The sequence below is a fragment of the Azospirillum sp. NS33 genome (assembly GCF_059703765.1).
Genome location: NZ_BAAKJB010000030.1, coordinates 1 through 82,382, shown reverse-complemented (window position 1 = coordinate 82,382; position 82,382 = coordinate 1). Strand labels below are relative to the sequence as shown.

The 82,382-nt window shown below is 72.3% G+C and carries 74 protein-coding genes; 21 read left to right on the top strand and 53 right to left on the bottom strand.

Annotated elements, in window-relative coordinates; translation table 11 throughout:
* Positions 1-103: hypothetical protein (locus tag AC6H2I_RS23080; protein ID WP_497503102.1), on the top strand; the 103-nt coding region annotated here is incomplete at its 5' end.
* 76 nt (positions 104-179) lie between these two features.
* Positions 180-1,901 (top strand): methyl-accepting chemotaxis protein, encoded by a 1,722-nt coding sequence (locus tag AC6H2I_RS23075; protein ID WP_497503101.1) that lies wholly within the window; start codon positions 180-182, stop codon positions 1,899-1,901.
* Between the two features lie 5 nt (positions 1,902-1,906).
* Here the strand turns inward: AC6H2I_RS23075 and AC6H2I_RS23070 are convergent, their stop codons facing one another.
* From AC6H2I_RS23070 to ptsP, 3 genes are read right to left on the bottom strand one after another with little or no spacing between them, the layout of a single operon-like run.
* Complete coding sequence (locus tag AC6H2I_RS23070; RefSeq protein ID WP_497503100.1) at positions 1,907-3,760, bottom strand: PTS fructose-like transporter subunit IIB; 1,854 nt, start codon at positions 3,758-3,760, stop codon at positions 1,907-1,909.
* Positions 3,761-3,813: 53 nt separating this feature from the next.
* Positions 3,814-4,803 (bottom strand): 1-phosphofructokinase, encoded by a 990-nt coding sequence (pfkB, locus tag AC6H2I_RS23065; RefSeq protein ID WP_497503099.1) that lies wholly within the window; start codon positions 4,801-4,803, stop codon positions 3,814-3,816.
* Positions 4,800-7,304 (bottom strand): phosphoenolpyruvate--protein phosphotransferase, encoded by a 2,505-nt coding sequence (ptsP, locus tag AC6H2I_RS23060; protein WP_497503098.1) that lies wholly within the window; start codon positions 7,302-7,304, stop codon positions 4,800-4,802. The genes pfkB and ptsP overlap by 4 nt, the downstream gene beginning before the upstream one ends.
* A 238-nt stretch (positions 7,305-7,542) precedes the next feature.
* On the opposite strand from ptsP, the gene AC6H2I_RS23055 reads away from it, so the two are divergent.
* From AC6H2I_RS23055 to AC6H2I_RS23035, 5 genes are all read left to right on the top strand, one after another.
* Positions 7,543-8,589 (top strand): extracellular catalytic domain type 1 short-chain-length polyhydroxyalkanoate depolymerase, encoded by a 1,047-nt coding sequence (locus tag AC6H2I_RS23055; RefSeq protein WP_497503097.1) that lies wholly within the window; start codon positions 7,543-7,545, stop codon positions 8,587-8,589.
* Positions 8,590-8,622: 33 nt separating this feature from the next.
* Positions 8,623-9,102 (top strand): GFA family protein, encoded by a 480-nt coding sequence (locus tag AC6H2I_RS23050; protein WP_497503096.1) that lies wholly within the window; start codon positions 8,623-8,625, stop codon positions 9,100-9,102.
* A gap of 141 nt (positions 9,103-9,243) precedes the next feature.
* Complete coding sequence (locus AC6H2I_RS23045) at positions 9,244-9,939, top strand: pirin family protein (protein ID WP_497503095.1); 696 nt, start codon at positions 9,244-9,246, stop codon at positions 9,937-9,939.
* A gap of 97 nt (positions 9,940-10,036) precedes the next feature.
* On the top strand, positions 10,037-10,540 hold the full coding sequence (locus tag AC6H2I_RS23040) for a DUF1579 domain-containing protein (RefSeq protein ID WP_497503094.1): 504 nt from the start codon (positions 10,037-10,039) through the stop codon (positions 10,538-10,540).
* 40 nt (positions 10,541-10,580) lie between these two features.
* Positions 10,581-11,351, top strand: coding sequence for a VOC family protein (locus tag AC6H2I_RS23035; protein ID WP_497503093.1), 771 nt, complete (start codon positions 10,581-10,583; stop codon positions 11,349-11,351).
* Between the two features lie 100 nt (positions 11,352-11,451).
* On the opposite strand, the gene AC6H2I_RS23030 is transcribed toward AC6H2I_RS23035, so the two are convergent.
* From AC6H2I_RS23030 to AC6H2I_RS23015, 4 genes are read right to left on the bottom strand one after another with little or no spacing between them, the layout of a single operon-like run.
* Positions 11,452-11,748, bottom strand: coding sequence for a ferredoxin family protein (locus tag AC6H2I_RS23030; RefSeq protein ID WP_497503092.1), 297 nt, complete (start codon positions 11,746-11,748; stop codon positions 11,452-11,454).
* A complete protein-coding gene (locus AC6H2I_RS23025) occupies positions 11,745-13,046 on the bottom strand; it encodes an FAD-dependent monooxygenase (RefSeq protein ID WP_497503091.1) in 1,302 nt (433 codons plus the stop codon). Before AC6H2I_RS23025 ends, AC6H2I_RS23030 begins: the two co-directional genes overlap by 4 nt.
* Before the next feature lie 23 nt (positions 13,047-13,069).
* Positions 13,070-14,155 carry an electron transfer flavoprotein subunit alpha/FixB family protein gene (locus AC6H2I_RS23020; protein ID WP_497503090.1) on the bottom strand — a complete coding sequence of 362 codons (1,086 nt, stop codon included), beginning with the start codon at positions 14,153-14,155 and terminating at the stop codon, positions 13,070-13,072.
* A 39-nt stretch (positions 14,156-14,194) separates the two neighbouring features.
* On the bottom strand, positions 14,195-15,046 hold the full coding sequence (locus tag AC6H2I_RS23015) for an electron transfer flavoprotein subunit beta/FixA family protein (RefSeq protein WP_497503089.1): 852 nt from the start codon (positions 15,044-15,046) through the stop codon (positions 14,195-14,197).
* A gap of 313 nt (positions 15,047-15,359) precedes the next feature.
* Between AC6H2I_RS23015 and AC6H2I_RS23010 the strand changes: the two genes are divergently transcribed.
* Positions 15,360-16,385: an alpha/beta hydrolase family protein gene (locus tag AC6H2I_RS23010; RefSeq protein ID WP_497503088.1), complete on the top strand. Its 1,026-nt coding sequence runs from the start codon at positions 15,360-15,362 to the stop codon at positions 16,383-16,385.
* 19 nt (positions 16,386-16,404) lie between these two features.
* Here AC6H2I_RS23010 and AC6H2I_RS23005 read toward each other — a convergent pair whose 3' ends face one another.
* The gene (locus tag AC6H2I_RS23005) at positions 16,405-17,040 is read right to left on the bottom strand and encodes a TetR family transcriptional regulator (RefSeq protein ID WP_497503087.1); all 636 of its coding nucleotides are present in this window, start codon (positions 17,038-17,040) and stop codon (positions 16,405-16,407) included.
* Positions 17,041-17,148: 108 nt separating this feature from the next.
* Between AC6H2I_RS23005 and AC6H2I_RS23000 the strand changes: the two genes are divergently transcribed.
* Complete coding sequence (locus AC6H2I_RS23000; protein WP_497503086.1) at positions 17,149-18,360, top strand: efflux RND transporter periplasmic adaptor subunit; 1,212 nt, start codon at positions 17,149-17,151, stop codon at positions 18,358-18,360.
* Entirely contained in the window at positions 18,357-21,533 is a 3,177-nt protein-coding gene (locus tag AC6H2I_RS22995; protein ID WP_497503085.1) for an efflux RND transporter permease subunit, read from the top strand. Before AC6H2I_RS23000 ends, AC6H2I_RS22995 begins: the two co-directional genes overlap by 4 nt.
* Positions 21,534-21,576: 43 nt before the next feature.
* Here AC6H2I_RS22995 and AC6H2I_RS22990 read toward each other — a convergent pair whose 3' ends face one another.
* From AC6H2I_RS22990 to AC6H2I_RS22965, 6 genes are all read right to left on the bottom strand, one after another.
* Complete coding sequence (locus AC6H2I_RS22990) at positions 21,577-22,509, bottom strand: N-carbamoyl-D-amino-acid hydrolase (protein ID WP_497503084.1); 933 nt, start codon at positions 22,507-22,509, stop codon at positions 21,577-21,579.
* Positions 22,506-23,753 (bottom strand): M20 family metallo-hydrolase, encoded by a 1,248-nt coding sequence (locus tag AC6H2I_RS22985; RefSeq protein ID WP_497503083.1) that lies wholly within the window; start codon positions 23,751-23,753, stop codon positions 22,506-22,508. The genes AC6H2I_RS22990 and AC6H2I_RS22985 overlap by 4 nt, the downstream gene beginning before the upstream one ends.
* Complete coding sequence (locus AC6H2I_RS22980; protein ID WP_497503082.1) at positions 23,750-24,919, bottom strand: diaminopropionate ammonia-lyase; 1,170 nt, start codon at positions 24,917-24,919, stop codon at positions 23,750-23,752. The genes AC6H2I_RS22985 and AC6H2I_RS22980 overlap by 4 nt, the downstream gene beginning before the upstream one ends.
* Before the next feature lie 61 nt (positions 24,920-24,980).
* A complete protein-coding gene (locus AC6H2I_RS22975; protein WP_497503081.1) occupies positions 24,981-26,024 on the bottom strand; it encodes a TRAP transporter substrate-binding protein in 1,044 nt (347 codons plus the stop codon).
* Positions 26,025-26,051: 27 nt separating this feature from the next.
* Positions 26,052-27,332, bottom strand: coding sequence for a TRAP transporter large permease (locus tag AC6H2I_RS22970; protein WP_497503080.1), 1,281 nt, complete (start codon positions 27,330-27,332; stop codon positions 26,052-26,054).
* A 3-nt stretch (positions 27,333-27,335) separates the two neighbouring features.
* The gene (locus tag AC6H2I_RS22965; RefSeq protein WP_497503079.1) at positions 27,336-27,866 is read right to left on the bottom strand and encodes a TRAP transporter small permease; all 531 of its coding nucleotides are present in this window, start codon (positions 27,864-27,866) and stop codon (positions 27,336-27,338) included.
* Positions 27,867-28,009: 143 nt separating this feature from the next.
* On the opposite strand from AC6H2I_RS22965, the gene AC6H2I_RS22960 reads away from it, so the two are divergent.
* Positions 28,010-28,867, top strand: a complete 858-nt coding sequence (locus tag AC6H2I_RS22960) for a MurR/RpiR family transcriptional regulator (RefSeq protein WP_497503078.1) — start codon at positions 28,010-28,012, stop codon at positions 28,865-28,867.
* A gap of 362 nt (positions 28,868-29,229) precedes the next feature.
* Entirely contained in the window at positions 29,230-33,369 is a 4,140-nt protein-coding gene (locus AC6H2I_RS22955) for a mechanosensitive ion channel domain-containing protein (protein WP_497503077.1), read from the top strand.
* A gap of 59 nt (positions 33,370-33,428) precedes the next feature.
* On the opposite strand, the gene AC6H2I_RS22950 is transcribed toward AC6H2I_RS22955, so the two are convergent.
* The 10 genes from AC6H2I_RS22950 to AC6H2I_RS22905 form a co-directional block, all read right to left on the bottom strand.
* The gene (locus AC6H2I_RS22950; protein WP_497503076.1) at positions 33,429-34,307 is read right to left on the bottom strand and encodes a methyltransferase domain-containing protein; all 879 of its coding nucleotides are present in this window, start codon (positions 34,305-34,307) and stop codon (positions 33,429-33,431) included.
* On the bottom strand, positions 34,304-35,026 hold the full coding sequence (locus tag AC6H2I_RS22945; RefSeq protein WP_497503075.1) for a class I SAM-dependent DNA methyltransferase: 723 nt from the start codon (positions 35,024-35,026) through the stop codon (positions 34,304-34,306). The genes AC6H2I_RS22950 and AC6H2I_RS22945 overlap by 4 nt, the downstream gene beginning before the upstream one ends.
* A gap of 53 nt (positions 35,027-35,079) precedes the next feature.
* A complete protein-coding gene (locus AC6H2I_RS22940; protein WP_497503074.1) occupies positions 35,080-36,246 on the bottom strand; it encodes a pyridoxal phosphate-dependent aminotransferase in 1,167 nt (388 codons plus the stop codon).
* 389 nt (positions 36,247-36,635) lie between these two features.
* Entirely contained in the window at positions 36,636-37,394 is a 759-nt protein-coding gene (locus tag AC6H2I_RS22935; protein WP_497503073.1) for a sulfotransferase-like domain-containing protein, read from the bottom strand.
* Between the two features lie 173 nt (positions 37,395-37,567).
* Positions 37,568-37,900 carry a nitrogenase-stabilizing/protective protein NifW gene (gene nifW / locus AC6H2I_RS22930; protein ID WP_497503072.1) on the bottom strand — a complete coding sequence of 111 codons (333 nt, stop codon included), beginning with the start codon at positions 37,898-37,900 and terminating at the stop codon, positions 37,568-37,570.
* Entirely contained in the window at positions 37,897-38,724 is an 828-nt protein-coding gene (gene cysE / locus AC6H2I_RS22925) for a serine O-acetyltransferase (RefSeq protein WP_497503071.1), read from the bottom strand. Before cysE ends, nifW begins: the two co-directional genes overlap by 4 nt.
* A 13-nt stretch (positions 38,725-38,737) precedes the next feature.
* Positions 38,738-39,880, bottom strand: coding sequence for a homocitrate synthase (gene nifV / locus AC6H2I_RS22920; protein ID WP_497503070.1), 1,143 nt, complete (start codon positions 39,878-39,880; stop codon positions 38,738-38,740).
* Positions 39,881-39,933: 53 nt separating this feature from the next.
* A complete protein-coding gene (gene nifS / locus AC6H2I_RS22915) occupies positions 39,934-41,136 on the bottom strand; it encodes a cysteine desulfurase NifS (RefSeq protein ID WP_497503069.1) in 1,203 nt (400 codons plus the stop codon).
* A gap of 4 nt (positions 41,137-41,140) precedes the next feature.
* Complete coding sequence (gene nifU / locus AC6H2I_RS22910; protein ID WP_497503068.1) at positions 41,141-42,061, bottom strand: Fe-S cluster assembly protein NifU; 921 nt, start codon at positions 42,059-42,061, stop codon at positions 41,141-41,143.
* Positions 42,062-42,105: 44 nt separating this feature from the next.
* Entirely contained in the window at positions 42,106-42,489 is a 384-nt protein-coding gene (locus AC6H2I_RS22905; protein ID WP_497503067.1) for a HesB/IscA family protein, read from the bottom strand.
* A gap of 257 nt (positions 42,490-42,746) precedes the next feature.
* Between AC6H2I_RS22905 and AC6H2I_RS22900 the strand changes: the two genes are divergently transcribed.
* Positions 42,747-43,250 carry a hypothetical protein gene (locus AC6H2I_RS22900; protein WP_497503066.1) on the top strand — a complete coding sequence of 168 codons (504 nt, stop codon included), beginning with the start codon at positions 42,747-42,749 and terminating at the stop codon, positions 43,248-43,250.
* A gap of 78 nt (positions 43,251-43,328) precedes the next feature.
* Here AC6H2I_RS22900 and xseA read toward each other — a convergent pair whose 3' ends face one another.
* Complete coding sequence (gene xseA, locus AC6H2I_RS22895) at positions 43,329-44,957, bottom strand: exodeoxyribonuclease VII large subunit (RefSeq protein WP_497503065.1); 1,629 nt, start codon at positions 44,955-44,957, stop codon at positions 43,329-43,331.
* Positions 44,958-45,013: 56 nt separating this feature from the next.
* Here xseA and purD point away from each other — a divergent pair, with 56 nt between their 5' ends.
* Positions 45,014-46,303 carry a phosphoribosylamine--glycine ligase gene (purD, locus tag AC6H2I_RS22890; protein WP_497503064.1) on the top strand — a complete coding sequence of 430 codons (1,290 nt, stop codon included), beginning with the start codon at positions 45,014-45,016 and terminating at the stop codon, positions 46,301-46,303.
* Positions 46,304-46,375: 72 nt separating this feature from the next.
* Here the strand turns inward: purD and AC6H2I_RS22885 are convergent, their stop codons facing one another.
* The 7 genes from AC6H2I_RS22885 to AC6H2I_RS22855 all read right to left on the bottom strand — a co-directional run bounded on the left by AC6H2I_RS22885 (position 46,376) and on the right by AC6H2I_RS22855 (position 52,718).
* Complete coding sequence (locus AC6H2I_RS22885) at positions 46,376-46,576, bottom strand: hypothetical protein (protein ID WP_497503063.1); 201 nt, start codon at positions 46,574-46,576, stop codon at positions 46,376-46,378.
* A 105-nt stretch (positions 46,577-46,681) separates the two neighbouring features.
* Positions 46,682-48,004, bottom strand: coding sequence for a four-carbon acid sugar kinase family protein (locus tag AC6H2I_RS22880; RefSeq protein ID WP_497503062.1), 1,323 nt, complete (start codon positions 48,002-48,004; stop codon positions 46,682-46,684).
* On the bottom strand, positions 48,001-49,275 hold the full coding sequence (locus tag AC6H2I_RS22875) for a RuBisCO large subunit C-terminal-like domain-containing protein (RefSeq protein ID WP_497503061.1): 1,275 nt from the start codon (positions 49,273-49,275) through the stop codon (positions 48,001-48,003). Before AC6H2I_RS22875 ends, AC6H2I_RS22880 begins: the two co-directional genes overlap by 4 nt.
* Positions 49,276-49,282: 7 nt before the next feature.
* Entirely contained in the window at positions 49,283-49,822 is a 540-nt protein-coding gene (locus AC6H2I_RS22870) for a VOC family protein (RefSeq protein WP_497503060.1), read from the bottom strand.
* A 7-nt stretch (positions 49,823-49,829) separates the two neighbouring features.
* Entirely contained in the window at positions 49,830-51,107 is a 1,278-nt protein-coding gene (locus AC6H2I_RS22865; RefSeq protein WP_497503059.1) for a TRAP transporter large permease, read from the bottom strand.
* On the bottom strand, positions 51,104-51,646 hold the full coding sequence (locus AC6H2I_RS22860; protein WP_497503058.1) for a TRAP transporter small permease: 543 nt from the start codon (positions 51,644-51,646) through the stop codon (positions 51,104-51,106). The genes AC6H2I_RS22865 and AC6H2I_RS22860 overlap by 4 nt, the downstream gene beginning before the upstream one ends.
* A gap of 37 nt (positions 51,647-51,683) precedes the next feature.
* Positions 51,684-52,718 (bottom strand): TRAP transporter substrate-binding protein, encoded by a 1,035-nt coding sequence (locus AC6H2I_RS22855; protein WP_497503057.1) that lies wholly within the window; start codon positions 52,716-52,718, stop codon positions 51,684-51,686.
* 134 nt (positions 52,719-52,852) lie between these two features.
* On the opposite strand from AC6H2I_RS22855, the gene AC6H2I_RS22850 reads away from it, so the two are divergent.
* Entirely contained in the window at positions 52,853-53,959 is a 1,107-nt protein-coding gene (locus AC6H2I_RS22850; RefSeq protein WP_497503056.1) for a LacI family DNA-binding transcriptional regulator, read from the top strand.
* On the opposite strand, the gene AC6H2I_RS22845 is transcribed toward AC6H2I_RS22850, so the two are convergent.
* Positions 53,956-54,390 (bottom strand): nucleoside deaminase, encoded by a 435-nt coding sequence (locus AC6H2I_RS22845; RefSeq protein ID WP_497503055.1) that lies wholly within the window; start codon positions 54,388-54,390, stop codon positions 53,956-53,958. The two genes, AC6H2I_RS22850 and AC6H2I_RS22845, sit on opposite strands and share 4 nt — an antisense overlap.
* A 163-nt stretch (positions 54,391-54,553) precedes the next feature.
* On the opposite strand from AC6H2I_RS22845, the gene AC6H2I_RS22840 reads away from it, so the two are divergent.
* From AC6H2I_RS22840 to AC6H2I_RS22815, 6 genes are all read left to right on the top strand, one after another.
* Positions 54,554-54,763, top strand: coding sequence for a dodecin (locus AC6H2I_RS22840; RefSeq protein WP_497503054.1), 210 nt, complete (start codon positions 54,554-54,556; stop codon positions 54,761-54,763).
* A gap of 44 nt (positions 54,764-54,807) precedes the next feature.
* Entirely contained in the window at positions 54,808-56,271 is a 1,464-nt protein-coding gene (locus AC6H2I_RS22835) for a pseudouridine synthase (protein ID WP_497503053.1), read from the top strand.
* Positions 56,252-56,821 (top strand): 16S rRNA (guanine(966)-N(2))-methyltransferase RsmD, encoded by a 570-nt coding sequence (gene rsmD / locus AC6H2I_RS22830; RefSeq protein ID WP_497503052.1) that lies wholly within the window; start codon positions 56,252-56,254, stop codon positions 56,819-56,821. Before AC6H2I_RS22835 ends, rsmD begins: the two co-directional genes overlap by 20 nt.
* Complete coding sequence (sugE, locus tag AC6H2I_RS22825; RefSeq protein ID WP_497503051.1) at positions 56,821-57,141, top strand: quaternary ammonium compound efflux SMR transporter SugE; 321 nt, start codon at positions 56,821-56,823, stop codon at positions 57,139-57,141. The genes rsmD and sugE overlap by 1 nt, the downstream gene beginning before the upstream one ends.
* Before the next feature lie 139 nt (positions 57,142-57,280).
* Positions 57,281-58,942: an alpha-amylase family protein gene (locus tag AC6H2I_RS22820; RefSeq protein WP_497503050.1), complete on the top strand. Its 1,662-nt coding sequence runs from the start codon at positions 57,281-57,283 to the stop codon at positions 58,940-58,942.
* 89 nt (positions 58,943-59,031) lie between these two features.
* Complete coding sequence (locus AC6H2I_RS22815) at positions 59,032-60,204, top strand: M10 family metallopeptidase C-terminal domain-containing protein (protein ID WP_497503049.1); 1,173 nt, start codon at positions 59,032-59,034, stop codon at positions 60,202-60,204.
* A gap of 12 nt (positions 60,205-60,216) precedes the next feature.
* Here the strand turns inward: AC6H2I_RS22815 and AC6H2I_RS22810 are convergent, their stop codons facing one another.
* The 20 genes from AC6H2I_RS22810 to AC6H2I_RS22715 all read right to left on the bottom strand — a co-directional run.
* On the bottom strand, positions 60,217-60,870 hold the full coding sequence (locus AC6H2I_RS22810) for a hypothetical protein (protein WP_497503048.1): 654 nt from the start codon (positions 60,868-60,870) through the stop codon (positions 60,217-60,219).
* A gap of 139 nt (positions 60,871-61,009) precedes the next feature.
* A complete protein-coding gene (gene mutL / locus AC6H2I_RS22805) occupies positions 61,010-62,851 on the bottom strand; it encodes a DNA mismatch repair endonuclease MutL (protein WP_497503047.1) in 1,842 nt (613 codons plus the stop codon).
* Positions 62,852-62,924: 73 nt separating this feature from the next.
* Positions 62,925-64,568 carry a glucose-6-phosphate isomerase gene (pgi, locus tag AC6H2I_RS22800; RefSeq protein ID WP_497503046.1) on the bottom strand — a complete coding sequence of 548 codons (1,644 nt, stop codon included), beginning with the start codon at positions 64,566-64,568 and terminating at the stop codon, positions 62,925-62,927.
* Between the two features lie 64 nt (positions 64,569-64,632).
* Positions 64,633-65,019 (bottom strand): type II toxin-antitoxin system VapC family toxin, encoded by a 387-nt coding sequence (locus AC6H2I_RS22795; protein ID WP_497503045.1) that lies wholly within the window; start codon positions 65,017-65,019, stop codon positions 64,633-64,635.
* Positions 65,007-65,255 (bottom strand): type II toxin-antitoxin system Phd/YefM family antitoxin, encoded by a 249-nt coding sequence (locus AC6H2I_RS22790; protein ID WP_497503044.1) that lies wholly within the window; start codon positions 65,253-65,255, stop codon positions 65,007-65,009. The genes AC6H2I_RS22795 and AC6H2I_RS22790 overlap by 13 nt, the downstream gene beginning before the upstream one ends.
* A gap of 55 nt (positions 65,256-65,310) precedes the next feature.
* Positions 65,311-66,669, bottom strand: coding sequence for a M16 family metallopeptidase (locus AC6H2I_RS22785; RefSeq protein WP_497503043.1), 1,359 nt, complete (start codon positions 66,667-66,669; stop codon positions 65,311-65,313).
* 3 nt (positions 66,670-66,672) lie between these two features.
* Entirely contained in the window at positions 66,673-68,169 is a 1,497-nt protein-coding gene (locus AC6H2I_RS22780) for a M16 family metallopeptidase (RefSeq protein WP_497503042.1), read from the bottom strand.
* Positions 68,170-68,275: 106 nt separating this feature from the next.
* Complete coding sequence (locus AC6H2I_RS22775; RefSeq protein ID WP_497503041.1) at positions 68,276-68,851, bottom strand: DUF3035 domain-containing protein; 576 nt, start codon at positions 68,849-68,851, stop codon at positions 68,276-68,278.
* A gap of 74 nt (positions 68,852-68,925) precedes the next feature.
* Positions 68,926-69,432 carry a signal peptidase II gene (gene lspA, locus AC6H2I_RS22770; protein WP_497503040.1) on the bottom strand — a complete coding sequence of 169 codons (507 nt, stop codon included), beginning with the start codon at positions 69,430-69,432 and terminating at the stop codon, positions 68,926-68,928.
* Between the two features lie 65 nt (positions 69,433-69,497).
* The gene (gene ileS / locus AC6H2I_RS22765) at positions 69,498-72,362 is read right to left on the bottom strand and encodes an isoleucine--tRNA ligase (RefSeq protein WP_497503039.1); all 2,865 of its coding nucleotides are present in this window, start codon (positions 72,360-72,362) and stop codon (positions 69,498-69,500) included.
* Positions 72,363-72,643: 281 nt separating this feature from the next.
* The gene (locus tag AC6H2I_RS22760) at positions 72,644-73,354 is read right to left on the bottom strand and encodes an orotate phosphoribosyltransferase (RefSeq protein ID WP_497503038.1); all 711 of its coding nucleotides are present in this window, start codon (positions 73,352-73,354) and stop codon (positions 72,644-72,646) included.
* 82 nt (positions 73,355-73,436) lie between these two features.
* Positions 73,437-74,387, bottom strand: a complete 951-nt coding sequence (locus tag AC6H2I_RS22755) for a bifunctional riboflavin kinase/FAD synthetase (RefSeq protein ID WP_497503037.1) — start codon at positions 74,385-74,387, stop codon at positions 73,437-73,439.
* 176 nt (positions 74,388-74,563) lie between these two features.
* Positions 74,564-75,013: a MaoC family dehydratase gene (locus tag AC6H2I_RS22750; RefSeq protein WP_497503036.1), complete on the bottom strand. Its 450-nt coding sequence runs from the start codon at positions 75,011-75,013 to the stop codon at positions 74,564-74,566.
* 315 nt (positions 75,014-75,328) lie between these two features.
* Entirely contained in the window at positions 75,329-76,231 is a 903-nt protein-coding gene (locus tag AC6H2I_RS22745; RefSeq protein ID WP_497503035.1) for a sugar phosphate isomerase/epimerase family protein, read from the bottom strand.
* 30 nt (positions 76,232-76,261) lie between these two features.
* Positions 76,262-77,383 (bottom strand): Gfo/Idh/MocA family protein, encoded by a 1,122-nt coding sequence (locus AC6H2I_RS22740; RefSeq protein ID WP_497503034.1) that lies wholly within the window; start codon positions 77,381-77,383, stop codon positions 76,262-76,264.
* Between the two features lie 11 nt (positions 77,384-77,394).
* Positions 77,395-77,898 carry a D-ribose pyranase gene (gene rbsD / locus AC6H2I_RS22735; RefSeq protein ID WP_497503033.1) on the bottom strand — a complete coding sequence of 168 codons (504 nt, stop codon included), beginning with the start codon at positions 77,896-77,898 and terminating at the stop codon, positions 77,395-77,397.
* A gap of 23 nt (positions 77,899-77,921) precedes the next feature.
* Positions 77,922-78,854 (bottom strand): ribokinase, encoded by a 933-nt coding sequence (locus AC6H2I_RS22730; protein WP_497503032.1) that lies wholly within the window; start codon positions 78,852-78,854, stop codon positions 77,922-77,924.
* 41 nt (positions 78,855-78,895) lie between these two features.
* On the bottom strand, positions 78,896-79,597 hold the full coding sequence (gene deoC, locus AC6H2I_RS22725) for a deoxyribose-phosphate aldolase (protein ID WP_497503031.1): 702 nt from the start codon (positions 79,595-79,597) through the stop codon (positions 78,896-78,898).
* Between the two features lie 207 nt (positions 79,598-79,804).
* A complete protein-coding gene (locus AC6H2I_RS22720) occupies positions 79,805-80,662 on the bottom strand; it encodes a helix-turn-helix transcriptional regulator (RefSeq protein ID WP_497503030.1) in 858 nt (285 codons plus the stop codon).
* 7 nt (positions 80,663-80,669) lie between these two features.
* Positions 80,670-82,382, bottom strand: a 1,713-nt coding sequence (locus AC6H2I_RS22715; protein WP_497503029.1) for a response regulator, incomplete at its 5' end; no start/stop codon positions are given.

Genomic DNA, 82,382 nt, shown 5'->3' with positions numbered 1-82,382 from the left:
CACCCTGCTCCACGAAATGCGCCGCCAAGGCGCGGCCAAGGGCCTCGCCACCCTGTGCATCGGCGGCGGCATGGGCGTGGCGCTCTGCGTCGAACGGGGCTGAGCCGCCCCACCCCGCGACCGCCGGCGCCGGCGGCGGCCGCGGCACCTTCACAAGGGCCGGAGCGACGCTCCGGCCCATGCCGGCAGTCGAGGGCATCATGGACATTCTGGGCTCATTATCGATCCGCACCAAGCTGATCGCGTTCGTCACCCTGGCCGTCGCCGTTCCCTGCGCGGTGATCGCCGTCAGCGGCACGCTGGCCTATGAGCGCATGGTCGCCGACCGGGTCGGCACGGTGCGGGCGGTGGTGCAGGCGGGCATCGGCCTGGCCAAGGGGCTGCACGCCGAGGTCGAGGCGGGGGCGCTGACCCGGCAGGAGGCGCTGGAGCGCTTCCGCAACGGCTTGCACGCCATGTACTACAACGACGGCGTCGACTACATGTACGCCTACGACATGGACGGCATCGCGGTCGCCAACCCGTCGAACCACAAGGCGGTCGGCACCGACCGCACCGGCCTCAAGGACAAGAGCCCGCAGCAGAAGCTGTTCGTGCGCGAGATCGTCGACACCATGCGGGGCCAGGACCACGCCATCGTCCGCTACTCCTGGCCCAAGCTGGGCGGCACCGAGGCCCTGGAGAAGACGAACTACGTCCAGCGCTTCGAGCCGCTGGGGATCATCGTCGGCTCGGGCGTCTACACCGACGACATCGACGACGCCCACCGTGCCTTCATGCTGCGCCTCGGGGCGACCGCCCTCGGGCTGATCGCCGTCCTGGTGGCGGTCGCCCTGCTGATCAACCACAGCGTCGTCGCCTCGCTGAACGGGCTGCGCGACCGCATGGCCAAGCTGGCCGGCGGCGATCTGTCGGTGCGCTTCCCCGAGGCGGCCCGCCGCACCGAGATCGGCGCGATGGCCCGCGCGCTCGAGGTGTTCCGCGACAACGCCGAAACCCGCCTGCGCCTGGAGCGGGAGCGGGAGGCGCTGCGCGAGCACACCGCCCAGGAGCGCCAGCGCACCATGGCGGGCCTGGCCGCCACCTTCGAGACCTCGGTGGGCGAGGCGATCCGCGCCATCTCCGGCCAGACCGAGCGGCTGCAGCAGGAGGCGGCGGTCATGCTGGAGGCGGTGGGTGAAACCGACCGGCTGGCCGGCGCCGTGGCCAGCTCCACCCAGGGAACCTCGTCCAACGTCCAGACCGTGGCGTCCGCGGCGGAGGAGCTGTCGGCCTCCATCGACGAGATCAGCCGGCGCGTCGCCGCCTCCGGCCGCATCGCCGTGGACGCGGTGGGCCAGGCCCAGCGCGCCAACACCCAGGTCGGCGGTCTTGCCGACGCCGTGGGCAAGATCGGCGCGGTGGTCGAGATGATCAACGACATCGCCTCGCAGACCAACCTGCTGGCCCTCAACGCCACCATCGAGGCGGCGCGCGCCGGCGAGGCCGGCAAGGGCTTCGCCGTGGTGGCCAGCGAGGTCAAGCAGCTCGCGACCCAGACCGCGCGGGCCACCGAGGACATCGCCGCCCAGATCGCCGGCATCCAGTCCGTCACCAACGAGGCCGTGCGCGAGATCGGCGGCATCGTCGGCGTCGTCGACCAGATCAACGAGCACACCATCACCATCTCCTCGGCGGTCGAGGAGCAGGGGGCGGCCACGCGTGAGATCGTCCGCAGCATCCATCGGGCCGCCGAGGGCACCCGCGAAACCGCCAGCGACATCGGCGGCGTGAGCGCCGCGGCCGACCGCAGCGGCCAAGCCGCCCGCGAGGTGCTGGACACCTCGCGGCAGCTGGCCTCCCAGGCCACCGCCCTCAACGGCGAGGTCGGCGGCTTCCTGGAGACCGTGCGCCGGGCCTGACCGGATCAGCCGGCGCGGACCCCCGCCTGCGCGTGGCCGGCGGGGTCGGCGCCGGCGGCGCTCTGCCCGGCGCCCAGCGGCCGCTTCAGGACGATCAGTGCCAGGGTGGTGACCAGCGTGCCGGCGGCGATGGCCAGGATGTAGGCCAGCAGCGGCGACACGGCGTTGGGGATGGCCAGCACGAACACCCCGCCGTGCGGCGCGCGCAGGCCGCAGCCGAACCACATGGAGAGCGCGCCGGCCACGGCCGAGCCCGCCATGCACGACGGGATCACCCGCAGCGGGTCCTTGGCGGCGAAGGGGATCGCCCCCTCGGTGATGAAGGCGAGGCCGAGCACGGCGGCGGCCTTGCCGGCCTCGCGCTCCTGCGGGTTGAAGCGGCCGGGCACGACGGCGGTGGCCAGGGCCAGGGCCAGCGGCGGGGTCATGCCCGCCGCCATCACCGCGGCCATCGGCGTGAAGGTGTCCGATCCCAGCAGGCCGACCGCGAAGGTGTAGGCCGCCTTGTTCACCGGACCGCCCATGTCGAGCGCCATCATGGCGCCCAGCAGCAGGCCCAGGGCCACCGCGTTGGCCCCGGTCATGCCCTGGAGGAAGGCGGTCAGCGCCGACATGATCGCCGCCACCGGCGTCCCGATCACGTAGACCATCAGCAGCCCGACCGCGAGCGTCGCCAGCAGCGGGATGATCAGCACCGGCTTCAGCCCTTCCAGGGTCGCCGGCAGGCGGATGGTGTCGCGCAGCCAGCCGGCGATGTAGCCGGCGAGAAAGCCGGCGACGATGCCGCCGAGGAAGCCGGCGCCGACCTGGGAGGCCAGCATGCCGCCGATGAAGCCCGGCGCCAGGCCCGGCCGGTCGGCGATGGAGAAGGCGATGTAGCCGGCCAGCACCGGCACCATCAGGGCGAAGGCGGCGCCGCCGCCGATCTCCATCAGCGCCGCCGGCAGGGTGCCCTCCTCCTTGAAGGCCTCGATGCCGAAGACGAAGGACAGGGCGATGATCAGCCCGCCCGCCACCACGAAGGGCAGCATGAACGACACGCCGGTCAGCAGGTGCTTGTAGGGGCCGGTCTGCGCCTCCTTCTGGCGGGCCTTGGCGGCGGCCACGCTGCCGGCGTAGCCGGCACCCTCCCGCCCGGCCGCGGCGGCCGGGGGCAGGGCCAGCGCCTCGTCGATCACCCGGGCCGGCTGCTTCAGCGCCTCGCCGACGGAGGTCTTGAGCAGCCGCTTGCCGGCGAAGCGGTCGGTGGCGACGTGGGTGTCGGCGCCGATGATGACGGCGGTGGCCTCGGCGATCTCCGCATCGGTCAGCGCGTTCTTGGCACCGACCGAGCCCTGGGTCTCCACCTTGATGCGGTAGCCCTTGGCCTCCGCCGCCTGCTTCAACGCCTCGGCGGCCATGAAGGTGTGGGCGATGCCGGTGGGGCAGGCGGTGACCGCCACCAGCAGGCCGCCGCCCGGCACCGCTGGCGGCGGCGGAGCGGCCGCGGGGGCCGCCTCCGCCGGTGCGCCCGCCGCCGGTGCTCCCGTCGCCGGAGCCGCCGCGGCGGGGGGCGCGCGCTGGCGCAGGGCCTCGTCGATCACCCCGTCGGTTTGGCGGATCGCCGCGGCGGTGGAGGTGCGCAGCATCGGCTTGCCGGCGAAGCGGGACTCGTCGACGGCGATGTCGGCGGCCAGGATCACCGCGTCGGCGGCGGCGATGGCGGCGGCGCTGAGCGGCGTCCTCGGCCCCTCCGCGCCCTGGGTCTCCACCTCGATGGTGTGCCCCTTCAACGCGGCGGTGCGCCGCAGCGCCTCGGCGGCCATGATGGTGTGGGCGATGCCCGTCGGGCAGGCGGTAACGGCCACGAGCGTTGCCATGGCGATCCTCCCCTAATCGATCAACAGCGCGGTCCCGACACCCGGTTCGGGTGTCAGTCCAGGGTTTCGACGCGCACGGCGTCCATCAGCTCGGCCAAGCGGTCGGGCGGCGGCAGTTCGGGGCCCAGGCGGGACAGGGTGCCGGCGGCGAACGCGGTGCCACGCCGGGCGCAGGCCTCCAGGTCGCCGCCCGCGAGACGGGCGGACAGCACGCCGGCCACCATGGCGTCGCCGGCGCCGACGGTGCTGGCGACGGTGACCGGCGGTGGCACCGCCAGCACGGCCCGCCCGCCGGCCACCAACACCGCGCCGTCGGCGCCCAGCGATACCACCACCAGGGCGATGCCGGTGGCGGCGAGGTCGCGGGCCGCGGTGACCACGGCGGCGCGGTCGGGCAGCGGTCGGCCCAGCAGCTCCGACAGCTCGTGGATGTTGGGTTTGATCATGTCCGGCCGGGCGTCGACCGCGTGGCGCAGTGGCGTGCCGCTGGCGTCCACCACGACGAAGACGCCGCGGCCTCTCAGGTGCGCCACCAGCTCGCCATAGGCGGTGTCGGGCACGCCGGCCGGCACGCTGCCGGCCAGCACCACGGTGTCGTGGTCGGCCACCAGCTCGTCGACCGTCTTGACCAGGGACCGCCAGGACTCCGGCGGCACGTGGAGCCCCGGCAGGTTGATGTCGGTGACGGCGCGGGAGTCGCGGTCGACCACCTTGATGTTGACCCGGCTGGTGCCGGGCAGGCGCAGGCAGCGGTCGCGGATGTGGCGGCGGCGGAACAGCGCCTCGAACACCGCCACGTTCTCCTCGCCGAGAAAGCCGGTGGCGGTCACCGGGCGCGGTCCCCCGGCCAGGAAGGCGGCGACGTTGATCCCCTTGCCGCCGGCCGTGCGGGTCTCGCCGACCGCGCGGTTGACGGCACCGGCGACGAAGCCCGGCACGTCGAGGGTCTGGTCGACGGCGGCGTTGAGGGTGACGGTCGCCACCCCGGCGGCCACCCCGGGGGCCACCCCGGAGACCGCGGGGGCGGCGGGGTGTCCGGTCATGGCGTCCCTCCCGCGCCGGCCAGGCGGTCGCGCACCAGGGCGCGCACCTCCCCGGCGTCGGCGCAGTCCAGGGCGGCGCGGGCCGTCGCCTCGGCATCGGCCATGGACATCGTCCGCAGCCGCGCCTTGACCGAGGGCACGGCGGGGATGGCGACGCTCAGCTCGGTGACGCCCAGCCCGGCCAGCAGCGCCGCCCCGGCCGGGTCGCCGGCGATGCCGCCGCAGGCCCCCACCCAGATGCCAGCGCCGCGCGCCGCCGTGACGGTCTGGTCGACCATGCGCAGCACCGCCGGGTGCAGCCCGTCGGCCTGGGGGGCCAGCACCGGGTGCAGCCGGTCCATCGCCAGCACGTACTGGGTCAGGTCGTTGGTGCCGATGGAGAAGAAGTCCACCTCGCGGGCCAGCCGGTCGGCCATCATCACCGCCGAGGGCACCTCGATCATGATCCCCAGCTCCACCGGGGCGGCGCCGACCTCGCGGCGCACCTCCTCGGTGATCGCCTTGGCCCGCGCCAGTTCGCCCGGCGTGGCGATCATCGGGTACATGATGCGCACCGGGCCGTCGGCGGCGGCCCGCAGCATGGCGCGCAGCTGGGTGCGGAACAGGTCCTCGCGCTCGAAGCACAGGCGGATGCCGCGCACGCCCAGGAAGGGGTTGGCCTCGGCCGGCAGGCGCAGGTAGGGAACGTTCTTGTCGCCGCCGATGTCGAGGGTGCGCAGGATGATCGGCAGCCCGTTCATCGCCCGCACCATGGTGCGGTAGGCGGCCAGTTGCTCCTCCTCGTCGGGCGGCAGGTCGCGCTGCAGGAACAGGAATTCGGTGCGCATCAGGCCGATCCCCTCGCCGCCGGCCTCCACCGCCTGGGCGGCCTCAGCCGGGTCGGAGATGTTGGCCGCCACCTCGACCCGCCGGCCGTCGGTGGTGATCGCCGGCTTGTAGCGGTCGAGCCGCTCGGCGTCGCGCCGCTCGCCCACGGCGACCCGGGCCCGCTCGGCCCGGGCCCGGTCCCGCTCCGACGGTGCTGCGACCAGCACGCCGGCGTCGCCGTCGAGGATGGCGGGGTCGCCGTTCTCCAGGTCCAGGGCCGCCGGTCCGGCGGCGACCACGGCGGGAATGTCGAGCGACCGGGCGATGATCGCGGTGTGCGAGGTCGCTCCGCCGCCCGCCGTGCACAGCCCCAGCACCATGGCCGGGTCGAGCTTGGCGGTGTCCGACGGCTCCAGGTCCTCGGCCAGCAGGATCACGGGGTGGTCGGGCAGGGCCGCGGCGGTCTCCCGCACCTCGGCCAGCCGGCGCAGCACGCGCCGCCCGACGTCGCGCAGGTCGGCGGCGCGCCCGGCCAGCAGGGCGTCGGACAGCTGGGCCAGGGTCGCCGCGCGCTCCTCGTAGACCTCGCGCCAGGCCCAGCCGGCGCTGGCCCCGCGGTCGATGCGGGCGTGGGCGTCGGCGGCCATCTCCGGATCGTCCAGCAGCTCCAGATGGGCCTTGAAGATGGCGGCCTTGGCGGCCCCCGCCTTCTTCCAGAAATCCTCGTGGAGATGGCGCAGGTCGACGGCGGCCCCCGACAGCGCCTGATCGAGGCGGCGGTGCTGCACCGTCGGATCGGCGGCCGTCTCGGCCACCCGCAGCTCCTCGCGCCGGAAGCGCCACACCGGGCCGATGCTGACTCCGGGCGACGCGGCGATGCCGACCACCGCGCGCCCGTCGTAGTCGAGGTCGGCCGGTGCCACGGCGGCGGTCGCCGGCGCGGCCGCCGCGTCCGCTGCGGCCTCGTCCAGACCGGCGGCGAAGGCGGCGGCGATGGCGTCCAGCGCGGCGTCGGCGTCGGGGCCGGCGGCGGTGACGGTCAGCGGCGCCCCGCCGGAGACGCCAAGGCGCAGCAGCGACACCAGGCTGCGGGCGTTGGCCACGCCGTCGCCATGGCGCACCGCGACGTCGGCGCGGAAGCGCTTGGCGATCTCCACCAGCGCCGTCGCCGGGCGGGCGTGCAGGCCGTGCGGCACCGGCGCCGTCACCGCGACGGAGCGGCCGTCGGCCGGCACGGCGGCGGCCGGCGGGGGCGGCGGCGCCGCCTCGGCGCCGTTCAGCACCGCGACGATGGTGCCGGGATCGGTGGTGCGGCCCAGCCGCTCCGCCTGGTCCGGGTTTCCCAGCACGCCGGTCAGGCGCTGCAGCACGCCGATGTGCTCGTCGGAGCGGGCGGCGATGCCAACCACCACGCGGGCCGCCTCGCCGCCGCCCCAGTCCACGCCCTGGGGAAACTGGACGACGACGATGCCGGTGCGGCGCACCAGGTCGCGGGCGTCGGGTTGGCCGTGGGGGATGGCGATGCCGCTGCCCAGATAGGTGCCGGCGATGCGCTCGCGCCCCAGCATGCTGTCGATGTAGCCGGCCTCGATCAGGCCGCAGTCCACCATGGTCTGGCCGGCGAGGCGGATCGCGTCCGTCTTGTTCGCCGCGGTGAGGCCCAGGCGCACCTGCGCCTCGCTCAGTGTCAGCATCGGCCGCTCCCTCCCTGGAGTCCCGTTGTGCCGATCGGGTGTCCCGGCAGGACATCACGGAGGGACCCCGCGCGCAAGGGATGTAACGCCGCGATCCCTGCGTCGTTCCGCACGCGGCGGTGGGCTTTCGCGGTCTTTGCTGCAATGCAGCAAAACCGCTTGACCCCCACCGGACGACCGCCGACCCTGGGCGCCCGGCCTCCGCGTCCGCCGGTTTCCGCCGCACGAAGGCACCGCCATGGACCATCACCGTCTTCCCGATCCCGCTCCCGATGCCGATCCCGATGCTGGGAGCGCCGTCGGCTTCGCCCCGCGCCACCTCCTTCGCCGCGCCGGCCAGTGGCTGATGCGCCGCATCCATGGGGTTCCCAGCGCGCCGGCTCCCGCTCCGGCTCCGGCTCCGGCTCCGCATCCCGCGCCCTTGCCGGCCGGCGCGCGGCAGGAGACGCGGACCTTCGCCTGCGCGGCGGGATCGCGGGACTACACGCTGTTCGTTCCCGGTGGCGGGGCGGGAGCGCCGCGCCCCCTCCTGGTGATGCTGCACGGCTGCACCCAGACACCCGAGGATTTCGCGGTGGGCACGGGCATGAACGCCCTGGCCCAGGAGTACGGCGTGATCGTCGCCTATCCCGCGCAGCCGGACTCGGCCAACCCGCACCGCTGCTGGAACTGGTTCAGCCCGAAGAACCAGCACCGTGACGGTGGCGAGGCGGCGATCCTCGCCGGCCTGGCGCGCCAGGTGATCACCGACGAGGCGGTCGATCCCACGCGGGTCTATGCCGCCGGCCTGTCCGCCGGCGGCGCGGCGGCGGCCATCCTCGCCTCGGCCTACCCCGAGCTGTTCGCCGCGGTGGGCGTGCATTCCGGGCTGCCCAGCGGGGCGGCGCGCGGCGTCCCCTCGGCGTTCGCGGCGATGCGCCGCGGCGTCACCGACCCGCAGCCGCGCGGCGCCGGCCGGGTGGTGCCGACCATCGTCTTCCACGGCGACGCGGACGCCACGGTCCACCCCCGCAACGCCGACGCCGTGCTGGCCCAGGCCGGCGCGACCGGTGCGGCGGCGGTGGAGCAGGGCCAGGTGCCCGGCGGCCACGCCTACAGCCGGGCCCGGCACGCCGATTCCGCCGGCCGCGTGTTGTGGGAGCAGTGGACCGTCCACGGCGCCGGCCACGGCTGGTCCGGTGGCGACGCCGCGGGCAGCCACACCGAGCCCGACGGCCCCGACGCCGGGCGGGCCATGCTGGCGTTTTTCCTTGGGCACCGGCTGGATGGGGTGGCACCCTCCTGACCGGGGTCCGCGTCCATCCGGAGGAGACCACCCATGCGACTGGACGGCTCGTGCCACTGCGGCGCCGTGCGCTTCTCGGTCGAGGCCTATGCGCCCGTGCCCTTCCTGCGCTGCTACTGCTCGATCTGCCGCAAGACGGCCGGCAGCGGCGGCTACGCCATCAATCTCGGGGCCAAGGCGCCGACCCTGGAGGTGTCCGGCGGCGACGCCGTCGGCGTGTTCCACGCCACCGTCGACGGCCGGCCGAGCCGGGCCGAGCGGCGGTTCTGCCGCCACTGCGGCACCGCCCTGTGGCTGTGGGATCCGGACTGGCCCGACCTGGTCCACCCCCATGCCGGCGCCATCGACACGGCCCTGCCCGAGCCGCCGGAGCAGGTGCACATGATGCTGGGCTCCAAGGCCAACTGGGTGCGCGTCGACGCCGCGCCGGACGAAGGTCGCTTCGAAGCCTACCCGACGGAATCGCTGGAGGGCTGGCACCGTGCGCACGGGCTGCTGGACGGCACCGCCTGACCCGGCCGACTGTCGCCCGTCGGAGAACAATGAAAGCACGAGTCCCCTGATTATCGCGCGGGGCATGGTGGCTATCTTTCGTTCAGACACACCCCTCCGGGGCCGCAGCGGCGCCGGGGGAGCATCGAAGGGAGATCCGTCATGATCGTCGTCCGTCCCGCCGCGGAGCGTGGTGTCGCCGATTTCGGCTGGCTCGACAGCCGCCACACCTTCTCGTTCGGCCACTACCACGACCCGCGCCACATGGGCTTCGGCGCCCTGCGCGTCATCAACGACGACCGGGTGGCGCCGGGCGGCGGCTTCGAGGCCCACCCCCACCGCGACATGGAGATCGTCTCCTACGTGCTCGACGGCGCGCTGGAGCACAAGGACAGCCTGGGCACCGGCTCGGTGATCCGGCCCGGCGACGTGCAGCGGATGAGCGCCGGCACCGGCATCGTCCACAGTGAGTTCAACCACTCCCGCGACGACTCCGTGCGCTTCCTGCAGATCTGGATCATCCCCGAGGCGCGCGGCCTCGCCCCGGGCTATGAGCAGACCTCGTTCCCGCCGGCCGAGCGGCGTGGCCGTGCCCGGCTGGTGGCGTCGCGCGACGGCCGCGAGGGCAGCGTCACCGTGCACCAGGACGTCGACCTCTACGCCGCCCTGCTCGACGCCGGCGAGGAGGTGAGTCTCGGCCTGCGTCCCGGCCGGCGCGCCTGGGTCCAGGTGGCCCGTGGCACGGTGGCGGTGAACGGCACGACGCTCCAGGAAGGGGACGGCGCGGCGGTGGCCGACACCGAGCGTCTCACCCTCACCGGTGAGGGCGCGGAGGTGCTGGTCTTCGACCTGGCCTAGCCAGGGGCCGGCCTCCGCCCGCGGCGTTTGACACGATGGCAGTACGTTGATATCAACGTACTGCCATCGTTCGCGTGGCAATCAAGGGGAGGACGGCATGGAACAGACCGGGCGACACGCCATGCACCGCTGGCTCGACCGCTTCGTCGGCGACTGGGTGTTCGCGTGCGACGAGGCGCCGGGCGTGGACGGGGCGGCGGCGATGCCGGACTGGACGGAGACGGTGCGCTCGGTCGGCGGTCTGTGGATCGTCGGCGAGGGGCGGGGAGAGGGGCCTGGCGCGGTCCCGTCCAGCATGCACCTGGTGCTGGGCTACGATCCCGCCCGGGAGCGGTTCGTCGGCACCTGGTTCGGCACCATGATGACCCATCTCTGGGTCTACGAAGGCACCCTGGACGCCGGCGGGACCACCCTCACCCTGGACACGGTCGGGCCGAAGATGGCGCCGGACGGGTCCATGCCCGCCGGCACACCGCTCGTGCGCTACCAGGACATCTTCACCTTCGAGGACGACGACACGCGCGTGCTGCGCTCCCAGGTGCTGGGCGACGACGGCGCGTGGCAGCACTTCGCCACCATGCGCTACCGGCGCGTCGCGTGATCCCATCGACACCCCCATCCAAGACAGGCGGAGGCATTCCATGTCCGAGTCCCACGGCCGGTTCGTCTGGTACGAACTGCTGACCACCGATCCCGCGGCCGCCCTGGCCTTCTACGGGGACGTCGCCGGCTGGCGCGGCGTCGACTCCGGCATGCCGGGGATGGACTACACCATCCTCCACGCCGGCGAGATCCCGCTCGGCGGCGTCATGGCCCTGCCGGAAGACCTGCGCGCCGGCGGGGTGCCGCCGCACTGGCTGGGCTACGTCGCGGTGGACGACGTGGATGCGGCGGCGGCGGCGGCGGTCGAACGCGGCGGCGTGGTGCACCACGCGCCGGTCGACATTCCCCAGGTCGGCCGCTTCGCCGTGGTCGCCGATCCCGGCGGCGCGGTGTTCGCGCTCATCACGCTGTCCGGAGAGCCTTTGCCGACCGCGGCGCCCTGCACGCCGGGCCACGTGGCCTGGCACGAGCTCTACGCCGCCGACCGGGAGGCGGCCTTCGCCTTCTACTCCGGCCTGTACGGCTGGACCAAGGGGGAGGGCCTCGACATGGGGCCGATGGGGATCTACCAGATCTTCGGCTGGGGCGACGCCATGCGGGGCGGCATGATGACCAAGCCCGAGCCGATGCCGGTGCCGGCCTGGCTCTACTACGTCCAGGTCGCCGGCATCGACGCGGCGGCGGAGCGGGTGCGCGCCGGCGGCGGGCAGGTCCTGATGGGGCCGCAGGAGGTGCCGGGCGGTGCCTGGATCCTGCAGTGCATGGATCCCCAGGGCGCGATGGTCGCCCTGGTCGGTCCGCGCGGCTGATCCCGCAGGAAGATGGCCCCTTTCCCCGGGCAGGGGGAAAGGGGCCGAGGCGCGGCGGGCAGGGAGGGGCGTCCGCCGGAGGGAGGGGCCGCCGGGGCGGTCAGCCGAACTTGTAGGAGATCCCGTAGCCGCCGCGGGGGTAGTCCCAGGCGATGTTGCCCTTGTCCTGGCACACCACCCGGCAGGTGCCGCATTCCAGGCAGCCGTCGGTCGCCAGGTTCACCATGCCGTCGTCGGTCTTGGTGTAGCAGGCGGCCGGGCAGCACCAGGTGCAGGGCTGCGTCGCGCAGGTCTGGCAGGCCTCCGCGACCTTGATGCGGATGTGCGGCCGGCTCTCGTCGACGATGTAACGGTTCTGGTAGAGCTTGTCTTCGACCTTGATCGTCATGTGGCTCATCGGAAGGCCCTCGCCAGCTTGATCGCGTCGCCCATCAGACCGAAGAAGGAGCGCTTCTTGACGAAGGAGCGCATGATTTCCTTCTCCTTGGTCAGCTTGTCGACGCTGTCCACGGTGAACAGGTTGTGGGCGGCGCCGTTGAGAAGATCGGGATAGGCGCCGAAGAACTGCTTGTTGGTGTGCATGATGTCGGGAAGGTCCCGGTATTTCTTCAGGTCCTTCATGACGAACGAGGCGTCCAGCTTCTTCTTGTAGACGGCGAGGTTGGCGGCGGTCATGGGCTTGCCAGCGGCTTTCAGCTCCATGATCGTCTCCGCCGCCATGCGCCCGGAGGCCATGGCGAGGTTGGAGCCCTCGCGGTGCGCGGCGTTGTTGAAGTGGGCGGCGTCGCCCACCGCCATCCAGCCGTCGCCATGCAGCTGCGGCACCGCGTTGTAGCCGCCTTCGGGGATCATGTGGGCGGCGTACTCCTTCATCTCCGCCCCCTCGATCAGCGGCTTGATCACGGGGTGGGTCTTCAGGTCCTCCAGCAGCGTGTAGGGCGCGACGCCGGCGGTCTTGAAGTCGGAGATCAGGCAGCCGATGCCGATCGTCAGCGATTCCTTGTTGGTGTAGAGGAACGCGGTGCCGACCATGCCCTTGGTCACCTTGCCCATGATCTCGATGACCACGCCCTCCTCGTCCTTGAGGCCGAAGCGCTGCTCGATCAGCTCGGGGTCGATGAACAGGATCTCCTTGACCGCCAGCGCCACGTTCTGCGGCGCCACCTCCCGGTGGAAGCCGGAGCGCTTGGCCAGCAGGGCGTTCACGCCGTCGGCCATGACCACCACGTCGGCGTGGATCTCGCCGCCGACCCGGTCGGTCTTCACGCCGCAGACCTTGCCCGACGGGTCGCGCAGCAGCTCCGTCACCGTGGTCTCGCAGATCTGCAGGCCGCCGGCCTTGCGGATGCGCTCGGCGAACCACTTGTCGATGTTGGCGCGGATGATGGTGTAGCGGTTGGGCGCGTCGCTGTTGAAGGCGTCCGAGCGGTAGTTGGTGCCGATGTAGCTGTCGTCGCCGAGCAACCAGATCCGTTGCTCGATGATGTGCCGCTCGGTGGGGCAGTCGTCGCGGAAGTCGGGGATGATCTTCTCCAACTCCGAGGCGTACATGATGCCGCCCTGAACGTTCTTGGCGCCGGGGTACTCGCCGCGCTCGAGCTGGAGCACGCTGAGCCCCGCCTTGGCCAGGGTGTAGGTCGCCGCGTTGCCGGACGGGCCGGCGCCGATGACGATGGCGTCGAACTTCTCGACCATGTCGTTTTGGACCTCCTCGTCCGTCAGCTCGCCAGCCGGTTGACCGAAAGCCGCTGCGAAAAGGCGGCGGTCAGGGCGGGCAGGATCTTCAGGGCATCGCCGACGATGCCCTGGTGGGCGAAGTCGAAGATGGGCGCGTTGGGATCGGTGTTGATGGCCAGGATCAGGTCGGCCTTCTCCATGCCGACCCGGTGCTGGATGGCGCCGGAGATGCCGGCGGCGATGTAGAGCTTCGGGCGCACCGTCTTGCCGGTCTGCCCGACCTGGCGGTCGTTGCCGACCCACCCGGCCTGGACCAGCGGGCGGGAGACGCCGACCTCGGCGCCCAGCACCCGGGCCAGATCCCACACCAGGGACATGTTCTCGGCCTTCTGCAGCCCCTTGCCGGCGGCGACGATGATGTCGGCGAAGGCGAGCTGGGCCTCGGTGCGCGCGCTGTCGGGGATGAAGCTCAGCACCTTGGTGACGAACGCGTCCTCCGTCAGGGCCGGGGTGACCTCGACGACCCGGCCGACCCGGCCCTCGTCGCGCTCGGGCATCGCCATGACGCGGGGCCGCACCGTGGCCATCTGCGGGCGGTAGGCCAGGGTCTGGATGGTGCACAGCAAGGTGCCGCCGAAGGTCGGACGGGTCGCCGCCAGGCTGCGGTTCTCGGTGTAGATGTCCAGCTCGGTGCAGTCGGCGGTGAGGCCGGTGGTCAGCGTGGTGGCGATGGCGCCGGCGAGGTCGCGGCCCAGCGTGGTGGCGCCCAGCAGCACGATCTCCGGCTTGTAGGTGTTGACGACCTCGGTCATCACCTTGGCGTAGGGATCGGTGCGGTAGTCGGCCAGCACGGGATGGGTGACCTTGTAGACCAGGTCGGCGCCGTAGCCGAAGGCCTCGCCGCAGATGCGGTTGAGGTCCGGGCTGTCGGCGCCCAGGACGACGGCGCCGACCTCCACGCCCAGCTTGTCGGCGAGCTTGCGGGCCTCGCCCACCAACTCCCACGACACGGAGTGGGCGGCGCCGCGCTCCTGCTCGACGATGACCCAAACGCCCGTGTAGACCTTCAGGTGCTCGGGCAGCTGGAAGCGGCGGCCCTGCGGCTTGCTCGGTGCGGCTTCGCTCATGGCTTCTCTCTCACGCGGATGGGGGCGGGGGTGGGGCGGTCAGGGGCTGGCGGCGGCGGTCCGCAGCAGGTCGCCGGCCAGTTTGGGCTGGACCGCGAAGATCGCCTCCACCGCGGCGGCCGCGAGGCCGGCCGGGTCGTCGCCCTCCGCCTCGATGAACCGGGCGCGCTCGGCGCGCGGCTTGGGCACGAACACCTTGGACACCACGGTGGGCGAGCCCTTGAGCCCGACCTTGGTCTCGTCCTCGACGCAGTCGTCCTTGGTCCACACCCGGATCTCGGTGCGGGCGGCGCGGAACAGGTCGTCCATGGTGCCGAAGCGGATGGCGTTGGTGCCCTCCAGCATGGTGACCATCACCGGCAGCCGGGTCTTCAGCACCTGGACGCCGCCTTCGGAGCGGCGCTGCACGGTGATCTCGCCCTTGTCCAGGTCAAGGTCCTCAATGGCGGAGATGTAGGTGAGCTGCTGAAGCCCCAGCCGGGTGGCGATGCCGGGGCCGACCTGGGCGGTGTCGCCGTCCACGGTCTGCTTGCCGCAGAACACCATGTCGACGGGCTCGTCCTCCGACAGCTTGCGGATCGCCGAGGCCAGCGCGTAGGAGGTGGCCAGCGTGTCGGAGCCGGCGAACTTGCGGTCGGTCAGCAGCACCGCCCGGTCGGCGCCGAAGGACAGCGCCTTGCGCAGCGACGCCTCGGCCATCGGCGGCCCCATGGTCAGCATGGTCACCGTGGCGCCGGTCCTGTCCTTGATCCGCAGCGCCTCTTCCAGCGAGAACAGGTCGTAGGGGTTGATGATCGCCGGCACACCCTGGCGCATGATGGTGTTGGTCACCGGGTGGATCCGGATCTGGGCGCTGTCGGGCACCTGCTTGATACAGACGACGATGTGCATCCCGGTCTCCTGCTGGCTTTGCGTGCTGGGCCTCGACCCAGGTTTTAGCAAGCAACGTGCCATCTCGGAGATCGCGCCCAATCGATTGAAATACCCGAACAATCCCAGGTGCTGCACACGTGCGTCGGGTCGCCGCACCCGTGTCGGAATTCCGACATGGGCCGGGTTTTGTCGGGTTCGCGACGGCTTCGCAACGCCGTCCGTCGGGAGCCGGCGGCCCGTGCGCCGAACGGGGCCTCCGGGGTGGTGTGGGCCGGGCCGGCGGGATAGGCTCGCCCGCTGAACCGACGCCGCACCCCGGGGGGCTCCAGCCATGACGAACCGTCCTGAACACCGCCTCGGCCACGCGCTGGCCCGCCGCTGCGGCGGTTCCCGCATGCCGGTGGCGGCGCTGTGGATGGCGCTGACGCTGGCATGTCCGGCGCTGGGGCAGTCGGTTCCCGAACGCGAACACTTCGATCCGGCCGCCGTCGTCAGCGGCATCCGGATCGGCCGCGCGGATTGCGCCGCGCTGGAGGCGAAGGACACCGCCATATGGGTGGAGGCGGACGGGCGGGCCTCGTGCCTGCGCTACTATGCGGCTGGCCTCACCGCGGCGCCCGGCCCGAACGCGATCGTCGCGGTCTGGCTGAACGGGGATGTGCTGGGTCCGCGCGGGAACAACGCCGACAAGCGGCAGAAAGGGTTCGGCCCCGCCGAGATGGTGGACCTGGAACGCCGGCTGGCGGCACGTTTCGGCGTTCCATCGATCTTCCTTGGGCGTCCGGGGACCTATGGAAGCGCCGGGAAGCACCACACGACGCGAGGGCGCCCGGTCGAGGCGCGGCTGGTCGACGCGGCCCTGGACGGCATCAAGAGGCGGTATGGCATCCGGTCCTGGGCCCTGGGAGGTCACAGCGGGGGCGGCACCCTCGTGGCCGAACTGCTGGCCCGCCGGGACGACCTGCGGTGTGCGGTGATCTCATCGGGTGCCGCCGCGTACCGGGCCTATCTCGAAGCGCGGGGCCTTCTGAAGCCCGGCGATACGCTGACGCGGTTCGATCCGTCGGAATCACTGGACCGGATCCCCCATGATCCCCGCCGCAAGGTGTTCATGATTGGCGACCCGCGGGAAACGAACGTGCCGTTCCCGTCCCAGGAACTCTACTTCCAGGGTCTGGCCCAACGGGGCCATGCCGCCTGGCTTGTTCCCCTGGAACGGGCGGTCGACGCCCGGCATCATGATCTCGTCGATTTCGCCGAGGTGGCAAACGGGCTCTGTGCGGCCGGTGCGACCGCCGACCGCATCCTCGGCACGTTGACCACCATGGCGCAGCCGGGGCCACGGCTCTCGAACTGACCTCCCCTCCGGGGACGGATCACCCGGGTCCGCCGGCCGGAGGGGGCGTCAGCGACCGCAAGAAGGCGGTCATGCAGGCCTGGGCCGGCGGCACGCCGGCCTCGGGGTCGGCGCTTTGCAGCATGCGGTCGAGCAGGCCCATCAGCAGGGCGTGCATGGCGAGCGACGCCGCCGCCGGCGTCCAGGGGGCGGCCAGCGCCCCCTTCTGGGCGGCGCGCTCGAAGAAGCGGGTGGCCCGCTCGATCATCTGGTCGATGTGGTCCTGCTTGCGCTTTGCCACCGTCCCCATGTCCTCCACGAACTCGCAGCGGTGATGGAGGATGCCGAAGACGCGGCGGCGCCGCAGGTCGGTCGCCATCACCAGAAGGACGTCGTTCAGGGTCTCGCACAGGCGGTCCATGGAGGTGCCGTCCTGGGACGTCAGAAGACACTCCAGCACGTCGGCGTGGGGCAGCCGGGCGCGCCCCTGCATCGCCTCGAACAGCGCCACCTTGTCCTTGAAGTGCCAGTAGACCGCCCCCCGGGTCACCCCGGCGGCGCGGGCGATCTCCTCCAGCGAGGTGCGGGCGACGCCGCGCTCGTGGAACCGCTCCTCCGCGGCGTCGAGGATGGCGTTGCGGGTCTGTTCCGCCTCCTCCTTGGTTCGCCTCACCATGCGTGCGTTCCTCCGGCGGCGGCTCTGCGTCCGCTCTTTACATACATTCACGAATGTCTGTATATAGCGGCGTTGGTGTGCGCTGCACAAGACTCATTGGATGTGACCATGACCGTTTCCGCCATCCGGCACCCGTCACGACTCCTCGCAGCCGCGTTGATGGCGGGTGCCCTGGCGCTGGCCGCCTGCGAGGAGGCGGCTCCGCCGGCCCAGGCCCAGCAGGCGCCGCCCCCCCCCGAGGTCACGGTGGCGGCGGTCGCCGCCCGCGACGTGCCCCTGGCCTTCGAGTACGCCGGCCGGGTCACCGGCTCGCGCGAGATCGAGGTGCGGGCCCGCGTCGGCGGCATCCTCCTGGAACGCACCTACACCGAGGGCGACACGGTCACCCAGGGCAGCGTCCTGTTCCGCCTCGACCCGGAGCCCTACCGCGTCGCGCTCACCCGCGCCGAGGCGGGGCTGCGCGAGGAGCAGGCCCGCCTGCTCCAGGCCGAGCGCAGCTGGAAGCGCATCGAGCCCCTCTACGACCGCGGCACCGTCAGCGGGCGCGAGCACGACGAGGCGCTGTCCGCCCTCGACCTGGCGCGCGCCAGCGTGGCGGTGGCCGAGTCGGAGGTGAAGGCGGCCCGCATCGATCTCGCCTACACCGAGGTGAAGGCGCCCATCGACGGGGTGACCGGGCGCGAGGCGGTGTCGGAGGGCAGCCTGATCGGCACCGCCACCGGCGACAGCCTGCTGACCACCATCACCCAGCTCGACCCCGTGTACGTCAATTTCGCCATCCCCGACGCCGAGGCCGCCATCTACCGCGGCGCCGTGGAGAGCGGCGCCATCGCGCTGCCGCGCGACGGCGACCTGCCGGTCGACGTGGTCACCGTGACGGGAACCGTGCTGGGATCGGGGCGGCTCGACTACACCGACCGCACCGTCGACCCGCGGACCGGAACCATCCAGGCCCGCGCGGTGGTGCCCAACGGAAAGGGGACGCTGCTGCCGGGCCAGTTCGTGCGCGCCCGGGTCAAGGGCATGACCCTGGTGGGCGCCGTCACGGTGCCGCAGATGGCGGTGATGCAGGGGCCGCAGGGGCCGTTCGTCTACGTCGTCCCCGGCGAGGGCACGGTGACGCCCCAGGTCCGGCCGATCGAGCTGGGCCGCAGCGTCGGCCAGGCCTTCGTCGTCTCGTCCGGCCTGGCGCCGGGGGAACGGGTGGTGACGGAGGGCGTCATCAAGGTGCGGCCCGGGGCGCCGGTGCGCGCCGTGGCGCCGGCGCTGGCCGCGGCGGAAGCCGGCGCCGACACCGCCGGGACGGAGGCCGCGCGATGATCTCCCGCTTCTTCATCGACCGGCCGGTGTTCGCCACCGTGCTGTCGGTCGTCATCGTGCTGGCGGGCCTCGTGGCCATGCGCGCCCTGCCGATCTCCCAGTACCCGGAGATCGTGCCGCCGGAGGTGGTGGTGTCCGCCACCTATCCCGGCGCCAACGCCGAGGTCATCGCCGAGACCGTCGCGGCGCCGCTGGAGCAGCAGATCAACGGCGTCGACCGCATGCTCTACATGCGCTCCAGCGCCTCGTCGTCGGGCACCGTCTCGGTCAACGTGACCTTCGAGATCGGCACCGACCCCGACCAGGCCACCATCGACGTCAACAACCGGGTGCAGGCGGCGCTGGCCCGCCTGCCCGAGGAGGTGCGCCGCCAGGGGGTGACGGTGCGCAAGCGCTCCACCTCCATCCTCCAGGTCGTCACCATGGCGTCGCCGGACAGCCGCTACGACCCGGTCTACGTGTCCAACTACGCGCTCCTCAACGTCATCGACGACCTCAAGCGCACGGCCGGCGTGGGCGACGCCTCGCTGTTCGGGGCCAAGGACTACTCCATGCGCATCTGGCTGCGGCCGGACAAGCTGGCCCAGTTCGACCTGACCCCCAGCGACGTCGCCGCCGCGGTGCGCGAGCAGAACTCCCAGTTCGCCGCCGGCCGCTTCGGCCAGGAGCCGATGGCGACGCCACAGACCTTCACCTACAGCGTCACCACGCCGGGCCGCCTGCTGGACGCGGCGGAGTTCGGCGACATCATCCTGCGCGCCGATCCCGACGGCGCCGCGCTGCGCCTCAAGGACGTGGCCCGCGTCGAGCTGGGGGCGCAGGACTACAACTTCGTCGCCACCTACAACGGCAGCCCGGCGGTGGCCATCGGCGTCTACCTCCAGCCCGGCGCCAACGCGCTCGCCACCGCGGAGGCCGTGCGCACCCGCATGGCCGAGCTGTCGAAGCGCTTTCCGGAGGGGATCGCCTACTCCATCCCCTTCGACACCACCAAGTTCGTCCAGGTCTCCATCGACGAGGTGATCCACACCTTCGTCGAGGCGCTGATCCTGGTCGTCGCCGTGGTCTTCCTGTTCCTGCAGAACTGGCGGGCGACCCTGATCCCTCTGCTGGCCGTGCCGGTCTCGCTGATCGGCACCTTCGCCGGCATGTACCTGCTGGGCTTCTCGATCAATCTCCTGACCCTGTTCGGCATGGTGCTGGCGATCGGCATCGTCGTCGACGACGCCATCGTCGTGCTGGAGAACGTCGAGCGCATCATGACCAAGGACAAGCTGTCGCCCCGCGACGCCGCGTTCGAGGCCATGGAGGAGGTGAGCGGCCCGGTCATCGCCATCGTGCTCGTGCTGTGCGCGGTGTTCGTGCCGGTGGGCTTCATGGGTGGCCTGGCCGGCCAGATGTACAAGCAGTTCGCCATCACCATCGCGGTGTCCGTGGTGATCTCCGGGATCGTCGCCCTGACCCTGACACCGGCGCTGTGCGCGCTGATCCTCAAGCCCGGCCATGGCGAGCCGGTGGCGCCCTTCCGCGTCTTCAACCGCTGGTTCGACGCGGCCACCCGCGGCTATCTGCGCGGTGTGAGCTTCTTCACCCGCCGCGCCGTGCTCAGCCTCACCCTCTTCGCGGTGCTGCTCGGCGCCACGGCGGTGCTGTTCCAGCGGGTGCCCGGGGCGCTCGCCCCCGAGGAGGACCAGGGCTACGTCTTCATGATGCCGATCCTGCCGCCGGCCGCCGCGCTCAGCCGCACCGAGGCGGTGACCGACCGCATCAACGAACGCCTGATGGCCCACCCCGCCGTCGCCGACGTGGTGACCTTCGCCGGCTTCGACCTGCTCTCCATGTCGAACAAGACCAGCGCCGGCGTGTCCTTCGTGACCTTAAAGGACTGGTCGGAGCGGACGGCGCCGGAGCTGGACGCCCGGGCGCTCACCGGCACCTTCATGGGCATGTCGGCCGACATCAAGGACGCCATGGTGCTGTCGTTCAACCCGCCGCCGATCACCGGCATGAGCACCACCGGCGGCTTCGAGCTCTACGTCCAGAACCGCGGCGACGGCGGCGCCGAGGCGCTGATGCAGGCGACCAACGCGCTGGTCCAGGCGGCGGCCAAGCGGCCGGAACTGGCCGGCGTGCGCACCACCTTCTCCACCGCCGTGCCCCAGTACCGGGTGACGGTGGACCGCGACAAGGTCAAGGCGCTGGATGTGCCGCTGAACGTCATCTTCGACACCATGCAGAGCAGCTTCGGCAGCCTCTACGTCAACGACTTCACCCTGTTCGGCCGGGCCTACCGGGTCAACCTGCAGTCGGAGCCGGAGTTCCGCGAGAAACCCGACGACCTGCGCCATGTCTTCGTGCGGTCCAACGGCGGCGAGATGATCCCGCTGGACAGCCTGGTGTCGGTGGAGCGGACCATCGGCCCCGACCTCATGGAGCGCTTCAACGTCTTCCCGGCCGCCAAGGTGATGGGAAGCCCGGCGCCCGGCTACAGCTCCGGCCAGGCGCTCGACGCCATCCGCGCCGCGGCGGCGGAGGTGCTGCCGGAGACCTTCTCGGTCGGCTTCATCGGCTCCGCCTTCCAGGAGCAGTCGACCCAGGGCACGGCCGCCCAGGCCTTCGTCTTCGGCATCATCATGGTGTTCCTGATCCTGGCCGCCCAGTACGAGCGCTGGTCGCTGCCCATCGCCGTGGTGACGGCGGTGCCGTTCGCGGTGTTCGGGGCGGTGCTGGCGATCTGGCTGCGCGGCCTGCAGAACGACACCTATTTCCAGATCGGCCTGGTGACGCTGATCGGGCTGGCCGCCAAGAACGCCATCCTGATCGTGGAGTTCGCGGTGCAGCGCCACCGCGAGGGGTTGAGCGTCTACGACGCGGCGATGGACGCGGCGCGCCTGCGCTTCCGCCCCATCGTCATGACCTCGCTGGCCTTCATCCTGGGCTGCGTGCCGCTGGCCATCAGCTCCGGCGCCGGGGCGGGCAGCCGCCACTCGATCGGCACCGGCGTCATCGGCGGCATGCTGGCGGCGACCTTCCTGGCCATCTTCTTCGTGCCCCTGTTCTTCCGCCTGCTGACCCGCGACCGCCGTGCCACGCGCCACGGCGCGCCGCCGCCGGCCACGGCGCACCCGGGGGCGCACCCGGGGGCGGCGCACCCGGGGGAGGCCCCGGTCTAGCGCCGGAGGCTCGGCCAGGGCCCCCGGCGCCGGCGCCGGGGGCCTACACCAGCCCGCCGTACTGGTCGGGGCGCCGGTGCAGGGCGAAGTTGAAGATGTGACGCTTGATCTCGTCGCAGCGCGCCAGGTCCACGTCGTGCACCACGACCTCGTCCCCCAGGGTGGTGCACTGGGCGACGATCTCGCCGGTGGGGGCGACGATGCAGCTCTGCCCCAGCAGGTCGCAGCCCTCCTCCCGCCCGGCCTTGGCCACGCCCACCACCCAGGTGCCGTTCTGGTAGGCGCCGGCCTGCAGGCTGAGGTGGTTGTGGAAGCCCTGGAGGTGGTCGTGGTCGGGCACCGGGGGGTAGTGCATGGGCGTGTTGTAGCCCAGCAGCACCAGCTCCACCCCCTGCAGCCCCATCACCCGGAAGGTCTCCGGCCAGCGGCGGTCGTTGCACAGGCACATGCCGACCCGGCCGCCGAAGGCGTCCCACACCGGGAACCCGCCCTCGCCGGGCTCGAAATAGCGCTTCTCCAGGTGCTGGAAGGGGCGCCAGGGCTCGTGCTCGGGGTGGCCGGGCAGGTGGACCTTGCGGTAGGTGCCGACGCTGCGCCCGCCGCCGTCCACCAGCACCGATGCGTTGAAACGCCGGGTCCGGCCGCCCTCGACCACCTTCTCGGCGTAGCCGAGGTAGAAGCCGATGCCGAGCCGTGCCGCCTCCTCGAACAGGGGGCGGGTGTCGGGGCCGGGCATCGCCGTCTCGAAGAAGGCGTCGACCTCCGCCTGGTCGGCCATGAACCAGCGGGGAAAGAAGGTGGTCAGCGCCAGCTCCGGATAGACCACCAGCCCGGCGCCGCGGGCGTGGGCGCGGCGCATCAGGGCGATCAGCCGGTCCACCACGGCGGCGCGCGGCGCGGCGCGGGCGATGGGGCCGAGTTGGGCGGCCGCCACGGTGACGATGCGGGGCGCGACGGGCCGGGTGTCGTTGCTCATACGGAACATCCTGCGGGTCGCCCGGCGAGGTCCAGCAGGACCCGCAGCAGCACGTTGGCCCCGGCCTCGAGATGGGCGGGGTCGGTGTGTTCGGCGACGTTGTGGCTGATGCCGTTCACGGACGGCACGAAGATCATCCCGGTCGGCGCGTTGGGGGCCATCATCTGGGCGTCGTGGCCGGCCCCGCTGGGCAGGCGGCGCACCGCCAGGCCGAGGCCCCGTGCCGCCGCCTCGACCCGGGCGACGACCGGCTCGGAAAACGGTACGGGAGCAAAACGAGCAAGGCTCCGAGTGGTGATTCGCACCCCTTCCTCGGCCTGGAGCCGCTCGATGGCGTCCCCCAGCATCGCCTCGGCGCGGCGCAGCACGGTGTCGTCCGTGTTGCGCAGGTCGACGGTGAGGACGGCGCGGCGCGCCACCACGTTGACCAGGTTCGGCGCCAGGGTCAGCGCCCCCACCGTGGCCACCTGGGGCGGCCCCAGCGCCGTGGCGATGGCGCGCGCCTCCACCGCCAGCGCCGCCGCGACGTAGCCGGCGTCGTGGCGCAGCTCCATGGGGGTGGTGCCGGCGTGGTTGGAGACGCCGTCCACCGTGACCTCGGTCCAGGAGATGCCCTGCACCCCGGTGACGGCGCCGATGGCGATGCCCTCGCGGTCGAGCACCGGCCCCTGCTCGATGTGCAGCTCGACGAAGGCGGCCGGCGTCACCGTGCCGACCGGGGTCGGCCCGGCGTAGCCGATGGCGGCCAGCGCGTCGCCGACCCGCACGCCGTCGATTCCCACCACATCCAGCGCCGTGGCCAGGGGCAGGCTGCCTTGATGAACCGCACTGCCCATCATATCGGGAGCGAAACGGGCTCCCTCCTCGTTGGTGAAGACCGCGACGGCCAAGGGCCGGTCCGTTTCGATTCCGGCCTCGTCCAGGGATTGCATGACTTCCAGCCCCGCCAGCACGCCCAGGCAGCCGTCGTAGCGGCCGCCGGTCGCCACCGTGTCGATGTGGGAGCCGGTCATCACCGGCGGTCCATCGCGCCGCCCCCGGCGCACGCCCACCACGTTGCCGATGGCGTCGACGGTCACGGCGAGGCCCAGGGCGCGCATCCAGCCGGCCACCAGGTCGCGGCCGCGGCGGTCCTCGTCGCTCAGCGCCAGCCGGCAGCACCCGCCCCCGGCGATCGCGCCGATCTCCGCCAGCCGGGCGAGGCGGTCCAGCAGGCGGGCGCCGTTGATCGCCGCGGCCGTCATGCCGTCCCCCGCACCGCCGCCGCGGGCCGGCCGACCAGGCGCTCGTACAGGTCGGGGTCGGTGTCGCCCTCGGTGCCGAACACCAGCACCCGCGACCGCGGCCCCAGCTCCAGGGTCTCGCGGGCCGCGGCCTGGGCGGCGCCGGCCAGCGCCGCGGCCAGGCCGGCTACCGCGGATTCGCCGGCCACCAGCGGCGGGTCGCCGCCCACGCCCTGGGCCAGCAGGCGCATCACCGCCACCGCCGCGGCGTCGCGCACCGTGGCGAACACCGGGGCGCCCGGCTGCAGGATCTCCCAGGCCAGTTCCGACACCTCGCCGCAGGCCAGCCCCGCCATCAGCGTGTCGAGGTCGCCGGGGGCGGCGACGCGGTGGCCGGCGACGGCGCTGCGGAACAGGCAGTCGGCGCGCTCCGGCTCGACCACGGCGAACAGGGGGCGGTCGGCCCCGAATCGCTGCCAGAGCTGGGCGCACACCGCGGCGGCGAGGCCGCCGACGCCGCCCTGGACGAACACGTGGGTGGGCGGCCCGGCCATCGCGTCCAGCGCCTCCTCGGCCATCAGGGTGTAGCCCTGCATGACGTCGCGCGGGATCGCCCGGTAGCCGGCGTAGGAGGTGTCGGAGACCACGGTCCAGCCGTTCGCCGCCGCCGCCTCGGCCGCGGCGCGCACGCTGTCGTCGTAGGTGCCGGGGGTGCGCACCACCTCGGCGCCGTAGCGGGCGATGGCGGCGCAGCGGCCCTCGCTGACCGTGGCGTGGACGAAGATGACGCAGCGGCAGCCGAACTGCTGTGCCCCCCAGGCGACGGACCGGCCGTGGTTGCCGTCGGTGGCGCAGCACACGGTGATCTCGGCCGGGTCGCGGCCGGGCTCGGCCTGCAGCAGGCGCCGCACCGCGTAGGCCCCGCCCAGCGCCTTGAAGCTGCCCAGCCCGAAGCGGCCGGACTCGTCCTTGTAGTGGATGGCGCCGAGCCCGGCGGCGGCGGCCAGGCCGGGCAGCCCGACCAGCGGGGTCGGCGCGTGGCCGGGCCAGCCGGTGATCTCGGTGCGCGCCGCCGCCAGCCCCTCGGGCGACAGGATGGCGCTCTGCTGCGGCCCGTAGGGCAGGCCGGCGCGGGCCGCCGGGTTGGCGAACAGGCGCAGGCCGGGAAGGGGGGGGAGGGTGGGCATGGTCTCGTGGGCTGCGGGGGCGGGAAGGGCCCTCTCCCCGTGGCGGGGAGAGGGGGGCGGGCTACTGGCCGGCCGTGTCGATGGCGGCCATCAGGGCGTTCAACATGTCCTCGCCCTCGGCGCCGAACTTCTCGACGATCAGCGACCGGACGGCGGGCTGGGCGGCCTCGGCGAAGGCCTTGCGCTCGGCCGCCGGCAGGGCGTTCACCTCCATCTTCTGGGCGAGGTGGGGCAGGCCGCGCTCCGACGCCTCGATGATGCGGGAGATGCCACGCCCGGCGTCCACCGCCGCCGCCGCGGCGTAGTCGATGACGCTCTGCTGCTCCGGCGTCAGGCCCGCGTAGAACTCCGTGTTCATCACCCAGACATAGGGGGTGATGATGTGGTTGGTGATGGTCAGGTACTTCTGCACCTCGTCGAACTTGGCGAAGGCGATGATCGGGATCGGGTTCATCTGGCCGTCGGCGACGCCGGTCTGCAGGGCGGTGTAGACCTCGGCCCAGGGCAGCGGGGTCGGCCGGCCGCCCAGCGACGTGATGATCGCCTCGTGGGTCGGCAGGGTCATGGTGCGGATGCGCAGGTCCGCCATGTCCTGGACCGAGGTGATCGGCCGCTTGGAGTTGGAGATGGCGAAGAAGCCGCCGCTGTCGAGCAGGCCGATGACCTTCAGCCCGGTCTTGGCCTCGAGATCCGCGGCGAATTTCCGGCCGAACGGGTTGTCGAGGTCCATCACCTCGTGGGCGACGGCGATGTTGGGGAAGGCGAAGGGCACGTCGAACACGCCGACCAGCGGGTAGTGGGCGGCGACGCCGCCGGCCGAGGAGATGCTGGCCTGGATCACGCCGTCGCGCACCTGCTGGATCACCTCGTCGTCCTTGCCGAGCTGGCCGTCGGAGAACAGGTCGACGGTGACCGCGCCGTTGGTGCCGGATTCCACCAGCGCCTTGAAGACGGCCGCCATGGCGCCGGAATGGCTCTGGGTCGGGTCGGCCGGGTTGAGGTGGCCGAGCTTCAGCGTGGTCGCCGCCAGGGCCGGCGACAGGCCGACGCCGGCGGCGATGGCGAGCGCCGCGGCGGCGGTGGAGAGGCGGCGGATCAACGTCATCTCGGGCACTCCTTTCAAGGGGCTGGATCAGCCGGCCAGCAGGCGCGGCAGGAACAGGGTGAGGTCGCTCCAGAAGGCGATCAGGATGAGGATCGTCACCTCGGCGACGATGAAGGGGGCGAGCGACCTCGAGATCGCCTCCACCCGCTCGCCGGTGACCGAGGCGAGCACGAACAGGCAGGCCCCCACCGGCGGCGTCATCAGCGAGATGTTGAGGGCCAGCACGATCATGATGCCGGCGTGCACCGGGTCCATGCCGATCGAGAGGGTCAGCGGCGCCAACACCGGGGCGAGGATGATCAGCGCCGCGTTGATGTCCATGAACAGGCCGATCACCAGCAGCAGCAGCAGGATCATGCCGATGACGGCGTTGGGGTCGCTGGAGATCGACAGCACCGAGGCGGCGATGAGCTGGGGGATCTTCTCGAAGGTCATCCACCAGCCGAGGATCGAGGCCGAGGCGATGATCAGGAAGATCACGCCCGTGATCCGCGCCGTGCGGATGCACATGTCCAGCAGGTCGGCCAGCCCGATGGTGCGATAGACCAGCGCGCCCACCACCAGGGCGTAGAAGACGGCGATCGAGGCGGCCTCGGTCGGGGTGACGATGCCACCGAGGATGCCGCCCAGGATGATCAGCGGCATCACCATCGCGGCCAGGCTGCCGCGGAAGGCGTGCAGGATCACCCGCAGGCTGGGCCGGCGGTCGGACTTGGGCAGGTTCAGCCGGCGCCCCAGGGCGGCGATCACCGCCATGCAGACCAGGCAGATCAGCAGGCCGGGCAGGATGCCGGCGGCGAACAGGCCGGCGATCGACACCCCCATCAGCGAGCCGTAGATCACCATCAGGTTGGACGGCGGGATGGTCGGCCCGATGATCGAGCCGGCGGCGGTGACGGCGCAGGCGAAGGGCCGGGTGTAGCCGTTCTTCACCATCGCCGGCACCAGCGTGTTGCCGAACGCCGCGGCGTCGGCGGTGGCGGCCCCGGTGATGCCGGCGAACAGCACCGACGCCACCATGTTGGAGTGCGCCATGCCGCCGCGCAGGTAGCCCACCAGGGTGTCGGCGAATTCCACCAGGCGCTGGGTGATGCCGGAGCGGTTCATGATCTCGCCGGCCAGGATGAAGAACGGCATCGCCAGAAAGGGGAAGAGGTCGAGCCCGGCGAAGAAGCGGCGCGGCGCCATGGAGACGAACTGCTCGCCGCCGATCTGCAGCATGCCGACCACCCCGGCGATGCCCAGCACGTAGCCGATCGGCATGCCGACCAGCATGAGGCCGAAGAAGGCGACGGCGACCAGCGTCATGGGTCAGGCCTCCAGGGGGGTGTCGAGGGGGCGGCCGGCCAGGCGGTGCTGGTCGCGCACCGCCGCCAGCGCCACCTGGATGCACGCCAGCCCGGCGGTGGCCGGCACGGCGGCGTAGGGCAGCGCCTTGCTCATCCCGAAGATCATGGAGAACTGCCTGGCCCCGGCCGCGGTGAAGCCGAGCCCGTACCAGAACAGCAGGAAGAAGAAGGCGAAGGCGGCGGTGTCCAGGGCCAGCAGCAGGCCGCGCCGCGCCGCGGCGGGCAGGCGCTCGAACACGAACAGCATGCCGATGTGCTCGCGCCGGTGGATGCCGCACGACACCGCCAGCAGCGCCGCCCAGATCATCAGGTAGCGGGCCAGCTCCTCGGTGAAGGTCAGGTGGACGGGCAGCGCGTAGCGGGCCAGAACGCCCAGCCAGACGTCCAGCACCAGCACGACCACCAGAGCGGCGCAGGCCCACTCGACGATGCGGTTCAACCCGGCGCCGAGGCGCCCGGCGCGGTCTGCCCATGGAGCGGTCGAGGAGGACATGGTACCCGGCTCCGCTGTCGGTTGCCGTCGCGTTGTCCCCGATGATCGGCCGGGGCGGCGGCGCCTGTCAATGAAAAATGAAACACGAGTTTCGATGGTGGTGATAGAATGAAACGAATGTACCGTCGGCATGGAGGGGTGGCGTGAGCGACGAGCAACCGACCGGGCTGGTCGCCCGTATCCGGGAGCACTACGGCCGGCTGCCGCCCAACGAGCGCAAGCTGGCGGACCTGCTGCTGGACCTGAACGAACGGGTGTCGAGCTACTCGGCGACCGAACTGGCGCGGCGGGCCGGCGTGTCGAAGGCGGCGGCGACGCGGCTGTTCCAGCGTCTGGGCTACGAGGATTTCGCGGAGCTGCGGCGCGAGGTGCGCGGCGGCGGCAGCGGGGCGGCGCCGCTCGACCAGGCCGGGGCGCTGCCCGACACCCATCTGACGCGCCTGCTGGAGCGCGAGGTCGTCAATCTGACCCGCACCGTGGAGGCGCTGCGGCCCGACGAGGTGCAGGCCATCGCCCGCGCTCTGGCGGAGGCCGGGCAGGTCTGTGTCGCGGGGTTCCGCAACAGCTACTATCTGGCCGCCTATTTCCGCCAGCTCCTGGTGCAGCTCCGGCCGGGCGTGCTGCTGCTGCCGGCGGCCGGCCAGACCCTGGGGGAGACGCTGTCGGGGGCGCGCGCCGGCGACGTGCTGGTGGTGATCGGCCTGCGCCGGCGCGTGCCGCGGGTGCGCCGCCTGCTGGAGCTGGCGCAGCGCCTGGAGATGCCGACCCTGCTGGTGTGCGACCGCCACGCCGTGGCGCTGGGAAAGCTGGCGACCTGGACGGTGACGGTGGAGGTGCACTCCACCGGCATCTTCGACAGCCTGGCCCCGGCGATCGCCGTTCTCGGCCATCTGGCGACCCTGGTGGCCCGTGAGATCGGCCCGGCGGCGCGCCAGCGCCTCACCCGGATGGAGGAGATTCTGGCGGAGCTGCAGGAGCTGGACGGGGACCAGGGGGCATAGACCCGTGTGTCCCTGAGACGTGGGATATTGATCCCGGACAGCACGATGGCCGTCGCGCTGTCCGACGCCGGGCTGCGGCGGCTGGAACGCTGCTTCGGTCGCCTCGGCTGAATGGTCAAAGATACCCCCCGCCTCCGCGGAGTCACCCCGGTGATTCGCCGGGTTCCGCGTGTCCTGCCCTGTAGAGTGGAGCCGGCGCCAAGTCGAAAAATCTTTTGTTGCAGTCCAGGGGCGCAATCCGCTGCGGTTGCGCGGCTGCGGTCCTTTGGGGTGACAGGGGCGATGATCCGTCCTACCCTTCGAACATCCCGAAAGTGCCGTCGGGATCACCGTGCGGCCGGGGGAACACGGAGGACTCGACGGTGCACCATCCGTTCATGCGGCGCGTCGCGGCAACCCTGATCCTGGCGCTTGCCGCCCTCGGCCTTGTCTCGGGAACGGTGTTGCCGGCCGGTGCCGCCACCCCCACCCCCACCCACACCGTGGCCGCCGAGCCCGCCCCGGCCGCGGCCTCGGCCGCGGCACAGTCGCTCTCGGCCCTGTCGGCGAAGGCGCTGGTCGAGCGGGTGGAGGCGGCGCTGGCGGCGCGGATGGCGATCCTGGCCACGCGCCGAGACCTGGCGGAACGCATCGAGCCGATCGAGAAGGACCTTCAGGTGCAGGCGGTGGAACGGCAGGCCTTCGCCATGCCGGAACGGCCGGACATGTCCGTGCAGCCCACCGACCCGGCGGGGGCCCAGGACCTGATCGACGGCTGGCAGGCCGTCGTCAAAGGGCTGGAGCAGCGGATCGCCATCGCCAACAGCCGGGAGACCCTGGCCAACCAGCACCGCGAGGCCGTCCTCCTGCTGGCCCAGGAGATCGAGATCCTGGCCGGGAGCGAGGCGCTTCTGGCGCCGCTCTTCACCGAACTGGCCGCGCGTCGGACCGCCGGTACCCTCAAGACGGAGGAGCTGCCGGACGGCCTGCGGGAGCTGCCGCACCTCGATGATCCCGTCGTCCTCGCCGCCGCGGCCGCCGAGCGGCGTGCCGCCGGTGAGCGCGACGCCGTGATGGCCCGCGCGGCGCGGGAGGAGCGCACCGCGCTGGAGCAGGAGCTTGCGGCGGCGGCCAGGGACGTGGAGGTGGCGCAGGACTGGCTGCGCGACGCCAACCAGCGGGAATCCCTGCGCGGCGAGTTCGCCGCCCGCGGCCGCTCCGACCTGATCAGCCTGTTTGGCGTGCGCCTGACCGAGGTGACCGATCAGTCGGCGCAACTGACCGAGCGGTTGGCCGCCCTGGACGCGGACCTGGGCACGCTGGAGGAGGGGCGGGCCGCCCTGGAGGCGCTGGCGCCGCCGGAAGCGGCCGCCCCCTCCACCGATGGCCGCGCTGTCGACGCGTTGCAGCGCGCACGCGCCGGCCTGGCCGCGGCGACCGCGGCCAAGGCCTTCCAGGAGCAGCGGCTGGCCGGGATCGCCGCGCTCACCGGCGAGGTCGCCACCCTGGCGACGGCGCTGAACGGCGACCTGGCGGCGGCGGAGAGCCTGCTGGCGGCGCGGGTCGCGCTGGATGTGCTGGCGGAGGTCATTCAGGCGCCGCCCCCCGCCATCGACGAAGGGCCGGGGACGGACGGACAGGGCGCGGCCGCGCCGGCCCCCGCCCCCGCCCCCGTCCCCGTCCCCGCCGTCGAGCTGCCCGAGGCGATCACGGCGGGCACCCTGCCGTCGCTCACCCGGGCCTTGCAGGGGGAGGTGGAGCGGCTGCGCGCCGCCAAGGCCACCCTGGAGGCGCGGGCCGCCGCGCTCGCCGAGGCGGGGAAAGCGGCGGAAGCCGCGCTGGAGGAGGCGGAGACCGCCGTGACGACCCAGACCCGCACCGTGGAACAGGAGGAGCGCTGGGCGTCCTTCATCGCCGACGTGGAATCCCTGGCCCCGAACCAGTTGGCGGGCTCCTTTCGTGCGGCCGTCGCCGCGGTCGGCGAGCACGAGTCCCGCCTGGAGGAGATGGCCGCCGCCGCGAAGGAGACGGCGGGCGGCGTCGACGCCGCCACCAAGGCGCTGGACAGCCACCACGATCCGGTGACCCTGGCGATGTCCGAGAAGGAGGACGCCTTCACGGAATGGCGCCGCACCCACGAGCTGGAGGTCGCCGATCAGGCCGCCGCGGCCAACGGCACCGCGGTCCCGCCCGCCGCCGCGGCCGCCGGGGTCGGCGCCGTGGCGCCCGGTTCGGCGGCCCCGGTCGCGGACCTGGCCCCGGTCACGGCCCCGGTCACGGCCCCGGTCACGGCGGTGGCCGCGCCGGCGGCGGAATCGGCGGTGGCGGTGGAGGCGGCGCCCGCTGCGGCGACCCCGGCCCCGGCCGCGCCGGCCAAGGCGCAGCCCCTGGTGGAGCGCTGGCTGGCGGGGACCCGCGAGCTGCGTGATCAGGTGGTCGTCCGACGCCTGACCTACCACAAGGAGCACACGGAGCTGCGCGGCGCGCTGGCCACGGCGCTGGCCGCCCACGAGTTGCGGCTGGGCGAGCAGGTCGAGGCCACCGAAGCGGCGCTGGAAGCGGCGCGGCGTGCCTGGGGGGCCGCCACCACCCTGCAACTGCGACAGGCGGAAGGTGCGCTGGCCGACGCCCCGCCGGACGAGGAGCTGAAGCCGTGGCTGGACCGCAAGCGGGTGACCGGGCTGTCCGACCGCGTGACCGAGCTGCGGCGCGCGCTGGGGGATGTCACCGAACGGCGCGAGGCGATGATGGCCCCGGTGCCGCAGGAGGATCTGATCACGCCGCTGTCGTCGTGGGCCGAGCTGCTGACCGGCATGACCGAGGCCTTTGCCGAGCACGTCGCCCTGCGCCAGCAGTTCGCCCAGTTCGAGAACATCGACACGCTCGACGAGCTGGAACGGCGGATGCTGGAGCGCGAGATCAATCGGCGGATCGCCGAGGACCAGGGCGTCTACCATGACCTCGGCACCTATTTCGGCTCCCAGGAAACGGGCACCATCGACGAGTTGCTGGTGCGTTACTACACCCGCCTCATCGTGCTGGAGCGCCGGATCGCCAACGTCGAGCAACGCCAGCAGCACCTCGGCAAGGTCATCGAGCTGACGGAGAGGCAGCGCGAGGCCATGACCGCGCTCAACGGCGTGGTGGCACGGGTGGCCACCGACAACGACACCCGCCTCGACGTCGAGGGTGTGCGCGTCCGGGCCGTCCTCCACCCCGCCAAGGTGGCGGATCTGCTGGCCGGGCTGAAGGACCGCACCGGCGTCGACGTCCCGCCCAAGTCCCTGCCCAAGCTGCCCACCGATGGCGGCGACGCGGCCAACGCCGCCCGCCGCGACCTGGTGGCCGGCCTGCGCGACGATTGGGCGGCGGCGGCCGGCTACCGCGACTGGTCGCGCCGCATCGAGGCCGACGCCGCCCCGCTGGGCGCGCTGGACACCCGGCTCAGCCAGTACCGCAGTGTGGTGGCCGAACTGGAGACCGCGAAGGCGGAGCTGCAACGCACGGTCTTCCGCCTCGCCGGCTACGCCCCCAGCGAGATGCAGGGGCTGGTGGCCGGCGGCGACCGCCTGTCCGGAGCCATCCCCGGAGCGGAGGTGGGGGAAATCGGCCTGCTGCAGCGGGAGCGGCAGGAGATGCTGCAATCCCGCTTCCTCGAATCGATCATCTCGCTGGTGATCATCCCCGTGGCCGCTGTGCTTCTGATCCTGATCAGCCGCCGGGCCGGCCGGCGCATGTTCCTGCGGCCGGTGCGGACCAAGGATGGCGGGGCGGTGCTCGACGCCGCCCAGCAGCGCGAGCGGGAGGAGCGCGCCCGCACCCTGTTCGGCATCTTCCACAAGACCATCACCGCGCTGATCGTCGTGCTGGCGTTGATCTACATGCTCCAGGTCGTCAACATCGACGTCACGCCGATCATCGCCTCCTTCGGTGTCTTCGGCCTGGCGGTGGCCTTCGGTGCCCAGGCGATCATGCGCGACGTCTTCGCCGGTTTCTTCCTGCTGCTGGAGAACCAGCTGAACCGCGGCGACTACGTGACCATCAACGGGCTGATGGGCGAGGTGGAATCCATCGGCCTGCGGCTGACGACGGTCCGCGACTACACGGACGGTCAGCTCCATTTCATCCCGAACGGGCAGATCCGCTACGTCAGCAACTACAACAAGGAATGGTCGCGGGTGACCATCGTCCTCGAGGTGCCGTTCTCCGCCGATGCCGACCGGGTGGTGGCCCTGCTGAAGGAGGTCGCCGCCACCATGACCGCCGACGGGATCGCCAACCTGAAGTCCGCGTCGGTCAAGGGGGGCGTCCACCGGCTGGACCACAAGGCCGGCACCCAGGCCTTCCTGGTCATGCTGGACGTGCTGGAGGCGGACTTCTCCGTCGGCCGCGAGTTCCGGCGCCGGGCGAAGCTGTCGTTGCAAGCGGTCGGCATCCCGCTGGGCATGCCGCACCGGACCGTGCGCTACCGGCCGGATGACGAAGCCGTCGCGGAGCCGGAGCGGACGGTGGTTCCGGTGTAGGGGGTGGCCCTGGGAAGGGCGGTGGGAGGTGGTCGGCCCACGGCCCTGTCCATGTCATCTCACGATGCGCCGCCCACCGGCTTTTCCATGTCGAACAGTCCCCACCGCAGGTGGCCCTGTTCGGCCGCGGTCACCCACACGGTGATGCCGGCGGCGATGCGGTCGAGGTCGTCGGCGGAGAAGGCGTCGCCGAGCGACGGGCGGCGCGCCTCCAGGGTTGTCAGCAGGCGGCGGTAGTGGGCGGCAATGTGGGGGGAGAGGTCCTCTGCCGCCGCCACGCGCCACCCCTGGTCCCCGGCCAGCCGGCGATAGCCGTCGGCGCTTTCGATCCCGGCGAGGCCGAGGCGGGCCCGCACCTCTTCCAGCGCATCCGCCGGCGCGCCGGGATCGCGCAGCAGGTCGGTGAACACCAGCCGGCCGCCGGGCCGCAGCACCCGGTCGATCCCGGTGAACAGGGCCGCGCGGTCGCTGGCGTGGACGAAGGCGTCCTGCGACCACACCACGTCGAACGGGCCGAGGTCGTCGGGCAGGCGCTGGAAGTCGCCCTCCAGGACGCGGATGCGCTCGTCCAGCCCGGCCAGGCGGTTGCGCCGGCGGTGCTCCGCGTTCTGGGTGGCGCTGAGGTTGAGGGCGACCACCCGGCAGTCCAGCTCCCGCGCCAGGATGCGGTCGGCGGCGCCGTAGCCGGCGCCCAGGTCCAGGATGGAAAGCGGCGTGCCGGGCGCCGGCGCCGGCAGCCGGTCCATCAGCGTCCGGACCGTGCGGCGGCAGGCGGTCTGCAAACCGTCGGCGGCGGCCGCGAAGATGCCGACGCCGATGAGCAGGTCGTCCTCCGCCCAGACCCGGTGATAGAACCGGTCCGACAGGTCGCGGTCGTAATGGGCGCGGGCGTGGCCGACGCTGTCCGGCGGCGGCCCTCCGCGCGCCGGACCGCTCATCCCTTCCTCCACAGCCAGACATGGCGCGGCGACGTCGCGGGGTCGTGGGGGGCGCCGCGAAGGTCGCCCCACGTGCCGACCAGGGTGAACCCCAGGCCGCGGAAGGTCTCCTGCGTCTTCGCCACGTCGTAGAGCCGTTCCGAGCAATGGACCGTCCGGTTGCGGAAGGTGTCCTTCGCCGCCTCGAACAGGTGCCATGCCTCGGTCCAGTGGGTGGCGGTGCGGCTGTACTGGATCACCGCGGTGAAGGCCTGGTCCGGGGTGGTGACCGTCTCCTGGCGGTGGTTCAGGTCGGCGATCTCCACCTCGTGGTTGGGCATTTCGGCCAGCAGGTGTCCGCCCGGCTCCAGATGCTCGGCGCAGCGCGCCAGGCACCGGCGGAACGCCTCCTCCGTGTCCAGCACCACCAGGAACGAACTGAGGGCGAGGATGGCGTCGAAGCGCCGGTCCAGGGTGAAGCGGGTCGCGTCCTGCTGGTGCAGTTGCAGGTCCGGGTCCTTGGCCCGCGCCGCGGCGAGCATGGCCGTGCTGACGTCGATGCCCACGGCGTCGAAGCCCGCGTCCTTCAGCGGCTTCAGATAGAGGCCGGTTCCGGTCCCCAGCTCCAGCACGGCGTTGGCACCCACGGCGCGCAGGGTGTCCCGCACGAACGGCACGCGCTTGGCCGTCTCGGGATAGATCAGGTCGTAGTGGGCGCCGATCTCGTCGTAGATCGCCATCGTGTTCTCCCTTCTTCCGCGGACGGCGTCAGCCGATGACGCAGCGGACGGCGTCAGCCGATGAAGTAATCGTGCAGCCGGTCGATCGCCTCGTCATAGCGGCTCTGGCAGAAGCTGAGGCGCAGGGCGTCGGGCATGCCGAAATCGGTTCCCGGGACGGTGGAGACGTTCACCCGTTCCAGGATGTCGCGGGCGAGGTCCTTGGAATCGGCCATGCCGTGGCGCTCGATCCAGGCGCGGCAGTCGAGCATGGCGTAGAATCCGCCCTTCGGCTCGATCGGGCGGCACCCGGTGTTGGCCAGCCGGTCCACCGTGCAGCGGGCGCGGGCGGCGTAGAGGGCGGTCAGCTCCCGCGGGCTGTCCTCGTCCTTCAGGGCCTCGATCATGGCGAACTGGGACACCGGGTCGCTGGTCAGCAGGGTGTGCTGCTGCACGATCCGCATGGGCATGATCAGGCTGTCCGGCAGGATCGCGTAGCCGATCCGCTTGGTGTACATCCGGAAGCCCTTGGAGAAGCTGTTGGTGACGATCTGCACCTCGCGATGCCGGTCGAGATAGGCCAGCGGGCAGCGATAGGTGCCGTCGAACACCACGTTGTTGTAGATCTCGTCATGGACGATGTAGGAGCGGCCGCCGACGATCTCGTTGATCGCCGCCACCTCGTCCTCGCCGAGGATGTTGCCGAGGGGATTGCCCGGGCTGTTCAGCACGACGACCGCCGTGTCTTCCGGTGTGTAGGCCTTGGCGAAGGACGTGAGGTCGAGGCGCATCGTCTCCGGATCGATGTCGTAATGCTCGATCCGCGCCCCGGCGAGCATGCCGCTCAGGAGATAAAGGCAATAATAGGGGCGGGGGAGAAGGATCTTCTGGCCCGGCCGGCAGGTCAATTGGAAGATGTTGCGAAAGATCGACGAGGTTCCGACGTTGACGATGATCTGCGAAGGGGCGCAACCCGCCGAATAGCGGGTGTTGTAGTGCTCGGCAATGGCGCTGCGCAGTGCGGGCAGGCCCTGGGGATAGACAAGCCGCGTGACATCGAGGTTGCGAAGGCCGCTTTCGAACACCGACTGAACCCGCTCGGGGATGGGCAGTTCGGAAATGCCGATGGTGAGCTTGATGACATCGCGTCCCGCGGCCGCGGCCGCGTCGGCCAGTTCGTCCATGACGAACATCTGGAACTCGAGCGGTTCCGCCGGCAGGGACAAAACGGACAGTGGCATGGATGGCCTCCTGGTTGGAAGGGTGACGCCGGGGACGGCCCATCCGCGTGCCCGCGGTCCATGCGTCCCCATCACCGGTGTTTGAAGGAATGCCGGGACATTCGCCTCCGCGCGTGCCCGCCGTTTCGCCTGCGTTAAGTCATCCCCTTCGTCTGGGTTTATTCGTCATGGAATCGACCAATTTACGGAGGCATATCGGCGACCGGGATGTCAATGATCAATCGGTATACGAGCAAGAACAGACCGTCAATACTTGACGTTTGGTTGCGGATTATCTGAATATTTCCCTTTTAGGTTTTCCCTGTGTCGGGTGGGACTGGCCGGGTCCCTTCCCGGTTGATGGCGAGGATCGCTTGCTCCCGTTTGGTGGCCGGGGCCGGTCGACCGGATCAAGCCGCCGTGGTCCCGGCGGGGACGGGGCGCAGCGCGTGCTGCCGCAGGTCCGCGTAGAGCGGTGCGCAGGTGCGGTAGGCGTCCGCCAGGACCGGAGTCGTGTCGATGGCGGGGCCGTCGTCGCGTGCCTGCGCTGCAAAGCCGGTCGATTTCGAGACGTTCGCGTGCCAACTGCCGCCGTCCCACCAGTTCAGTTCCGGCCGCACCTTCGGTTCCCAGGTCAGGGAGTCGGGTCGGAACGCTATGCCGACGGCGCGGCAATAGGCGGCGACGGTGGCCGCCGGGTCGGCGACCAGATCACTGGCATCGATGATCACCGGCATCCGTCCGGTCATGGCGTGCACGGCCGTCGCCAGGCGGTGAAGGGCGGGAAGGCCCGTCTCGTCCATCGTGAAGTCCGGGGAGGAGCGGTACAGCGACGGCAGCTGCGCCGCCGGGTCGCGGATCAGGATGGTGTTCTCGAACCGCGACAGGAACGGTGCGTCCAGGTGCGCCTCGACATAGTACGCCATGTCCTTGAAGAAGAGCGGGCCGCGGGCCGCCGCGTCCAGCAGCCCGGCGGTGACGCGGTCGTAGTTGTGATCCGGTTGCGGCGCCACCTCGGTCTTGCGGGTGCTGAGACGCTGTTCGCTGAAATAGTAGGCCGGCCCGTAGGGTTCATGGCGGACCTGGAAGTCACCGCGTTCCATCATCATGACTTCGAACGCAGTCGAAACGGATCGTGGACATGTCCACAGCGCCAGGGCCTTTGCCATCACTGCCCCCCATGCAAACGACCGGGCGCCGGTGCTCCAGTCACCGGCGCAGGGATTGGAACCGATTGTGGCGGCAATGTCCACCCGTGGGAGGCCGAAAACGACGACGCGGCGCCCGGTTGTGGGCCGGGCGCCGCGTGGTGGGGCGCGTGGTGGCGGGTGGGCGGGTGGTCCTATCCTTTCAGCGGCGTCGCCAGCGCGTCCAGCGGGACGAAGCGGTCGCTCATCTTCCGGGCCTCCTCCTTGTGGACCTTGAAGGTCTTCTCGGCGATGGCGTTGGAGGTGACGAAGTCGGTGTAGGCGTGGCGCAGGTGGTCGCGGTACCGCGTCGCCAGGGCGGCGTCGTCCAGCCCGTCCATGTGCGGGTCGCCGGCCAGGTACTCGTGGAAGCGCTGCAGGATGTGCAGGCGGTTGACGTGCACCACCCGCTGATCGAAGGCCACGCCGAGGAACGTCAGGAAATCCTCGGCGGTCTCCAGGTCCTCCAGGTCGTCCTTGAAGCTCATGGGGTCGCACTCCTGCCGGTCGGGGAAGGGGAAGGGGAAAGGGATGGGGATGGCGAGGGGGCCTCGTCGCCCACCGTGCAGCAGCCGTCCTGGTCGCACAGGTCGCCGCAGGCGGCGCAGACGATGCCGCCGAGCGCGGCGCGGAAGGGATCGGTCCGGCCCGCCTCCTCGGCCGCATGGGCCTCCAGGCGCGCCTCGATGCGGTTGATGTGGTCGATCAGGCAGGCGATCGCCTTGCCCACCGGGTCGGGCATGAGGTGGTGGTCGAGGTCGATGCCGTGCGCGGGCGCGCGGGCGCGGGCCGGGCGGACGACCCGCCCGGGGATGCCCACCACGGTCATCCCCTCGGGCACGTCCTTGGTGACGACGGAGTTGGCGCCGACCCGGCCGCCGCGGCCCACGGTGATGGGGCCGAGGATCTTCGCCCCCGACCCCACCAGCACCCCGTCGCACAGGGTGGGGTGGCGCTTGCCCTTGCTCCACGACGTGCCGCCCAGCGTCACCCCGTGGTACAGGGTGACGTCGTCGCCGACCTCGGCGGTCTCGCCGATGACCACGCAGGCGCCGTGATCGATGAAGAAGCGGCGGCCGATGCGCGCCCCGGGGTGGATGTCGACGTTGGTCACGGCGCGGGCCAGGTAGGCCAGGAAGCGGCCCGGCCACAGCCAGCCGCGCCGCCACGCCGCGTGGGCCAGCCGATGGCCGATCACCGCCTGGACGCCGGGGTAGCAGGTCAGCACCTCCCAGCGCGTGCGCGCGGCGGGATCGCGCTCGAACACGCAGGCCACGTCTTCCCTCAGCAGCGTCCACAGGCCGGTGGCCATGGCGTCTCCCCCTTCAGGCGGGAACGGGAACGGCGACGGCGGCGAGGAAGCCGCGCAGCTCGTCCGGCGTCGGTGCGCGTTTGGTACGGGTGGCGAAGGCGCGCACCAGGCCCAGCACCAGGCGCGCCGTGGCGTCATCCACCGGCACGCCGATGCGCTCGCAGGCCAGCTTCACCGCCGCCGTGCCGGAATGCTTGCCCAGCACGATGCGGTGCTCGCGCCCGACCTCGGCGGGGTCGAAGTTCTGGTAGGTGCGGCGGTCGCGCAGCAGCCCGTCCACGTGGATGCCGGCCTCGTGGGTGAAGACGGCGTCGCCGACGATCGACTTGTTCACCGCGACCGGCCGGTCGGAGGCGGCCTCCACCAGGTCGGAGATGGTGCCCAGCGCCTGGGTGTCGACGCCGGTGTCCCGGCCGTACAGGACCTTCAGGGACATCACCACCTCCTCCAGCGGCGCGTTGCCGGCGCGCTCGCCCAGGCCGTTGACGGTGGTGTTGACGTGGCTGGCCCCGCCCAGCATGGCGGCCAGGGAGTTGGCGGTGGCCAGGCCCAGGTCGTCGTGGGCGTGGATCTCGATCTCGATGTCGCTGGCCCGACGCAGCCGGGCGATGCGGTCGCGCGTCTGGAAGGGGTCGAGCACCCCCAGCGTGTCGGCGAAGCGGAAGCGGCGTGCCCCGGCGAGTTGCGCCACGGTCACCGCGGTGACCAGGAAGTCCATGTCGGCGCGGCTGGAATCCTCGCCGCCGACGGCCACCTCGAAGCCCAGGTCGCGGGCTGCCTTGACCTTGCGCTCGATCTCCGACAGCACCCAGGCGCGGGACCGCCGCAGCTTGCCGGCGATGTGGATGTCGGACATGGGCATGGAGAGGTTGACGAAGCCGACGCCGCGGCACTGCGCGGCGGCGGCGAGGTCGGTCTCGTGCATCCGGCACCACAGCATCAGCCGGCACGCCAGGCCGAGCGATGCCACGGCGCGGATGCCGTCGCGCTCCTCCTCGCCCATGGCGGGGATGCCGACCTCCAGCTCCGGCACCCCGGCGGCGTCCAGCGCGCGGGCGATGGCGATCTTCTCGTCGAGCGAGAAGGCCACGCCGGCGGTCTGCTCGCCGTCACGCAGGGTGGTGTCGTTGATGGTCACGAACCTGGCGGTGGGCATGCAGGGCGACCTCGTTCTGGTCCCCTCTCCCGCAGCGGGAGAGGGGGATGGGCTCACGCGTAGACCGGCTGGAAGGCCTTGGGCGCCGCACCGGCCCCGGCCCAGTAGGGCGAGAGCGCGCGCAGGCGGGCGATGATCTCCGGCATCACCCGGATCACCGTGTCGATCTCCGCGTCGGTGGTCTCCCGCGACAGCGAGAACCGGGTCGCCCCGTGGGCCGCGGTGTAGGGCACGCCCATGGCCCGCATGACGTGGCTGGGCTCCAGCGAGCCCGAGGTGCAGGCCGAGCCGGAGGAGGCGGCGATGCCGTGCTCGTTCAGCAGAAGGAGGATGGCCTCGCCCTCGATGTACTCGAACGCCACGTTGCAGGTGTTGGGCAGCCGGTTGTCGGGGTTGCCGGTGACGAAGCAGTTGGGGATCGCCTCCAGCAGGGCGCGTTCCAGGCGATCGCGCATGGCCCGCACCCGGGTGTTCTCGTCGGCCATGTGGTGCAGCGCCAGCTCCGCCGCCGCCCCCATGCCGACGATGCCCGGCGCGTTCTCGGTGCCGGCGCGGCGCGAGCGTTCCTGGTGGCCGCCGCGCAGCAGCGGACGGAACCGCGTGCCGCGCTTGACGTAGAGAGCGCCGATGCCCTTGGGCGCGTGCAGCTTGTGGCCGGACAGCGACAGCAGGTCGATGGCGCTGTCGGCCAGCCGCATCGGCAGCTTGCCCACGGCCTGCACGGCGTCGCTGTGGAACAGGGCGCCCACCGCCTTCGCCTTCACCGCCAGCTCCTCGACCGGGAAGAGGGTGCCGGTCTCGTTGTTGGCCCACATGATGGAGACGATGGCGACGTTCTCCGACAGGGCGGCGTCGTAGGCCTCCAGGTCCAGGTTGCCCTTGCCGTCCACGGGGATGCGGTGGACGGTGAAGCCGCGCTTCTTCTCCAGGTAGTCGCACAGCGACAGCACGGCGGGGTGCTCGACGACGCTGGTGACGATCTCGCGGCGCTTGGGGAACGCCTCGAGGGTCGAGAGGATGGCGGTGCTGTCGCTCTCCGTGCCGCCGGAGGTGAAGACGACCTCGCTGTCGTGGGCGGCGCCCAGCAGCGCCTGCACCTGCTGGCGCGCCCATTCGATCTTGCCGCCGACGGCGCCGCCGAAGCCGTGCATCGACGACGCGTTGCCGAACTGCTCGGTGAAGAGCGGCAGCATCTCCGCCAGGACCAGCGGATCGACGCGGGTGGTGGCGTTGTTGTCGAGATAGATCCCGGTCATGGCGTCACGCCCCCGCCGGCATCAGGGAGGCGGGCTTGACGCGCACGAACTCGCCCAGCTTGTCCACCAGCTTCATCTGCACCCCCATCATGGTGCCGGCCGACTGGGAGCAGCCGGAGCACGCGCCGCTCAGGCGCACGTAGATGTCCTTGCCGTCGATGTCGACCAGCTCCACGTCGCCGCCGTCGCGCTGGATCTGCGGCCGGATCTCCTCGATCGCCATCATGATCGCCTTCATGCGCTGCACGTTGGTCATCCGGCCCGGCGCCTCGGCGGCGGGCGCCTTGGCCTGGAGCGGCTTGATGGCGTCCAGGCCGACCATGGCCTTGGGCGGCCTGGCGCCCATCTCGCGACCGGCCTTGGCCAGCACCTCCTCCAGCACCTCCTCGATCTTCTCGTGGCAGGTCTGGCAGGAGCCGCCGGCCTTGGTGTAGTGGGTCACCTCTTCGAGCGTGGAGAGGGCGTTGACGGTCACCGCCCGCTCGATCATCGCGGCGTCGACCCCGAAGCACTTGCAGACCAGCTCGCCCTCCTCGTGGTCGTCCGCCCACTCCTCCCCCTTGTAGGCGGCGATGGCGGCGTGCAGCGCCTCGGCGCCCATGACCGAGCAGTGCATCTTCTCCGGCGGCAGGCCGCCGAGGTAGTCGGCGATGTCGCGGTTGGTCAGGGACAGCGCGGCGTCCACCGTCCTGCCGATGATCAGCTCGGTCAGCGCCGAGGAGGACGCGATGGCCGACCCGCAGCCGAAGGTCTGGAAGCGCGCGTCCTCGATCACCTCGCTGTCGGGGTTCACCTTCAGCATCAGCTTCAGCGCGTCGCCGCAGGAGATCGACCCCACCTCGCCGACGGCGTTGGCGTCGTCCAGCACGCCGGCGTTCTTCGGGTTGAAGAAGTGTTCCTTGACCTTGTCGGTGTAGTTCCACATGGCTGGCTCTGCCTTTCCCTTGAACGGCGTTTGCGGGTGCTGGCTCAGTGGGCGTGGCTGCCGCAGCCGGCGCCCGCACCCTCGGCGGGCGGCGTCGAGCAGCTGCCGGTCGAGAACGACTTGCCGCACCCGCAGGAGCCGGTGGCGTTGGGGTTGTCGAAGCGGAAGCCCGAGCCCTCGATGCCCTCGACGAAGTCGACCACCACCCCGTCCAGGAAGGGCTGGCTGGCGGCGTCGACGAAGACGGTGACCGGGCCGAACTCCAGCACCGCGTCGGCGTCGCCGGGTTCGGCCTCCAGCCCCATCTGGTACTTCAGTCCGGCGCAACCGCCGTCCGCCACCGCGATGCGCAGTCCCCGGGCGGCCGGGCCGGAGCCCGCCAGCACCCGTTCCAACGTGGCCACCGCCGAGTCCGTCAGGGTCACCATGTCCGCTCTCCTTCCGCTGGTCAGCGTGTCTGCCCAGCCATCAAGCAAGAGGCGGGCCAATCCGGGAAAATGTTCTTTATCAAGACACTGACCCCTCGGTCGGGTGCGGCGGACTGACGCGTTTGCGACAGGGCCGTGTCGGGTTCTCGACAACACCCCCCCCGAGTCGGTGCCGGCCCGCGGATTGCATGGTGCGGTTCGCGCCACACGGACGATGTGGGGTTTGGGCGAGGCCCGACAGAACCGAGGGGGGAGGGATGGACCGACCGATCGAGCTGCGCATTCCCGACGGCCGCATGGCCTTCGGCGACGTGCCGGAGCATGTGGACACGCTGCTGCAGGCGGCGGTGGAGGCGCGCCACGACACGGCGCGGTGCGAGGCGCTGCTGTGGCAGGCGCACCGCGCCGGGCCGCGGGTGCTGCCGGTGTTCTTCGCGCTCTACAAGTTCTATTTCAACCGGGCGCGCCACGCCGAGGCCGAGCGGGTGGCCCTGGTCGCCCTGGACACCGCCGCCGCGCTGGGCGGCTGGCCGGCGGACTGGCGCCGGCTGGAGCCCGCCACCGCCGACTGGCCGGCACCGGGGGCGCCGCGCTTCACCCTGTTCACCCTGAAGGCCCTGGCCTTCATCCGCCTGAAGCGCGGCCGGTTCGCCGAGGCCGACGCCCTGCTGGACACGCTGGCGCGGATCGACCCGGACGACCATGTGGGCTGGACGGTGATCGCCGGCCTGGCCCGCGACGCCGGCGGTCGGGGGGAGTAGCCGGCCCACCGGCCCGCCACGCCGCGCCCTCACCGCTGTTCATGCGCCGTTTTCAGCCCTCTCCCCGTCGCCGTCGGCTCAGAACAGGGTTCCCTGCTGCGGCGGGCGAGACGGCTTGCGGTCCTTGGTCTCCCTGCGCTCCCTGATCGCCGGCGTCTCCGGCGGGGGGGCCGCGGGGGCGCCCTCCACGGTCGCCGCGGCGCGGCCGTCGTGGAAGACCAGGGACACCGCCCGGCCGGGGGTGGCCTCGGTGGCGCTGGTCAGGGCGCGGCCGGCGGCGTCCTCCACCAGGGCGAAGCCGCGGGCCAGCACGCCCTTGTGGGAATAGCTTTCCAGGAGCTGGCCGGCGGTGGCGAAGCGGGCGGTCCGTTCCGCCACCCCCGTGGCGTAGGCACGCTCCAGGCGGGGGCCCAGCTCGCCCAGGCGGCGGGCACCCTCCTCCAGCCGGGTGGTGAGCGGGCGCAGCGCCAGGCGCCCGGCGGTGCGCTCGAACTGGCTGCCGGCCTTGAGCACGGCGTGGCGCAGCGCGGCGTCCAGCGCGCGGGCGTTCAGGGTCAGCGCGTTGCGGGCGTCGCCGAGGCGCTCGCGCGGGTGGCGCAGGCGGGCCGCCGCCTCGGCGCTGCGGGTGCGCCGGCGCTCCAGCAGCGCCGCCATCGCCAGGGACAGCCGCTCGGCGCGGTCGTCCAGGCGCTGGGCGTGGCCCTCCAGCAGGGCGCGCGGATCGCCCAGGCCGCGGGCCAGCCCCTCGACCCGGGTGCGCCGCTCCGCCACCAGGCGGTGGGTGGAGCCGACCATGCGGCGCGCGCAGTCCAGCACCTGGGCCAGCAGCTCGGCCCGCACCGGGACCGCCATCTCCGCCGCCGCCGTGGGGGTCGGGGCGCGGCGGTCGGCGGCGAAGTCGATCAGGGTGGTGTCGGTCTCGTGGCCGACCGCGGAGATCAGCGGGATGGCGCTGGCCGCGGCGGCGCGCACCACCACCTCCTCGTTGAAGGCCATGAGGTCCTCCAGCGAGCCGCCGCCGCGCGCCACGATCAGCAGGTCGGGGCGCGGCACCGGGCCGCCGGCCTGCAGCCGGTTGAAGCCCTCGATGGCGGCGGCCACCTGGGCGGCCGCGGCCTCGCCCTGCACCGCCACCGGCCACAGCAGGACGTGGCGCGGGAAGCGGTCGGCGAGGCGGTGCAGGATGTCGCGGATCACCGCCCCGGTGGGCGAGGTGATGACGCCGATGACCCGGGGCAGGAAGGGCAGGGGCCGCTTGCGCGCCGGATCGAACAGCCCCTCCGCGGCCAGCCGGCGCTTGCGCTCCTCCAGCATCTTCAGCAGCGCGCCCTCGCCGGCCAGCTCCATGGTCTCGATCACGAGCTGGTACTGGGAGCGGCCGGGGTAGGTGGTGACGCGGCCGGTGACGATGACCTCCAGCCCCTCCTCGGGCTTGACCGCCAGCTTGGCGACGGTGCCACGCCAGCACACCGCCTCCATCACCGCGGTGTCGTCCTTGAGGCGCAGGTAGCAGTGGCCCGAGGAGTGGCGCTTGGGCTGGGAGATCTCGCCGCGCACCCGGACGAAGCCGTAGGAGTCCTCGATGGTGCGCTTGAGCGCCCGGGCGAGGTCGCCCACCGAGTATTCGGGCAGATTGCTCCCGGGCCGCGCCGGCTGGGCGACGACGGGGGCCGAGGGCGGGGTGTCGGTATCGGGGTCTTGAGTCATGGCGGCGCCATGATACAAGGCACGCATCCGGCAACAAGCGCGAAGGGTGGGGTGTCATGAAGGTTCTGGTGGTCGGCTCCGGTGGGCGCGAGCACGCCCTGTGCTGGGCGATTTCCGGCTCCACCCTGTGCGACGCCCTCTACTGCGCGCCGGGCAACGCCGGCATCGCCGACGTCGCCACTTGCGTGCCGTTGAAGGCCGATGATGTCGACGGCATTCTCGCCTGGGTCGCCGCCAACGCCATCGACTTCGTGGTCGTCGGGCCGGAGGGGCCGCTGGTGCTGGGGCTGGTCGACCGGCTGACCGCGGCCGGCGTCAAGGCCTTCGGGCCCAGCGCGGCGGCGGCCGCGCTGGAAGGCTCCAAGGGCTTCATGAAGGACGTTCTGGCCAAGTACGGCGTGCCCACGGCGTTCTACGGCCGCTTCACCGACGCCGACGCCGCCAAGGACTACGTCCGCACCCACGGCGCGCCCATCGTGGTCAAGGCCGACGGGCTGGCCGCCGGCAAGGGCGTCACCGTGGCCCGCACCGAGGCGGAGGCCTTCGCCGCCATCGACGAGGCGCTGGTGGGCGGCCGCTTCGGCAACGCCGGGGCGGAGATCGTGGTGGAGGAGTTCCTGGACGGCGAGGAGGTCAGCTTCTTCGCGCTGTGCGACGGCGAGACGGCGCTGCCGCTGGCGTCGGCCCAGGACCACAAGGCGGTGGGCGAGGGCGACACCGGCCCCAACACCGGCGGCATGGGCGCCTATTCCCCGGCCCCGGCGCTGACGCCGGACCTCCAGGAGCGGGTGATGCGCGAGATCGTGCGGCCCACCGTCGCCGGCATGGCGGCCGAGGGGCGGCCCTTCAAGGGCGTGCTGTTCGCCGGGTTGATGATCGTCGACGGCCCGGACGGCACCAGGATTCCGAAGACGTTGGAGTTCAACGTCCGCTTCGGCGACCCGGAGTGCCAGACCCTGATGATGCGCATGAAGTCCGACGCGCTGGCCGCCCTGGTCGCCGCGGCCGATGGCGGGCTGAAGACCTTCGACGTGCGCTGGCGCGACGAGGTGGCGCTGTGCGTGGTCATGGCCGCCAACGGCTACCCCGGCGACCACGCGAGGAACACCGAGATCCGCGGCCTCGCCGCCGCCGGCACGGTGGCGGGGGTGACGGTCTTCCACGCCGGCACCGCCGCCACCGATGACGGCCGGGTGTTGGCCACCGGCGGCCGCGTCCTCGGCGTCACCGCCACCGGCGCCACGGTGGCCGAGGCGCAGACCCGCGCCTACGCGGCGGTGGATCGCCTGGACTGGCCGGGCGGCTTCTGCCGCCGCGACATCGGCTGGCGCGCCGTCGCGCGCTGAGGGGCTGGCGCGCCGTCGCGCGCTGAGGGGCTGGCGCGCCGTCGCGCGCTGAGGGGCTGGCCCGCCGGGCTCTCACCCGCAGGCCGTGCAGGCCGGTGCCGCCGAGGGTCCGACGAAGCGGCGCACGAAGTCGAGCGCCTCGGTCTCGCTCGCCGCGGTGTTGGTCCGGCGGTAGAGCTGCGCCGCCTTGCGCAGCGCGGTCTCGGGGTCGTGCTTGGTCAGGCTCTGCTCATAGGCCTTGATCAGGAAGCAGCCGTCGGCGGTCGCGCACATCGGTCGTCTCATGGTGGTGGACGCGGGGTCGGTGCGGCGACGGTCGGGTGTTCGGCGGTTGCAGGCAACCCCAACAACATTGTGGTCGGGCAGTATTGATCTGGGTCAGGCCGCGCCCGACCAGGCCCGGGCGAAGCGGTCGAACAGGTCGGTCCCGCCCATCTGCCCGCCCTTGAGCATCAGCCACAGCCCGTCGCGCGCCGGCTCGGCGGCCTGGCCGCGGCACACCGCCACCCCGTGGTCCAGCGAGCCGAGATGGTCGAGGCTGGCGAGTCCCAGCCGGCGCACCAGCACGCTGGAGGTGTCGCCCCCGGCGACGCCCAGCGCCCCCACCGGCGCGGCGTTGAGAATGTCGGCAACCAGGTCGGCCAGCCGCCGCGCCAGAATGATCGCGGCGACCCCGTAGGCCCGCTCGGGGTCGAGGTGGGCGAGCACGTGCCGGCCCTGCCCCAGCGCCGCCGCCGCCGCGGCGACGGTGCGCCGCGCCGCGCGGCCGTCGGCGACGGCCTCGGGGGCGACGCACACGCGGTGGAAGCCGGAGGCCGCGGCGACCTGTCCGGCGGTCACCGCGGACCGGCTGCCGGCGACCACCAGGCAGGGGCCGCGCGTGGCCCCGGCGGGCGGCGGGGGGAGCCGGTCGGGGCCGGTCGCCGATGCGCCGGCCAGCGCCTCGGCCACGCTGCTGGCGCCGACCAGCAGGGTCGGCCGGCCGCCGCCGGGATCGAGCCGGCGCAGCGCCGCGCCGAGGGTGGCCAGCTGGGCGGTGGCGGCGACGTCGACCAGGACGCGCCGGCGGCCTCCGGCGAGCAGAGCGGCCAGCCGCGCCGCCAGCGCGTCGGCGTCCTCCGCCATCTCCGTCCACGGCAGCAGGGCGAGGCCGTCCAGGCCCTGAGCGGCGAGGTGCCGGCGCAGGTCGGACTCCGCCATCGGGGTGGTGGGGTGGACGCGCATCACCGGGTGGCGGTCGATGCGGTGCACCACCCCGTCGGACGCCGCGGCGAAGAGGGTGCCGAACAGGCACCAGCGGCGCAGGCTGGGCTGGCCACCGACGACCACCGTCAGCGCCGGCTCCAGCCGGGCCTCCAGGGCGCGCACCGCGGCGCCGATGCTGCCGATCTCGGGCCCGCTGTCGAAGGTGGAGCAGACCTTGTAGTGCACGAAGCGCGGCGCCAGGGCGGCGACGGACGCGCCGAGCGCGCCGAGCTGGTGGGCGATGGAGTCCGGATCCAGCGCGCGCAGCTCGGTCGCCACGCCCACCGCGTCCAGCGGCGTGGCGGCCAGCGCCGCCGGGTCCGGTGCGCCCAGGAACAGCCGGGCGCTGCGCCCCGCCCGGGCCAGGGTCGCCAGGGTGTCGGACGCCCCGGTGAAGTCGTCGCCGACGAAGACGATCTCCGGCGTCCGGTCGGGGCCCGGCCGGGGGCCGGTCATCGCCCGAAGAACTCCAGCGCCGCCTTCAGCGCCGGCCGGGTCGCGGCCTGGGCGGCGAGGTCGCCGCCCGCGGCGGCCACCGCGTAGGCGTCGCGCAGGCTGGCGACGCCGGCCGCCGGCCCGTCGGGATGGGCGAGGATGCCGCCGCCGGCCAGATACATGAAGTCCGCCCCGCCGACCGCCTGCAACGTGCGCGGCAGGGTGCCCGCCCACTGCCCGGACGAGAACACGGGAAGGACGGCGTCGCCGGCGTCGGCCGCGTCCGGGGACAGCGCGGCGAGGCAGCGGCGCGCCGCTGCCTCGACCTCCTCCGCCGGGTCGGAGAACTTGCCGCCGATGCCATGGACGTGCATGTGGTCGACGCCGGCCAGGCGGTAGAGCGTCTGGTAGGCGTCGAAGCCGATGCCCAGGGCGGGGTGGCGGGCGAAGGCGCCGAAGCCGTTGCGGTGGCCGTGCACCGCCAGGGGCGTCCAGCGCCGCAGCGTCTGGGTCGCGGACAGGCCGATCCAGTTGAGGCTGACCATGACGCACGACCCGCCCTCGCGCTCCACCAGGTCGGCGTGGCGCTTCATGGCGTCGGTCTCGTCGGTGATGTTGAAGGCGACCATGACGTCGCGCCCGGTGCGGTCGCGGTGGGCACGCACCGCGGCCATCACCGCCGGCACCCGCGCGTCGAGCGGCGCGTGGTCGGGGTTGGCGCAGATCTCGTCGTCCTTGATGAAGTCGACGCCGGCCTGGCACAGCACCGCCACCAGCTCGGCGATGGCGTCCGACGACAGCCCGACGTTGGGCTTGATGATGGTGCCGAAGAGCGGCCGGCCGTCGACGCCGAGCCGCGCCCGGGTGCCGGCGACGCCGAGCGCCGGCCGGTCGAAGCGCGCCCGCACCGTCTCCGGCACGCTCACCGACACCAGGCGCAGCCCGGTGACCTCGCCCAGGTCGTAGAGATTGCCGGCCACAGTCGCCGCCAGGGTCGGCAGGTTGGCCCCGATGTTGGCGACCGGGTAGGCGATGCGCACCCGGGCGCGCCGCCACGGGCCGGTCGCCCCCTTGCGCGCGAGGTAGGCGCTGGCCAGGCTGGGGGCCGCCAGCGGCTCGATCTCCTCGACCGCCAGCAGCCGGGCGCCGGCGCGCCGGCGCAGCTCGTCGGTCTCTCCGGCGACCCGCACGAAGGTGCCGCAGCTCTGCTCGCCGGCCATGATGCCGGCGACCGTGTCGGGGTCGCAGGGCGTCTCGACCAGATAGGCCGCTTCGATGAAGGGGGCGGTCATCGCCGCCTCACAGGGTCGAGAGGTCGGGGAAGGGCCGCACCGGGTCGGCGCCGTCCCAGCCCTGGGAGGAGTCGCGGATCAGGTCGAACAGGCGCCCCTTGGGACCGACCACCTCCGACAGCTCGATCACCGTGCCGGGATGGGCCTCGCGGTCGAAATAGACGAAGCGGCCCTGGGCGCCGACCTTGCCGCTCATCTTGACGCGGAAGCCCTCGGCCTCCATGCGGGCGCGGTCGGCGTCGAAGCTCTGGGTCCAGTAGGCGACGTGCTGCAGGCCGCGGTGTCCCGCCAGCTTGAAGTCGCGGTACATGGAGGGCGCGTCGTTGCGGGTCTCGATCAGCTCGACCTGGATGAAGCCGCTGTTGGCCAGCGCCACGGCGTTGTGCACCTCGTGGCGCTGGCCGTCGTAGGTGTAGTCCTCGATCGGCACCTTCGGGTTGTAGTACCAGGGGCCGACGCCGATGACCTCGGACCAGTGGGCCATGGCCGCCTCGATGTCGTCGACGACGTAGCCGAGCTGACGGATCTCGCCCAGGAATCTGCTCATGGGGAACCTATTGAACGATGGAGTTGGGGAGCCACGTCGACACCGCCGGCACGGCGGACACGACGAGCAGGGAGAGGAGCAGGGCCACCAGGAAGGGGAGGCATCCCCGGATCACCGCATGGACCCGCATGTCGGCGATGATCGAGACCATGTAGAGGCTCATGCCCAGGGGCGGCGTCAGCAGGCCGATCATCAGGTTGAGGACGAAGACGACGCCGAGCTGCAGCGGATCGACGCCGGCGGAGTGCAGGGCCGGGGCGACGATCGGCGCGATGATCAGGATGGCGGCGATGGATTCCAGCACCATGCCGACCAGCAGCAGCAGGACGTTGACCAGGAACAGCAGGACCAGCGGGTCGTCGGACAGGCCGAGCAGGAAGGCGCCGGCGGTGGCGGGCACCCGGTCGAAGGTCAGCACCCAGGCGAACACCGCCGCGGTGGAGACCACGAAGAGGATGTTGGCGGTGGCCTCCACGGTCTCGCGCAGGCAGTCCCACACGGCGCGCGGGGTCAGGGTGCGGTAGACCGCGAAGCCGATCAGCAGGGCGTAGGCGACGGTGACCCCGGCCACCTCGGTCGGCCCGAAATAGCCGCTGAGCAGGCCGCCGATCAGCAGCGCCGGCGCCAGCAGGGCGGGGACGGAGACCACCGCCTTGCGGGCGATGGCGCCCAGCGACGGCCGGACGTCGTCGCGGGGCAGCCCCTTCACCTTGGCGATCACCGCCACCTGGGCCATCAGGCACGCGGTGATCAGCAGCGCCGGGACGATGCCGGCCAGCAGCAGCTTGACCGCCGAGACGTTGGCGACGCTGGCGTAGATGATGATCGGGATTGACGGCGGGAAGATCGGGCCGATGGTGGCCGCCGCGGCGGTGAGGCCGGCGGCGAACTCCTTGCGGTAGCCCTGGCCGGTCATCTGGCCGATCTGGATCTTGCCCAGCGCCCCGATGTCGGCCAGCGCCGCCCCCGACACGCCGGAGAAGATCAGGCTGACCAGGATGGTGACCTGGGCGACGCCGCCGCGGATGCGGCCGACGATCAGGCGCACCAGGTCGAAGAGGTGGGTGGTGACGCCCTGGGCGTTGAGCAGGCTGGCCGCCAGGATGAACAGCGGCACCGCCAGCAGCGGCGTGGAGTCCAGGGCGTTGACGGCGCGCTGGGCCAGCACGTTGACCGGCAGGCCGAAGGCGACGATGGCGAGGCCGGAGGACAGCCCCAGCGCGACCGCGATCGGTGCGCCGATGACCATCAGGACCACGAAGAGGGCGAGCAGCAGGAGGCTCACGGTCGATCCCCCTGGGCGTGCGCGGCAAGACGTGAGCCGGGGCCGGCGTCGAGCCGGGTGTCGAGGCCGGCCAGCCGGGCCAGCATGACCGCGGCCAGCAGCAGGTAGCCGACCACCACCGGGGCGTAGAACACCCAGTTGGACAGGCCCAGGGCCGGGGTGGTGAAGCGGCCGGCCCGGCCCAGGAAGGATTGGAGGCCATAGAGCGACAGCGCCGCGAAGACCAGCACCGACAGGTCGGCCAGCAGCAGCATGAGCCGGCGCGGCCGCGGCGGCAGCGCCTGGGGCACCAGATCGACCGCCACGTGCTGGCCGCGCAGGGCCAGCAGGGGCACGGTCAGGAACACCGCGGCGATGCCGGCGAGGCGCGCCAGCTCGTCGGCCCACGCCAGGCCGAGGTTGAGCAGGTTGCGCCCCACCACCTGGGCGACCACCAGCGCCGCCAGCAGCGCCAGCAGCACGATCGCCGCCGTCCGGCAGGCGCCGACCGCCGCCCGCAGCGCCCGGCCGGCGCCGCCGTTCGTCCTTGAAGCCACCATGTCCCTGGGTTCCCGTGTCCCTGCCTGCCGCCGCCGATCAGCCGACCGCCTTGATCATCTCGTACAGCTCGCCGTACTTGGCGCCGAAGCGCTGCTGCACCAGCGCGCTGACCGAGGCGCGGAAGGCGTCGACCTCCAGCCCCTCGTCCGGGCCGATCACCGTCATGCCGAGCTGGCGCAACGCCTCGGTGTCCTTGGCCTCGTTCTCCTCGATGGCCTTGGTGGCGCGGTCGCGGATCTCGGCGGCGGCGGCCGTCACCGCCTCCTTGTGGGCCGCGGACAGACCCTGCCAGGCGTCCTCGTTCATCACCACCACCTCGGCGTTGGACATGTGGCCGGTCAGCATCAGGTGGCTCTGCACCTCGTAGAGCTTGACGTTGAGCACGACGTTGACCGGGTTCTCCTGGCCGGCGACGATCCCGGTGGCCAGGGCGGTCGGCACCTCCGACCAGTCCACCGGCACCGGGGCGGCGCCCAGCCCCTCGACCGCCGTGGTGTAGATCGGGAAGGGAACGGCACGGATCTTGACGCCGGCGAGATCGGCCGGCTTGCGCACCGCCATGTTGGCGGTGAGGTTCCGGCGGCCGAAATAGTGGGCGTAGATGACCCGGATGTTGGCGGCCTGGATCAGGCCCTGGTTGAGCGTCGTCATGACCGGCGAGGTGACGTCCATCACCTTCATCAGGTGGTCGACGTCGCGGTAGAGGTAGGGCGTGTCCAGCGCCGCGAACGGCTCGTAGAGCGAGCCGATGCCACCGGCGGTGTTGTGGGAGAAGGCGATGGTGCCCAGCGACACCGCCTCGGCCAGCTCCTTCAGCTTGCCGAGCTGCGACGACGGGAACACCTCCACCGCGAGGTCGCCGCCCGAATGGGCGCCGACCGCCTCGGCGAACCAGTCGGCCTGGGCGCCGGCCACGCTGGCCGGCTCGTTGTTGTGGCCGTAGCGCAGCTTGACCGACGCGGCGCGCGAGCGCCCGGGCAGCATGGCCGCGGCGCCGGCCCCCAACCCCAGGGCCAGCGTGGTGCGGCGGCTCAGGCGATGGCCGGCGGGACCCTTGGACGTGTCGTTCATTCCTTCCCTCCCTTGATGTGTTTTGAGGTATCGTGTGCGAGACGCAGCCATCGTCCCGCCGCCAACAATCAGCTCCGACAACGTTAGGAACAAGAGACCGCGAGATCAAACGGGAAGAGATGATGGATTTTGAGGTGTCATCGGACTCGCCCGGCGGCGCGGGCGGGCGGACGGACGCGCAGCGGGCGCCGCGGTTGAGCGACGTGGCGGATGCCGCGGCGGTGTCGCCGGCCACGGTCGACCGGGTGCTAAACCGTCGCAAGGGGGTGAAGGCGCGCACCGTGCGCCGGGTGCTCGACGCGGCGCTGGACCTCGGCTATCTGGCGCCGGAGGAGCACGCGCGCCTCGCCTGCCCGCCGCCGCCCAACGTGGCGTTCCTGCTGCCCATGGGCACCAACCCCTATCTGCGGCTGCTGGGCGACAAGCTGCGCGCCCTTGCCGCGTCGAAGTCGCGCGACGGGGCGCGCATCCGTTGCTTCTTCATCGAGAGCTTCGACGCCGGGGCGCTGGCCGCGGCGGTGCGCCGCCAGGCGGCCTGGGCCGACGGGATCGTCTTCATGGCCATCGACCATCCCGCGGTGCGCGAGGCGGTGGAGGACGTGGCCGCGGCCGGCCGCCACGTGGTCACCATGGTCTCCGACCTTGCCGATCATGGCCGGGTCGCCTATTTCGGCCTGGACAACCGGGCCGCCGGGCGCACAGCCGGCTTCCTGCTCGGCCGCTTCTGCGGCGGCGCGCCGGGCAGCATCGGGCTGGTCGCCGGCAGTCCCAACTACCGCGCCCATTCCGAGCGCGAGGCCGGTTTCCTCGGCCTGCTGGCCGAGCGTTTCCCCCACCTGCGCCCGGTCGGCACCCGCGAGGGGCACGACGATGCCGACGAGAACTACCGCCACACCATCTCGCTGATCGAGCAGAACCCCGACCTCGTCGGCATCTACAACGTCGGCGGCAGCTCCGCCGGCATCGGCCGGGCCCTGCGCGAGCGCGGCAAGGCCGCCGCGGTCGTCTTCATCGGCCACGGCCTGTCGGGCGACACCCGCCAGTTGCTGATCGAGGGAACGATGGACGCGGTCATCAACTCCGACGCCGACGCCATCCTGGCCGGGGCGCTGGACCTGCTGCACCGCCTCCAGCGCGGCGAGGCGGAGCCGGCCACGGTGGCGGTGCCGCCCGTCAAGATGGACGTGTTCTTCCGCGAGAACCTGCCGTCCGGGTACCGGCGGGGGCAGGGTGGGGGTTAGCGCCGGCCGCTGAAGAAGCCGCGCAACAGCGCCGCCGCCCGCCGCTCCTCGAACCCGCCATAGACCTCGGGGGCGTGGTGGCAGGTGGGCTGGGTGAAGAACCGCGGCCCATGCTCGACGCCGCCGCCCTTGGCGTCGTAGGCGCCGAAATAGACCCGGCGCAGCCGGGCGAAGCTGATGGCGGCGGCGCACAGCGCGCAGGGCTCCAGGGTGACGTGGAGGTCCAGGCCGGGCAGGCGCGGTGAGCCCAGCGCGGCGCAGGCGGCGCGGATCGCCAGCACCTCGGCGTGGGCGGTGGGGTCGCGCAGCTCCTCGGTGCGGTTGCCGGCCCGCGCCAGCACCGCGCCGCTCGCCGGGTCGACGACCACCGCGCCGACCGGCACCTCGCCGCGCGCCGCCGCCGCCTCGGCCTCGGCCAGCGCCAGTTCCATGGGGGATGCCGGTTCCATCGCCGCCCAGCGTGGCGCGCCCGGTGCGCCGCCGTCAAGCGGCGCCGTCCGGGCACAGCGGCGCGCGGCAGCGCGCCCCGTTGATCACCGACCCGTTCGGGGCCAAGGTGGGGGTCTCGTTCACCGTTCGCCGGGGGCATCCGCTATGGAAAACCATGTCTACAAGAAGGTCGAGATCGTCGGCACCGCCGAAGGCAGCATCGACGAGGCCATCCGCAACGGGGTGGAGCGCGCCTCCCAGTCGCTGCAGCACCTCGACTGGTTCGAGGTGCAGGAGATCCGCGGGGCGATCCGCGGCGGCAAGGTCGCCCAGTACCAGGTGATCATGAAGGTCGGCTTCCGTCTGGAGGACTGACGACGCCGTTGCGGGTGGGGCGGCTTGGCCCTATGGTCCCGGCCATGGACACGCCCCCTTCCGACAGCCCCCGCGACCCCCGGCCCGGTGCCGGTTCCGACGCCGCCGAGTCGCCCGAGACCGGCGGTGAGCGCATCGCCAAGCGGCTGGCGCGCGCCGGCCTGTGCTCGCGCCGCGACGCGGAGCGCTGGATCGCCGAGGGGCGGGTGGCCGTCAACGGCCGCACGCTGGACAGCCCGGCCTGCGTGGTGACGGCGGGCGACATCGTCCTGGTCGACGGCACCCCGATCCCCGAGCCGGAGCCGACCCGCCTGTGGCGCTACCACAAGCCGGCCGGGCTGGTGACCACGGCGCGCGACGAGAAGGGGCGTTCCACCGTCTTCGAGAAGCTGCCGGCGGGCATGCCGCGGGTGGTTTCCGTCGGTCGCCTCGACCTCAACACCGAGGGGCTGCTGCTGCTCACCAACGACGGCGAGCTGGCGCGCTTCCTGGAACTCCCGGCGACGGGATGGACGCGGCGCTACCGCGTGCGCGTGCACGGCGCGGTGGACGAGCGCCAGCTGGCCGGCCTTGCCAAGGGGCTGACCATCGACGGCGTGACCTATGGCCCGATCGAGGCTGCGCTGGACCGTGTCCAGGGCACCAACGCGTGGCTCACCGTCGGCCTCAAGGAGGGCAAGAACCGCGAGATCCGCCGGGTGATGGAGACGCTGGGGCTCCAGGTCACCCGGCTGATCCGCACCGCCTACGGTCCCTTCCAGCTCGGCAAGCTGGAGGAGGGGGCGGTGGAGGAGGCGCCGCGGCGGGTTGTCAAGGACCAGGTCATGGGCTTCTTCCGGGCCCGCGACGGCGTCGACGCGGCGGAGGCCCCCTCGGGTCATGCCAAGGCGGCCACGCGCAAGGCGACGCCCGGGCGCCCCACCCTGGCCAAGCCGGCGGCCGCCGCCAATCCCCCGGCCGAGCGCTCGCCCCAGGCTGAACGCAGACCCCCGGCCAAGCGGACGGCCCCGGCCAAGCGTACATCCCCGGCGGAGCGGACGTCCCCGACCGAGCGGACGTCCGCGGCCAAGCGCACGTCGCAGGCGGAGCGCACATCCCCGACCGAACGGAAGCCCGCGTCCAAGCGCACGTCGCAGGCGGAGCGGACGTCCCCGACCGAACGGACGCCCGCGTCCAAGCGCACGTCCGCGGCGGAGCGGACGTCCCCGACCGAACGGACGCCCGCGTCCAAGCGCACATCCGCGGCGGAGCGGACGTCCCCGACCGAGCGGAAGCCCGCGTCCAAGCGCACATCCCCGGCCGAGCGGACGTCGCCGCCCCAGCGCAAGCCCCAGGCCGATCGCAAGGGCCAGTCCCAGGACGCGGCGCAGGGCGAGCGCAGACCCCAGGGCAAACCGGCCGCCAGGCCGGCGGGCAAGCCTGCCGGGCCGCAGCGGCCGTCCGGTCGTGGCGGCCCGGCGAAGCCCGCACCGCGCGACGGCGGCGGCCGTGCGGATCGTCGGCGGTAGCCACCGCGGCCGGCGCCTGGCGGCGCCGGCCGGGCGCGACGTGCGGCCGACCAGCGACCGCACCCGCGAGGCGGTGTTCAACATCCTCACCCATGGCGGCTGGGGCCCGGGCGGCGCCTCCGCGGTGGAGGGGGCCGCGGTGCTCGACGTTTTCGCCGGCACCGGCGCTCTGGGGCTTGAGGCGCTGTCGCGCGGCGCCGCCAGCGCCTGCTTCCTCGACACCGGGCGGGCCGCGCTGGACACGCTGCGGGCCAACGTCGCCACGCTGGGCGAGGCGGCGCGCTGCACGGTGCTGCGCGCCGACGCCACCCGGCCGCCGCGCGCCGCCGCGCCCGCCACCCTGGTCTTCCTCGACCCGCCCTACGGCCAGGGGCTGGCGCCGCGCGCCGTGGCGGCGCTGGCCCGGACCGGCTGGCTGGCCCCCGGCGCGGTGCTGGTGATCGAGGAGGCGGTGGACGCCCCCCTCGACCCGCCCCCCGGGCTGCGCGGCCTCGACGAGCGCCGCTACGGCGACACCAAGATCCTGTTCGCGGTCGTCGAGGGGGCGTGATGGCCTGGCTCTGGCTGCTGGCCGCCGGTCTCCTGGAGATCGTCTGGGCGGTCGGCCTCAAACACACCGAGGGCTTCACCCGTCCGATGCCGACCCTGGTGACCCTGGCCGCGATGGCCGGCAGCGTCGCCCTGCTGGGCATCGCCGTGCGCGATCTGCCGATCGGCACCGCCTACGCGGTGTGGACCGGCATCGGCGCGGTGGGGACCGTCCTGGTCGGCATCGCCGCGCTGGGCGAGCCGGCGGGCCTGGCGCGGCTGGCCTGCATCGGCCTGATCGTCCTCGGCCTGCTCGGCCTCAAGCTGCTCAGCCCCCATTGATCCCCGCCCGGTGATCCCCGCCCGGTGATCCCCGCCCGGTGATCCCCGCCCGGTGATCCCAGCCCGGTGATCGGCGCCGGACCGGAGCGTTGCCGCCCCAGCCCTGTTCATCTCCGGGAACACGGGGTGAGGAGCGGGAATGATCAACGATCTCTGGTACAAGAACGCGGTGATCTACTGCCTGTCGGTCGGCAGCTTCATGGACGCCGACGGCGACGGAGTGGGCGACTTCAAGGGGCTGATGCGCCGCCTCGACTACCTCCAGGGGCTGGGGGTCTCGACCGTGTGGCTGATGCCGTTCCAGCCGTCGCCGCGCCAGGACCACGGCTACGACGTCACCGACCACTACGGCGTCGACCCGCGCTACGGCTCGCTCGGCGATTTCGTGGAGTTCGCCCACGCCGCCAAGCAGCGCGGCCTGCGCATCATCATGGACCTGGTCATCAACCACACCTCCGACCAGCATCCCTGGTTCCAGGCGGCGCGGCGCGACCCCGGCTCGCCGTTCCGCGACTACTATGTCTGGTCGAGGGAGAAGCCCGACGGCGCCGACCAGGGCATGGTCTTCCCCGGCGTCCAGGACACCACCTGGACCTGGGACGAGGCGGCCGGCGCCCACTACTTCCACCGCTTCTACGCCTTCCAGCCCGACCTCAACATCGCCAACCCGGCGGTGCGGGCGGAGCTGCTGAAGGTGATGGGCTTCTGGCTGGAGCTGGGGGTCGCCGGCTTCCGCATCGACGCCGTGCCCTTCGTCATCGAACGCCAGGGCGCCGGGGCGCAGCCGGAGGGGCCGCGCTACGACCTGCTGCGATTCTTCCGCGCCTTCGCCCAGTGGCGGCGCGGCGACGTGGTGCTGCTGGCCGAGGCCAACGTGCCGCCCGACCAGACCATCGACTACGTCGGTGACGACGCCGACCGCATGACCATGATGTTCAACTTTCCCGTCAACCAGCGCTGCTTCCTGGCGCTCGCCACCGGCGAGGCGGGGCCGCTGGTCGAGGCCCTGGAGGCGACCCGCGGCCTGCCGGAGGCGTCCCAGTGGGCGACCTTCCTGCGCAACCACGACGAGCTCGACCTCGGCCGCCTCGAGCCCGAGCAGCGCCGCCGGGTCTTCGCGGCGTTCGGGCCGGAGCCGGGCATGCAGCTCTACGGCCGCGGCATCCGCCGCCGTCTGGCGCCGATGCTGGGCGGCGACCGCCGGCGCATCGAGCTGGCCTACAGCCTGCTGTTCGCCCTGCCGGGGACGCCGGTGCTGTTCTACGGCGACGAGATCGGCATGGGCGAGGACCTGTCCCTGGCCGAGCGGGAGGCGGTGCGCACGCCGATGCAGTGGACATCGGAGCACGCCGCCGGCTTCACCGCGGCGGCGCGCCCGTTCCGCCCGGTGATCGCCGACGGGCCGTTCGGCTGCGCCCGGGTCAACGTGGCCCACCAGCGCCGCGACCCCGGCTCGCTGCTCAACTGGATCGAGCGGCTGATCCGCCTGCGCAAGGAGTGCCCGGAGATCGGCTGGGGCGCGATGACGGTGCTCGACGCGGGCGACCCCGCGGTGCTGGCGCTGCGCTACGACTGGCGTGGCAACGCCATGGTGTCCCTGCACAACCTGGCGGAGGCACCGCGCCCCGCCGCGTTCGATCCCGGCCCGGACGGCGGCTCCGACACGCTGGTCAACCTGCTGGCGGAGCAGCACAGCCGGGCCGGCGGCGACGGGGTGCACCGGGTGTCCCTCGAGGCCTACGGCTACCGCTGGTACCGCATGGGCGGCATGGACGAGGTGCTGCGCCGCCGCGACCTCTAGCCCGCGCCGCTCCTTGTCACACGGCGCGGCGCGCAAGGTCACACGACCCGGCGCACAGGGGGTGCCACATTGGGGGGAGCGTCCCTCCAATGCGTGGCATCGAAATGAGCACCATCGCCCCTCTGTCGCCGGAGCAGGCCGCGGCCTCCCTGCTGTTTCCCATGCAGGACATGGTGGCGGTGTGGAACACCACCGGCGCGGCGCCGCTCACCCTGACCTACCGGTTCGAGGAGAGCATGCCCACCGACCGGCCGTGGGGCGGCCTGCCGGGCTTCGAGGCGCTGGACGCCGGGGAGCGGGAGGTGGTGCGCGACCTGCTCGGCCGCTACGAGGCGGTGGCCAACATCCGGCTGGTCGAGGCGCCGGACGGGGTGGACGCCGATTTCAGCTTCGCCAGCGGCTCGATGCTGGGGCTGGGGGGCAACGCGCAGTTCTACTACGACTACGTCTACGACGCGAACGGGACGGTGACGGACCGCGAAATCGACGCGCTGGTCACCATCCACCGCGCCATCCCGCTGGACTCCGACTACGGCCGCGACGTGATGCTGCACGAGATCGGCCACGCCTTCACCCTGAAGCACCCCGGCCACTACGACGCCGCCGGGGCGCCGCCCGCCGGCCCCTATCTGCCGGCCGACCAGGACAACAACCTGTTCACCGTCATGTCCTACAACAGCAACCCGCACACCGCGGCGGGCTGCGAGTCCCTGGCGCTCTACGACATCGCCGCGCTGCAGGCGCGCTGGGGCGCCAACATGGCGACCGGTGCCGGCGACGACGTCTACACCGCGACCCATCCCTCGACCCTGTGGGACGCCGGCGGCCACGACCGCCTGGACTTCTCCGCCCTCGCCGGCGACCAGCAGGTCGACCTCACCCCCGGCCACTTCTCCTCGGTCGCCGCCGCCGACGATTTCGTCATCGCCTTCGGCGTCACCATCGAGGACGCCACCACCGGCGCCGGCAACGACCGGCTGACCGGCAACGCCGCCGCCAACCGCCTGGACGGCGGGGCCGGCAACGACGTGCTGGTGGGCGGCGGCGGCGCCGACACCTTCGCCTTCGGCACGGACAGCGGCGACAACTGGATTGTCGACTTCCACCTCGGCGAGGGCGACCGGCTGGAGCTGGCCGCCGGCGCAACCCCCACGGTGGTGGCCGGCGCCCATGGCGCGGTGGTGTTCTTCGCCGGCGGCAACGTCACCCTGGCCGGGGTCGACCCGCGGGCGCTCGGCGAGGGGTGGGTCGTCCAGGCGTGACGGGGGCTGGCGTCAGAACCGGTCAGCCGCGGTCAGCGTCTTGATCCAATCGGCCAGCCCGAGGCCCGTCGACGCGGCCAGGATGGCCCATTTGAGCCAGAGGGCGTGGACGTTCAGGAAGTCGAGCAGGCTGAACACACTCAACCATTCCCACGTCGTCCCCGTCACCAGCGCGTGGATGATGAACGCGACATTGTAGGCCGAGAGGATCGGGCCGAGCAGGACGTGGACCGCCGCGATGACGGCGAAGAATCCGATGAACAACACGTTTTCGAACAGGTTGAGCCAGGTGATCCCGAAACTGGCGTGCACCCAAGTGTCGACACGCATCAGCACGACTCCGAGCAAGAGACCGCCCGCAGCCGCCGCGATGAGGCGTATCGGCAACATGGTCGAGTCCCGCTCCGCGACGTAACGGTAGCCCAGATAGGACAGGCAGGCCACGGGAGCATACAGCAGGGTCATCTCGTCGTACCGTACGAAGGCCTGGAAGAAGGTGACGGCGTACGCCCGCGTGAAGCAGACCGTCCCGATCGCGAAGGCAACGAACACGAACGCGGTCACCCGCGCCGCGAAATAGAACGCGTCGGAGCCCAGCGTCCGCCAACGGAAGATCGCGCCGCCGAGGATGAGGGCACCCAGGACGGCGGGGAGAGGAGAATCCATGGGCGCAGCACCAGCGTTTGATCACCAGAGGTAGTTTATAATGCCGGTTGGTTCTCGCCAAGGGATCGTCTGCGGCCGGACGGGTTGAATTGCGCGCACAGCCATCGGCCCATCGTCCCGGCCGGCTGCTGTCTCGCGGTCACCGCCGTCCGAACAGCCGCTCGATGTCGGCCAGCCGCAGCTCCACATAGGTGGGGCGGCCGTGGTTGCATTGGCCGGAATGGGGGGTCGCCTCCATCTGGCGCAGCAGGGCGTTCATCTCCTCCAGGTTCAACGAGCGGCCGGCGCGCACCGAGCCGTGGCAGGCCATGGTGGCGCACACCTCCTCCAGCCGCTCCTTCAGGGACGGGGCGTCGCCCAGCTCGGCCAGCTCGTCGGCCAGGTCCTTGACCAGGGCCTTGGCGTCGGCGCGGCCCAGCAGCGCCGGCACCTCGCGCACCATCACGCAGCCCGGGCCGAAGGGTTCCAGCACCAGCCCGAGCTCGGCCAGCTCCGCGGCGCGGGCGGTCAGGCGGGCGACCGCCGGCTCGTCCAGCTCCACCACCTCGGGGATCAGCAGGCCCTGGCGCGTGACGCCGCCGGCCACCAGGGCCGCCTTCATGCGCTCGTAGACCAGCCGCTCGTGGGCGGCGTGCTGGTCGACGATGACGATGCCGGTCGCGGTCTGGGCGACGATGTAGGTGTTGTGGACCTGGGCCCGCGCCGCCCCCAGGGGATGGTCGGCGGCCGGCGGCGGTTCGCCCGCCACGCCCGTCGGCCCCGGCCAACCGTCGGTCGCGGCCGGGCGGGCGGACGGCGCGGCGTCGAAGCCGGAGAGCGGCGCCTGGAAGGCGGCAGCGCGGTCCGACAGGCCGCGCGGCACCGCTCCGCCGCCATACGCTCCGCCGCCATACGCCCCGCCGCCATAGGGCAGGGGCGCGCCGGCCCCCGCCGGGCGCAGCGCCCCCAGGGTGGCGGTGCCGACGGTGGTGGAGGCGCGGTGGCCGGCCCCGGCCAGGGCGTGCTTGAGCGCGCCGACGATCAGGCCGCGCACCAGCCCGGTGTCGCGGAACCGCACCTCGGCCTTGGCGGGGTGGACGTTGACGTCCACCTCCAGCGGGTCGAGGTCGAGGAACAGGGCCAGCAGCGGGTGGCGGTCGCGCGGCAGGAAGTCGGCGTAGGCGCCGCGCACCGCCCCCACCATCAGCCGGTCGCGCACCGGGCGGCCGTTGACGAACAGGTGCTGCTGGCGCGCCGTCGGCCGGTGCAGGGTGGGCAGGCCGATCCAGCCGCTGAGCCGCACCCCCTGCCGGCTCGCCTCCACCGCCACCGCGTTCTCCTGGAAGTCGCGGCCCATCAGCGCGCCCAGGCGCACCAGCCGCGCGTCCAGCAGCTCGCCCTGGGCCGCCGACAGGCGCAGCAGCGAGCGGGCGTCATCGGCCAGGGTGATGGCGACGCCGGGGTGGGCCATGGCCAGCCGCTCCAGCGTGTCCTGGACGTGGTCCAGCTCGGTGCGGTCGGTCTTGAGGAACTTCAGGCGCGCCGGCACCGCCGCGAACAGGTCGCGCACCTCGACCCGCGTGCCCTGGGCCAGGGCCGCCGGCTGCACCGCGCCCTTGGCCCCGGCGTCGACCGCGATCGACCAGGCGGCGTCGGCGCCGCGCGGCCGGCTGGCGATGGTCAGCCGGCTGACCGCGCCGATGGAGGGCAGGGCCTCGCCGCGGAAGCCCAGGGTGCGGATGTCCAGCAGGTCGTCGCCGGCCAGCTTGGAGGTGGCGTGGCGCTCCACCGCCAGCGCCAGCTCGTCCGGGTCCATGCCGCAGCCGTCGTCGGTGATGGCGATCAGGCTCTTGCCGCCGTCGCGCACCACCACGTCGATCCGGGTGGCGCCGGCGTCCAGCGCGTTCTCCACCAGCTCCTTCACGGCGGCGGCGGGTCGCTCCACCACCTCGCCGGCGGCGATGCGGTTGACCAGGGTGTCGGGCAGGCGGCGGATCGGCATGGCGCAAATATAGTGGCCGCGGGCGCCGGACGCCACAACAGAGAGCGTCCGGTGCGGGCGCGGATGGGGTGGCCTAGCGGTGCGCCTGGAACCAGGCGATCAGCCCGTTGGTCGAGGAATCGTGGGCGGTCGCCGGGGGTGCCCCCTCCGCCAGCTCCGGCAGGATCCGGCCGGCCAGCTGCTTGCCCAGCTCCACCCCCCACTGGTCGAAGGAGTTGATCCCCCAGACCACCCCCTGGACGAACACCTTGTGCTCGTAGAGCGCCACCAGGGCGCCCAGGGTGCGCGGGTCGAGGCGCTCGAACACCAGGCTGTTGGTGGGCACGTTGCCGGGGAAGACGCGGTGCGGCACCAGTGCCTCGACCGCCTCCGCCGCCTTGCCGGCGGCGGTCATCTCGGCCCGCACCTCGTCGGCCGTCTTGCCGCGCATCAGCGCCTCGGGCTGGGCGAAGAAGTTGGACAGCAGGATGGCGTGGTGGTCGCCCACCGGGTTGTGGGTCTGCGCCGGGGCCAGGAAGTCGCAGGGGACCAGCGCCGTCCCCTGGTGGATCAGCTGGTAGAAGGCGTGCTGCCCGTTGGTTCCGGGTTCGCCGAACACCACCGGCCCGGTGGCGTGGCCGACCGGCGCGCCGTCGCGGTCCACCCGCTTGCCGTTGCTCTCCATGTCGAGCTGCTGGAGGTAGGCGGGGAAGCGGTGCAGGTACTGGTCGTAGGGCAGCACGGCGTGGGCGGCGGCGCCCCAGAAATCCACGTACCACACCCCCAGCATCGCCATCACGACGGGCATGTTGCGCTCCAGCGGCGCGGTGCGGAAATGCTCGTCCATGGCGTGGGCGCCGTCCAGCAGCTCCGCGAAGCGGTCGAAGCCGATGCCCAGCGCGATCGGCAGGCCGATGGCCGACCACAGGGAATAGCGCCCGCCGACCCAGTCCCAGAAGCCGAACATGGTCTCCGGGTCGATGCCGAAGGCGCGCACCGCCGCCTCGTTGGTGGAGACGGCGACGAAGTGGCGGGCGATGTGGGCCTCGTCGCCGGCCGCCTCCAGGAACCAGCGCCGGGCGCTGTGGGCGTTGGTCAGCGTCTCCTGGGTGGTGAAGGTCTTGGACGCGATGACGAACAGGGTGGTTTCCGGGTCCAGCCACTCCAGGGTCTCCTGGATGTGGGTGCCGTCGACGTTGGAGACGAAGTGGACGGCGATCTCCGGGTGGAGGAACGGGGTCAGCGCCTCGGTCGCCATCACCGGGCCGAGGTCGGAGCCGCCGATGCCGATGTTCACCACGTCGGTGATGGTGTGGCCGGTGTAGCCGGTCCACTCTCCATCCCGCACCCGGCCGACGAACCGCTCCATGCGGTCCAGCACCGCCTGGACGTCCGGCATGACGTCGCGGCCGTCGACCAGCACCGGCCGGCCGGAGCGGTTGCGCAGGGCGGTGTGCAGCACCGCCCGGTCCTCGGTCGTGTTGATGCGGGCCCCCTCCAGCATGCGCGCCCGCCAGCCCTCCACGTCCTGCTGGCGGGCGAGGGCCATCAGCAGGTCCACGGTCTCGTCGGTGATGCGGTTCTTGGAGGGGTCGAGGAACAGCCCGGCCGCCTCCAGCGAGAAGCGCTCGAAGCGGCCGGGGTCGGCGGCGAACAGGTCGCGCATGTGCACGCCGTCCATGGCCGTGCGGTGGCGGAGCAGGGCCTGCCAGGCGGGGGAATCGGTGAGCGCGGGCATGGTGGCGTCTTCTCCCTCGGGATCTCTTGTGGCATCGGGCTCCGGGCTTTCCGCTCCGCCCGCATCACCAGACGGTTTCGATGGGGTAGGCGGCGAAATGCCGGTCCGGAGAGGCCAGCGGCAGCCCCTCCGTCTCCGCCTGGGCGATCAGCATGCGGTCGAACGGGTCGGCATGGTGCAATGGGAGCGCCCCGGCGGCCAACGCGTGATCCAGGGACACCGGCAGCACGGTCAGGGCATAGAGGCGGATGGCGTCATGGATCACCGCCGCCGTGTCGCCGGAGAGCTCCAGCCTGCCGGCGCGCCGCTTGATCGCGATCTCCCACGCCGACGCCGCGCTGACCAGGATCTCGTTGCCGGCGTCCTCGAACAGCGCGCGGACGCGCGGCGACAGGCGTTCCGGCGCGCCCATCGCCCACAGCAGCGCGCAGGTGTCGATCAGGAGCCGCAATAGAACCGCTCTTCGAGGTCGGGAAGGGGATCGTCGAAGCCGTCGTGGACCACCACCGCGCCTCGATGAAGGCCCGTCGGCCGCCGGCGCGGCGCGGTGTCCGGCGGTCCCATGGGCGCCAGCCGGCCAACGGGCCGGCCGTTCAGGGTCAGCACGATGTCCTCGCCGCGCTCCACCCGCTGGCAGAGGTCGAGCAGCGTGGTCTTCGCATCCTCGATCGGCACCAGGATCGACATGGCCTCTCTCCCCCGCTCGTGGATTGTGCCGCGCCCTCGTCGGATCGTCCAGCCCTCAGCTTCCCCCCTCCACCGTCCTGGCCGCGCTCACCCCTTCGGGCCGGCCGACCAGAACGGTGAGCAGGCGGGCGGGGTCGAGCAGGCGCCGGGCGACGCGCTGGACGTCGGCGGCGGTGACGGCGTTGATGTAGGAATCCCGTTTGTCCAGGTAGTCGAGGCCCAGGCGGTCGCGCTTGACCTGCAGGAGGATGCGGGCGATCGCCGAGGTCGAGGAGAACTGCAGCGGGAAGGAGCCGGTGAGGTAGGTCTTGGCGTCGGCCAGCTCCTCGTCGGTCACCCCCTCGGCGGCCATGCGGGCCCATTCCGCGCGCATGATGGCCAGCGCCTGGCCGGCGCTGGCGTTGGCGGTGGAGCCGCCGGCCATCACCAGGGCGCTGTGGTCGAAGGGGATCAGGTAGCTGTAGACGCCGTAGGACAGGCCGCGCTTCTCGCGCACCTCCTCCATCAGCCGCGAGCCGAAGCCGCCGCCGCCCAGCACGTAGTTCATCACCGTGGCGGCGTACCAGTCGGGGTCGGCGCGCGACAGCCCCTCCTGGCCCATCAGCATGACGGTCTGGGCGGTCGGGCGCTCCACCACCAGGGTCTCGCCCGCCCCCTGGGGCGCCACGTCGGCCAGCGGCGGCACCGGGGTGTCGGCGGGCAGGGCGCCGAACACCGTGTCCAGGGCCTGGCCCAGCTGGTCCGGCGTGAGGTCGCCGGCCGCGGCGACCACCAGGCGCGAACGGGCGAGCTGGGTGCGCACGAAGGTCGCCAGGTCCTCGGGGGTGATGCGCGGCAGGCTCTCCAGCGTACCGCGGACCTCGTCGCCGTAGGGGTGGTCCGGGTAGGCGGTGGAGAAGAAGGTGCGGCGGGCCACGAAATCGGGGTCGCCCTGGTCGCGGCGCAGGCCGGCCAGGATGGCGGTGCGGATGCGCTCCACCGCCTCCCCGTCGAAGCGCGGCTCCACCATGGCGAGGCGGGCCAGCTCGAACGCATCGGCGCGGCTGCCGCTGAGGGTGCGCAGGCTGCCGCTGAAGCCGTCGCGCCCGGCGTCGAAGCTGAGGGCGATGGCCGCGTCGGCGAGGCGACCCTGGAAGGTCTGGGCGTCGAGCCCGCCCGCCCCCTCGTCCATGGTCGAGGAGGCGAGGTTGGCCAGCCCGTCCAGCCCCGCGGGGTCGGTGGCGCCGGCCCCCTCGAAGGACCATTCCAGGGCGATGATCGGGTTCTTGTGGTCCTCGATCAGCCAGGCCTCGATGCCGCCGGGGCTGACCACGCGCTGCACCTCCACGGCGCGGGCCGGCAGGGCCAGGGCGGCCAGCAGCAGGACGGCGCCGCCCAGCGCGGCGGTGGCGGTGCGGGCAAGGCGGTGGGTCATTCCTCAGCTCCCCTGTTTCGGCGCGGTCTCCGCCGCGCCGTCGGCCTTGGCGTCCTGGCGCGGCTTGGGCAGCAGCAGCCCGCTGACATGGTTGGCCTGGCCCAGCACGGCGCGCGCCGCCGCCTCGACCGCCTGCTCGGTGACCGCGTCGATGCGCACCGGCCATTCCTCCACGTCGTCGATGCTCTGCCCGGTGGCCAGCGCGGTGCCCAGCGCCATGGCCGGTCCGGTCAGGCTGTCGCGGGCGTAGGCCGCCTCGGCCAGCATGCGCTTCTTGGCGCGGTCGACCTCCTCGGCCGTCACGCCCTCGTCCAGCAGCCGCCGCACCTCGTCCAGCAGCGCCGCCTCCAGCGTGTCGATCGTCGCACCCGGGGCCGGCGAGCCGCCCATGTGGAAGGCGGTGCGGTCCCACGCCGACGGGCTGTAGGCCATCCAGGCCGAGGTGGCGACCGTCTTCTCCGCCACCAGGGTGCGGTAGAGGCGGCCGGTGGCGCCGCCGCTCATGATCTCGGTCAGCACCTGCAGCGCGTAGGCGTGGCCGTCGGGATCGACACGGTAGGAGGGGGCCAGCCAGGCGCGGCGCCAGGTCGGCTCGCGCACCTCGGCGTCCTCCAGGATGACGCGGCGCGCCGCGGCGATCGGCGGTTCGGCGACGCGGCGGCGCTCGGGCACGGCACGCCGCGGCACGGCGCCGTAGTACGTCTCGGCGAGCGGCTTCAGCTCCTCGGCGGTGATGTCGCCGGCCACCACCAGGACCGCGTTGTTGGGGGCGTACCAGGTGCCGTAGAAGTCCACCGCCTCCTCGCGGGTGAGGTCGGCGATCTCGTGCATCCAGCCGATCACCGGCGTGCCGTAGGGGTGGTGGACGAACAGGGTGGCGTTGAACTGCTCGCCCAGCCGGTCCGACGGCTCGTTCTCGGTGCGCTGGCGACGCTCCTCCATGATCACGTTGCGCTCGGGATAGACCACCTCGTCGGTGAGCCGCAGGTCGACCATGCGGTCGGCCTCCATCTTCATCACCAGCTCCAGCCGGTCGCGCGCCACGTTCTGGTAGTAGGCGGTGTAGTCGTAGGAGGTGAAGGCGTTGTCGCGGCCGCCGTTCTTGGCGACCACCCGGCTGAACTCGCCGGGCGTCAGCTCGTCGGTGCCCTTGAACATGAGGTGTTCGAGGAAATGGGCGATGCCCGACTGGCCGAGGGGATCGTCGGCGGCGCCCACCCGGTACCACACCATGTGGGTGACCACCGGGACACGGCTGTTGGTCACCACCACCACCTGCATGCCGTTCGCCAGCGTGAAGCTCTCCGGGAAGAACACCCCCTTGTCCACCGCGCCGCCGTCCGGCGCCGCGACCGCGGGATCGGCGGGCGGGCCGGCGACCGGGGCCTGGGCGAGGCCGGGCGGGGCCAGCGGCGGGGCGAGGGCAAGCGCGAGGGCGAACGCGCCCGCCACGGCGGTCCGGCGGGCGGTCCGGCGGGCGGAGCGAAGGGCAGCGGGCATGGGGTGTCGACTCCGGTGTGGCGGGCCGGGCGGCGCAGGCCGCCGCCCCGAAACGCGAAAGGGGCGCCCCGGTGGGGCGCCCCTTGATACTGGGTGCGGCGTCGGCTCAGAACAATCCTTCGAGCGGTGCCTTGCGCTTTCGTTCGATGATCGGCACCACCCCGTCGTTCAGCGACTTGCCCTGGGCCTGGGCCTCGCGCAGGCGCTGCGCCTCCCGGGCCGGGTCGACGAGGGTGGCGGGTTCGCTCGGCGTGCGCCAGAACAGCACCGAATCGACCCAGCTCTGGTCGGCGACGAGGAGCTGCGAGGTCTCCTGGTCCACCTTGGCGCGGATGTTCGGGTCGGCGCGGTCGGCCCCGGCCTGGGACAGCAGCGCCATCTCGCCGGTGCTGTCGCCGGAGCCGGCGCGGGCGGCGGCGGCGCTGCCGAACACGCTGGCCTGGGCCATCGCCGTCGGGTTCGGCTCGGTCGGCCGCGCCGCGCCGGGGCGCGGTGCGGGCATGCGCAGGTCCGGCGGCATGGTCAGCGGGGCGCGGGACACCACCGCGAACTCGTCCGGGCTGGTGCGGTCCAGGCCGATGGAACGGCGGACGTCGGAGCACCCGGTGAGCGCCAGGGCGGCCAGCGCCGCGCCCAGGATCGGTCGCGCCAGGGTCCGGCGCGGAAGGATGGGGAAAGACATGCGGTGCACGGCCATGGGGTCTCGTCGCTGTCGCGAGCCGCGCCGGGATGCGGCTCAAGGGTCCAAGCCTTCTCTTACGACGTTTCGGTGCCCCTGAACAACCCGTCTATGACGAGCAGGGCGACGCCGACGGTGATTCCGCTGTCGGCCACGTTGAAGGCCCAGAAATGCCAGCCGCCGGCGTGGAAGTCGAGGAAGTCGGCGACGGCGCCGAAGCGCAGCCGGTCGATGACGTTGCCGAAGGCGCCGCCCAGCACGAGCCCCAGCGCGAACGCGCTCAGCCCGGATTCCGCGCGGCGCAGCCACACCACCAGGAAGCCGGCGATGAGCACGGAAACGGCGCTCAGCACGTAGGGCATGTAGGCGGCCTGGCTGGCGAAGGTGCCGAAGCTCACCCCGTAGTTCCACACCAGGACGAGGTTGAAGAAGGGCGTGACCTCGACGACGTGGGGGATCGGCTGCATGACCACCTCCAGCACCCACCACTTGCTGATCTGGTCGAGCAGCAGCACCAGGACGGCCACCGCCAGCCCGAAGACGAGGCGGGAGCGCCCGGGCGGGGGCGCGACGAAGGCGTTCATGAAGCCTCTCCGGTTGGGGGGCCTCCCCCCGCCGGCGGCGGGGGGAGGTCAAGGGGGCAGGGGGATCAGGCCGCGTCGGCGGCGTCGGCGGCGTCGACGGCGTCGGCGCAGCGATGGCACAGGGTCGGGTGGGCGGGGTCCTCGCCGACCTCGGGCAGCACCTTCCAGCAGCGCTCGCACTTCTCGCCCTCGGCGGCGGCCGGCACGACGCCCACGCCGGCGACGTCGGCCAGGGCGAAGGCGCCCTCGGGCGGCGCGCCCTCGGCCACCGCGATGCCCGAGGTGATGCAGACGTCGTCGAAGGCGACGCTGTCGATCACCGCCTTGGTGGCGGCGTCGACGAACACCGTCGGCCGGGCCTGGAGGGAGGAGCCGATGCGCTTGCTGGCGCGCTCCAGCTCCAGCGCCCCGGTGACCACCCGGCGCACCTCGCGCACCGTCTGCCACTTCGCTGCCAGCGCGTCGTCCCGCCACGCCGCCGGGATCTCCGGGAACTGCCGCAGATGCACGCTCTCCGCATCCCATCCCGGCTCGCCCTTCAGGGCGTCGGGGCGGGCCAGCCAGGCCTCCTCGGCGGTGAAGCACAGCACCGGGGCCAGCCACGCGGTCAGGCAGGACAGCAGATGCTCCATCACCGTGCGCACGGCGCGCCGGCGCTCGCCGTCGGGACGGTCGCAGTACAGGCTGTCCTTGCGGACGTCGAAGTAGAAGGCCGAGAGGTCGACGGCGCAGAAATTGTGCAGCGCCGTCGACAGGGCGTGGAAATCGTACGCCTCGATGGCGTCCCGGATCTCGCGGTCCAGTTCGCCCAGGCGGTGCAGCACCCAGCGCTCCAGCTCCGGCATCGCCTCGGGCGCCAGCCGCTCGGCCGGGGTGTAGTCGGCCAGCGCCCCCAGCAGGTAGCGCAGGGTGTTGCGCATGCGGCGGTAGAGGTCGGCCTGGTACTTGATGATCTCCGGGCCGATGCGCTGGTCCTCGGAGTAGTCGGTGCCGACCACCCAGAGGCGCAGGATGTCGGCGCCGAACTGGTCGCACACCTGCTGGGGGGCCACCACGTTGCCCAGCGACTTGGACATCTTGCGGCCCTGCTCGTCGAGGGTGAAGCCGTGGGTCAGCACCGCGTCGTAGGGGGCGCGGCCGCGCGTGCCGCAGCTTTCCAGCAGCGACGAGTGGAACCAGCCGCGGTGCTGGTCGGAACCCTCCAGATAGAGCGACGCCGGCCATTGCAGCTCGGGCCTCTGCTCCAGGACGAAGGAGTGGGTGGAGCCGGACTCGAACCAGACATCGACGATGTCGCGGATCTGCTCGAAATCGGCGGCGGCGTAGGCGTTGCCCAGGAAGTCCTGGGGATCCCGGGCGAACCAGGCGTCGGAGCCCTCGGCCGCGAAGATCGAGGCCACCCGCTCGTACACCGCGGCGTCGCGCAGCACCGTGCCGTCGGCCTTGCGGACGAACACGGCGATCGGCACGCCCCAGGCGCGCTGGCGGCTGATGCACCAGTCCGGGCGCTGCTCGATCATGGCGCGGATGCGGTTCTCGCCCTGGGGCGGCACCCAGCGGGTGTCGGCGATCGCGGTCAGCGCCACCTGGCGCAGCCCGTTCGTCTCCATCGAGATGAACCACTGCGGCGTGGTGCGGAAGATCAGCGGCGCCTTGGAGCGCCAGGAGTGCGGGTAGGAGTGCTTGAGGCGGCCCTGGGCCAGCAGGCCGCCGGCCGCCTGGATGGCGCCCAGCACCGCCTTGTTGGCCTCGCCCGGCTTGCCCTGGTCGGTGTAGACGCGCAGCCCCGCGAACAGCGGCACGTGGTCGTAATAGCGGCCGTCCTCGCCCACCGTCTGCGGCACCTCGACGCCATTGGCGGAGCCCAGGTGGAAGTCGTCCTCGCCATGGCCCGGCGCGATGTGGACGACCCCGGTGCCGGCGTCGGTGGTGACGAAGTCGCCGGCCAGCATCGGCACCGCGAAGTCATACCCCTGCCCGGACAGCGGGTGGTGGCAGGTGGTCCCGGCCATCCGCTCGCCGGGGAAGCGGTGCAGGCACTGCCAGTCGGCGATCTTCGCCTCCTTGGCGACCGCGTCGGCCAGCGCCGTGGCCAGCACCAGCCGCTCGCCGACCACCGCGTGCGAGCCCTCCTCGACCGCCTTCACCTTGTAGACGCCGTACTCGATCTCGGCGCCGTAGGCGAGGGCCCGGTTGCCGGGCAGCGTCCACGGCGTGGTGGTCCAGATCACCACCGTCGCCTCGTCGATCTCCGGCGTGCCCGAGCCGCGGACGGGGAAGCGCACGAAGCAGGTGGTCGAGGTGTGGTCGTGGTACTCGACCTCCGCCTCGGCCAGGGCGGTCTTCTCGACCACCGACCACAGCACCGGCTTGGACCCCTTGTAGAGGCCGCCGTTCAGCGCGAACTTGTGGATCTCGCGGACGATCTGCGCTTCCGCCGGGAAGGTCATGGTGGTGTAGGGGCGCACCCAGTCGCCCTCGATGCCCAGGCGCTTGAACTCCTGGGTCTGCACCTCGACCCAGTGCTGGGCGAACTGGCGGCACTCCGCGCGGAACCGGACGATCGGCACCTCGTCCTTGTCCTTGCCCTCGGCGCGGTACTTCTCCTCGATCTTCCACTCGATGGGCAGGCCGTGGCAGTCCCAGCCGGGCACGTAGTTCGCGTCGCTGCCCAGCATCTGGCGCGAGCGGACGATGATGTCCTTCAGGATCTTGTTCAGCGCGTGGCCGATGTGGATGTTGCCGTTGGCGTAGGGCGGGCCGTCGTGCAGCACGAACTTGGGCCGGCCGGCGGCGCTCGCGCGCAGGCGGCCGAACAGGTCCATGTCCGCCCAGCGGGCCAGCAGCTCCGGCTCCTTCTTGGGCAGCCCGCCGCGCATGGGGAAATCGGTGCGCGGCAGGAAGACGGTGGCTTTGTAGTCGCGGGTCATTCCAGGTTCCTGGGGCGGGGGCGTCGGCGCGCAGCGGCCCGGCTGCCGACATGATCGGGGGAACGGACGAACTCCCGGCCCCCCTCAGGGGGCCGGGCCGATAATTCGACGGGAACGCCCGCAAGCCCAGGCCGAGTGTGTCATGGCGCGGGATAATAGCGGCGGGCGGCGAGGGGTCAAGACGGACGGCGGGAGCACCCGGGGGCTCGGCGCCGGTCGGGAGCGCCGCCGGTCGGTCGCGATCACCCCGCCCCGCGACGGCTCCGCGCTCCCTTTCCGCATCAGTCGAAGCTGGCCTTGCCGCCGTGCGCCGCCGACCAGTCGACCGGGTTGTGCAGGAAGCTCTCCACCTCGTCCAGCGTCGCCGTGTCGAAGTAGCCGTTGCCGCGCGCGACCTCGAGCACGTCCCACCAGGTGCACAGGGCGTGCAGGCGCACGCCCATCGCCGCCATCGTCGCCTTCGACTGCGGGAAGATGCCGTAGTGGAAGACGACGAAGGTGTCGGTGACCGTGGCCCCGGCGTTGCGCAGCGCGGTGACGAAGGTCTCCTTGCTCTTGCCGTCGGTGGCGAGGTCCTCGACCAGCAGCACCCGGTCGCCCTCGTTCACCACGCCCTCGATCTGGGCGTTGCGGCCGAACCCCTTGGGCTTCTTGCGGATGTACTGCATGGGCAGGCCCATGAGGTCGGCCATCCAGGCGGCGAAGGGGATGCCCGCCGTCTCGCCCCCGGCCACCGCGTCGACCGCTTCGTACCCGATCTCGCGCTGGATGGTTGCGACACCGAAATCCATCAGCGCACGCCGGGCACGCGGGAAGGAGATGATGCGCCGGCAGTCGGTGTAGACCGGGCTGGCCCAGCCGGACGTGAAGATGAAGGGCGTCTCGGCGTTGAAGTGCAGCGCCTTGATCTCCAGCAGGATGGCCGCGGCCCGGGCGGCGATGGCGTCCCGGTCGGTGGTGGCGGCGGCGGGCATGGAAGCGATGGTGGGCATGGCGGCACTCCGCGCTGGCGTTGGCGACGGGCACCTGTGTAGTGCCCGGAACCGCGCTTGGCAACGCCGCGGCGCGGCGTCGTCAGGGCGCCTGCGGCCGGCCCAGGGCGTCGCGCGCCGCCGCGGCGTCCCGGGCGATCTGCGCCGTCAGCTCCTCCAGCCCGGCGAACCGGCGCTCCGGGCGCAGGAACTCGATCAGCTGCACCCGCAGGTGCTGGCCGTAGAGGTCGCCGGCGAAGTCGAGGAGATGGGTCTCCAGACGCTCCGCCAGCCCGCCCACGGTGGGGCGGCGCCCGAGGTTGGCGACCCCGTCGTGCCACACCGTGGCCTGGCCCTGGTCGACGCCGGCGCGCACGGCGTAGACGCCGAAGGCGGGGCGCAGGTAGTCGCCGAGCTCCACGTTGGCGGTCGGGAAGCCGATGGTGCGGCCGCGCCGGTCGCCGTGCTCGACCCGCCCCTCGATCTCCCAGGGCCGGCCGAGCAGGCGGGCGGCGTCGCCGGGACGCCCCTGGACCAGGGCGTCGCGCACCCGGGTGGAGGAGTAGACGCCGCCCTCCGGGTCGGCGACCGGGCCGATGGCGGTGACGCCGAAGCCGTGGGCCCGGCCGAGGCGCTCCAGGAGGGCGACGTCGCCGCGCCGCCCGTGGCCGAACAGGAAGTCCCAACCGCACACCACGTGGCGGATGCCGAGGCCGCGCACCAGGTCCTCCTCGACGAAGGATTCGGCCGACTTGCTGAGGAACCGGTCGTCGAAGTGCACCACCACCAGGAGGTCGACGCCGATGGCCTCCAGCACCCGGGCGCGCACCCGCAGCGGCGACAGCCGGAACGGCGGCTCGCCGGGGCGGAACACGGAGCGGGGGTGCGGCTCGAAGGTGAGCACGCCGGCGCGGGTGCCGAGGCTGCCGGCGCGCGACTGGGCCTCGGCGATCACCGCGCGGTGGCCGTGGTGGACGCCGTCGAAATTGCCGAGCGCCACCACGGCGCCGCGGGCGTCGTCGGGAAGGTCGTCGGTGTGTCGGAAGAGTCGCATGCCGGCCCTGATACCCTGTCGCCCCGGGCGCGCCCCCGCGGCTGCACGCGCCGCCGGCCCGCCGGCCCGGTGGGGCGGCGCGGGCCGGAGCGCTTGAGCGAGTATATAGACCGGCGCGGCCGTGGGGTAAACGCGTCCGTCCCCGCCCGGGGGCGGAGGGCGGGAAACGCCGGGCCTCAGCCGCGCGAGGGGACCATCAGCAGCGCCTCGCCTTCCAGCACCACCGTGTCGCCCGACGAGCAGACGGTGCGCATGACGACGCGACGCTTCTCCGGGACGATCTCCGTCACCGTGGCGCGGGCGGTCACCGTGTCGCCGATCCGCACCGGCGCCTTGAACTTCAGGGACTGCGACATGTAGATGCAGCCCGGCCCCGGCAGCTTGGTGCCGAGCACCGCGGAGATGAAGCCGGCGGTCAGCATGCCGTGGGCGATGCGCCCCTGGAACATCGTGGTGCTGGCGTATTCCTGGTTCAGGTGCACCGGGTTGGTGTCCCCGGAGATGCCGGCGTAGAGGACGATGTCGGCCTCCGTCACGGTCTTGGCGTAGGACGCCGTCATGCCGACGGACAGGTCCTCGAGAAAGTGGCCGTCGAGCTCCTTCGACATCTGGCGAACGTCGTCCATCTGAGTGTCCCCTTCAAGGCTCTTCTTCGGTGCGGCCGTGCCTGGCGCGGCGCAAATGCTGCGCCGCAATATAGGCGTGGCGGCGGCATTCTGGCAAGCGCCGCCGGTCAAAAGAAAGGTAAATCTGCATTCACCATCGGCATGTCCAGCATTTGCCTCAACTGTGATGCGTGCGGGTGCGAAACGATGCAGGGCCTGGAAATGTTGCGCCGCATCGTCGGGCGATCCGTGCGGTCGGGGCGCATGAAAAGGGCCCCGGACCCGGCATGATCCGGGGCCCCGGCGGGCGGGCGGGCGGGGAGGGGGCGACCGCCCCTACGCACCGACGGTGGTGAGCACGTCGTCGACGAAGGCCTTGGCCCGCGGCACGTCGGCCTCGTCGAGATGCTCGATGATCAGCGGCATGTTGGGGTGCAGCCGGCTCAGCCGGGCGAGGTAGAGGTGGTAGTTCAGCGACCCCAGGCCGGGCGCCGGCAGCTCCACCGCGCCGGCGCCGCGGAAGGTGTGGGCTTCCGACGCGTCGATGCGGGCGTGCTTCTCGCCGGTGTTGGCGGCGCGCTTGCAGTCCTTGGCGTGGGCGATGCGGATGCGCTCGCCCAGCGCGTCGAACATGCGGTTGATGGTCAGGTCCACGTGGTCGATGGTCACGTCGTCGAAATAGTTGGTGGGGTCCATCAGCAGCCCCAGGCCGGGATGGGGCAGGTCGGCGAACAGGCGCAGCACCTCGTCGACGGAGCCGACCACGTTGTTGACGTAGTTCTCGACCAGGAACACGGCGCCGTGGTCCCACGCCTCCTGGGCCAGGCCCGCGATCACCTCCAGCGTCTCGGCGTAGCCTTCCGGTGTCTTGTTGCGGGGGTGGTGCACCCAATCGCTGTCGGGGTCGAAGGTGCCCGTCTCCGACACCACGTAGGGCGTGCCGAGGTCGCGGGCGTGGCGGATGACCTCCGTCAGGGCGGCGACGCGGCGGGCCCGCTCGGCGCGGTCGGGGTGGACGATGTTGGTGTAGCCGGACACCACCGCGATCGGCAGGTTGGCGCGGCGGAAGGCGTCGCGCACGGTGTGGCACTTTGCGGCGGTCAGCGTTCCCGGCGCGAAGTCCATGTCCTTGAAGGCGAGATCGAGCTGGGCGGAGCTGAAGCCGTGCTGATTGAGCTTGGCGATCACCGTGGCCAGGTCGTAGGGGAAGTATCCGGTGAAGATGCCGACGGGAATCATGATGGTCACTCCCTTCCTTGGAGGGGTCGGTCAGGCCGGGGTGCGCGCGAGGATCTCGTCGAGGGCGACGGTGCGTCCCTGCTCGATCGAGCGGTAGCAGGCCTCGACGCAGGCCAGGGTCGTCAGGTTGTCGCGGCCGGAGATCTCCGGCTCCGCGCCGCGTTCGACGGCGCACAGGAGCTGCGCCATGGTTCCGGCGAAGGCGTCGGGGAACCACACGGCATCCCAGGCCGGGGTGATCCAGCCGCGCGGCAGGTGGCGGCTGGTCACGCTCAGCGTGCTGGGGGTGCGCACCGGGTATGTCGGCCAGCCGATGGTGCCCTGGGCCAGACCGTCGGTCCCCACCACCCGCCACTTGATGTGGATGTCCGGCTCGACCCCCTGGCCGGGCCACGCCCAGACGTCGTCGAGGCTGGTCGCCATGAAGTCGTCGGCGTACTTGAAGGTGTACTGGGAGATGCCGTCGCGGTGGGGAAAGCGGGTGCGCGGGTCGCTGCGCGTCACCGCCGTGGCGGTCACCGGGTCGCCGAACAGGTAGCGGAACGCGTCGATGTGGTGGATTCCCATGTTGAGGATCTCCACCCGGTCGTATTTGCGCAGGAACTCCTGCCAGTGGGGGATCGCCCGCATCTCGATGGTGGCGAGCACCCGGTCGCCCAGGACGCCATGGTCCAGCAGCGCCTTCAGCGCCCGCATCGACTGGTCGTAGCGCATGTTCGAGTTGACGCCCAGCGGGATGCCGGCGCGGTCGCACAGGGCGACGATCGCGCGCGCCTCGTCGAGCGACATGGCCATCGGCTTCTGCACCAGGATGCCGCGGATATGCGAGGTCTCACGCACCGCCTCGCGCACGATCGCCAACTGCTGGTCGGGCGGCACCGCGAGGTCGAGGATTTCAACGTCCGGGTCGCGCACCACCTGCTGCCAGGTGTCGTGCACCACCGGGACGCCGCGCAGCGCGGCGACCCTCTCGGCCTGGGCACGGTCGAGGGAGGCGATGGCGTGGGGCCGGAAGCCGACGCCGTTGTAGGCGACGAGATGGCAGTCGGCCATGATGAAGCCGGCGCCGACGCAGCCGATGCGGAAGTCCCGGCGTTTTGGCAGGACGGGGGCGATGGCGCGGTCGAAGTCGACGGGCAGGGCCTGGCTCATGGCGGCCTCCTTCAGTCGGTCAGGGCGGGAACGACGCGGCCTTCGATGCGCCTGCGGCGCTCCAGGTAGGCCGGCAGCACCTGGGTGTTGGAGCCCGCGGTGAACCAGGCGAAGGGGTCGGTGCTGGCCACCAGGGCGATGTTGGCCCAGGGGTTGAACGAGCCGGAGCGGACGATCGCCTTGGCGCGGCGGGCGTGGTCGGCGCACAGCGCCTCGTGGGTGGTGCCTTTGAAGACGGCGCCGGAGCCGGTGTAGATGTCCTGGAGCCGGGCGTAGAGGTCGGGGTTGCGGTCGCGCACCTCGGTGGCGAAGTGGACCTCCTCCACGAAGATCTCCTGGCGCAGCACGCGCAGGATGTCGCAGACGTCGGGCAGCCCCTCGTAGAAGCCGAGGTCGATGCGGGGGGCGCCGGCGGGGATGGGGAATCCGGCGTCGGTGACCAGCAGGATGTCGCCGTGGCCAAGGGTGGCCAGCGTCCGGGCGAGGTCGGGGTGAAGGATGCGGTTGGGTCTCATGGCGTGTCTCCGATCGGCCGGCTTCAGGCGGCGGCGGCCAGGAAGCGTTCGACCTCGGCGCGGGTGTGGTAGGACGGGACCGTTTCCCAGCGGGTGCAGCACAGGGCGGCGACCGCCGCGGCGAAGCGCGCGGCCTCCCGCAGCGGGCGCCCTTCGGCGAGCGCCACGGCGAGCGCCGCGTTGAAGCTGTCGCCGGCCCCGTTGCTGTCGACGACGGCCACGCGGAACGGCGGCACGGTGAATCCGCCCTGGCGGTCGAACCCGGCGACGCCGGCCTCGCCCAGCGTCATCACCACGGCGCCGCAGCCCGTGTCCATCAGGCGCCGGGCGACCTCGGCGTTGGCGAGCGCGGCGTTGGCGAACGCGGCGTCGGGGGCCAGCCCCAGGGCGACCCGGGCCTCCGTCTCGTTGGGGGTGAGGATGTCCACCGCCGTCAGGTCGCGGCCGCGCAGATCCTGGGCGGGTGCGGGGTTGAGGATGGTGGTGGCGCCGGCGGCGCGGGCCCGGGCGAGGCCGTAGAGGGCGGTGTCCAGCGGGATCTCGAGCTGGGCCAGCGCCACCCGGGCGGCGGCGATCCGCGGTGCGGCGCGGTCGACGTCGGCGCGGTCGAACAGGGCGTTGGCCCCCATGTCGACGACGATGACGTTGTGGCCGGCTTCGTCCTTGACGATGAACCCGGCGCCGGTCGGGCGCTCAGTGGTGACCCGCAGGGCGCTGGTGTCGACGCCCTCGGCCGCCATCAGGTCGATGAACTCGTGGCCGAAGGCGTCGTCGCCGACCACGCCGGCGAAGGCGACGGGGCTGCCCAGGCGGGCGGCCTGGACCGCCATGTCGGAGCCCTTGCCGCCGAAGGTCTGGCGGAAATCCCACCCCAGCAGCGTCTCGCCGACGGTGGGGATGCGCGCGGCCGTCATGACCAGCGCCTTGGCGTAGCTTCCCAGGATGAGCACGGACATGGTCGGTCCTCCCGGCACGTGTCGTTGTTCGTTGTCGACGCTCAGTAGGCGTGGGCGTCGCCGGCCAGGCCCTCGACGATCTCGGGGCCGGCGCTGGTGCCGACCAGCTCCGCACCGGCGGCGAACAGGGCCTGCATCTTCGCGCGGGTGTTGACCTTGCCGGACACCTTCACCCGGCACGGCGGGCTGATGTTGGCCGTGAGGATGGCGACGTCCTCGACGGTGGCGAGGCAGCCGCCCGTGCCCCAGCCGCTGGACTGCTTGACCCAGTCGATGCCGGCGGCGCAGGCGAGGCGGGCGGCCGTGGCCTTGAGCTCGGGCGTGGTGATGTAGCCGAACTCCAGCATCGCCTTGACCGCCATCCCCTCCTCGTGGGCGATGCGCACGACCTCCTCCAGCTCCTCGGCGTAGGCCTCGGCCATGCCGCCCAGCAGCAGCCCGGGGTTTGGCGGAAAGTCGAACTCGTCAGCGCCCTCGCGGGCCAGTTCGCGGACCACCGCGAGCTTCATGGCCAGGGTGTCGTTGGCCATGGGGAAATTGACGGTGGAGGCGACCTTGATCCCGGTGCCCTTCAGCGCCTCGCGGGCGAGACGGACCCAGCACGGGCCGACCATGGCGGCGTCGAACCCGTATTCGGCGCAAGTGCGGACATGGGCCAGCAGCCCGTCGCGGGTCAGGTCGGGGTTGACGTTGGTGTACTGGATGGCCTTGGCCACCTGGCGGCGGTCGGTGAAGTCGATCATGGCCGCGGCTCCTCTCGTGTCGGCTGTGGCAGGAGTCTGCCAGACCCGCCGTGTTACGACCATGGCCGCCACTCTCAAAGATATGGATGGAAGTCTCACCGCAACCGGTTCGCGGATTGCTCCGTGTTGTCCGCAAACATCATGGCGCGACGCAGCAATCGCCGAGAACTCTGCTTGGTGACCATTGGCAAGCCGCGGGCGCGCGGCCTACCATTTCTCCTGCTCGCGGAACTGGCTGGGCGCCATGCCCACGCGTTTTTTGAAGTCGCGGGAAAAGTGCAGGGGGTCGTCGTAGCCGACACGGTGGGAGACGGTGGCGACCGGCGCGTCGGTTTCCAGCAGCAGGCGCTTGGCCTGGGCGATGCGGAAGTCGCGCAGCCAATGCAGCGGCGTCTGGCCGAACGCCACCTTGAACAGGCGGAACAGATGGGATTTGCTGACCCGGCAATAGGCCGCGAACTTGTCGATGTCCCAGGCGTCGTTGTAGTGGACGTGGATCTCCGCCATCAGCCGGGCCAGCCCCTGGTGGGCGGTGACCTGGGGCTCCAGCACCCGGTTGCTGCGGCTCTCCAGCAGGCGCTCGACCAGCGTGGCGACCAACGTGTCGCACGACGCGTTGGCCAGCAGCGACGCCGGGCTGACGTGGGACAGCACGGACTCGAACAGCGCCCGCACCTCCAGCGGCCGGGCGAAGCGGAAGACCGGTTCGGCGCGCACGGCCAGCACCGCCATCAGGGCGTCCAGCTTGGGCCCGTCGACGCGCAGCCACAGCAGTTCCCATGGCGACCGCGGATCAGGGGCGTGGGCGTGGGGCCACTGCACGGGCAGCCAGGCCAGTTCCCCCGCCGCGACGTGGTGGGCGCGGTTGTCGACCCGCACCTGCCCGGCGCCGGCCAGGCAGAACAGGAACTCGTGGCCCGGCACGCTGTCGCGGGTGACGCGGAAGTCCGGGCCAGTGCGGATGTGGCCGGCCCTCAGCACATGGTAGTTGAACAGCCCGGCCCAGCTGTCGAGGCCGGCGTAGTAGGATTCCAGGATCTCGGTGGGCGGGGCGCCGGTGGTCATGGCGCGCTCATCCCGCCGTGTCGCAGGGGGCGGGGCGCTGGTCCTGCAACGCCCGCAAGGCGGGGGCGACGGCGTCGTCCACCGCGGCCACCAGCGCCCCCGGGTCGCCCCTGTCGCCCTCCAGGCCCCTCTCCAGGCTCCGCTCCAGCGCCTGCGCCGCGCCGCACAGGCGGCGGCAGCCGTAGACCCCGGCCACGCCGGCGATCTTGTGGGCCATGGCCATGGCGGCGGCCCGGTCGCCGGCCCGCCACGCCGCGCCCAGGGCCGCGTGATAGTCGTGCAGGGTGGTGACGGTGCCCGCCACCAGCGCCGCCACGCGGTCGGCCGGCAGCGCCTCGCGCATCTGGGCGATGGCGAGGGCGTCGAGGACGGGCTCCTCCTCCGGCGCCTCCGGCGCCTCCAGCGGCGGTGGCGGCGACGGCGGCGACGGCATGGCGACGCCGAAGAGATGGGCGAGGAGCGGGGCCAGGGAGTCGGGCTGCAGCGGCTTGGGCAGGACGGCGTCGGCCCCGGCGGCGTGGCAGCGTTCGGTGTCCTCGGGGACGATGCTGGCGGTCAGGACGACGATCCGCACCTGGGCGCTCACCGGGTCGGGCAGGGCGCGGATGCGCTTGATGGCGGCGAGTCCGTCCATCTCGGGCATGCGCAGGTCCATCAGAACGAGGTCGAAGCGCTGTCCGCGCACCGCCTCGACCGCCTGGCGGCCGTTCCCGACCACCGTCACCACATGCCCGGTCCGCCGCAGCATGGCCGCACCGACCATCTGGTTGACCGGCTCGTCGTCGGCCAGCAGCACGGTCAGCGCCGGCACCGTGGCGCCCGCCGCGGCCAGGGCGGTGGCCGGAACCATCAGGTCCAGGGCCAGGGCGGCGTCGTTCCGGGCCTGCCCGGCCTCGTCCCGCAGCGACTGGGCCAGCCCCTCCGCGGCGCGCACCGCTTCGGCGGCACGGTCGCGGCCGTGCCGGGTGATCTCGGCGATGGCGTCGCGGATGCGCAGCAGGTCGCGCTGCAGGTCGAAGATGTTTCCCGTGTCGATGCCCAGCGCCATCAGCCGGCGCGCCGCGTCGGCCCGCCGGGCGCTGGCCAGGCCGATGGGAATGCGATCGAGCAGACCTTCGAGCTGCCCGGCGGTCTCGCGGAAGTCCGCCTGGGCGGCGGCCAGCCGGGACTCGCGGTCCTCCAGCCCCGCCGCGAAGAGCTGGTCCGCCAGCGTCCGGCCGCGGTCGTGCAGCCCGTCGCGGATCTCCAGCAGGGTGGCCGCCGCATCCGGCGGTCCGCCGGCGGGAACGGCGCGCAGGGCGGCCATGGCGTCGTCGCGCACGGTCGCCAGGGCGGTGCGGAAGGTGGCGTGGTGCTGCGGCACCCGCTTCAGGGCGTCGCGCAGGTCGGCGTCGAGGGCGATGCGCCGCTCGACCATGTGGTTGAGGTCGTCGAGATGGGTGTCCAGCCCGACCAGCAGGCGGCGCAGCGGTTCGCCGCGCGCCGCGGCCAGCGGCCCTGCCGCGGCGAGGCTGGCGCGCAGGGTGGCGACGCGCTCCGCATGCTGGCGCAAGCCGATGTAGAGGGTCTGGCGGCGCAGGCCGTTGGGCGCGTTCTCCAGGTCGGGGGTCGCGGCGGCGAACCGGCTCATCGCCTCGGCCAGCCGCAGCGCGTCGAGGGCCGCCTGGAGCGACGCCTCGGCCTGCCGGGTGGCGCCCTGCAGGGCCGGCACCGCCAGGAT

What these genes read in the sequence shown, in the direction of transcription:
- AC6H2I_RS22975 (WP_497503081.1), bottom strand. Translation starts at nt 26,024, where the DNA reads ATGACGTTGATCCGCCGCCTCTCCACCGCCGCCGCGGCGCTCGCCATC.
- AC6H2I_RS22845 (WP_497503055.1), bottom strand. Translation starts at nt 54,390, where the DNA reads ATGGAACTGGCGCTGGCCGAGGCCGAGGCGGCGGCGGCGCGCGGCGAG.
- nifV (WP_497503070.1), bottom strand. Translation starts at nt 39,880, where the DNA reads ATGCCCACCGCCAGGTTCGTGACCATCAACGACACCACCCTGCGTGAC.
- AC6H2I_RS22790 (WP_497503044.1), bottom strand. Translation starts at nt 65,255, where the DNA reads ATGTCGATCCTGGTGCCGATCGAGGATGCGAAGACCACGCTGCTCGAC.
- AC6H2I_RS22730 (WP_497503032.1), bottom strand. Translation starts at nt 78,854, where the DNA reads ATGTCCGTGCTCATCCTGGGAAGCTACGCCAAGGCGCTGGTCATGACG.
- AC6H2I_RS23020 (WP_497503090.1), bottom strand. Translation starts at nt 14,155, where the DNA reads ATGAGCGAAGCCGCACCGAGCAAGCCGCAGGGCCGCCGCTTCCAGCTG.
- AC6H2I_RS23030 (WP_497503092.1), bottom strand. Translation starts at nt 11,748, where the DNA reads ATGAGCCACATGACGATCAAGGTCGAAGACAAGCTCTACCAGAACCGT.
- AC6H2I_RS22970 (WP_497503080.1), bottom strand. Translation starts at nt 27,332, where the DNA reads ATGACGCTGGTCGCCGTCGCCTTCTTCGGCCTCATGCTGGTCGGCATG.
- AC6H2I_RS22760 (WP_497503038.1), bottom strand. Translation starts at nt 73,354, where the DNA reads ATGCCCACCATCGCTTCCATGCCCGCCGCCGCCACCACCGACCGGGAC.
- AC6H2I_RS22810 (WP_497503048.1), bottom strand. Translation starts at nt 60,870, where the DNA reads ATGGATTCTCCTCTCCCCGCCGTCCTGGGTGCCCTCATCCTCGGCGGC.
- AC6H2I_RS22885 (WP_497503063.1), bottom strand. Translation starts at nt 46,576, where the DNA reads ATGTGCGCGACCGCCGACGGCTGCTTCCTGATCAAGGCCTATGAGCAG.
- AC6H2I_RS23000 (WP_497503086.1), top strand. Translation starts at nt 17,149, where the DNA reads ATGACCGTTTCCGCCATCCGGCACCCGTCACGACTCCTCGCAGCCGCG.
- nifU (WP_497503068.1), bottom strand. Translation starts at nt 42,061, where the DNA reads ATGTGGAACTACACCGACAAGGTCAAGGAACACTTCTTCAACCCGAAG.
- AC6H2I_RS22940 (WP_497503074.1), bottom strand. Translation starts at nt 36,246, where the DNA reads ATGCCACTGTCCGTTTTGTCCCTGCCGGCGGAACCGCTCGAGTTCCAG.
- sugE (WP_497503051.1), top strand. Translation starts at nt 56,821, where the DNA reads ATGGCCTGGCTCTGGCTGCTGGCCGCCGGTCTCCTGGAGATCGTCTGG.
- AC6H2I_RS23040 (WP_497503094.1), top strand. Translation starts at nt 10,037, where the DNA reads ATGGAACAGACCGGGCGACACGCCATGCACCGCTGGCTCGACCGCTTC.
- AC6H2I_RS23050 (WP_497503096.1), top strand. Translation starts at nt 8,623, where the DNA reads ATGCGACTGGACGGCTCGTGCCACTGCGGCGCCGTGCGCTTCTCGGTC.
- AC6H2I_RS23075 (WP_497503101.1), top strand. Translation starts at nt 180, where the DNA reads ATGCCGGCAGTCGAGGGCATCATGGACATTCTGGGCTCATTATCGATC.
- ptsP (WP_497503098.1), bottom strand. Translation starts at nt 7,304, where the DNA reads ATGCTGACACTGAGCGAGGCGCAGGTGCGCCTGGGCCTCACCGCGGCG.
- AC6H2I_RS22775 (WP_497503041.1), bottom strand. Translation starts at nt 68,851, where the DNA reads ATGTCTTTCCCCATCCTTCCGCGCCGGACCCTGGCGCGACCGATCCTG.
- AC6H2I_RS23055 (WP_497503097.1), top strand. Translation starts at nt 7,543, where the DNA reads ATGGACCATCACCGTCTTCCCGATCCCGCTCCCGATGCCGATCCCGAT.
- AC6H2I_RS22990 (WP_497503084.1), bottom strand. Translation starts at nt 22,509, where the DNA reads ATGAGCAACGACACCCGGCCCGTCGCGCCCCGCATCGTCACCGTGGCG.
- AC6H2I_RS22815 (WP_497503049.1), top strand. Translation starts at nt 59,032, where the DNA reads ATGCGTGGCATCGAAATGAGCACCATCGCCCCTCTGTCGCCGGAGCAG.
- AC6H2I_RS22785 (WP_497503043.1), bottom strand. Translation starts at nt 66,669, where the DNA reads ATGACCCACCGCCTTGCCCGCACCGCCACCGCCGCGCTGGGCGGCGCC.
- AC6H2I_RS22745 (WP_497503035.1), bottom strand. Translation starts at nt 76,231, where the DNA reads ATGATTCCCGTCGGCATCTTCACCGGATACTTCCCCTACGACCTGGCC.
- nifW (WP_497503072.1), bottom strand. Translation starts at nt 37,900, where the DNA reads ATGAGCTTCAAGGACGACCTGGAGGACCTGGAGACCGCCGAGGATTTC.
- AC6H2I_RS22780 (WP_497503042.1), bottom strand. Translation starts at nt 68,169, where the DNA reads ATGCCCGCTGCCCTTCGCTCCGCCCGCCGGACCGCCCGCCGGACCGCC.
- AC6H2I_RS23025 (WP_497503091.1), bottom strand. Translation starts at nt 13,046, where the DNA reads ATGGTCGAGAAGTTCGACGCCATCGTCATCGGCGCCGGCCCGTCCGGC.
- AC6H2I_RS22835 (WP_497503053.1), top strand. Translation starts at nt 54,808, where the DNA reads ATGGACACGCCCCCTTCCGACAGCCCCCGCGACCCCCGGCCCGGTGCC.
- AC6H2I_RS23070 (WP_497503100.1), bottom strand. Translation starts at nt 3,760, where the DNA reads ATGGCAACGCTCGTGGCCGTTACCGCCTGCCCGACGGGCATCGCCCAC.
- AC6H2I_RS22980 (WP_497503082.1), bottom strand. Translation starts at nt 24,919, where the DNA reads ATGCCCACCCTCCCCCCCCTTCCCGGCCTGCGCCTGTTCGCCAACCCG.
- purD (WP_497503064.1), top strand. Translation starts at nt 45,014, where the DNA reads ATGAAGGTTCTGGTGGTCGGCTCCGGTGGGCGCGAGCACGCCCTGTGC.
- AC6H2I_RS22820 (WP_497503050.1), top strand. Translation starts at nt 57,281, where the DNA reads ATGATCAACGATCTCTGGTACAAGAACGCGGTGATCTACTGCCTGTCG.
- AC6H2I_RS22755 (WP_497503037.1), bottom strand. Translation starts at nt 74,387, where the DNA reads ATGCGACTCTTCCGACACACCGACGACCTTCCCGACGACGCCCGCGGC.
- AC6H2I_RS22860 (WP_497503058.1), bottom strand. Translation starts at nt 51,646, where the DNA reads ATGGTGGCTTCAAGGACGAACGGCGGCGCCGGCCGGGCGCTGCGGGCG.
- AC6H2I_RS22875 (WP_497503061.1), bottom strand. Translation starts at nt 49,275, where the DNA reads ATGACCGCCCCCTTCATCGAAGCGGCCTATCTGGTCGAGACGCCCTGC.
- AC6H2I_RS22840 (WP_497503054.1), top strand. Translation starts at nt 54,554, where the DNA reads ATGGAAAACCATGTCTACAAGAAGGTCGAGATCGTCGGCACCGCCGAA.
- AC6H2I_RS22750 (WP_497503036.1), bottom strand. Translation starts at nt 75,013, where the DNA reads ATGGACGACGTTCGCCAGATGTCGAAGGAGCTCGACGGCCACTTTCTC.
- AC6H2I_RS22965 (WP_497503079.1), bottom strand. Translation starts at nt 27,866, where the DNA reads ATGTCCTCCTCGACCGCTCCATGGGCAGACCGCGCCGGGCGCCTCGGC.
- pfkB (WP_497503099.1), bottom strand. Translation starts at nt 4,803, where the DNA reads ATGACCGGACACCCCGCCGCCCCCGCGGTCTCCGGGGTGGCCCCCGGG.
- AC6H2I_RS23015 (WP_497503089.1), bottom strand. Translation starts at nt 15,046, where the DNA reads ATGCACATCGTCGTCTGTATCAAGCAGGTGCCCGACAGCGCCCAGATC.
- AC6H2I_RS23045 (WP_497503095.1), top strand. Translation starts at nt 9,244, where the DNA reads ATGATCGTCGTCCGTCCCGCCGCGGAGCGTGGTGTCGCCGATTTCGGC.
- AC6H2I_RS22900 (WP_497503066.1), top strand. Translation starts at nt 42,747, where the DNA reads ATGGACCGACCGATCGAGCTGCGCATTCCCGACGGCCGCATGGCCTTC.
- AC6H2I_RS23035 (WP_497503093.1), top strand. Translation starts at nt 10,581, where the DNA reads ATGTCCGAGTCCCACGGCCGGTTCGTCTGGTACGAACTGCTGACCACC.
- AC6H2I_RS22945 (WP_497503075.1), bottom strand. Translation starts at nt 35,026, where the DNA reads ATGGCGATCTACGACGAGATCGGCGCCCACTACGACCTGATCTATCCC.
- AC6H2I_RS22985 (WP_497503083.1), bottom strand. Translation starts at nt 23,753, where the DNA reads ATGACGGCCGCGGCGATCAACGGCGCCCGCCTGCTGGACCGCCTCGCC.
- cysE (WP_497503071.1), bottom strand. Translation starts at nt 38,724, where the DNA reads ATGGCCACCGGCCTGTGGACGCTGCTGAGGGAAGACGTGGCCTGCGTG.
- rbsD (WP_497503033.1), bottom strand. Translation starts at nt 77,898, where the DNA reads ATGAGACCCAACCGCATCCTTCACCCCGACCTCGCCCGGACGCTGGCC.
- nifS (WP_497503069.1), bottom strand. Translation starts at nt 41,136, where the DNA reads ATGACCGGGATCTATCTCGACAACAACGCCACCACCCGCGTCGATCCG.
- xseA (WP_497503065.1), bottom strand. Translation starts at nt 44,957, where the DNA reads ATGACTCAAGACCCCGATACCGACACCCCGCCCTCGGCCCCCGTCGTC.
- AC6H2I_RS22855 (WP_497503057.1), bottom strand. Translation starts at nt 52,718, where the DNA reads ATGAACGACACGTCCAAGGGTCCCGCCGGCCATCGCCTGAGCCGCCGC.
- deoC (WP_497503031.1), bottom strand. Translation starts at nt 79,597, where the DNA reads ATGATCGACTTCACCGACCGCCGCCAGGTGGCCAAGGCCATCCAGTAC.
- lspA (WP_497503040.1), bottom strand. Translation starts at nt 69,432, where the DNA reads ATGAACGCCTTCGTCGCGCCCCCGCCCGGGCGCTCCCGCCTCGTCTTC.
- AC6H2I_RS22995 (WP_497503085.1), top strand. Translation starts at nt 18,357, where the DNA reads ATGATCTCCCGCTTCTTCATCGACCGGCCGGTGTTCGCCACCGTGCTG.
- AC6H2I_RS22905 (WP_497503067.1), bottom strand. Translation starts at nt 42,489, where the DNA reads ATGGTGACCCTGACGGACTCGGCGGTGGCCACGTTGGAACGGGTGCTG.
- AC6H2I_RS22935 (WP_497503073.1), bottom strand. Translation starts at nt 37,394, where the DNA reads ATGGCAAAGGCCCTGGCGCTGTGGACATGTCCACGATCCGTTTCGACT.
- AC6H2I_RS22870 (WP_497503060.1), bottom strand. Translation starts at nt 49,822, where the DNA reads ATGAGCAGATTCCTGGGCGAGATCCGTCAGCTCGGCTACGTCGTCGAC.
- AC6H2I_RS22880 (WP_497503062.1), bottom strand. Translation starts at nt 48,004, where the DNA reads ATGACCGGCCCCCGGCCGGGCCCCGACCGGACGCCGGAGATCGTCTTC.
- mutL (WP_497503047.1), bottom strand. Translation starts at nt 62,851, where the DNA reads ATGCCGATCCGCCGCCTGCCCGACACCCTGGTCAACCGCATCGCCGCC.
- AC6H2I_RS22720 (WP_497503030.1), bottom strand. Translation starts at nt 80,662, where the DNA reads ATGACCACCGGCGCCCCGCCCACCGAGATCCTGGAATCCTACTACGCC.
- AC6H2I_RS22740 (WP_497503034.1), bottom strand. Translation starts at nt 77,383, where the DNA reads ATGAGCCAGGCCCTGCCCGTCGACTTCGACCGCGCCATCGCCCCCGTC.
- AC6H2I_RS23005 (WP_497503087.1), bottom strand. Translation starts at nt 17,040, where the DNA reads ATGGTGAGGCGAACCAAGGAGGAGGCGGAACAGACCCGCAACGCCATC.
- ileS (WP_497503039.1), bottom strand. Translation starts at nt 72,362, where the DNA reads ATGACCCGCGACTACAAAGCCACCGTCTTCCTGCCGCGCACCGATTTC.
- AC6H2I_RS22950 (WP_497503076.1), bottom strand. Translation starts at nt 34,307, where the DNA reads ATGAGCGGTCCGGCGCGCGGAGGGCCGCCGCCGGACAGCGTCGGCCAC.
- pgi (WP_497503046.1), bottom strand. Translation starts at nt 64,568, where the DNA reads ATGCCCGCGCTCACCGATTCCCCCGCCTGGCAGGCCCTGCTCCGCCAC.
- AC6H2I_RS23010 (WP_497503088.1), top strand. Translation starts at nt 15,360, where the DNA reads ATGACGAACCGTCCTGAACACCGCCTCGGCCACGCGCTGGCCCGCCGC.